The organism is Sphingomonas yabuuchiae, assembly GCF_001477495.1.
Classification (GTDB): domain Bacteria; phylum Pseudomonadota; class Alphaproteobacteria; order Sphingomonadales; family Sphingomonadaceae; genus Sphingomonas; species Sphingomonas yabuuchiae_A.
This window is the reverse complement of record NZ_LDTF01000007.1, coordinates 112,442-227,784: the sequence shown is the minus strand read 5'-3', so window position 1 is coordinate 227,784 and position 115,343 is coordinate 112,442. Positions and strand designations below refer to the sequence as shown.

Genomic DNA, 115,343 nt, shown 5'->3' with positions numbered 1-115,343 from the left:
GCGGAACTCGATCGCATGGTCGCCGAAATCATAGCTGCCCGCGCGGCGGCGGAGGATCTGCCGACCGATATTGAAGACCTCAGAGAGAAGAGGGCCCTTGTACAGCGGCTCGCTGATGAGGCTGCTCAGCACCTCGAAGGCGCGAAAGGTTCCAGTATCGCGGCCGCCGAGGCCGTTACGGCTATCGAAGAAATTACGGCGAAAGCTGAACAGGCGACGGCAGCCAGCGAGAAGGCTCTTGTGGGAGCAACTGGTGTCGGCCTCGCTGCAGCGTTTGAGAACCGTAAGGCCGCGCTCAGCACGGCTGGATTTTTTTGGACGTTAGGGCTGATCGGCGCCCTTATTGCGGGACTGATCATCGGATGGGATCGAGTCAGTGCACTCAAGGAGGTCCTCACAGGAACTCGTCCTGCCAGCGTGATTTGGGCGAACGTCGTCTTGGCGGTGGTAGGCGTCGGTGGTCCTATCTGGTTTGCTTGGCTTTCAACTAAGCAGATCGGAAGCGCGTTCAGGCTCGCCGAGGATTATGCCTTCAAAGCTGCGATGTCGAAAGCGTACGAGGGGTACCGGAAAGAGGCGATCGACCTAGATCCTGACCTACGCAGTCGCCTCTTCGACACGGCTCTGACCCGCCTCGAGGAAGCGCCGATCAGGCTGCTCGACACAGCGCATCATGCGTCGCCCCTGCAAGAGCTGCTCGCCAACCCGGCATTGCGCAAGCAACTGGAGGCGATCCCCGGGGTGATAGACAAGATCATCGCATTAATTCCGCTCAAAGGCGGCGGAGCGGTTGTCGCGCCGATAGGTGCTGCGGCTGCTGCGGCAGCGGCTTTGAAGTCGGCTGGGGATGATCAAAAAGCTGACAATGAGAAGGCCGAATAATCCCTCAACCGGCGCGCCTCGCAGCGTTGAGGTGAACAGGCTCGTGCGGCGGATGTCGCCCATTTGCAGACGTTCCGTGGTTGCCGCATGTTGCCAGCATGACCGGCTATGAAGACGTAGACGCGACCATCGCTGCTTGGGCGAATGCCAACGTCAAGAAGCTGTTCGATGAGTGGGCAGGAAAGCCCGCAAGGTTCGCGTATCTACCGGGTCTACGCCCGCTGGAATGCTTTCAAATCTGGGTCCAACCACCGTCTTCTGGTCGGATCGTGGTTTCGGCAGCCTCCGTCGATACCGATGATGATACCGAGCACCACCGGACATGGGACGGTCCCGTGGACAGCCTCGCCACCATGCTCGACGATGCAACAGCAGCCGTTCGGGAGTGGGCGAACCGCCCTTCTGCGAGAGGCAGCTAACCACCCAATGCGGACATTCTGCTTACGCCGCTGGTAAGCGCTCATGGGTTGGACATTCTCAACCCGGCAAGGAGGGGTGTTGGGCAGCAGTACGTGTCGGTTAGACATTTTATCATACTGTTTTTACTGATTTGTTTAAATCCTGCCGGGCCCACCAATTCGCCGCCTCGTCTTCGGCCCCTACCGATCCTAGACCAGATCGAGCGACGCCGCGTTGATCCGGCTGATCTCCACCAGCACATCCGACGTCTCGATGGACAGGTTGCGCACCTCTTCGGCGACGACCGCGAAACCACGGCCCTGGTCGCCGAGCCTCGCGGCCTCGATACTCGCGTTCAGCGCCACAAGCCGGGTATTGGCCGATATGCGGCCCACGCGTTCCAGCATGGCCACGGTCTCGCGGTTCAGATCGTCACGCTGTCGGATCACGCGCGTCAGATCACGCTCATGCGTCACGTCGACGAACGTCAGCACCGCCCCGGCATCGGGTTGCGGGTGATAGGTGATTTCCAGGACATGACCGTCGTCGAAATAATGGTCGAATTGCCGGCGAACCCCCTCGCGGGCCCATTGACGATGATTGTCGAGGATGGCGGCCTTTCGGACGTCCGACCAACCCACCAAATTGCCGACATGATGGAGATAATCGGCCAAGGTCGATCCCTTGGTCACGGCGTTGTCCGACAGGCCGAAGATGCGGCTGACATAATGATTGATCAGGAGGATTTTCTCGTCCCGATCATAGATCACGATACCGTGCCGGACATGTTCCATGACCAGCGCTAGCTGTTCCGCCGCACTCACCGACACCGGGCAACCTCATTTCTAATCTATGTTGCCTTTATCAGCTTATTGAGAAGATGAAAGCGCGAGGCATTTTTACGTATGAAATCGGCCTTGCCGGAAACGCATTTGGTCTTCTAAGGTGCCGTCAAACACATTTGCAAAGGGTGAGATCATGGCAGTTAAGGGCGATCCGAAGGTCATCGAGTATCTGAACGAGGCGCTCAAGAACGAGCTCACCGCGATCAATCAGTATTTCCTGCATTATCGGCTGCTCGACCATTGGGGCGTCTACAAGCTCGCCCAGTTCGAATATCACGAATCGATCGACGAGATGCGCCATGCCGACTGGCTGGCCGAGCGCATTCTGTTCTTGGACGGCCTGCCGAATTTTCAGCTGCTGGGTCGCCTGCGCATCGGCGAGACCGTCGAGGAGGTGCTCAAGGGCGATCTGGCCATCGAGGTCGAGGCCGTTGCCCAGCTCAAGGAAGCCATCGCCTATTGCGAGGAAGTGCGCGACTATGTCAGCCGCGACCTGTTCCAGCGCATCCTGGCGAGCGAGGAAGAGCATGTCGACACGCTGGAGCGCCAGTTCGAGATGATCGCGCGCATGGGCATCCAGAATTATATCCAGCTGAATGCCATGGCGGAGAATGACACGCCCAAGTCGGGCGCGGCGCCGCACCTTCGGGGTTAAAGATTACGGGGGCGAGCCCGCGAGGGCCCGCCCTATATGTCCGATTTCACCCCGCGCCCGTTCAGCCTGAGCGCAGTCGAAGTCCACGAGTGAGCGCCTGTTCCGGCTCCGGGCGGATGTCAGCTCTCAAATTTTGATGATATTGCATTGAGCCGAAGCAAGCCCCTCCCCATCAGGGGAGGGGTTGGGGTGGGGCCTTGCCACAGGCCGCACACTTGCGGGCACGCCCCACCCCCGGCCCCTCCCCTGAAGGGGAGGGGTGAGTCCATCTCATGTCATCCTGCTACAGCCTTCGACTCCGCTCATATTGAACGGAGCGCAGGATTGTGGCCGCCCCTCAGTCCTTCTTGCCGAACGGGTTCTTCGGTGCGCGCAGCGTCAGACGCACCGGCACCGCACCGAACCCGAGCTCACGACGCATCGAATTGACCAGATACCGCTCATAGCTGGCGGGCAACTGGTCGACGCGCGTCCCGAAGATCACGAAGCTCGGCGGACGCGATTTCACCTGGGTGACGTAGCGTAGCTTGATCCGCTTGCCGCCCGGTGCGGGCGGGGGATTGGCCTCAACCGCGCGCTCGAACCAACGGTTGAGCTCGCCGGTCGGCACACGCTTCGACCAGGCGGCGCGCGTCTCGAACGCCGCTTCGATCAGCGTATCCAGCCCCTTGCCGGTTGCGGCGGATACTGCCAGCAGCGGCACGCCCTTGACCTGGCTCAGCCCGTCTTCCAGCGCCTTGCGCACGCCGTTGAACAGCGACGACGGATTTTCCGCGACGTCCCACTTGTTCAGCGCGATCAGCAGGGCACGCCCCTCTTCCAATACGCGGTCGGCGATGCGCAGATCCTGCGATTCCAAACCCAGCGTCGCATCGAGGAGCAGCACCACGACCTCAGCGAAATCGACCGCGCGCAACGCGTCGGCAACGGACAGCTTTTCCAGCTTGTCCTGCACCTTGGCCTTCTTGCGCATGCCCGCCGTGTCGATCAGGCGGACCTGCCGCACCTCACCGTTGCGGTCGTGCCATTCCCAGTCGATCGCAATCGAATCGCGGGTGATCCCCGCTTCCGGCCCGGTGATCAGGCGATCCTGCCCCAGGAAACGGTTGATCAGCGTCGACTTGCCCGCATTGGGGCGCCCGACGATTGCCAGCTTCAGCGGCGCGAAGGGATTTTCGAGATCGACCTCTTCATCTTCCTCCACCTCGCGATCGATAAAGGGGAGCAGCGCCTCGAAAAGGTCGCCCACGCCTTCGCCATGTTCGGCCGAAAGCTGCACCGGATCGCCGAAGCCGAGCGCCAGGGCCTCCAGTATGCCTTGTTCGGCCGCCCGGCCCTCCGCCTTGTTCGCGGCAAGAACGATCGGGGTGTCGGAACTGCGCAGCCAGCGGGCGATTTCTTCGTCCAGCGGCATCACCCCCGCACGCGCGTCGACCAGGAACAGCGCGACATCGGCCTCGCTGACCGCCGCCTCCGTCTGGCGGCGCATCCGGCCGGGCAACGTGTCGGGGTCTTCGTCTTCGTAACCGGCCGTATCGATGATACGAAAATCCAGGCCGAGCAGATGTGCGTCGCCTTCGCGCCGGTCACGCGTCACGCCGGGCCGGTCGTCGACCAGCGCCAGCTTCTTTCCGACCAGACGGTTGAACAGCGTCGACTTGCCGACATTGGGACGGCCGACGATCGCGACGATAGGGAGATTAGCCATCGCCGTCCGTTAGCGAAAGGCGGGCCTTTCGTCACGCTTATAGCGTTAAGAATATACCGCCCCGTGGAACAAATGTCCCACGGGGCAAAGCCGCATCACTTATAGGCCGCGATCCGACCCTTCTGGTCGAGGACGTACAGGACACCATTGGCAACGATCGGCGGCAGCGCGAACGGCGTCTTGGTGTCGACCGTCGCCTGGACGGATCCGTCACCGGGATTGGCGTAGACGATTTGCCCTTCCGAGTTGGTCAGAATCAGGCGGTTGCCCGCCAGCACCGGGCCGAACCAAGTGATCGCGCCGGTCTTCTTCTTTTCCTTGTGGAAACGCTGAAGCTGCGCGATCCAGCGCGCCTTGCCGCTCGACCGGGCGAGCGCGACCAGACGCGCGTCGTCGGTGACAAGGAAAATCCACTCGCCCGCGATCCATGGGGTCGAGAGCCCGGCGAAATTCTGCTCCCACAGACGCTGGCCGGTCGACAGTTCCAGCGCGACCATGCGCCCGCCCTGGCCCAGCGCATAGACGCGGCCCTGGTCGATCACCGGCGCGGCGTCGATATCCGACAGCGTCGAGACCGAAGTCGAGATGCTCGTCCGCGACAGCGCGTCCTGCCACAGCAGGCGGCCATTTTCGTAACGATAGGCATTCAGCTCGCCGCTGGAGAAACCGGCGACGACCGTCCCCTGGCTGGCCGACGGCGCCGCAACGCCGTACACGCCCTGCGTCTCCAGCGTGCCCTGCCCCGCCCAGACGATCTTACCGTCCGTCTGGTTGATGGCGTAAAGCTGATTGTCCTGGGTCAAGACATAGACATTGCCATTGGCGATGGTCGGCGATCCACGCAGCGGGCCGCTGGGCTTGGCGCGCCACAGCACCTTGCCGTCGGCGGCGCTGGCTGCGATCACGTCGCCCAGACCGTCCGACGCGAACACCGTGCCGCTGTCATAGCTGGCGCCGCCGCCGAAGCGAGCCAGGCGGTTCGCATCACCCTCGGTAATGCCGGTCGACCACAGGCGCGCGCCGGTATCGGCGTTCATCGCGACCAGATTGCCTTCGACATCGACGACGAACAGCTTGCCCTCGGCGACGACCGGGGCGGCACCCAGCGGGTCGCGCGCCGAGCCACCGTTGATCGTCGCGGTCCACAGGCGCTGCGGTTGTTCCGCCAGTGCGAGCTGCCCCATCGACTTGGCGGCGTTGCCGCCCGGCTGCGACCATTCGGGGTTGGCTTCGGGTGCGGGCAGCAGGACCTGCACGTCGGCGATCGTCTTGTCCGCCTCGACCCCCGTTTCCGAAACCAGGATCGGCACGCGGTTGCCCACGGTCGGCGTCTTCTTGGGGGCGCTCTTGAATACCCCGCAGGCGCCCAGCGCCATCAGCGCGGCGAGCGCTGCCGAGGTGCGGAAATGCTTCGTCATTGGGTCTTGGTGTCCTCACTCTGGCCGACCGCGTCGACCCCCAATACGCCGGCCATCTGAACCGCACGTTGCCGCAATGTATCGGGCACATCCTTGTCGCTGGCAATCTGGCCGAACAAACGGCCCGCCTGGTCGCGCTTGTTCATGCGCAGATAGGCCACCGCGACCATCTCGCCCGCGCTGCCGAAATAGGCATTGCCGGGCACCGCCATACCGCTCAGGCGCGCAACGACCGCCTCGGGCTTCATCGTGTCATATTCGGCCATGGTCTGGCGGACCAGCGCCAGGTCGCGGAACGGCTGGGCCAGCGACGCATCATTGGCGATGGCGGCGAAGCGTGCCGCCGCGCCCTTCATATCGTCACGCTGGAGCAGGATATCCGCCTGGGTGAACTCGGCGAGCGCGCGATAGGCGTCGACATTGGTGTTCGACAGAGCCTTCAGCTTCTCACCCGCCGTCTTGGTGTCGTTCTGACCCAGCGCGTCATAGGCGGCCTGCAACTGTTCGCCATCGACGCCTGCCGCCTGATGCTGGCGGTGCTGCCAATAGAGATAGCCGCCGAACGCCGCGAGCGCGACGACAATCGCCGCGCCGACGATAAGGCCCCACCGGGTCCAGAAAGACGTCAGCCTTTCGCGACGCAGTTCGTCGTCGACCTCGCTCAAGAAGGCCTGGCTGGATTGGGGCGTTAGGGCCAAGACGGGCTCCGCTATTCTGGATCAAGGCAAGATAGAAGCCGCGACCTTTAGCGAGGAGCGGCCCCTGTGGGAAGCGGGCTTGGCTTATCCCCCATCGCGGCTCGCTTCCCGCGGCGCATAGGTCTGCTCCGGCCCCGGGAAGCGGCGGGCGCGGACATCCTCGGCATAGGCGCGCGCCGCCTCGCCGATCCGCTCCCCCATCGTCTCGTAACGACGCACGAAGCGCGCCGTGCGCTCGAACAGACCCAGCATGTCCTCGCCGACCAACACCTGCCCGTCGCATTCCGCCGACGCACCGATGCCGATCGTCGGGCAGGCGATCCGCTTGGTGATCTCGATCGCGATGGGTTCGACCACGCCCTCGATCACCACCGAAAAGGCGCCCGCTTCGGCGACCGCAACCGCGTCGGCGATGATCTTCTCGGCCTCCTCGGGCGTGCGGCCGCGCGCGCCATAGCCGCCCAGCACGTTCACCGCCTGCGGCGTCAGGCCGACATGGCCCATGACGGGGATGCCGCGCTCGACCAGGAAGCGCACGGTCGGCGCCATCGCGACGCCGCCCTCCAGCTTGACCGCCGCCGCGCCGGTTTCCTTGAGCAGCCAGGCGGCATTCTCGAACGCCTTTTCGGGACTCGCCTCATAGCTGCCGAAGGGCAGGTCGATGACGACGACCGCATGATAGCTGCCCCGCACCACCGCCGCACCATGCGCCGCCATCATCTGAAGCGTGACCGGCACGGTCGAGGGCAGGCCGTAGATCACCTGCCCCAGGCTGTCGCCGACCAGCAGCATGTCACAATGCGGATCGAGCAACTGCGCCGAGCGCACCGTATAGGCGGTCAGCATGACCAGCGGCGTCTCGCCCTTGCGGCGGCGAATGGCGGGTACGGTCAGTCGCTTCATCGGCGCGGGCGTGGGGTTGGCGCGGCTGGTCGCGGTGTCGAGCGTGTAGGTCGTGGACATGGCCAAGCCTCTAACCCGTGCAAGCCCTACGCTCCACCCCCTTGGTCCGTCAGAAGATTTCGGCGTAGATCTCCGGCTTGAACCCGACCGTCAGCGTGCCGTCACGGTCGAGCACCGGCCGCTTGATGAGCGAGGGCTGGGCCTGCATCAGCCGGATCGCCTTGTCGGCATCGATGTCCTGCCGATCGGCCTCGTCGAGCTTGCGAAAGGTCGTGCCTGCCCGGTTGAGCAGCTTCTCCCAACCGACCTGATCGACCCAGCGGCGGAGCGTGTCTTCGTCGATTCCCTCGGCCTTGTAGTTGTGGAAGCGATATTCGACGCCATGCTGGTCGAGCCAGACGCGGGCCTTCTTCATCGTATCGCAGTTGGGGATGCCATAGAGGGTGGTGGTCATAAAGCCTCGAACGTCTGGAGCGTTCGGCGCTTAGCGGAATGTATCAGGACAGGGGAAGTCAAAGGCCAAGGGAAACCCTCACATCCTAATCCGTGGCAATCCACATGGGCTGGCGCCCCCCTCCCCGCGCCGCTATCTCGAGAGGATGCAGGACCACCCCTTTTACGCGCTTCACACCCATGGCCTGATCCGCGTCGCCGCCGCGACGCCCGCCGCATCGGTGGGGGATGCTTATGCCAATGCACAGGCCATGCTCGATCTGGCGCGCGAGGCGGACGAAGACGGCGTCGACCTGATCGTCTTTCCCGAATTGTCGCTGACCTCCTACGCGATCGACGACCTGCATCTGCAGGGCGCGATGCATGCGGCCACGCTGGCGGCGCTGGGCGAGATGGTGGATGCCAGCGCGGCGCTGTCGCCCGTCATGCTGATCGGCGCCGCGCTGCCCCGCAACGGGCGGCTGTACAATTGCGCCGTCGTCATCGCGCGCGGGCGGATTTTGGGCGTCGTGCCCAAGACCTTCCTGCCCAATTATCGCGAATATTACGAAAAGCGCTGGTTCGCGAGCGGCGCGGGGCTGACCGGCCTGACCATCGAGCTGGATGGCCAGAGCGTGCCCTTCGGCACCGACCTGATCTTCGCCGCCGAGGACGTGCCCGGCTTCGTCATCCATGCCGAGATTTGCGAGGATTACTGGGCCCCCACCCCGCCCTCGACGCTGGGAGCGCTAGCCGGGGCGACGATCTGCTGCAATTTGTCGGCGTCGAACATCGTCATCGGCAAGGCACGGGACCGGGCGATGCTGGCTGCCGCCCAGTCCGCCCGCGCGGCCTGCGCCTATGTCTATTCGGCGGCCGGGATCGGCGAGAGCACGACCGACCTTTCCTGGGACGGTCAGGGCTTGATCCACGAACTGGGCGAGACGATCGCGGAGTCGGAGCGTTTTCGTCGCGAACCCGCGCTGACCACCGCCGATATCGATATCGAACGGATCGTGCAGGAGCGCCTGCGCTTCGGTACGTTCGGCGATGCCGCAGCATTCTCGGGCCATCCCGAGCAGCGCTTCCGCCGGATCGGTTTCGTGCACGGTGCCGAAGTCAGCGACCGGGGGCTGCGACGCGCCGTTCACCGCTTTCCCTTCGTTCCCGACGATCCCGCCCGGCGCGATGCCGACTGCTACGAAGCCTATAACATCCAGGTCGAGGCGCTGGCCAAGCGGCTCGATGCCAGCCGCGCCAAGACGCTGGTGATCGGCGTGTCCGGCGGGCTCGATTCCACCCATGCGTTGATCGTCGCGGCCAAGGCGACCGATCGGTTGGGGTGGTCGCGCGACCGTATCCTGGCCTTCACCATGCCCGGCTTCGCCACCGGCGCGGGCACCAAGGCCCATGCCTGGGCGCTGATGCGTTCGCTGGGGGTAACGGCCGAGGAAATCGATATCCGTCCCGCCGCGCATCAGCTGCTGGAAGACATGAAGCACCCCTTTGCGCAGGGCGAGCCGGTCCATGACGTGACCTTCGAGAATGTGCAGGCGGGCCTGCGCACCGATTATCTGTTCCGCCTCGCCAATCAGCGCGGCGGCATCGTGCTGGGCACCGGCGATCTGTCGGAACTGGCACTGGGCTGGTGCACCTATGGCGTCGGCGATCAGATGAGCCATTATGCGGTCAATGCGGGCGTGCCCAAGACGCTGATCCAGTTCCTGATCCGCTGGTGCATCCGTACCGGCCAATATGACCAAGCGACGAACGAGGTTCTGGCGGCGATCCTGGCACAGGAAATCTCGCCCGAGCTGGTCCCCGCCGACGCCAGCGGCGAGATGCAGTCGACGGAGGCGATGATCGGCCCCTATGCGCTCAACGACTTCTTTGCGCATAACGTCATCCGCTATGGCCTGAAGCCGTCGAAGATCGCCTTCCTCGCCTGGCATGCCTGGCGGGATGCGGAAGCGGGCGGATGGCCCGAGGACCTGCCGCAGGACGCACGCGTCGCTTATGACCTGCCGACGATCCGGCACTGGCTGGAGCGGTTCCTGACCCGCTTCTTCCAGACCAGCCAGTTCAAGCGTTCGGCCCTGCCCAACGGCCCCAAGGTCTCGCCGGGCGGGGCCCTGTCCCCGCGCGGGGACTGGCGGGCGCCGTCGGACGGCACGGCGGCGGTCTGGTTGAGCGAGCTTCGGGACACCCTGCCCCCCGCCCTATGACACGGACTTGGCAGGGCGTGGGGAACATGGCTATGCTGAAGGCTTGTTCGGTACATTTCCCCATAAATTACAGGCTTCTCCCCGGCCTGTCGGCACGAGAGAATCCATGAGCCTTGTCGTTCGCACCCTGTCGGAGCAGATCTTCACGATCATTCGGGAGCGGATCATCAGCGGCGACCTGCCGGAAGAACAGCCGATCCGGCAGGACGCGCTGGCCAATGAATTGGGGGTCAGCAAGATTCCACTGCGGGAGGCCCTTGCCCGGCTGGAGCAGGAAGGGCTGCTGACCAGCCAGGCCAATCGCGGCTTTTTCGTCCGCTCGCTGGGCGCGGGCGAGGCGGAGGAGATTTACGAACTTCGGCTGGCGCTGGAACCCGACGCGGCGGCGCGTGCGTCGCGTGTGGCGACGGTGGAGGATCAGGCCGTCGCGCGTGAGGCGCTGACCGCGCTCGACGTCGCCGCGCGCGATGCGTTGCACGAGGTCGCGCACCGCAACCGTGCCTTTCATCTCGCGCTGGTCCGCCCGCTCGGCGCGGCGCTGACCTTCCAGCTGATCGAGCGGTTGCAGGTCCTGGCCGAACGCTATGTCGTCCAGCATCTGAAGCCCGCCGGTCGCGAGGACCGTGCGCACGAAGAGCATCATGCGTTGCTCGACGCCTGGCTGGCCCGCGACGAAGCACGGGTGGCCGGTTTTCTGACCGAGCATATTGCCGCGACGCTGGTCGACCTGCGCGCCCAGTTGGTCCGCTGATCCCACTCAGCCGGGCGGGCGGGCAAAGGGCGCGGTGATGATCCGGGCGCCACGCCGATAGGTCAGGTAACGCCACAGCCATTGCAGGCTGACGCGGATACGCTGTGCGAAACTGACCAGCAACACGACATGGACGATCGCCCAGAGCATCCAGGCCGGATAGCCCTTCATCCGGAAACGGCCGAAGTCGAAGATCGCGGCGTGACGCCCGATGATCGCCGCATTGCCGCGATTATGAAAGCGGAAGGGCTTGGGCGCGGCTCCACCCGTCAGCAGCGTCCGTAATGCCTTGCCCAGATACTCGCCCTGTTGCTGCGCGACCTGCGCCAGGCCGGGCAAGGGCTTGCCGTCTTCGTCCAGGCAGGCGGCGACATCGCCCAGCGAATAGACATTCTCCAGCCCCTCGACGCTCAGGTCCGGCCGCACCGCGACGCGCCCGCCCGGCCCCGGCGCTATGCCGAGCAGTTTGGCGGCACCCGTCGGCGCCACACCAGCGCCCCATAGGACGGTGCGGGCCGGGATGAATTGTCCGCCGGCGGTCAGCCCCTCGGCCGAGATCGCTTCGACCGGCATGTCGGTCATCACCCGAACCCCCAGCCGCGCCAGCGCCCGTTCGGCATAGGTGGCCAGCGAGTCCGGGAAAGCCGCGAGGATCCTCGGCCCGCCCTCGACCAGGATGATCTGTGCCGTCTCCGGCCGGATCCGGCGAAAGTCGGATGTCAGCGCGTGGCGCGCCAGCTCGGCGACCGACCCAGCCAATTCGACGCCTGTCGGGCCGCCGCCGACGATGACGAAAGTCATCAACGCCTCGCGGTCCGCAGCCCCGTCGCGCTCCGCTTCCTCGAATGCGCCCAGCACGCGTGAGCGGATGGCCCTCGCCTCCTCGATCGACTTGCAGGCGGGGGCATGGCGGCGCCATTCGTCATGGCCGAAATAGCTGCTGGTCGATCCCGTCGCGACGACCAGCCGGTCATATTGCAACGTCTCGCCGGTCGCCAGAGCCACGTGCCGGGCGTTCGTATCGACTTGCGTCACCTCGCCGAGCACGACCCGGATATTGGCATATCGGCCCAGCACGTGGCGGATCGGCTCGGCGATATCGGCGGGCGAGAGGGCGGCCGTCGCCACCTGATAGAGCAGCGGTACGAACAGATGATAATTGTTGCGGTCGACCACGGTCACCCGCACCGGCGCGCGGGCCAGTTGCTGCGCTACCGCAAGTCCACCGAACCCCGCGCCGACGATCACCACATGCGGCCAGTCGGGATCGACGCCCCGGCTCGTCATATCCTGTCTCCCGTCATCAGAAGGTCACGGCGATCTTGCCGAAATGGTCGCCGCTTTCCTGATAGCGAAACGCATCGGCCAGTTCATCCAATGCGAAGCTTCGGTCGATCACCGGCCGGAAGGTGGCCTCGTCCAGCGCTCGGACGAATTCCATCTGCATCCGGCGGCTGCCGACGATAAGACCCTGCAGCCGCGCCTGCTTGCTCATCAGGGTGGCGGTCGGCACGTCGCCTGCAAAACCCGTCAGCACCCCGATCAAGCCGATATGCCCGCCGATCCGAACCGCGTCGATCGACTGGGCCAGCGTGCCCGGCCCGCCGACCTCGATCACATGATCCACACCCCCGCCCGCCCAATCATGGACGAGCTTTCCCCATTCGGGGTGAGTGCGATAATTGATCATATGCGCGGCCCCCAGCGAGCGGGCCCGTTCCAGCTTTTCGTCGGAGGACGAGGTGACCGCCACCTGGGCGCCCATCATTCGCGCAATCTGAAGCGCCCAGATCGAGACGCCGCCGGTTCCCAGCACCAGCACGCGATCGCCCGCCTTCAAGCCGCCATCGACGACCAGGCTTCGCCATGCGGTAAGCCCGGCCGTGGTGATGGTCGCCGCCTCAGCATGGCTGTAGCCCTTCGGTGCGCGGGTGAAGGCCGTGGCGGGGCCGACCACCAGTTCACAGGCATAGCCATCGATCCCGTCCCCCGGCACGCGCGAAAAGTCGCCGATCCGGGGCGGTCCTTCCTGCCAATCGGGAAAGAAGCAGGATACCACCGCATCGCCCGCCATGAAGTCACGGACACCCTCGCCCACCGCCTCGACGATGCCCGCGCCATCGGCCATCGGGATACGACCATCCTCGGTCGGCATGCGACCGGTCACAACACCATAGTCATGATAATTCAGCGAGGTAGCGTGCAGCCGCACCCGGATCATACCCGGTCCCGGCGCACCGGGATCGGGGCGGTCGACCTGTCGCAAGCGGTCCAGCCCACCGGGTGCATCGAGGATCATCGCCTTCATGCCGTCGCCTTCATCGCTGTCTGTCGATGAAAAAACCAACGCTGTTGCGGTGCAATGCGATCCCTCAGCCGGTCGCCACAGACCACCCGTCGGGCAGGAAATCGACTGACATATAATAATAAAAGGCACAGCTGCCGTCGCCACCGCGATAGCTGCCGCCCTTGACGATGCCGTAAGCCATTCCGCCAAGGAAAACCGGCCCGCCGCTGTCTCCGCTACGACAGGTCGGCCCCCTCGCCGCAACCCAAGTCGGGGTGCAGCCGCCGCCGCACAAATCCCCGGCGGGTGCGAAGTCGGGTATCCACACTTCGGCGCAGCTATAGCCCGTCCGCTCGCCGCGATGGCAGACGATGTCGCCCGCGCGGGTCTGGTCGCGGGTCCTTTGCCCCGCAACGCTCCGGCTGGTCGTCTTGGCCGTGTCGCTCCAGAAGGCGGGCGACAGCGGAACAGGGCTGCCATTCACCTGAACGTCCTGATAGCCCCACCCCCATTGGCCCAGAAAGGGCAGCGGATGCTCGCGTCGTTCTACGTCGGTCCAGACCAGATTGTCGGGGCAATGGGCAGCCGTCACGACCGCGCTGGCGCCACCGCGTCGGACGACGAAGCCGCTGGTGCAGGCGTAGCGGCGGCCATTGCCGGGATCGATGCCGGTCAGCCGCGCACCACCCTGAAGGTCGGCCAGATCGCTGTCCGGCGCGTCCAACGTCGCGATCCGCACCGGTACGCCCGCAATCCGCGCGATCCGATCGCGCAGAGCATCGCCCGGCTCCGCCTCGGCATCCGCGCGGGCCACCATCACGACCAGTGCCCCGATCCGCGGATCGACGCCGATGCCCGGAGGCTGGGTCAGGCTGGCGCGGATTTCGGTCTGGTGAAGCGCGAGTGCGACGACCAATTGGCGGTGTGTGGCATAGGCCCCGGTCCGGAAGCGAACGAGCACCGGACTTCCCGCCACCTGCACCACCCGATCCGCGACGGGTGCATCGCCGGTCAACAATATGTCGATATGGAAAGGCGCATGACCGACCGACAATCCCGCGAGGCGGTCGGCGAACTCCGCCTTGAGCGAGTCGGTCAGCGGCACCGACGCCTCCTGCACCGCCAGTTCGTGCGCGGCCGCCATCGGCGTCTGCCCGGACAGGCTGGCATATTCCGCCGCATCCAGAGCAAGGGCGGCATTCCCGTCGAGCGGCGCCACGGCCTGTGCCCATGCGCCTCCCGGAATCGTGACAAGCAGGGCCGCCACCAATCGCTGGAAAGCCCATCTATCCCGCCGACAAGATTTGCGCTGGTTATATCCCATCGATTTAGTATGTATTACCTATGAGGAGCCGATAAGCGGCGATACACGGCATAAACGACCAAGGGGACCGAATTGATGTTGCGACGCCATGCCCTTCCGCTGCTTCTAATCGCATGCGCGGTCCCGCTCGCCGCGTGCTCCAAATCGGAGCCTGCCAACAGCACCGCCCTCGACAATGGCGGCGTGGCCAACGACGAGCTTCTGGCCAATGATGAAGGGCCCGTCGACGGCAATGCGACGTTCGGCAACGACGTACTGCTCGACAATGAAGCGGCGCCGGGCGGTACGAACGCGAGCTAAAATTTCCTTCGGTGGCATGGCCCCCCTTTCGGGCTGCGTCACCGCTCCTGCCTCGCCAAAGGAAGCTCCCTGTGGCGATCGACTGGTCCGGCGGTTGTTCAAGCCGCCGGACCGTTTTTATGTCAGCGTTCGGGAATGCCCAGCGTGCGGAGGACACGCATATCCTGTTCCACCACCCCGGCCGAGAAACGCTCGATCAAGCGTTGCGCCTGACGCCACATGCCGGTCGGCACAGGCGCGGCGGGCGGCGGGGCCAGCAGGCGACCGCCGCAGATACTGGCCAGCGCCGGGCCATGACTAGCGCCGTCGACGACCAAAGAGGGAAAGGGCAAGGCCGCCTCGGGCGAGGCGAACATCTGCCCGCCCTGCCGGTCGAGCGAATCGGCGGCGGGCGGCTGGAAGAACAAAGCCCCGGCGACCTTGGACACATAATGGCTGGGCGATAGTCGCGCCCACCAGATGCTGGCCAGACAGGCCGCGCCTTCGGCCACCAGCAGCACCGCCTTGTCGGCATGAGCCACAGCATGATCCAGCTTGGTCGCCCAGATATCGCGGGCTTCCCGCGATACGCCGTCAAAGGGAAGTTGCAGATCGCCCTGCCGAGGCCAGGCGAACAGGCTTTCCCACGGCATCACCCGCTCGCCGCCGGGCTTGCCCGTCATGGGCCCCACCACAGGCAGGGTGATGATCGAGAAGGGATCGCTCAGACGCAGTTCGGCCGCCATGGTCTTCTCCGTCACTGATCCCCACAAGGTACGTCAGTTTCGGGGAAGGGCAAGGGGTGACGAACGCACCCCCGCCTCACCTCATCCTTACTCGGCCGCCATGGGCCGCGCCAGCCGCCGCGAATCGCTGAGCGCGGTCGCGATGCTGTCGACCATCAGCTCATACTGGTCGGGCGTATAACCGGCGGCAAGGAAGGCCCGGACCTCGTGCGAGGGCACGCTATAACCATGATGCCAGCTCAGCACCGCCATCCGGCGCAGCGCCTCCAGCGAGGGATCGGCCAAGCGCGGGTTGCGGGTTTCGCCGAAGATGCTGCCGATCGCGCGGATCAGCTTGGTCGGCTCGCGCAGGCTCGACAGGCGGTCGCGCCGGGCGAGGGCGACGACCTGCCATTCGAGGGCCGACAGACGGGCATCGGGCCGGACTGCCGCCGCGCCCTGTTGCGCCATGACGGCATCGACAGCGATCCGTGCGGCACCGATTTCCTGAAAAGCGACATAGGCCATGATGCAAACCCCTTTTACCGGCGCGGGACATCCTGCCCCGGCCAGCATCACGCTCGCTCGAGGAAGCGGCACCGGGGCCGCCCATCCTGCTGTCTCGCCATTTCAATCGCGAAGGTGAGGATCACCTTCCATACCGGCTGGTATATTAATCCGCCGTACAGGCGTCAACGACTTTCATACCAACCGGTATTAAAAATTGTTCCTTAGCGCGAGGGCCAGAGCGCCAATGCCGCGTCGACCATCGATTGCAGCTGCTCCGACGGGACACCGGACCCTGCCTGGACACCCATGCCCTGCAGGACCGCGAAAATCAGATTGGCCAATCCCGCCGGATCGATATTGGCGGGAAGATCGCCCTCGTCCACCGCACGCTGAAAACGGCCGACGATCGCCGCCTGCGACGATGCCCGCCGCGCCACCACTTCCGCCTTGATGGACTCCGCTTCCGCTCCGCAGGCTACCGAGTGGATCACACCCAGACACCCCTTCGGCTCCCATTGGCTGGTCATGGCCTTCAGCGCACCGCGCAGCAGATGTTCGGCGACGCCGCGCGCCGTGGGCTGATCCAAGGCCTCGCGGATATAGGCGAGCTTCTCTGCCTCGTAGAGGTCGAGTGCCTTGTGGAACAACGCCTCCTTGTTCCCGAACGCCGCATAGAGGCTGGGCTTGGTGATGCCCATCGCCTCGGTCAGGTCGGCCATCGACGCACCCTCATAGCCCTTGCTCCAGAATACACGGAGCGCGGAGGCCAAGGCTTGGTCGGTGCAGAATTCACGCGGGCGGCCCTTACACGCGGGCAGAGCATTTTCCATAACGCTCGGTATAGAATTTTGGTGGCAATTTGGAAAGCCCCTCTCACGCGTATGGAGAATGGTCCGTTTCCGGACCTATGTTAAGCTTTCTTCAACGGCCGCTGGAACAATGTGTCACCGAGGGAATGACACATATGATGCTCAACATCGTGGGGTGTATTGTCGGGCAGCATGATCCCTGGCTGATATTGCCCGCTCTAGGTGTGTGCGTATTGGGGCTGATCGCCCTGTTTCTGTTGCATGACCGCGCCGAGGAGTGCGTCGAGGCTCGCCGACGCAACTGGGTGGCGCTGGCCGCGATCACGGGCGGCGTCAGCATCTGGTGCACGCACTTTCTGTCGATGCTCGCCTATCGGGGTCCGTTGCCGCTGGGCTTCGACCTTCCCTTGACGTTGATTTCGATCGCGGCGCCCTGCCTGACCATCTGGATCGCGCTCGGCTATATCCGGCGACGGCGTGACCTGACCGGTTGTCTGGCCGTTGGTGGGCTGACCACGATCGGCATTGGCGCCATGCATCTGATCGGTATGGCCGCGCTCATCGTCCCGGCGCACATTCGCTATGACCACTTGGGGCTGGCCACTGCATTTCTCGCTGCCATGCTTTTGCTGACGGCTGCATTCCATATCCATGTTCGAACATCGGGACGGGGTCGTACCGCCCTGTCCGTCGGCGTGGCGGCACTGGGTATCGTCGTCCTGCATTTCGGTGCGATGACGGCCACGACGCTGGTGCCCGGTGGCGTGGTCGTGGATCCGAACCTCCACCCGCTCCGGCCGCTCTCCCTGGCGCGCGTGGTTGGTCTGGTGACGGCGGCCATCGTGGTGGCGCTGGTCGCGGCGGCGCTGCTGGACCGGCTTCTCACCGACCTGCGCGGCCTGACCCAGGCGACGCGTGAGGGGATCGCGATCCTGCACCACGGCCGAATCGTCGAGGCCAATGCCAGGCTCGCGACGATGCTCGGCATAGAGCCAAGTCGGCTGACGGGCTCGCGCCCCGAAGACTGGCTGGAAGCGATCGACGCAGTGCCGCTGATCCTCGTCGACGGCGGGCTGATCGAAACCCGTCCGCGCGCGATCGCCTCGCTCGATCGTTGCCTTGAAATCGCCAGCCATGAAATCGAATATCGCGGTCGGCGCGCCATGGTCATGTCGGTGCGCGACCTGACCGAGCAGCGCCGGGCCCAACGGCAGATCGAATTCATGGCGGTGCACGACCCGCTGACCGAACTTCCCAATCGCGCCTTTTTCAACCAGGCACTGGAAAGTGCGATTGCGCAGGCCGATCAGAAAGGCCCGTTCGCGCTGCTCGCGCTCGACCTCGATCGTTTCAAGGCGGTCAACGACCTGTTCGGCCATGCCGCTGGCGATGCCATATTGTGCCGGGTCGCGGCCATTCTGACGGCCGCCGTCAATGAGGCTGGCGTGGTGGCGCGTGTCGGTGGCGACGAGTTTCTGATCCTGCAACGGGGGATAGAAGACCCCGAATGTGTCCGCCGGCTGGCCGAGTCGATCCTGGAGGCCTTTGCCGCCGAAATGGACCTCAGCCGCGATCCGATGGCGGTCGGAGTCAGCATCGGCGTCTCGCTGTTTCCCCAGGACGCCGTCGACGCCCAGTCGCTGCGGCAGAATGCAGACGTCGCACTCTACCGCGCCAAGACCGGCGGTCGGGGCACGGCATCATTCTTCGACCAGGACATGGACCGCACGATGCGAAAGCGCCTGGCGCTGGAGCACGACCTTCGCCACGCCCTGCTGCGCGGCCAGATGCGGCTGGCCTATCAGCCGCTGGTATCGACCGACAGCGCAACCGTTATCGGCCATGAAGCACTGTTACGCTGGGAGCATCCCGAGCGCGGCATAGTCGAGCCCGACGAATTCGTGCCGCTGGCCGAGGAGACCGGCATCATCCTCCAACTGGGCGAATGGGTGTTGTCGACCGCATGCCGGACGGCCGCGGACTGGCCAGAACCCATGACGCTCGCGGTCAATGTCTCGCCGATCCAGTTCCAGTTGCCGAACCTGGCCGAGATCGTTGCGCGGGCTCTCGACGAGAGCGGCTTTCCCGCGCACCGGCTGGAGCTGGAAATCACCGAGAACGTGCTGCTCCATGACCGTGAGTCGACGCTGAAGACGCTTCACCGTCTGAAGGCTATAGGCGTGGGCATCGTCATGGATGATTTCGGAACCGGCTACAGCTCGCTCAGCAACCTGCAATGCTTCCCGTTCGACAAGATCAAGATCGACAAGAGCTTCATCTCGGGCGTCGCCACCGATGCCGCCGCCCGCTCGATCGTCCGGGCGATCGTCGGCTTGGGTCAGAGCCTGAACTTGCCCGTGGTCGCCGAAGGGGTCGAGACGGCCGAGCAGCATCGCATGGTGCTGGAGGAAGGATGCCCCCAGGCCCAGGGATATCTGTTCGGCCGCCCCGCCCAACCTCTGGTCGGGGTTCAGCCCTTGGCCAGGGCGCTCCGCCGACGCCCATAGGCGAAGTAGAAGGCCAGGCCCGCCAGGTTCCAGATGATGAAGCGGACGATGGTCGCGCTCGGCAAACTGAACAGAAGGTAGAGACAGCCCAGAATGGCCAGCGTACCGACCAGATAAGGCTGCGGACAGCGGAACAGCCGCTTGGCCTCAGGCGCCCGGCGCCGCAGGATCATCAGACACGCTCCGACCGCGATAAAGGCCAGCAGCGTACCCGCATTGGCCAGCTCGGCAATCTCGTCGAGGCGGAAGATACCGGCGACGATGGCGATCGACACGCCGGTCACCAGCGTGATGCGCGTCGGCGCGCCGCTGCGCTTGCTGACCACCGCGAGCGACTGCGGCAGCAGGCCGTCACGCGCCATGGTGAAGAAGATACGGCTCTGGCCGTACATCATCACAAGGATGACCGAGGGCAGCGCGATGACGGCGGCCAGTGCGATCAGGTGCGCCGCCGTGGGCTGGCCCAGAGAACGCAGGACGAGCGCCAGCGGCTCGGGCGAATTGGCGAGTTGCAGGAAGGGCAGCGCACCCACGGCCGTCACCGCCACCGCCATATAGATAAGCGTGCAGACCAGCATCGACCCGACGATCCCGATGGTCAGGTCGCGGCCGGGGTTCTTGGCCTCCTCCGCCGAGGTCGCCACCGCATCGAAGCCGTAAAAGGCGAAGAACACGATGGCCGCCGCCGCCATGACGCCACGCTTGGCCCCGTCCACCTCGGTCGCGCCAAAGCCGTACGGCATGAAGGGATGAAGATTGGCGTTGTTGAACGCCGGAAGCGCGAAGGCGACGAACACGCCCAGCGCGACGAGCTTCACGACGACGAGAATGATGTTCAGCGTCGCGCTTTCCCGCGTACCCGCGACCAGCATGCCCATCACCGACAGCGCGACCACGACCGCAGGCAGATTGATGATGCCCCCGCCATGCGGGCCCGCCAGCAATTCGGGCGGCAGATGCACGCCCGCCGCCTGGATCCAGCCGACCAGATACCCCGACCAGCCGACCGCCACGGTCGAACAGGCCAGGGAATATTCGAGGATCAGGCTCCACCCGACGACCCAGGCGAGCGTTTCGCCGAGCGCGGTGTAACTGAAGGTATAGGCACTGCCCGCCGCCGGGATCAGCGTGGCGAGTTCGGCATAGGCCAGCGCGGCACAGGCGCATACCGCGCCCGCAATGGCGAAGGCCAGGATGACCGCGGGTCCAGCCCGCTCGGCCCCCACGCCGGTCAGCGTGTAGATGCCGGTGCCGACGATCGCGCCGACCCCCAATGCGATCAGATGCGGCCAGCTGAGCGTCTTGGCCAGCGCCTGCCCCTCCGCATGCTGGGTCACGCTCCCCAGCGATTTTCTCGGTCCGAACATCGTCGAAAAATCCCCCCGCCCTTTGGGCATGTCATTGTCACTCGACGGGTGCGAGCCCGCCTTTCAGGTCCATCAGGGTGGACCGGATATGCGTATCAAGCAATGCCCTAAGCCGGTCGGTGTCCCGCGCAAGAAAGGCGTCGAGCTGTTCGCGATGCTCCAGATGGGCTCGCGCATCGCGCCCGGCGGGCTGCAAATGCGCGACGACATAGCGCTCGGCAAGCAGTGCGAGCTGACGGATCAGCTGGATGGTCAAGGGCTGCCGCGTGGGGCGGACCATCGCCATGTGAAAACGACGGTTGCAGATGGCGACGCGCGCCAGATCGCTGGCCGCCGCCTGGTCGAGCGCCTCGAATGCGGCGACCAGGGCAGCGCGGTCATCGGCATCGGCAACGAACGCGGCGCGTGCGGCGGCCGCCGGTTCGAGCTTCAGGCGCAGGCCATAAATATCCTCGGCCTGCGCGTCCGACAGCGCGCTGATCATATAGCCGCGATTGGCGACACCGTGGAGCAGCCCCTCCTGCTCCAGCCGGGCCATCGCCTCGCGCAGCGGTATCTTGCTGACGCCCAGTTCGGCGGCCAGCGCATCCTGGCGGATCGGTCGATCAGCGGGGATGGCCCCCGCGATGATCCGTTCGCGTATGATCGCGAAGATGCGATCCGCCAGGGTCTGCACGACGATGACGCCCTCGCCCCGATGACGCCCGTCATCCAGGGCGACGTCCGGTAGCGAGAGCGCCGTCGCCATCAGGCGGCCTTGGCCTGGCCCAGGTTTGGACGGGTCGCGGCGGCCTTTTCGACCATCGCGATCACCTCGGCCCGGCGCTCGCCTTCCAGGACATAGCGCGGCGGCAGGACGCGTTCCGAACCACGGCCCATGACCTGCTCGGCCAGCTTGATCGACTGGACGAGGTCATGCTCGGCATCGAGGTGGAGGAGTGGCATGAACCAGCGATAGATTTCCATCGCCTTGGCATGGTCGCCGCGATCGAACGCCGCGACCAGCTCGACCGACTCCTTGGGAAAGGCATTGGTCAGGCCCGAGACCCAGCCCTGCGCACCCAGATACAGCCCCTCGAGCGCCACGTCGTCGAGACCGGCGAACAGGGTGTAGCGATCACCGAACGCGTTGCGGAAATCGGTGAAACGGCGCGTGTCGGGGGCCGATTCCTTGACCGCGACGATGTTCTTCACGTCGACCAGCGCTTCCAGAACCGACTGGTCGATGACCGTGCGGTATGCGGGCGGGTTGTTGTAGAGCATGATCGGCAGGCCGGTCTGGTCGGCCACGCCCTTGAAATGGTTCACCAGCTCATGCGCCTTGGGCACATAGACCATCGGCGGCAGCAGCATCAGGCCATCGGCCCCGGCCTTTTCCGCCGCCTGCGCGTAACGCACCGCGCGGCGCGTATCATATTCCGAGCAGCCGGTGATCACCGGCACGCGGCCCGCCACCGCCTCGACGATGGCGGTCAGGACCGTGACCTTCTCGTCATAGTCGAGCGAATTGTTCTCGCCGACCGTGCCCAGCGCGATCACGCCGGTCACGCCGTCATTGACCAGATCGTCGACGACGCGCTGCGTGTCGGCGAGATCGATCGACATATCCTCGCGGATCTGGGTCGTCACTGCGGGGAATACGCCGCGCCAGCCGATGCTCACTATCTGTTTTCCTGCCGTTGTTTTAGATATCGTATACCGTTTAGCGCGTTGCCTTGGCGCGGTCAATCGTCATTCCTCGTCGGGATAGGGCCCTTTGCCCCCTTCGGCGATGAAGCGATCGGTTCGCTGGTCGATGACCGGCAACGGGACATATCCCAGCTGCAGCATCGCATCGTGCCAGGCACGGATGTTGAACTTCGGCCCCAGCGCCTTTTCGGCCTTGGCTCGCGCCCGCTGGAAGGCGAGCTGCCCCATATAATAGGACAGCGCTTGGCCCGGCCATGCGATATAGCGATCGACCTCGGTCTCGATCTCATGGTTGGACAGGGCGGTATTGTCGCGAAGATAGGCCTGCGCCTTTTCCCGGCTCCAACCCATGGCATGGATACCCGTGTCGACGACGAGCCGCGCTGCACGCCACGCCTGATAGGACAGCATGCCGAAACGGTCATAGGGATCCTTGTAGAACCCCATTTCCTCGCCCAGCGCCTCGCAATAGAGCGCCCAGCCTTCGCCATAGGCCGACAGGTAGTTGTCGCGACGGAAGGCGGGCAGATTCTTGTTCTCGGCAGCCAGCGGCATCTGAAAGGCATGGCCCGGCGCACTTTCGTGCAGGGTCAGCGCGGGCAGCGCATAGAGCGGACGCGAGGGCAGGTCGTAGGTATTGACCAGATAGATGCCCGGCCCGCCACGCCCGGAGGTATAGAAGGGTGCCTGATCCGCAGGCACCGGCTTGATCGCAAAGCGGCTGCGCGGCAAATGGCCGATCCATTGGGCCGCGACCCCGTCAAAGCCCTTGGCGATCCAGGCCGCCTTGTCGAGAAGCTCCTGCGGCGTCTTCGCATAAAAGCGCGGGTCGGTGCGCAGGAAGGTCAGGAACGCGGGCAGGTCGCCCTGGAACTTCACCTCCTTCATCACGCCGTCCATCCGGGCGCGGATTCGCTGCATCTCGGACAGACCGATTGCATGGACCTGTTCGGGCGTCATGTCCGCGGTCACATATTCGCGGATTTTGGACCGGTAATAGGCCCGTCCGTCCGGCAGGTCATAGGCCGCCGTGCTGGCCTGTGCGCGAGGTATATAATCCTCGCGCAGGAAGGTCAGCAGCCGCTGGTGTGCGGGCAGCACGTCATTGCGGATCGCCGCCTTCGCCTCTGCCCGCAGCGCCGCAGCCGTCGCGGGAGCCATGTTCGCGGGCATGGCCTTGAACGGCTCGTAGAAGGGCTGGTCTTCGCTCACGCCGCCATCGACCACCTGCGCCACGCCGATATCTCGCCCTTTCAACGTGACGCGCGGCACGGTGAAGCCCCGCGCAAGACCCGCCCGCATGTTCGCGATCTGCTGGTCGTAATAACGCGGCATCTGGTGCAGCATGGCGATGTAATCGCGATACTGGCTTTCCTTGGTGAAGCTGCCCCGTGCCCAGCTGGCCAGATTGCCCCAGAAGCTGGTGTCGGAATTGAGCGGCTTTTCATATTCCCGGAACCGCTGCGCCGCGAGCAGCGCATCGATCTGGCCGTGATAGACCATATAGTCGGTGCGGACATTGGGGGAGAGCTTGGCCGGATCGATCGCATCCAGGGCCTTGGCGGTGGCTTCCCAGCGTGCCAGCCGTGCGGCCTGGGCCACCGGGCCGACATCGGGCAATTGCCGCGAACCCGCACTGCCGCTGTCGTCGTCGGCGGCACTCTGGCTGATCCGCCATTGATATTCGGCATCCGACAGCGCGCGAAACCGGGCGTCCGGCGTGGCGGCCGCCTTGCTTGCGGCCTGCGGCCGCCCCTTGGCCTGCGCGGCGCCGAGCGGCATCGCCGTCAAGGCCGCCCCGGCCAGAAGCCATGCGATCCGGTTCATCATGCTCATACCCCCCTTGCTCAGCCCTTCAGGGCCGTCACGTCACGATAGAGGTCGGCCGAAATCTCGACACCGTCGGCCATCGACACCTGACGCGCGGCATAGCGGCGCGCTGAGGGCAACCGCGCCCCCTGCCCCGTGATCGCAGCGAACATCGCCTCGGCCCTCTCCTGGTTTTCGGGAAGAAGATCGCCCAGAAAACCCTTGGGATCGATGGCAATAATCAACTCGCCACCCAGCGGCGAGCCGCCGCGCCCGGCATCCCAGTCGATCGACTCGCGGCTGGTCATGTCGCCGATCAGCGGTCCGGCGAGCAGCTCGACCATAGCCGCCAGGGCCGATCCCTTGTGCCCGCCAAAGGTCCGCATCGCGCCCGACAGGATCGCGGCCGGGTCGGTGGTCGGCCTGCCATCGGAATCGACGCCCCAGTCGTCGGGCACGCTCTTGCCCGCACGGCGATGAAGTTCGATCTCGCCGCGCGCGACCATGGAGGTCGCGAAGTCGAACACGAAGGGCGGCCCGTCCGGGCGCGGCCAGCCGAAGGCGATGGGATTGGTCCCGAACACCGGCTCGGCCCCGCCCGAGGGGGCGACCCAGGCATGGCTGGGCGTAAAAGCCAGTGCCACCAGCCCGGCCTCGGCCAGTTCCTCGACCTCGGGCCAGAGCGCGGCGAAATGCACGACATTGTTGAGCGCCAGCGCAGCGATGCCGTTGGCCTTGGCCTTTTCGATCAGCGCGGGCTTGCCGGTCTGAAAGGCCAGCTGCGCAAATCCGCCGCCGCCATCGACGCGGACCAGCGCGCGGGCGGGATGCGACAGTACCGGCTCGGCATCGGGGACGACCACGCCCTTTTGGATGCTGGAGACGGCGACCAGCAGGCGATAGATACCGTGCGAGGTGCATCCATCGCGCTCGCCCGCCACCATCGTCTCGGCCACCGCTTCAGCATGGGCCGGGGCCAGCCCCGCGCCCAGCAGCTTGGCCCGCGCCAGCGTGCGCAATGCGTCCAGGGTCATCCGCACGCCGCTCACGCCGTCGCCCCCGCCTTGGCCGCGAACAGCCGCATGCCGAAGATCGGCCCCGCCGAACTGCGATCATGCGGCACGATCCGCACACGTACGCCCTTCTTGCCCGCCGTCAGCGCGGGCGGCAGCGGATATTCGACGTCGAAGAAGGCGCCCGGCTTGTCATTCTCCAGATGCTGGGTCGCGACCTTCACATTGTCGACTAGAATGTCGAAGTCGCGCGCCCGCTCCTCGCCCCAATAGGTGCCTTGCAGGATCATCGGGCCGGGGCGCACCACCATGGTGAACTCGAAATAGCCCCCGGATCGCGCATCGCGTCCCTGCCGTCCGCGATAGGAGACCGGATAGGAGATGTCGGAGGTCAGCCCATGGTCACGCTCCGGCTGCATCTCGCCCAGATGCATGACATCGACCGAGCGCGCAGCGATATCGCGTGCCCGGGCCTGATCGGCCAGGAACGCCGCCTCCTGCGTCTTCCATCCCGCCTCCGTGAAGCGCTTGAAATAGACGGCGCTGCGCCGGTCATATTGGCTGTAGAAAGGCACGAAGCTCAGGTCCGCCGGGCGGAAGACGCCTGCCGTCTTATAGCGCGCGCTCGCCGGATCGGCCGGGGTGAAGCCCGCCAGCGGATTGGCGCCGACCAGCACCGGGTCGGGCGAGTCCCACTTGTCCTCGCGCCCGCCCAGATCGGCCGCCATCACCATCGGCCCGCGCAGAACCGCGACGACACTTTCGTCGCCGGGCGTCGTCTCGACTCGAAGGTCGAGCGGCAGGCGGATCGAAACGGTGTCCCCGGCCTTCCACCGCCGATCGACGACGGCATAGCCCCGCTCGAAGCGCGGCATCACGGCCTGGCCGTTAACCTCGACCTGCGCCTGCCCGTTCGCCCAGCCCGGCACACGCAGCGCCAGCGGGAAGCGACCCGCCCGGTCGAGGCGGCTGAAGCTCAACGTCGCCTGACCGTCCATCGGATAGGCAGTGTCGAGCGTCACGACCGCGCCGCGCTTCGCCCACCGGGCCTCGGCCGGGATGTAGAGATTGACGAAGAAGGTATCGCCGCCCTGCCAGAAGATGGACTCGCCATGCTTGGCATGCGCCTCCATCCCCGACCCGACGCAACACCAGAAGGCATCGTCCTTGTCGGTCGAAAACTCGCGGGCCACCCCGCTCATCAGCGGCGTCATATAGGTGAAGCCGCCATTTTGCGGATGCTGCGCGGCCATCGCATGGTTGAGATGCGCGCGCTCATAATAGTCGAAATAGCGCCCGTCCGGCTGCCAGCCATAGAGATGCCGGGTCAGCTTCATCATGTTATAGGTGTTGCAATGCTCGCACGTCTGGTCGGTGACGTGCCGCGCGATCGTATCGGGCTCGGAGAAATATTCGCGGTCGGCATTGCCGCCGATGACATAGCTGTGATGCCCGGTGACGGTTTCCCAAAAGAAGCTGGCCCCCTTGGCCGGATCGGGCTTCCCGGTGATCTCATGGATACGTGCCAGCCCGATCAGCTTGGGCACCTGCGTATTGGCGTGGAAATTCGCCAGCTTGTCCTCACCCGCGACCAGAGGATCGAGCACCTTGCGGTCATAAATCCGCTCGGCCAAGGCCAGCCACTGACGATCGCCGGTCCGCTGGTAAAGCTCGGCATAGCTTTCGTTCAGCCCGCCATATTCGCACCCCAGCACCGTCTGCATCTGCGCATCGTCGAGCGCCGCGAAGACGCGTGCGAAATAGCCGCCCAGCTTGACCGCCACGTCCAGCGCCTGCGCATTGCCCCAACCGCCATGCACGTCGAGCAGTCCGGCGAACAGCTTGTGCACCGTGTAGAGCGGCGACCAGGAACCGTTCAGGTCGAACCCGCCCGACTTGATCTTGCCCGCCATGATTTCGGGAAAGATTTCCTCGCCATCGACCACCTTGCCGTCGGCCCGCTTGCGCCCCAGCGCGCCGACATAGCCGGTGCCGCGCTTGGCCTGAGCCTCCGCCAGTTCGGCGACGATATAGTCGGCGCGGCGTCGCATCTCGGTATCGCCGGTCTGCTGCCAAGTCAGGACCAGCGCCGACATGTAATGGCCCAGCGTGTGCCCTGCGATCGTGTCGCTTTCCCAGCCGCCATAGATCGCCGCCTTGGGTTCCAGACCGGCATAAGCGCGGAAATTGTGGAGCAGGCGGTCGGGGCTCAGGCGATAGAGATAGCGGCGATTGGTCTCGACGGCGGTCGCATAGACCGAAGGGCGCAACCGCACCGCCGAGAGCGGCAATGGCTCTGCCTTGTCCGGAAGGATCGACGGTGCAGCCCCCACCGCGCGGGTCGCCATTCCCATCAACGCGACGCCTGCCGCCCCCTGCATCCATTCGCGCCTGCTCGACCGCAGCATCTTGCTCTCCCGGTAATACTGTATACCAATATAGCCAGAACGGGAGGGGGGTCAATTGCGATGGTCCCGCAGAGGAGCTTCCCGAGATCAGGGATTTTATCGTCATGCGCCAAAGCCTTATCCGCCTTTTGCCGGTCACGCTGGCCGTGCTTTCGATCGCTGCGAGTGCGCATGAGGCGGGTGTCACTGACGCCCGAAAGGCCGCCAGTACCCCGCAAAAGTCTGCGAGTTCCCGGTTTCGGGTTGGCGCGTTCCAGCTGATCCTCGACCCCGTCAGCCAGACCGCGCGCGGCCTTTCGCCGGTTTCGACGCCGGACTTCGACTTCCTGCCGATCGGTCGCGCCAAGGAGCGCAACGGCAATGGCTACAACCATCTGGGCGACATCCATCTGCGCCTGCGCCAGGCCGGGGGGGCTTGGCAGGATTTTTCGTCCGCGCGCGAACGTCGGCCGGTGCGGGCGCTGCCCACCCGCGGCCCGGTACTGGCGGCGGCGGATATCGGCGCGTCGATGGGCACCGGTCTGCCGCTGCGTATCGTGCGCGAGTGGGTGAACGACAAGGGCACCCCGACACTGCGCTTCACGCTGACCAACACCTCCGGCGCGCCGGTCGAGGTCGGCGGGCTCGGCCTGCCGATGGTGTTCGACAACATCATTTCCGACCGCACGCTGGAACAGGCTCATTCACAGGCGAGCTTCGCCGATCCCTATATCGGTCGCGATGCGGGCTATGTTCAGGTCACGCGGCTGAACGGCGCAGGTCCCGCCCTGCTCGTCTTGCCCGAACGCGCCACCCCACTGGAGGCCTATGTGCCGATCCCGACCGTGCGCGAGACCAAGGGCCAGGCCGTCATCTCGGAAGCCAGCCCCCGCGCGCAGACCTCGGAAGGCTTTTACGACTGGACCATCGCGAGCGCCGCCTATGCCCAGACCGACTGGGCCAAGGCGGGTGCGCCGTGGAACGAGCCGACCAGCTTCACGCTCGCGCCCGGCCAGAGCCGCAAGATCGGCCTGCACCTCGTCACCGCGCCCAGCATCCGCGCGATCGAACCCACGCTGACGGCGCAGGGACGCCCCGTCGTGGTCGGCGTGCCGGGCTATGTCGTGCCGACCGATCTAGACGCGGCGCTGTTCGTACGCTCGCCGTCCGCCATTACCGGCATCACCAGCTATCCGGCGGGGGCGCTGGACGTGACGACGGTGCCCGGCAAGCCGGGCTGGACGCGCCTCTCGGTGCGCGGCCGCCAATGGGGCCGGGCGCGCCTGACCCTGACCTATGCCGATGGTCAGGTGCAAACCGTCCAGTATTTCGTCACCAAGCCGCTTGAACAGACCATGGCCGATCTGGGCCGCTTCTCGACGACGAAACAATGGTTCGAGGGCAAGGGCGATCCGTTCGGCCGTTCCCCCGCCATCCTGACCTACGATCGCGAAGCGGATCGCATCGTCACCACCGACCCGCGCGTGTGGATTTCGGGGATGAGCGACGAGGGCGGCGCGGGCAGCTGGGTCGCCGCCGTCATGAAGCAGCTCGACAATCCCGATGCCGCGGAAATCGCGCGGATCGAGGAGCTGGTCGACAGGACGATCGTCGGGCGACTTCAGGTGCCGAGCGGCCCACATGCCGGCGGCGTGAAGAAGAGCCTGTTCTATTACGACCCGGCTGCCTTCCCAGACCTCTACAAGCCCGAGACGGACTGGAAGAGCTGGACCTCGTGGAAGAAGGACCAGGCCGACGATCTCGGCCGTGCGTACAATTACCCGCATGTCGCGGCGGGGCATTGGGCATTGTACCGGATCGCGCGCAACCATGCCGGGCTGACCCGGGTGCATGACTGGTCATGGTATCTCGACCATGCCTATCAGACCATCGTCGCGATGATGCGTGACGCACCCCATTATGCGCAGTTCGGGCTGATGGAGGGCGACGTCTTCGTCGATATCCTGACCGACCTGAAGCGCGAGGGTTGGACCGACAAGGCGGCCGAGGTCGAACGCCTGATGAAGGGCCGCGCGGATCATTGGCGCACCCTGCAATATCCATTCGGCAGCGAAATGGCATGGGACTCGACCGGCCAGGCCGAGGTCTATGCCTGGATGCGCTATTTCGGTTACGGCCCGCAGGCCGAGGTCACGCGTGAAGTGATCCTGGGCTATGATCCGTCCATCCCGCACTGGGGCTATAACGGCAATGCCCGGCGCTATTGGGACTTCCTGTATGGCGGGAAATATCCCCGGCTGGAGCGGCAAATCCATCACTATGGATCGACGCTGAACGCCATTCCGCTGTTCGACTCGTTCCGCCGCAATCCCGCCGACATGCATCTGCTGCGTGTCGCCTATGGCGGCTTGCTGGGGGGCATCACCAATATCGACCGGAACGGCGCATCCTCCGCCGCCTTTCACAGCTGGCCCGACCGGATGGAGTGGGATCCGTATAGCGGCGATTACGGCATGGGCTTTTTCGGCCATGCCTATGCCGCGGCCACCTATGTGGTGAACGATCCTGCGCTGGGCTGGCTGTCCTATGGCGGCAACCTTTCGCAGAAGGACGGCCAGGTGCATGTCGAGCCGCATGACGGTGCACGTGCGCGGGTTTTCGTCGCCCCGGCGGGGCTATGGCTGACGCTGGAGGCGGGGAAATTCAAGGCCGTCGATTATGACCCGGCGACCGGCGCGGTTCGCCTGACCCTCGATCCCGCCACCCCTGATACGCCCGCTGCTCGCTTGTTCGTCGAGACGACGACGCCCGACGGCCGTTCCTATCGTCCCGAGCGGGGAATGTTCGAGCGGGGCGGCTATACCGTGCCGTTGTCGGGCACGGCATCCGAACTGCGACTGTCCGCCAGATAGGCGGCGAGCTGGCGGACGAGCGGCCCATCGGCGGGCGGCATGGGCCAGGCTTGCATCTCGGCAGGCCGACACCAGGTCAGCCCGTCCGCCTCCAGCGCGACCGGCGTGCCCGACCAGGATCGGATGACGTAAAGCAGCAGGAGCAGATGGCGGCCGGGCAATGGCTCGGTCGCGAAGCCCGCCGGTTCCAACGCTTCTGGCGCGACCGTGATCGCCAGCTCCTCGTGCAGTTCGCGGACCAGCGCCGCCTCGGGAGTCTCACCGAGCTCCAGCTTGCCGCCCGGAAACTCCCACAGCCCCGCCAGCGCCTTGCCCTCCGGGCGCTGCTGCAACAGGACGCGGCCATCCCCATCGACCAGCGCGGCGGCAACGACGGGAAACAGGACGGGCGTATTGAGGCTGTCGATCATTTCTTAACCTAAGGCGCTTATAGGGCGGGCGTCATGGGAGTGCGTGCGATCACGAAGATGCTGCAACGCCTGCTGTCCGATACGCGCGGCGCGTCGGCGGTGGAATATGGGTTGATCGTGGCGGCCGTGATGCTGGTCATGATCGTCGGCCTGTCCCAATTCGGCCTCAGCCTGGAAAATCTCGGCAACCGTATCGCCACCGAACTGAACCTCGCAAACCATTAAATTTCATTCGAAAATGGCCGCCTTCAAACCTTTTTAACTGTTGCCCCGGTAAAGCGCCGGAAGCTGAACCGGCGCTCCGGCTCAGCCGGGTGATCGATCAAGACAGGACTGAACGGAGACCGGAATGAAGACGTTTCGCAAGATGCTGAAGAACAATAAGGGCGCGACGGCCATCGAATATGGCCTGATCGCGGCCCTGATCGCGGTTGCGGCTATCGGCGCGATGAAGACCGTCGGCACCTCGCTGAGCGGCACCTTCAACAATATCTCGACCAAGGTGGCGAACCCGTCGAACTAAAATCCGACTGGCGGGCGGCGTTCGATCGTCGCCCGTAACGGATTTCAGGATATTGAGGGGGCGGGTCGATCCATTCGGCCCGCCCCTTTTCTTTTGCGGCCGTTACAGCCGTCCCATTGCCAGGAACTTAGCGGCTCGACCGCGCTTCAATTCGTCGCGGCCGAGACCGTTCAGCTCGCCCAACGCCTTTTCGACCGAGTCGCCCAGATTGGCGATCGCGCCCGCATGATCGCGGTGCGCGCCGCCCACCGGCTCTGGCACGATCGTGTCGATTACGCCGAAATGCTTCAGGTCCTGCGCGGTGACGCGCATCGCCTCAGCGGCGTCCGATGCCTTATCGGCGGTGCGCCACAGGATCGAAGCGCAACCTTCTGGGCTGATGACCGAATAGACCGCGTGCTCGAACATCAGCACCCGGTTGCCTGCCGCCAGCGCCACCGCGCCGCCCGAGCCGCCCTCGCCCACGATCGCCGAGACGACCGGCACGCCCGCCGCCAGGCAGGCCTCGGTCGAGCGCGCAATGGCTTCGGCCTGGCCGCGCTCTTCGGCCTGGATACCGGGGAACGCGCCAGAGGTGTCGACCAGCGTCACGATCGGCAGGCCGAACCGGTCGGCCAGTTCGACCAGGCGAATCGCCTTGCGATACCCCTCCGGCTTGCCCATGCCGAAATTGTGCCGCAGGCGGCTGGCGGTATCCTCGCCCTTTTCATGGCCCAGCACCATGACGCGCTGGCCGCGAAACTGCGCGAAGCCGCCCATGATCGCCTGGTCGTCACCGAATGCACGGTCGCCTGCCAGCGGCACGAACTCGTCGAACAGCCCGGCGACATAATGCTTGAAGTGCGGACGCTGCGGATGGCGCGCGACCTGCGTCTTCTGCCACGGGGTCAGCTTGGTGAAGGTATCGCGCAGCAGCTTGTCGGATTTGGCCTGGAGCTTGGCGATCTCCGCGCCGATATCGACCGTCCCTTCGGCGGTCGTGTCGCGCAGCTCGTCGATCCGGCTCTGAAGCTCGGCGATCGGTTTCTCGAAATCGAGGAAGGTCGTTGACATGGCGCTATCGCCTAAGGGCGCTTGTCCCGAAAATCAACGAGCGGGTGTTTCGCATTGACGAGTTCGACGAGTCGGCTCGCCTCGACATGGGTGTAGATTTCGGTCGTGGCGATGTCGGCATGGCCCAGCATCGCCTGCACCGCGCGCAGATCGGCCCCGCCGCCCAGCAGATGGGTGGCAAAGGCATGGCGCAGGACATGCGGGCTGACCCGATCAGGTGGAATGCCCGCCTCCGCCGCCAGCGCCTTGATTAGCTGATAGAGCCGGATACGGGTCAGGTGCTTCTTGCCGCCGGGAAAGAGCCAGGGCTTGTCGGCCGGAACATGCACCCGCCACGCCGCCACAGCCGCACGCGCCTGGTCCGAGATCGGCACCATCCGCTCGACACCGCCCTTGCCCTTCAGGATCAGAAAAGGGCGGTCCGGATGGACGGCATTGCGCGGCAGGGCGACCAGTTCGCTCGCGCGCAAGCCCGAGCCATAGAGCAGTTCGACCAGTGCCGCGAGCCGCAGATCGTTTGCGCTGGGATGCGCGGCGCCCGTGCGCTCGGCGATGGCGGCGAACAGCCGATCGATATCGGCATGGCTGAGTATCTTGGGCAACGCCCGCCGCTGGCCCGGACGGGGCAGCACCGAAGAGGGATCATCGGCGCGCAGCCCCTCCTCATGCAGAAAGGCATAGAAACGCCGCAGCGCCGCCGCCTTGCGCGCCACGGTGGCATTGGCCAGCGACGCCCAGCCATCGGCCAGCCACTGGAGCGCGCCCTCATCGGCCTCGCTCAATCCGTCCATCGCCTCGGCGGCAAGGCGCAGGTCGGAGCGATAGGCCGCCAGCGTATTGCCCGCCGCGCCAGCCTCCGCCGCCATCATCTCCAGAAAGCGGTCGACCAGCGCGGCGTCGTGCATCTTCATGTTCGGGCGATCGCCTCCGCCGCGATCATCCGTGCCTCGCTATCCAACCCGACCGCGCGCAATGCCTCGACGATGCGATACAGCGCCTGGGGCGGCACGCCGCGCCAATCGCCGGTCTGCATCCCGACCGCGCAGAGCAGGACGACCATGCCCGTCTGCTCGTCCGCCACCGCCTGATCGAGCGCTTCGGTCCAGGCATTGCGCTGGCCGACCCGCACGTCGAGCGCCTCGGCGCCCTTCTCGATATCGGTGCGCGACAGCCGCCCGAGCCCGGCCAGTCCGGCAAAGAACATACGCTGTTTCAGGGCGTCGGCGCTGTAGTTGGAGACCCGGTCGTACGCCAGCTGGCCTTGCCGGTCGGGATCGCTCAACTCGATCATCGCCCAGGCGTCGCTGTTCTGCTTCGCGACATCGCGCCAGCGCGCCGCGCTGCGATCCAGCCCCGCCGACAGCATCGAGGCGACCAGCCGGTCGGCCTCGCGCCCGTCGCTCGTCACCGGCAACCGCGCGGCGGCGCGGGCGGTCAGGATCAGTCGGCCATAGGGGGTAGGCGTATCATCGCCCCAGAGCGAGAGCATCGCCGACAGCCGCTGTCCCTCGTCCCCGGCGGCATAGGCGTTGCGCAGATCGTTGCCGATCGCCGACTGCGCCCGGCTCGCCTGATCGTCATCGCTCAGCCCGGAATAGAAATCGACCAGCGCGGCGTTGGAGAGAACGCCCAGCGTCGCCGCCTGATCGACCACGCCTGCCCGCTCGATCGCGGGCACCGATGCCGAGGTCGCCAGCCAGCCGCGCACCTGCGGCCCGACATAGGAAAGATAATCCGGCGGTACCGTCACGCCCGTCGCCGTGGCCAGGCCGAACCGCCAGACCGTGAGGCGGTCTGCCCCGCCCCAATCGACGCTGACCGCCTTGCGTGCGGATCCTGCGCCCATCAGCTTTTCGGCGAGTTTCAGGTCGAAGTCGTCGGCGACCCGCTGACGGCGCATCTGGCGAACCGTCGCGGTGGCGCGTGCGCCATCCCCCGTCAGCGCTGCGCACCAGCCTTGCGCCAGTCGATAACCGCCCAGTCGCGTCACCGCACTGCCGCGATCGGCCAGCGGGCACAGCCCCGCCGGATCGCTGGAGGCGAGCAGCGCGTTCATCGCGACCTGATAGAGTTTGGGCGTGTAGTTGGCCGGATCGACCGACTGGACGACCGCCCGCGCCACCTGCGCCTCGCCCATGCGCAGCAGCAGCCAGGCCCGCTCGGCCGCGAAGTCCGCGCCGTTCACGCCGCGCGGCGTTTCCATATGCGTCGCCAGGGCGCGGCGCAGCAGGATCGAGGTCCAGCGCGACGGCAGGGGCGCGGACAGGCGCCGCATCAGCGTCTCGGCAACGCGGCCATCGGCACCGGCAAAGATGGTCTGGTCCAGCGCCCCTTCGCGCGGCCCCGCCGGACCGACCACCGCCAGCGAACGCCGCGCCGAAGCGGGCAGCTCATATTCCGCCAGCGTCGCCGCATCCATGGTGGGCGTCGGCGAGGGCGTCGGCGTCGGAACCGGGGTCGCCAGCGTGTCCAGCAGCGCGCCCACGGCATCGGCGGGCGTCGGCGCAGGCGTCGGCGTGGGCAGGGCAGTCGCGCCGGGGGTCGAGCCCGTGGCCGGGCGCGGCGTCGACCGGGGGGTCGGCCGGGCGCTGGGCTGTGCGGCGGGCTGGCCGAAGCCGGGGGGCAGCAGCGATTCGGGACGATCCTGCGCCGCCGCGATCGCGGCGGCCCCGACCATCAGCAGGGCGACGGCCCTGGGCAGGTGGCGGAAAACGCCCCCCCGCTTATTGCAGGTTGCCAAGCGAGACCGCCTTTTCGACCTGGGTGGTCGGCCGTTCGGTCGCCCGGCCCGAGAGCAGGAACAGCCCGCCGACGACGATGACGAGGAGGACGATGAGCGAAACGACCATACGGGACATGAAACGCAAAACCTTATAATGGACCCGTGAAAGCCCGGCCGGTGTTGCCGGGCGCGCGCCCGCTGTATAGCGCAGAGCGCAATGTTGCAAAGCCACAACCCTGTAGATGCAAGCTGGAACGGGTCGCCCATCGTGCTCGTCGGTCTGATGGGCGTGGGCAAGTCGACCGTGGGTCGCCGTCTGGCGAATCGGTTACGCGTGCCCTTCGTCGATGCCGACACCGCGATCGAGCAAGCCGCCGGCATGAGCATCCCCGAAATCTTCGAACATTATGGCGAACCCTATTTCCGCGACGGCGAGCGCCGTGTGATCGCCCGGCTGGTCGATGGCCGCCCCAAGGTGATCGCGACCGGCGGCGGCGCGTTCATCAATGACGAGACGCGTGCCCTGATCCTGGAACAGGCCACCGCCATCTGGCTGAACGCCAGTCCCGAGGTGCTGGCCGAGCGGGTCAAGCGGCGCGACACCCGGCCCCTGCTGCGCGGCAAGGACCCGCTCAAGGTGCTGCGTGAGCTGTCGGCGGTGCGCAATCCGATCTACGCGCTCGCGCCCATCCATGTCTCCAGCAAGCGGGGGCCGCACGAGGCCACCGTCAACGCCATCCTGAAAGCCATCGGACGATGAAGACCGTCACCGTGTCGCTCGGCGACCGCAGCTATCCCATCCATATCGAAGCCGGGCTGCTGCCCCGCGCCGCCGAGTATCTTGCGCCCCTGTCGCGCGGGCGTCGCATGGCGATCGTGACCGACGAGAATGTCCGGCCGCATCTGGCGGTACTCCAGGCATCGCTGGAGGCAGCGGGCGTCGCGAGCGAGGCGATCATCCTGCCACCCGGCGAGAAGACCAAGAGCTGGGCGATGCTAAGCCAAGTCTGCGACCGGCTGCTCGAACTCGGTGTCGAGCGGGCGGATCATGTCATTGCGCTGGGCGGCGGTGTGATCGGCGATCTGGTCGGTTTCGCCTGCTCGATCATCAAGCGCGGCTGCCGCTTCGTGCAGATCCCGACGACCTTGCTGTCGCAGGTCGACTCGTCGGTCGGTGGCAAGACCGCGATCAACACGTCGGCGGGCAAGAACCTGATCGGGGCCTTCCACCAGCCTGCCATGGTGCTGATCGATCCGGACGTGCTCGATACCCTTCCCGCGCGCCAAGTGCGTGCCGGTTATGCCGAGGTCGTCAAATATGGCCTGATCGACGACTTCGCCTTTTTCGAATGGTGCGAGGCGAATGCCCCTGCCCTGCTGGCGGGCGACGCCGATGCGCGCGTTTATGCCATCGCTCATTCGGTCGCCGCCAAGGCGCGGATCGTGGCGGCAGACGAGCATGAGACGAACGGCATCCGCGCGCTCCTGAACCTCGGCCATACCTTCGGCCATGCGCTGGAGGCGGAGGCCGGTTTCTCCGACCGACTGCTCCACGGCGAGGGCGTCGCGGCGGGCTGTGCGCTCGCCTTCCGCTATTCGGTGCGGAAGGGTCTTTGCGAGCGGCAGGACGCCGAGCGGGTCGCGGCGCATCTCCGCGCGATCGGCCTGCCCGACGGCCTGGCGGCCGCCGGGATCGATGCGGCTTCCGCGACGTTGGTCGAGCATATGAAGCACGACAAGAAAATGGCCGCAGGCACCCTGCCCTTCCTGCTCGCACGCGGGATCGGGCAGACCTATCTCGACAAGACGGTCGACCTGGCCGACATCGCGGCCTTCCTCGATACCGAGGCGCGCTGATGCCCAACGGCGTCCGTAAGGAAAACCTGCCGAGCAAGACCTGCCCGGCATGCGGACGCCCCTTCACCTGGCGCAAGAAATGGGCGCGGGACTGGGACCAGGTGGTCTATTGCTCGGATGCGTGCCGGAAGAAGCGTTAACGGTTTTCCTTGGCTCAGGCTGAACGGAGGATGGGACATGGCTCCAACCTCCGTTCACGCTGAGCAAAGTCGAAGCGCACGCCCCGCCCTATCCCCGCATCTTCTTCGCCGCCGCCAAGGCCCTCTCACGCCCCTCGCGATGCCCGATGATCTTGGCCGGATAGTTCTTCGGCCGACACCCGGCCTCTTCGGGGTCATGAATGGCGGCGTCGGACACATGCTTCAATTCCGGCACCCATTGTCGGATATAGTCGCCCGCATCGAACTTCTCCGACTGGTTGAGCGGGGCCATGATCCGGCCGAACATGTTCGAGTCGATGCCCGTCCCCGCGACCCATTGCCAGTTGACCGCATTGTTTCCGTAATCGGCGTCGACCAGACAGTCCCAGAACCAGCGCTCGCCCTCGCGCCAGTCGATCAGCAGATGCTTGATGAGGAAGGAGGCGGTGATCATCCGCACGCGATTGTGCATCCATCCTGTCGTCCAGAGCTGGCGCATACCCGCATCCACGATCGGATAGCCGGTGCGACCGGTCCGCCACGCCTTCAGGTCCTTGGTGGCCTCCTTTCCACTCCGCCACGGCATCGCGTCGAACGCATCGCGGCCGTTACGATCCGCATAATCGGGCAGCGCCATGACGACCCCATCGGTAAAGTCCCGCCAGGCCAGTTCCTTGCGGAACGTCTCGGTATCCCCGCGCCGGGCGAGCGAGTGCCACACGGCACGCACCGAAACCTCGCCAAAGTGCAGGTGCGGCGACAGGCGCGAACTACCCTCCTCTGACGGCATATTGCGCGCGGTGTCATAGGCGACCGCCTTTTCGCCGAAGTCCGCCACCCGCTCACGCGCCGTCGCCTCGCCGGGAACCCAGTCCTTGTCGAAGCCGGTCGACCAGTCGGGCTTGGTCGGCAACAGCGACCAGTTGGCCAGTTTTTCGCTATTCGGCCAATGGGCAGGAGCAGCCAGCGTATCGGGACGGTCGAGGGGATGTTCGGGCGGCAAATGGCCCTGCAGTCCCTTCCAGAAGGCCGAATAGATTCGGAACGGCTTGCCGCTGCCCGTCGTGACCAGTTCCGGCCGTGCCAGATGATTGCCATCATGGAGCGTCAGGCAATCGTCCAGCGCCTCCTCGGCCTTGCGCCACCAGGGTTCGTAATGACGGATGGTGTGGACCTCGGTCGCGCCCGTCTCCTCCATCAGGGCGCGCAGGATGTCGACGGCCTTGCCCCGCCGCAGGATCAGGCGACTGCCTAGTTCCTTGAGATCCTTCGCAAGCGACGTCAGGCTGTGATGCAGCCACCAGCGCTGCGCCGCACCCATCCGCCAGTCGCCCGGGGTTTCGTCATCGAGGATATAGACCGGGATGACCGGCCCCGCGTCTGCCGCCGCGAGGAGAGCCGGTTGATCGTGAAGGCGAAGATCCTGGCGGAACCACAGGATCGTAGGGGAAGCTGTCATGCAGCCGCTACGCTTCGGCCTTCGCCGGGTTCCGATGGGACAGTCTTTCCCCCAGAGTCAGGATCGCCGTGACGTGCCGCTCGGCGATCGCCATGACATCGTCGCCATAGCCGCCGCCGACCGTGCTGGCGAGGGGAAGCCCGCGCGCCAATGCCAGATCGGCGATCAGCTTTTCGCGGGCGACCAGTCCGTCCCGCGTGACGGACAGACGCCCCAGCCGATCCTCGACGAACGGATCGACCCCGGCCTGATACAGGATGATGTCGGGCCGGTGCTCGTCGAGGAACGGCGTCAGGGTTGCGGCCAGTTCGGCGAGATAGCCATCGTCATCCACGCCATCGGGCAAACCCACGTCCAGCGTCGAGCGGGCCTTGCGTGCCGGAAAATTCTTCTCGGCATGGATCGAATAGGTTACGATGTCCGGCCGCCCGGCGGTCAGCGCGGCGGTGCCGTCACCCTGATGCACGTCGCAATCGACGATCGCCACCCGGCCCACGACACCCTGTTCGACCAGCCGCACCGCCGCCACCGCCAGATCGTTGAACACGCAATATCCCGCCCCCGTATTGGCCAGCGCGTGATGGCTGCCCCCGGCGGTATTGGCCGCGAAGCCATGGTCCAGCGCCAGCAGCGCGGCGGCCCACGTCCCGCCCGGCACTGCCCGCGCGCGATGGGCGACCTGCTCGGTGATCGGAAAACCGATCCGCCGGGTCTTGTCGGGCGGCACGCGAGCCTCCAGCACCTCGGCGACATAATCGGGGTCGTGTACCGCCTCCAGCCAGACGGGCGGGATCAGGTCCGGCTCGGTCCAGACCACCGCATCGCCTTTGGCCCGCAGCAGATCGCGGATTGCCCCGTTCTTGCCCCAGCGATAGGTGGAACGCGCCGGTGCCTCGGTGACATAGGCGGGGTGATGGACGACATGGATCATCGCCCCTAGGTAGGAAGCCATGACCCGCGATAGGAGGGCCACGGCCCCGCTACCCGAACTACGCCCCGACGTAGCGCGCTTCCTCGGCTATTATAACCGTCTGCCCGGCCCGCCCCAGCAGGAACTGGGTCCCGAGGCCGCCCGCCAGATGATGCGCGCCGCCCGCGACCTGACCGATCCGCCGGTCGGGCCGCTCGGGCTTGACGAGGCGTTCACGGTCGACGGCCTGGCTGGGCCGATCCCCGTGCGGCGCTTCGACCCACGCGAATGGCGCGAGCCGGGTCCGGTGGTGCTGTTCTTCCATGGCGGCGGCTTCGTGATCGGCGACATCGACACCCATGCCCCGCTCGCCGCCGAGATGGCGCGCGCGCTCGACCTGCCCGTCCTATCGGTCGGCTATCGCCTCGCGCCCGAGCATCCCTGGCCCGCCGCGCCCGATGATTGCGAGGCGGCGGCGCGCTGGCTGGCCCGACAGCCGGGCACGACCGGGCTGATCGTGGCGGGCGACAGCGCGGGCGGCACGCTCGCCACCGTCACTGCCATGGCCTTGCGCGATCGGCCCGAAGATGTGCCCGTGATCGCCCAAGGGTTGCTCTATCCGGCCACGGACATGGCGCGCGCGCACCCCTCGCTCCGCGACTTTGCCGAGGGGCATTTCCTGACCCGTGCGATGCTGGACTGGTTCGTCGCCTGCTACGCCGCCGATCTGGGCGATGTCCGCGCGGCCCCGATGCGGGGTGAACTGGTCGATATGCCGCCCGCCGTCATCATGACCGCCCAGTGTGACCCGATCCGCGACCAGGGCCGCGCCTATGCCGCCGCGCTGGCCAAGGCGGGCGTGCCCGTGACCTTTCGTGAGGCACGCGGCACGATCCATGGCTTTGCGACACTGCGCAAGGCGATCCCGTCCGGCATGGGCGACCTCACCGCTTTCCTGCTTGCGTTGAAGGCCGTGATCGTCGAGGCGGAACCCATCCGCCCGATGGGACAATGATGATGACCGACCTTCCCTATCGCCCCTGCGCGGGCGTCATCCTGATGAACCGCGACGGCCGCGTCTTTGTCGGCCAGCGGATCGATTCGACGCTGGAGGCATGGCAGCTTCCGCAAGGCGGCATCGATCCTGGCGAGGAGGCCGATGCCGCGGGACTTCGCGAGTTGTTCGAGGAAACCGGCGTCACCGCCGACAAGGTCGAACTGATCGCGCGCGCGCCCCATGAACTCACCTATGACCTGCCCGAGGACATGATCGGCAAGGTGTGGAAGGGCAAGTGGCGGGGCCAGCGGCAGATCTGGTTCCTCTACCGTTTCCTGGGGGAGGACAGCGACATCCGCATCGACACCGAGCATCCCGAATTCCGCGCCTGGCGCTGGGCCGAGCCGGAGACGCTGCCCGCCATGATCGTACCGTTCAAGAAGGCGCTGTACGAGGAACTGCTGGTCGTCTTCGCGAAGCACTTCACCGCAACCGGTGGGAGTGCGGCGGTTTCGGTCGACGGGACGAGGGGCTAAGGCACCGGACCATGAAGACGCGGCTGTTCCTGATCCCGATGGCGCTCGGCCTGCTCGCCAATGCCGATCCCAAGGACCCGGACCCGGCGCTGATCCCGCCCCAGATCCGTTCGATGCTGGAGGCCGCGATCGCCAGCGGCAACGAGAACGACATCACCACCGTCGTTCGCTACGCCCGCAACGCCGTGCCCGAGGCCGCCGACGCCATCGATGCGATGGCCGATGTCTGGCGCGACGAGAAGACCGCGAGCCGCAGCCGCACCCTACGCGAGGCGACCTTTTTCGACCTGTGGCATGGCCGGGTGGAACTCGGCGGCTTTGCAACGACGGGCAACAGCCAGAATATCGGCCTGACGGGCATCGTCGACCTGACCCGCGAGGGGCTGCAATGGCGGCACAAGGTCCATCTCCAGGGCGATTATCAGGAGAGCGCGAGCATCGTCAGCCGCGAACATTATGTGGCCTCCTACGAGCCCAACTACAAACTCAACGCCAACAATTACGTCTATGGCGCGGCGCAATATGAAAGCGACCGGTTCCTCGGCTATTTCAACCGTTTCTCCGCATCGGGCGGTGCGGGCTACAGCGCGATCCGCAAGCCGCGCATGACATTGGACGTCGAACTCGGCCCCGCCTTCCGGCACACCGAGTTCACCGACGGCCGGATCGAAAGCGCACTCGCCGCGCGCGGCAATCTGAATTTCGTGTGGAAGCTGACCCCGTCCATGACGTTCAATCAGAACGCCTCGGCCTATGTGCAGAAGTTCAACAGCACGGTCAGCACCAACTCGGCGCTGAACGCCAAGCTGTTCGGTCCGCTGTCGGCGGCGCTGTCCTATAACGTGCAATATGAAAGCGAGCCGCCACAGGGCCGCCGGACGACCGATACGATCACGCGCGCCTCGGTGGTGTACAGCTTCTGATTTCGGCGGGGGTTCACCTTTGCCGGGTCCATGGCCTAGGTTGGGGTCATGGAGAGACTGAACACCATCGAGCGAGACGCCATAGCGTCCGCTGCCGCCTATCCCATGCTGCCGCTGGTCGAGGCGTGGGCCGCGATCAACAGCGGGACGCGCAACATCGCCGGGCTGGCAACCATGGCCGACCGGTTGGCCGAGCATTTCGGCACCCTGCCGGGCGAGTTGACCCTGGTCGAACCCGAACCGGTCGAACGGATTGGCGGCGACGGCCGGTCCGCGCCGCTGGCGCATGGCCGCCACCTGCTGCTGTCCGTCCGCCCCGACGCCGCCCGCCGGATGCTGTTCACCGGCCATATGGACACCGTCTATCCGGTCGATCATCCGTTCCAGGCTGTGACGCGGATCGACGAGAACCGGCTCGGTGGGCCGGGGGTGGCCGATATGAAGGGCGGGCTGGCCGTGCTGCTCGCCGCGCTGAAGGCGGTGGAGGCAAGCCCGCTGGCCGAGCGATGGGGCTATGACGTTCTCATCAATTCGGACGAGGAGACCGGATCGTCCTCCTCGGCCGCGCTGATCGCGCAATGTGCGGGGGGCAAGGTCGCCGCGCTGACCTACGAACCCGCCTTGCCCGACGGCACCTTGGCAGGGGCGCGGGGCGGAACCGGCAATTTCACCATCGTCGTGCGCGGACGTAGCGCCCATGCGGGCCGCAATCCCGAGGAGGGACGCAACGCCATCGTCGCGGCGGCGCGGATCACGCTGGAACTGTCGCAGCTTGCCGCCGACGACATCACCGTCAACCCGGCCCGGATCGACGGCGGCGGCCCGAACAATGTCGTGCCCGATCTGGCGATGCTGCACGTCAATTTCCGCCCCCGCGCGCTCACCGCGATCCAGCGCACCGGCTCGGCGATGAAGGCCATCGCCGAACGGATCGCCGCCGAGCACGATGTGCGCGTCAAGGTCCATGGCAGCTTCAATCGCCCGCCCAAACCCATTGATGACGGCGCAGCCGCCTTGTTCGAGACCGTTCGCGCGGCTGGCGCCGATCTGGGCCTGACCATCGGCTGGCGCGACACCGGCGGCGTGTGCGACGGCAACAACATCGCGGCGGCGGGTGTCCCCGTGGTCGACACCATGGGCGTGCGCGGCGGCGCGATCCACTCTTCGGACGAATATATGCTGATCGACAGCCTGGCCGAACGCGCGGGCTTGTCGGCGCTGACCATCCTGCGCATCATCGGTGCCGCATGAGCAGCTTTTGCATCCGCCCCGCCGTCGATAGCGACCTCCGCCACCTCTATGAGATGGCCAAGCTGACCGGCGGCGGCTTCACCAACCTGCCCCCCGATCGCCGCGCCCTGACCGCCAAGCTGGCGCGCAGCCATGACGCCTTTGCGGGCGATGGCGACGGCAAGGTCAAGGACGAGCTGTTCGTCCTGATGCTGGAGGACCGCGCGACCGGCGAGGTCCGGGGCACCTGCCAGATCTTCACCCATGTCGGGCAGAAACACCCCTTTTACAGCTATCGTATCGGTACTCTGACCCAGCACAGCCGGGAACTCGACCGCACCTTCCGCGCCGAGATGCTGTCGCTGACCACCGATCTGGAAGGCGCGAGCGAAGTCGGCGGGCTGTTCCTCCACCCCGGCGAGCGCGCCGGCGGGCTCGGCCTGCTGCTCGCCCGCAGCCGTTACCTCTTCATGCGCGCCAATCGCCCGCGCTTCGCCGACCGGGTTCTCGCCGAGTTGCGCGGCGTGATCGACGAAGCGGGTGGATCGCCCTTCTGGGACGGCCTGGCCGGACGCTTCTTCGGGATGAATTTCCAGGAGGCCGACCAGTTCAATGCGATCCACGGCCATCAGTTCATCGCTGACCTGATGCCGAAGCACCCGATCTACACGGCGATGCTGACCGAGACGGCCCGCGCCGCCATCGGCCTGCCCCATCCCTCGGGCCGTGCGGCCATGCGGATGCTGGAGAACGAGGGGTTCGCCTTCGAGCATTATATCGACATTTTCGACGGCGGCCCGACGATGACCGCGCGGACCGATCAGGTGCGGACCATTCGCGACGCGCGCGAAAGCACGGTCGTCGCGATCGATGCGCATCCGGGGCGCGAGGCGCTGGTCGCCACGGGGCGGCTCACCGACTTCCGCTGCGCACTGGCCGAGATCCGCGACGGGGATGGCGGGATCATCCTGTCCGAAGAGGCCGCCCGCACGCTCGACCTGACGGTCGGCGATACCGTCCTGCATATCGATCGGTGAGTATCATGCTGAGAGAGATCAACTTCGACGGCATCATCGGGCCGAGCCACAATTATGCGGGGCTCAGCCACGGCAACCTCGCCGCGACGCGCAATGCGGGCAAGACCTCGCACCCCAAGGCCGCCGCGCTGCAGGGGATCGCCAAGATGCGCGCGAATCTCGACCTGGGGCTGGTGCAGGGCATATTATTGCCGCATCCCCGACCCGACCATGGCTGGCTCGGGCGGCTGGCGACCGATTATGACGCCGCCTCGCCGGTCCTGAAGGCGCAGAGCCTGTCCGCCTCGGCGATGTGGGCGGCCAATGCCGCGACCGTCTCGCCCGCGCCCGACACCCGCGACGGACGCTGCCACCTGACCGTCGCCAATCTGCTGACCATGCCGCATCGCAGCCACGAATGGCCCGCGACGCTGGCGCAGTTGCGGATGATCTTCGCCGACCCGGCCTTCGTCGTCCATCCACCCGTGCCTGCGCCCTTCGGTGACGAAGGCGCGGCCAACCATATGCGCCTGTGCAGCGGTCACGACCATCCCGGCGTCGAAATCTTCGTCTTCGGCGAGAGCGGCGGCCCCTTCCCCGCCCGCCAGCACCGTCAGGCCTGCGAAGCGGTCGCCCGCGCGCACCGCCTGTCGCCCGACCGGGTACTCTTCGCGCGCCAGTCCGACGCAGCCATCGCGGCGGGGGCCTTCCATAACGATGTCGTCGCCGTTGCCAACGAACGGGTGCTGTTCGCGCACGAACAGGCCTTTGCCGACCGGGAGACGTTCTACGCCGACCTGCGCATCCTGATGCCTGATGTCGAGATCGTCGAAGTGCCCGCCGCGCGCGTCAGCCTGGAGGATGCCATCGCATCCTACCTGTTCAACGCCCAATTGGTGACACCACCGGGCGGCGAGCCGACCTTGATCCTGCCGCAGGAGGCGCGCGACAACGAACCCGTCTGGTCCTGGCTTCGGGACCATGTCGCGGGCAATGGCCCGATCCGGCGGCTGGAGGTCGTGAACGTCCGCGAATCCATGGCCAATGGCGGCGGCCCCGCCTGTCTGCGGCTGCGCGTGGTGGCCGATCCGGCGACCATCGACCCGCGCTTCCTGGTCGATCATGCCGCGCTGGACCGCATCGCCGCCGTGATCGAGGCGCATTGGCCCGACGCCATCGACCCCACCGAAATCGGCGACCCCGCGCTGATCGCCCGGATCGAGGCCGCGCGCCTCGCCCTCCTGACCGAGCTCGACTGTCTCAAATTGGCAAGCGGTTGACCCTTGGCGGCGGGGCGATCCGGTGGTGTAACGGCCCCATGTGGTCCCGCCTGGTCGCCCTGTTCACGATCAAGTCGAAGTTCGAGGCATTTCTGGTCATCTATGGCCTGGGCCTTGGCGCGGTCGAGCGCGGCATGCATTATCTGACCGCTTATCCGGGACTTCCGGGCAAAATCCTGTTCGCCGCCTGCCCCATCGCGGTGTTCATGGCGGGGGCGCGCATCCTGGACTCGCTGGAGCGGGACTATCGCGATTGACAGGATAAGTTGGTCGCGCGGTTCGCTGGCGACATTATCTGACAATCCGATGACTGGCCTTACCCACCTGCAACGCCTCGAAGCCGAGAGCATCCATATCCTTCGTGAAGTGGTCGCCGAGACCGAGCGGCCGGTGATGCTATACTCGGTCGGCAAGGATTCGGCCGTGATGCTGCATCTGGCCAAGAAGGCGTTCTTCCCGGCGCGCCCGCCCTTCCCGCTGCTCCATGTCGACACGACCTGGAAGTTCCAGGCGATGTACGAGTTGCGCAACCGCGCGGCCGAGGCGGCGGGAATGGAGCTGATCGTCCACCGCAATCCGGAGGCCGAGGCGCTGGGCATCAATCCCTTCGACCATGGCAGCCGCCATACGGACATGTGGAAGACCGAGGGGCTGAAACAGGCGCTGACCGCAGGCGGCTATGACGCCGCGTTCGGCGGCGCGCGGCGTGACGAGGAGAAGAGCCGGGCGAAGGAGCGCGTTTTCTCCTTCCGCTCGGCCGCGCATGGCTGGGACCCCAAGGCGCAGCGGCCCGAACTGTGGAACCTCTACAACAGCCGCATCCATAAGGGGGAGAGCATCCGTGTCTTCCCGCTGTCCAACTGGACCGAGTTGGATATCTGGCAATATATCCTGCAGGAGGGCATCGAGATCGTGCCGCTGTATTTCGCCGCCCCCCGGCCGACGGTGGAGCGCGACGGCATGTTGCTGATGGTCGATGACGACCGTTTCCGCCTGAAGCCCGGCGAGGTGCCGGTCGAACGCTCGATCCGTTTCCGTACGCTCGGCTGTTATCCGCTGACCGGCGCGGTCGAGAGCGAGGCGGCGACGCTATCCGAGGTCATCCAGGAAATGCTGCTGACCACCACCTCGGAGCGTCAGGGGCGCGCGATCGATCACGATCAGGCGGCCAGCATGGAGAAGAAGAAGCGCGAGGGGTATTTCTAAGATGACCGCCTATCAACCCGATGCGCTGATCGCCGCCGATATCGACGCCTATCTCGCCAGCCATGCCGCCAAATCGATGCTGCGTTTCATCACCTGCGGCTCGGTCGACGACGGCAAGTCGACGCTGATCGGGCGGCTGCTCTACGACTCGAAGACCATCTTCGAGGATCAGCTGAACCAGCTGGAGGCGGACAGCCGCCGGGTCGGCACGCAAGGTGCGAATATCGACTTCGCACTGCTGGTCGACGGCCTGGCCGCCGAGCGCGAGCAGGGCATCACCATCGACGTGGCTTACCGCTTCTTCGCGACCGAGAAGCGCAAGTTCATCGTCGCCGACACCCCCGGCCACGAGCAATACACCCGCAACATGGTGACGGGAGCCTCGACCGCTGATCTGGCGGTGATCCTGATCGACGCGCGCAAGGGCGTGCTGACCCAGACGCGGCGACACAGCTATCTGGCGCATCTGGTCGGCATCAAGGAGATCGTGCTCGCGGTCAACAAGATGGACCTTGTCGGCCATGACCAGTCGGTGTTCGACGCCATCGTCGCCGACTATGCGGCCTTCGCGAAGACCATCGGGATCGAACGGTTCACTCCCATTCCGCTGTCCGGCCTGACCGGCGCGAACGTGACCACCCCCTCGCCCGACATGCCCTGGTATGACGGCCCCGCGCTGCTGCCGCATCTGGAGACGGTGGCGATCGACGGCGACCGGGCGGTGGCGGCATCGTTCCGGATGCCGGTGCAATGGGTCAACCGGCCCGACCTCGACTTTCGGGGCTTTGCCGGCCTGATCGCCAGCGGCCGGGTGTCGGTCGGCGACCGGGTGCGGATCGCGCCGTCGGGCAAGACCACTAACATCGCGCGGATCGTCACCTATGACGGAGACCGGGAACAGGCGATTGCGGGCGAGGCAGTGACTTTGGTGCTGGCCGAGGAGGTCGACTGCTCGCGCGGCGACGTGATCGCCGCCGCCGAGGACCCGCCCGAGGTCGCCGACCAGTTCGTCGCCACCATCGTCTGGATGGCCGATGCGCCGCTGGTGCCGGGACGCAGCTATTCGTTGAAGCTGGGAACCCAGCTGGTCGGCGCGACCGTCCAGCCGCCCCGCCATGTGGTCGACGTCAACAGCCAGGAGCAGCGTCCCGCCGATACGCTGGCGCTCAATGATATCGGGCTCGCGGAAGTCTATGCCGACCGCCCGATCGTGTTCGAGCCCTATGCGAAGGGCAGTGTGCTCGGCGGCTTCATCCTGATCGACCGCGCGACCAATGCCACGGTCGCGGCGGGCATGATCGACCATGCGCTGCGTCGGGCGCAGAATGTCCATTGGCAGTCGGCGGTGGTGACGCGTGAGGCGCATGCCCGGCAAAAGGGACAGGCCCCCAAGGTGCTGTGGTTCACCGGCCTGTCGGGTTCGGGCAAGTCGACCATCGCCAACATGGTCGAACAGAAGCTGCACAGCATGGGCCGCCACAGCTTTTTGCTGGACGGCGACAATATCCGCCACGGCCTGAACCGCGACTTGGATTTCTCCGAAGCCGGGCGCGTGGAGAATATCCGCCGTGTCGGCGAGGTCGCCAAGCTGATGGCCGATGCGGGCCTGATCGTGCTGACCGCCTTCATCTCGCCGTTCAAGGCCGAGCGGGACATGGTTCGCGCGCTGCTTCCGCAAGGCGAGTTCGTGGAGATCTTCGTCGACACGCCGCTGGATGTCGCCGAGGACCGTGATGTAAAGGGTCTGTACGCCAAGGCGCGGGCTGGCGAGATTGCCGAGTTCACCGGCATCTCCAGCCCCTATGAAGCGCCCGAGCGGGCCGAAATCCGCATCGACACGACGAAGGAGACGGCGGAACAGGCCGCATCGCGGATCGTCGAGCATGTGCTGGGCATCTGGAGTTACGATCTGTGACCGACGCCGAACTGGCTCGCTCGGTCGCCATCGAGGCGGGCGAACTGCTCAAGTCCCTTCGCGCATCGAGCGGGCTGGAGGGCAAGGCGCTGGGCGCGCTGGGCGACCGGGACGCCAACACGCTGATCCTCGATCGGCTGCGCGCTGCCCGGCCCGACGACTTCATCCTGTCGGAAGAGTCGGTCGACGACCGCGCGCGCTGCGCCGCCAGCCGCGTCTGGATCGTCGACCCGCTCGACGGCACGCGCGAATATGCCAGCGGGTCGAGCGAATGGGCGGTGCATATCGGCCTCGCCATCGACGGCCGTCCGGCCCTCGGCGCGGTGTCGGTGCCCGACCGCGATCAGGTCTTTGCGACCGACGACCTGCCTCCCAAGCATCCTCCCTGCCCGGCGGGCCTTCGTGTTGTCGTCAGTCGCAGCCGCGCACCCGATATCGCGGCTTGCGTCGGCGAACGGCTGGGGGCGATCATGATCCCCATGGGTTCGGCGGGCGCCAAGGCGATGGCGGTGGTCGAGGGCCGCGCCGATGTCTATCTGCATGACGGCGGGCAATATGAATGGGACAATTGCGCCCCCGCCGCCGTCGCGCTGGCGGCCGGATTTCACGCGTCGCGCATCGACGGCAGCCCGTTGGTCTATAATTGCCAGAACCCCCTGCTGCCCGATCTGCTGATCTGTCGACATGAAGTGGCGGCGACCGTGCTGGAGGCGATCGCGCGGGGCTGAGGCGGATCGATACAGGTTGCATAAATGTGACCTTGTATCGTCTCATGGGTTGGTTCATGGGTCGACGATGCCGCACCCTCTTTCCGTCGCTCTTGTCGTGCGGACGCTTTCATGACCCTGGTTCCCCTCGCCTTCGGCTTTGCCGCCATGCTCGCCACGCTGGCGGGCGGGCTGCTTGCCCTGCGGCTGCGTCACCGCATCGGACTGGTGCTGGGCGTGACCGCCGGGATCGTGGTCGGCGTGGCATTGTTCGATCTGGTGCCCGAGGCCCTGGAGCTGGCGGGCGACCGCTGGACGATCCGCGCGATGATGGCGTTCAGCGCCTTGGGGCTTGGCGGCTATATGCTGCTCGACCGGGTGCTTGCCCGGATACCGCGCGCGGCGGCCGCGTCATGGCGGGGGGATCTGGGTCCGGCCATGCTCTGCCTGCACAGCCTGATGGACGGGCTGGGCATCGGTATCGCGTTCCAGATCGATACGGCGGCGGGCTGGATGATCGCGCTGGCCGTGCTGACCCATGACGTGGCGGACGGCGTCAATACCGTGAGCCTCAGCCTGGCGGCGCGGTCGGAAGCGGCGGCGCGGCGTTGGCTGGTGCTGAACGGCGGTGCCCCGATGCTGGGTGTCCTGATCGGCCTGGGGCTGTCGATCCCGGCGGGGATGTTGGCCCCGCTCATGGCGCTGTTCGCGGGGATTTTCCTCTATATCGGCGCATGTGAACTCGTGCCGCGCAGCCAGTCGCTCGATCCGCGGCTTCGGACCAGTGTCGCGACCCTGGCCGGTATCGCGCTGATGCTGGGCGTGACGCACTTCGCCCACTGACGCGAGCTTTGGGGCACCGCCGCCGGGAAGGGCGCCGACGGCAGTGCCCTGACCTCAGGCGGGCTGGGCAGCCTCCGCCGCCGCATTCGCACCGCCCTCGGCCATGCCGGTGAGCTTTTCGTCGGTCGCCTTTTCCTCGGCCAGCGTCTCGTCGAGGATCGCCGCACAGTCGCTGCGGCCCAACTGGCGCGCCCAGGATACCAGCGTGCCGTAACGCGCAATCTCATAATGCTCGACGGCCTGTGCAGCGGCGATCAGCGCGGCGTCGAGCACCCGCTTGTCGGCGACCTCGCCCGCAACCTCATTGGCTTCCTTGATGATGCCGTCGATCGCCGGGCAGGTGACCGCCTTGGGCGTTTCGCCATGCATTTCGAACACCTGTTCCAGTCGCCGGATTTGCCCTTCGGTTTCGCGCAGATGCTGCTCGAACCCGGCCTTGAGCTGCGGGTCGGTCGCCTTGTCGATCATCTTGGGCAGCGCCTTGGTAATCTGATGCTCGGCGTAGTAGATGTCCTGAAGCTGATGGACGAACAGGTCGTTCAGCGTCGCGATGTCCTTGGTAAACAGGCCCATGATCCGTCTCCTGATGGGGTGGTTCAGCGTTCGGCCGAGTCGGGCTCGGCGATCTTGCGGTGCGCTTCGGCCAGGACCGACTGGGGCACGACGCCCGAGCCTGCGACCTGCAGCTTGTTCTTCAGGCCGGTGGTGATGTGCCCCTCACCCGCCTGCATCGCATCCCAGCCCTTTTGGGCGACCTCGGCGGGATCGTCCTTCTTGCTCTGGCCGACATTGGTGTCGAGCATGTCGGCGCGGGCGAAGAATTCGGTGTCGGTCGGCCCCGGCATCAGGGTGGTCAGGGTCACGCCCTTTGCATCCTTCAGCTCGTTGCGCAGCGCCTCGGTGAAATTGTCGATGAACGCCTTGGTCGCGTTGTAGATGGCGTTGAACGGGCCGGGGATGAAGCCGACGATCGATCCCGTCACCAACACCTTCCCCTCACCGCGCCGCACCATCGCCGACAGCACATGCTGGAGCAGATAGACCGTGCCGGTGACGTTGGTGTCGACCGAGCGCCGCCAGTCCTTGACCTGCTGGTCGAGGAACGCCCCGCCCTTGCTGTTGCCCGCATTGGCGCACAACACGTCGATGGTCCGGCCCTCGGCGGCGGCAAGCAGCGTATCGACGCCCTCGAGGGTCGACAGGTCTGCTTCGACCGCCTGGACCTGCGCGCCCTTGGCGGACAGCTTGCTGGCGGCGGTGTGGATGGCGGGCTCGTCTGCGACGATCAGCAGGTCATAGCCGTCCCGCGCGGCACAAGCCGCCAGATGATAGCCGATGCCGGTCGAGGCACCCGTCACGATTGCGAATTTCTCTGCCATGGCGTGGCTCCTTATTGACCGGGCTTCAGCACGATCTTGGTCACTTCGTTCTGCTGGTCGTGGAACATGCGATACCCCTCCGGCGCCTGTTCCAGCGGCATCCGGTGCGAGATCAGGAAGGTCGTATCGATCTTCCCCTCCATGATCGCGTCGAGCAGGCCGGGCAGATAATGCTGGACATGGGTCTGTCCGGTCTTGAGGGTCAGCCCCTTCTGCATCACCGCGCCCAGCGGAAACTTGTCGACAAAGCCGCCATAAACGGCGGGCATCGATACGCGGCCGCCCTTGCGGCAGGCGATGATCGCCTGGCGAATAGCATGGATGCGATCGGTGCCGAGGAAGGTCGACGCCTTGATCTGATCGATCGCATTGTCGACGAACAGCCCGTGCGCCTCCAACCCGACCGAGTCGATGACCGCGTCGGGACCGATCCCGCCGGTCATCTGCATCAGCGCGTCATAGGTCGCGGTCTGTTCATAGTTGATCGTCTCCGCGCCGAACTTGCGCGCCAGCTCCAGCCGGTGCGGGAAATGGTCGATCGCGATCACCCGCTCAGCCCCCATCAGGAAGGCGGATTGAACCGCGAACAGCCCGACCGGTCCGCAGCCCCAGACGGCGACCGTATCGCCCGGCTCGATCTCGGCATTTTCCGCCGCCATCCAACCGGTGGGCAGGATATCGGAGAGGAACAGCACCTTCTCGTCCTCCACCCCGTCCGGGATGACGATCGGCCCGGTGTCGCTGAACGGCACACGGACATATTCCGCCTGTCCGCCCGCATAGCCGCCGGTCATATGGCTGTAGCCGAACAGCGCGGCCATCGGATGGCCGTACAGCTCGCGCGCGATATCCTGATTGTCGGCCGGGTTGCCGTTCTCGCAGCCGGAATATTGATGCTTGCCGCAATGATAGCAGGAGCCGCAGGCGATGGTGAACGGCACCACGACCTTCTGCCCCTTTTTCAGCGTCGAGCCCGATCCCGTCTCAACCACCTCGCCCATGAATTCATGGCCCAGAATGTCACCCGACTGCATCGTCGGGATATAGCCGTCATAGAGGTGGAGGTCGGAACCGCAGATGGCGGTCGCCGTCACCTTGATGATCGCGTCGCGCGGATTGACGATTTCCGGGTCGTCGACATTGTCGATGCGGACGTCATGCTTGCCATGCCAGGTCAGCGCCTTCATGCGGCCTGCTCCTCACGCTGTTTGGGGTTCATCGCATTGGTGGCGACCTCGCCGGTTTCCATCAGCTGCTTGAAGCGGGCGAGGTCGCGGCGAACCTGGATATTGGGTTCGCGCTGGAACAGCTTGGCGACCAGCTTGCCGATCACACCAGCAGGCGGATCGTAGAGGATAGTCGCGGTGACGACCGTGCCCCGCGCGCCCGCGTCGCGAAAGGTCACGCGGCCCGAATTGGCGACATCCGCCCCTTCCGCCGAGGCCCAGGCGATCAGTTCGCCCTCACGCTCCTCGGTGACGATCGCATCCCATTCGACATGGGTGCCGCCCGGCGCCTTGACGGTCCAGTGCGAACGCTTGTCGTCAAGCACGTCGATGGCCTCGACATTCTCCATCACGCTGGCGAGATTGGAAAAGTCGCGCCACCAGGCATAGAGTTCGGCGGATGGGCGATTGATCGTCACCGCCCATCCGGCGAAGCTGTCTCCACGATCCTCGACCGCCTCGGCGGTGGCGATCCTGACGGCGGCGTCCTGGTCCTTGGATGTCGAGACGGGCGCGTCGTCATAGGGTCTGTCGGCGATGTCCGGCATAAGCCTTTCTCCTCATTCCTTGCCCGGACAGCGTTGGATGAGGCGCGATGTTCCTTATTTTATCACGTTTTTACAATATCTTGATGCATATCAACTGATCCGTTCGATCAACCCGCCGTCACCCGGATCGGGGCACGACCGACCTTGCGCGCCAGGGCCTTGGGGTCGGGAATGGTCATCGATCGCGACGACCAGATCAGGTCACCCGCCCGCCGTGCGGCCTGGAGCATGCGGTTCACATGCACGGCCGTCAGGCCGAGCGCATCGGCCAGCGTCTCCTGCGTGATCGGCAGGTCGAAGCTGCGCCCATGGGTCATTTCGCTGAGTTCCAGACGCTCATGGAGTTCAAGCATCAGGTCGCCGATCCGCTCCATGGCGTTCATCCGCCCCAGCCGCGCGATCTGGGCCAGCAGATAGGCCTCGTCCATCGCATGGGCGATCGCATAGGTTTCGTCGAGCGCGGGCAGCGTGCCCGGCTCGGGCGGAGCGCAGGTCGTGACCTCGGTCAGGGTGATGATGCTGGTCGGCGCCACCGGGCGTCGGTGATGATAGAGCCCGACCACGTCACCGGGCAGCAGGAAGTTGAGGAACTGCCGCCGCCCGTCGAGCAGGATACGCACGCGCGCCGCCCATCCCGACAGGATCAGATGCGGGCTGGCGATATCGCGCCCCTCGACCATCAGGTCGCGTCGGGGCCGGAACTGCTGGGGCCGGGCAATCGCCTCGCCAAGCGCCTGCACCGACGCCTGGTCCAGGGGCGCGAGGCGCGACAAGCGATGAAGCGCCGGCGCGATCGGCCGGACGCTGCGCGTAAGCGGGATACTCATGGTTTGCCCTTCGCCGTCATCAGGGAGAACGGCCGATCGGCGGGGCATTCCAGGAGAAACACGGCACGCAGCGGCGATCGAGACAAATTCATCGCAACTCTCCTCATCCTGCCACCGGCCTCCATTGGTCGTGCGGCGAGAGCGATGACGCGACGGACGCCACCGGGTCATGTACAAAGGGGTTGGACAGCGCCCAACCGGAGACAAATCGCCGGATCGATCCGCCATCACGGTCATGACGAACCAAGCGGTGCTGTCGTAACGCTTCCGTGTCCAAGGTGTACGAACAACCGTCCACAGTGCTCCATAATGCACATCAATATCCGGCGTTTTTCGTGCGTTAAGTCGAAAAACGGGGCAGAGCGTGGGAAATAGGCGGTGCGATACCGCCGCTTTCGACGGCCATTCAGACACGTTTTAAGACAACGCGAATTCGCACTCACGCAGTCCCGGCACGGATCATCCGTCATTTTCTTTTGATCCCGAAACCCTATGGTGCGCGCCTTTCTGTCCAAGAGGCTTTGCCATGCGTTTCGCCACCCTCTCCCGCCAACCCGACGATCCCCTGCTGCGGATCATCGGCCAGCACGCCGCCGACCCGCGTCCGAACAAGATCGACCTGGGCGTCGGCGTGTTTCGCGACGAGGAGGGCCGCACGCCCGTCATGACGGCCGTAAAGGCGGCCGAAGCCCGTCTGCTGAACGAACAGTCGAGCAAATCCTATCTCGGGCCGGAAGGCGATATCGGCTTCGTCCGCGCGCTGGCGACGCTGGTGCTGGGTGATGCGGTTGCGACCGAGCGCGTCGTCGGGCTTCAGACGCCGGGCGGCACCGGGGCGCTGCGGCTCGCCGCCGAACTGCTGGCACGCTCCGGCGTCGGACGAATCTGGATCGGTAGCCCGAGCTGGGCCAACCATGCGCCGCTCTTCCGCCAGGCGGGTGTCGAACCGGCCATGATTCCCTGCTTCGACCTGAACACGCAGAGCTTCGACCTTGACGGCTTCCTGACCGGGCTGGGCGAAGCGGGTGCAGGCGATGCCGTCTTGCTGCATGGCTGCTGCCACAATCCCATCGGGATCGATCCCGACGGAGCGGGCTGGAGCGCCATCGCTTCGCTCGTCGCCGAGCGCGGGCTGTTGCCGGTCGTCGATCTCGCCTATCAGGGGCTGGGCGACGGCTTTGATGTCGATGCCCATGGTGCGCGGACCATATTGGCGGCGGTGCCCGAGGCGCTGCTCGCCTATTCCTGCGACAAGAATTTCGGGCTGTACCGCGAACGGACGGGCGCTCTGTTCGCCATCGCGCCCGACCGGGACAGCGGTGCGACGGTGTTCTCCAACCTGCTCGCGCTGGCGCGGGCCAATTGGTCGATGCCGCCGGATCACGGCGCGGCCATCGTCCGTATCATCCTGGAAGACGAAGGGCTGAGCGCAGAGTGGCGCGACGAGCTTGAGACGATGCGCCAGCGGCTCGAAAGCCTGCGTGCGGCGCTGGCCGCCGGAGGGCGGATCGGGACGATCGATCTGGCAGCCGTGGCGCATGGCAAGGGCATGTTCGCCACCCTGCCCCTCTCGCCCAGCCAGGTGGAATGGCTGCGCGATCGTCATGCCATCTATATGGCCGGGTCGGGCCGGATCAACATCGCCGGGTTCAACATGGCGGCGGTCGCGACCTTCCATGAGGCGCTGCGGGATATGGTGGCGAACGGAGTCGCGTAATCTGGGGCTATCCCGCCGTTCGCTCGGGGCGGCGGGGGTTCCTTGGCCTTCGACTTCGCTCAGGCCGAACGGGGTGTAGTATTCATCCCTACCTGAGCGAAGTCGAAGGCAACGTCACCCGGCCAACAAAAAGGGGCGCATCCGAACCAACGGACGCGCCCCTTTTCGTATGTGAAGCGGGCCGAAAACCCCGGCCCGGCCCGCCTTATTTGCCCGAATGGACGATCCGGTTGACGAGGTTCTCGATCCGCTCCTGACGGCCCGAACGGGGCTTCGGATCGATCGCCTGTTGCTCCGCGAGGTCCGCGATGCCGGCGAGGTCGAGACCACCGACCTTCTGGCCGAAATCACCGTCCCAACCGGCATAACGTTCGGACTTGATCGCATCGAGACGGCCGTCCTCGATCAGCGCGGCGGCGTTGAGCAGGCCCTTGGCCACCACGTCGATCCCGCCGACATGGCCGTGGAACAGATCGACCGCGTCCATCGACTGGCGACGCACCTTGGCGTCGAAGTTGAAGCCGCCGGTGGTAAAGCCGCCCGCCCGGATGATCTCCAGCACGGCGAGCGTCAGTTCCTCGACCGAGTTGGGGAACTGGTCCGTATCCCAGCCATTCTGGTGGTCGCCGCGATTGGCGTCGATCGACCCGAAGATGCCCAGGGCCCCAGCGGTCGCGATCTCATGCTCGAAGGTGTGGCCGGCCAGCGTGGCGTGGTTTGCCTCGATATTGACCTTCACTTCGTTCTCGAGGCCATAGGCCTTGAGGAAGCCGTACACGGTCGCCGTATCGAAGTCATACTGGTGCTTGGTCGGCTCGTGCGGCTTCGGCTCGATCAGGATGGTGCCGTTGAAGCCGATTTTGTGCTTGTGCTCGACGACGAGGCTCAGGAAGCGGCCCAGATTGTCGAGTTCGCGCTTCATGTTGGTGTTGAGCAGCGTCTCATAGCCCTCGCGACCGCCCCACAGCACATAGTTCGCGCCGCCCAGGCGATGCGTCGCTTCCAGCGCGTCGCGGACCTGCATCGCGCCGAACGCATAGACTTCGGGGTCCGGGTTCGTCGCGCCACCGGCGGCGAAGCGCGGATGGCTGAACAGGTTGGCGGTACCCCAGAGCAGCTTACGGCCCGACGAGGCCTGGAGCTTTTCAAGGTGATCGACCGCTTCGGCGAAGTAACGGCGATGCTCGGCGACGCCCTGCGCATCGGCCATCACGTCGACGTCGTGGAAGCAGTAATAGGGCACGTCCAGCTTCGAGAAGAAGTCGAACGCCACTTCCCGCTTCTGCGCGGCGGCGGCGCTGTCGTTGGCGCCCGCATGCCAGGGGCGGTTGAAGGTGCCGCCGCCGAACACGTCCGACCCCGGCCAGCAGAAGGTGTGCCAGAAGCAGGCGGCGAAGCGGAGATGCTCCTCCATCGTCTTGCCCAGCACGACGCGGTTCTTGTCATAGAAACGGTAGGCGAGCTCGTTCTCGCTGTCCGGGCCTTCATAGCGGATCGTCGGGATGTCGGCGAAAAAGTCGGTAGCCATGTTACGAATTCCTCGGAGTGATGCGGGAATAGCTGTCGCGGAAGCGCGCGATCTTGGGGGCGAAACGCTCGGCGAGCGCGGCGTCGGGGGCGATGGTGTGGCTGACGGGCGGCGGCGCGCAGACCTCTTCGGGCGATCCGCCATCGACCGCCAGTTGGGCGAGGCGTGCCGCCCCCAGCGCCGGACCGACCTCGCCGCCCTTCAGATAGACGAGTTCAACGTTCAGCGCGGCGGCCAGCGTCTGGCCCCAATAGGACGAACGTGCCCCGCCACCGATAACCGACAGCTGCGACAGCTCGGTTCCGGCATCGCGCAGCACCGACAGGCCGTCGGCGAGCGCAAAGGCGACGCCCTCAAGTACCGCCTGCGCCAGAAGCTCAGGCGTGGTGTCGTGGTCCAGGCCCAGGAACGCCCCGCGTACCTCGGCATCGTTATGCGGGGTCCGCTCGCCCGACAGATAGGGCAGGAAGATTTCCGGGCCGCTCGCCGGACCGACGCTTTCGGCGCGAGCGAACAGCTCGGCCGCACCGGGAGTGCCGGTCAGGCGCGCGACCCAGTCGATGCAGGCCGCCGCCGACAGATGCACCGACATCTGGTGCCACATATTCGGCAGACAGTGGCAGAAGGCGTGGACCGCACCCGCAGGATTGGGACGGAATTCCTTGGTCGCGGCAAAGATGACGCCCGACGTGCCCAGCGACAGCAGCGCATCGCCATCCTTGACCACGCCCACGCCCGCGGCCCCAGCGGCATTGTCGCCACCACCGCCCGCGACAGGCACCTGGTCGATGCCCCAGGCTTCCGCCACATCGGCGCGGAGCTTGCCGGTCTGCGCCGTGCCCTCGACCGCCTGCGGCATCTGCTCGCGGGTCAGGCCGGTGGCAGCGAGGATATCGTCGCTCCATTCGCGGCGTTCGACGTCCAGCCAAAGCGTACCCGCCGCATCCGACACGTCCGACGCCTTCTCACCGGTCATGCGCAGCCGGACATAATCCTTGGGCAGCAGCACGGTGCGGATCTTCTCAAAGGTTTCCGGCTCGTGATGCTGGACCCAGAGCAGCTTGGGCGCGGTGAAGCCCGGCATCGCCAGGTTGCCCGCGATCCGGTGGAGATCGGGGGCCTTGGCCTCCAGCTCCGCGCATTCGGCCTCGCTGCGGCCGTCATTCCACAAGATGCCCGGACGAAGAACCTGGTCGTCCGCACCCAGCAGCGTGGCGCCATGCATCTGCCCGGCCAGCCCGATGCCGCGGACCGCCCGGCGGACCGCCGGATCGATCGCGCGGACGGCCGAGGTCGTCGCCTGCCACCACGCCTCCGGGTCCTGTTCGGACCAGAGCGGGTGCGGACGCTGCACGGTCAGCGCCGCCGTCCCCTGCCCCACGACCGCGCCATGTTCGTCCAGCACGACGGCCTTCACGCCCGACGTGCCGATATCGATGCCAAGGAACATCCCGCGTCCTTACTTCACGAACGGGTCGATGGTCGGGATCGTCCCGTCCGGGTTGAACTTCAACTCGGTCATCTTGACGTTACGCAGGTGGTTCTTATCCGACAATTGCGTATCGGCGTAGAAAAGCCACCACTTGCCCTTCCACTCGACAATCGAGTGATGGGTGGTCCAGCCCTGCACCGGCTTCAGGATGTGGCCCTTATAGGTGAACGGACCATAGGGGCTGGTGCCGATCGCATAGTTCAGGAAATGCGTGTCACCGGTCGAATAGGTGTAATAATATTTGCCGTCGCGCTTGAAGACCCAGGACGCCTCGAAGAAGCGCTTGTCATGGTCGCCGCCGAGCACTGGCTTGCCCTTTTCGTCGAGGATCACGACGTCGCGCGGGGTTTCGGCGAAGGTCTTCATGTCCGGGTTCATCTTGGCGATCCTGCCCGAGATGGCGGGCTGGTCGTCCTGCTTCAGATCGGTGTCGCTGCCGTTCGGATCATATTTGCCGTTCTTCCAGCGCTGCAACTGGCCACCCCAGATGCCGCCGAAATACATGTACGCGGTGCCGTCCGCATCCTGGAACACGGCCGGGTCCATCGAGAAGCTGCCGGGGATCGCCTCCGGCTCCGCCTTGAACGGCCCCATCGGGTTCTTCGAGGTCGCGACGCCGATGCGGAACGCGCCCAGGCCGTTCTTGTCCTTCGACTTATCGCGCGCCGGGAAATAGAGATAATAGGTACCGTCCTTATAGGCGGCGTCGGGTGCCCACATCTGTTGCGACGCCCAGGGCACGTCCTTTACATCAAGCGCGACGGGACCGACCGTGACCTTGCCGCCCGGCTCGTCCATGCGCAGGACGCGATAGTCGCGCATCGCATATTGGTTGCCCAGATCGTCGTTCGGCGTATCGGTCGGCACGTCATGGCTGGGGTAGACATAGAGCTTGCCGTCGCTCCAGACATGGGCCGACGGATCAGCGGTGAAGATGTCGCGCACCAGCGGCTGCGACAGATAATGGCGACCATCGGGGGACGTCGGATTGGCATCGTTCGACGCCGTCGCCGTCGTGTTTTCGCTGACCGCATTGTCGGCCTTTTGCGCCGTCCCGCAGGCCGCCGTGCCGAGCCCAAGCACCAGGCTGGCCATCATCAAGCGCTTCATCGCTTTTCCTCTCCAAGCGCTCCATCTTTGGAGCTTTGCAGGCACGATAGCGCTATCAGGACGGAGGATGCAAGGCCGGTTCGGCGTTTTGCGTTGGGACGGGGCTTTGCTTGACAACAGCCGTGTCGGCATTGTTGGTAACGATATTCGGCCCCGCTCCTTCCATCTTGGGCCGCCCATTCCAAAGACCGACGGCCTCAGGTCGGCATGTTTACAGGATAGAGGATGACCCGCATGGCCCTTCGCTTCTTGCCGTCACGCTGGCTGCTTGCCGCAAGCGTCGCATTGGCCCCGATCACAGTCGCACCTGCCCAGATGGCGACCCAGCAACCGACCGTCGTGCCTGGCGCCAAGCCGGTCACGGTCGAGCGGATCAAGGTTCATTCCGCCGCGATCGAGGGCAATCTGGAGGGCAACAGCGCCGACCGCGACGTCATCGTCGTCCTGCCGCCCGACTATGCCAAGAACCGCACGCGTCGCTATCCGGTGGTCTATGCGCTGCACGGCTATTCGATCGGCGCGGACCAGTGGACGAAGGAAATCCACGTCCCTGCCTCGGTCGAGGGGGCCTTCGCACGCGGCGTCCCGCCGATGATCCTCGTCTTTCCCGACAGCAAGACGATGCACAACGGCTCGATGTATTCCTCGTCGCAGACGGTCGGTGATTTCGAGCGATTCATCAGCCATGATCTGATCGCCGCGATCGACGCGCGCTATCGCACCATCCCGCGTCGCGAGGCGCGTGGCCTCGCCGGTCATTCCATGGGTGGGTATGGCACTGCGCGCATCGGGATGAAGCATGCCGATATGTACGGCGCGATCTACATGATGAGCCCTTGCTGCCTGTCGCCGCGCGCGATGGCTCGGCCCGAGGGGACGGACGAAAAGCTGCTGACCGGCCTCACCTCGCCCGGCGAGTCCGCCAAGTTGAACTGGGGCCAGCGCGCGATGCTCGCCGCCTCGGCCGCCTGGTCGCCCAATCCGAAGAACCCGCCGCTCTATCTCGATCTGCCGATCAAGGACGGCAAGGTACGGGACGACATCGTCGCCAAATGGCTGGCCAACACGCCGCTCGCCTTCGTCGACCAATATGTCACGCCCTTGCGCAGCTACCGCGCGATCGGGCTGGATGTCGGGTCGCAGGACGGGCTGAAAGCCGATGCACAGGCGCTGCATGAAACGCTCGATCGTTATGGCATCGCGCACACGTTCGAGATTTACGACGGCGACCATGTGAACCGGATCGGGGTGCGGTTTCAGGAACAGGTGTTGCCGTTCTTCGGGCGGGCGCTGGCGACGAAGTAACCAAATCCTCCCCGACCAGGGGAGGATCAATCCGCGATGGGCGTCATCGTATCGATCCGGAACGGAGCGCTACGCACCGGCACGCCGGTTTCCGGCTGCCCGGATCCGACCGAGGCGCGGTAGTCGCCCTTCATCACCAACCGCTGACCATCGGCATCCACCACACTCAGGTCGCGCGGGCTGAGCGTGAAGGTCAGGCTCTTTCGCTCGCCGGGGGCCAGATGCACCCGCCGGAACCCGCGTAGCGCGACGCGCGGCGCGCCCTCCACCTTAGGGAAGTTGAGGTAGAGCTGCGCCACCTCGTCACCTTCGCGACGGCCGGTATTGCGCACCTCGGTCGTGACGGTCATGGTGCCGTTCGCGCCGGACGTCACTGACAAGGGCGCATAGGCGAAGCTGGTATAGCTGAGTCCATAGCCGAACGGGTAGACGGGCGAGCCGGTGAAGTAGCGATAGGTCCGTCCCTTCATCGCATAATCGCCGAACGGCGGCAGGTCCTCGATCGCGCGATAGAAGGTCAGCGGCAGGCGCCCCGCCGGGTTGGTCTGGCCCGACAGGACATGACCGACCGCCAGTCCGCCCGCCTGGCCCGGATACCAGGCCTCGATGATGGCGTCGGCATTCGCCTTGGCCCAGGCGAGGTTCACCGGGCTGCCGTTCATTAGCACGACGATCAGCGGGCGGCCGGTCGCCTTGGCCTGTTCGAGCAGCGCCTGCTGGTCGGCGGGCAGGTCGAGCGTCGTCTTGTCGCCCCCCTTGAAGCCGGGGACGGAGATCGGCGCTTCTTCCGCTTCCAGATCGGAGGTCAGGCCGACGACCGCGACCAGCGCGTCGCTGGCCTTGGCCGCCGCGCGCAGTTCGGCCGCCGGATCGTCGGACACGCGCTTCCAGACGAGGTTGATTCCGGTCAGGATACGTGCCTCGGTCGTGACGGTGATCGGATAGCGTCGCCCCTTTTCCAGCGTGACGGTCTTCATCGTCGGAAGGCTGTTCCACGAGGCCTTGGTCAGATCGACGAAGGGCCGTCCGTCGAAGGTCATCGCGCCGTTGAAGCCCGCTATCCCCAGTCGGTAACGCCCGGTCTCCGGGGGCACGAGAAAGCCGGTCCATACCGCACGGTGCACGTCACGCAAGGACGACAGGTCCAGGCTGCGCGAGGCGGCATTGGCCTCGACACGGGTGACGACGGGCCGATCCTCGAACCTGGCCGTTTTCAACCAGTCGTTCAGTGCGCCGGGGGCAAAGCGGTCGGGAATGCGGCCCACGACGTTGTAATAGCGCGCGGTCAGGCCCGGCTCGCCCATCTCGGCCTGGAGCGCGGTCGTCGGGATCGGATCACCATCGGTATAGGTCTCGGCGAAGGGCACATAGCGCACCTGCGCGCCCGGCATGGCCTGCCGCAGCCCCTCCACGACCGACACCTGCGGCCCCGACAGCGAGGAGGAATAGTTGCCGCGCAACACCCGCGTCGCATCGCCCAGCGGCCCGATCACGGCGATCCGGGCATGGGGCTTCAGCGGCAAGATGCCCTTGTTCTTGAGCAGGACCAGGCTCTTTTCCGCGACCTCCAGCGCCAGCGCGCGGTGGGCGGGCGTGTCGATGTCGCGCGGCGAACTGGTCTGGGTCGACAGCGGGCGCAGGCCCGGCAGGTCGCCGGTCCGATAACGCGCGGCGAACAACCGGGTCAGCGAACGGTCGATATCCGCGACCGAGATCAGCCCGCGCGACAGCGCCTCGCGATACGGATTGGTCAGCCCGTCCGTATCGGTCAGCGTGGCGTTGTTGCACTCGTTATCGACGCCCGCCCGCATTGCCGCCGCCACCGCGCTCGCCGCATCGGGGGCGTAGTGATGGTTGGCGGCGATGTCCTTCACCGCATCGCAGTCGGACACGACATAGCCGCGAAAGCCCCAGCGTCCGCGCAGATGATCCTTCAGCAACTGGTCGCTGGCGCAGGCGGGCTGGCCGTCGATCCGGTTATAGGCGCACATGATCGATCCGGCCCCGCCCTCGACGATCGCGGCGCGAAAAGCGGGCAGATAGGTATCGACCAGATCGTGCTGCGAGACATAGACATTGGCTTCGTGCCGGGTCGATTCCGGGCCACTGTGCACCGCATAATGTTTGGGCGTGGCGATGACATCGATCCGGTTCGGATCGTCACCCTGCATCCCGCGCACGAAGGCGACGCCCATCCTGGCGGTCAGGAAAGGATCCTCGCCATAGGTCTCCTGCCCCCGCCCCCAACGCGGGTCGCGGAAGATGTTGATATTGGGCGACCAGGTGTCGAGCCCCGTGCCGATCCGACCCATCCGCCCGGTCGTCCGTGCCAGCGCGTGGAGCCCACGCACCTCGGCGCTGACCGCCTGCGCCGCGCGTCCGACCAGCGCATCGTCGAAAGTCGCCGCCAGCCCGACCGGCTCGGGGAAGTTGGTCGTCGGCACCGGGCCCAGCGCGCCGTGGAGCGACTCCGTCCACCAGTTATAGGCGGGCACGTCCAGCCGCGCGATGGCGGGCGCGGTGTTGAGCAACTGGCCCAGCTTCTCGTCGGTCGTCATCCGGCCGACCAGCCGAGCCGCCAGCGCCTCGGCCTGTTCGGGACCGGGGGCCGCCTGCCGCTGCTGCGCCACCACCATGCCGGAGGTCGACAGCGCCAAAGCCGAAAGGGTCGCCCCACGCCATGCCTTCATGCCAAATCACTCCCCTGAAAGCCTATTTTTGGTAACGGTATCACGAAAGCCGACTTCGTCCAGCATTCGATTTTCATGGGTCTTTTCAACGCTCCGACGGTGGACAGCATTGGTTTAGTCGGACAAGATCGCGCAAAGACCATCACGGGGAGGATCATCATGCGGCCCATCATCGCCAGGGTTTTCGCGAGCGCTATCGCCATGGCCTGGATGGCCTCCGGACCCGCCCTGGCGGCGGACAAGGCCGATCCCTTGGCCCCGACCGGGCGGTGGAGCGCCAATCAGGATGGTCAGGCCGCGCTACCGCCGATGGGCTGGAACAGCTGGAACGCGTTCAACAGCGATGTCGACGAGGAAAAGGTCATGGCCTCGGCCCAGCTGATCGTCGACAACGGCCTGCGCGAGGCGGGCTATCGCTACATCAATATCGATGACGGCTGGTGGCTGCGCCGCCGCCAACCCGATGGCCGGATGGTCATCCGTGCCGACAAATTTCCCTCTTCCGCCGCCGGCCCCAACCAGCAGACCAGCTTCCGCCCGCTGACCGACCGGCTTCATGCCATGGGGTTCAAGGCGGGGATCTATTCGGACATCGGCCGCAACAGTTGCGGCCAGGTCTACACCCCCAATTTCGCCAATCAGCCCGAAGGCACGGTCGCCGAGCGCGAGGTCGGGCTGTATGGCCATATCGACCAGGACATCGCGCTCTATTTCCGCGAATGGGGCTTCGACTATATCAAGGTCGATGGCTGCGGCATTCGCGGGTTGGGCAAGGACAGCGACCATGTCCGCAAGGGCGATTATCGCGAGCTGGCTCCGCTGATCGACATGAACTCGCTGGCGCGCACGAACATCCCTGCGGTGCGCGCGCTCTACGATCAGGTGGCGGCCGCCCTGAAGCGAGAGAATCCGGACGGGGACTATCTCTTCTCGCTTTGCCTATGGGGTTCGTCGGACGTGCGAAGCTGGGGCAAGCAGATCGGCAATGTCTCGCGAACCAGCGACGACATCACCGCCCACTGGTCCCGGATGCTGACCAACCTCGATACCAGCGCCAGCCGTGCGCTCTATGCCCATCCGCATACGTGGAACGACCCCGACATGCTGTTCGTCGGCTCGGGCGAATTCGACGCCAACCACATGACCGAGGCGCGGTCGCACTTCGCGATGTGGGCGATGATGAACGCGCCGCTGCTGATCGGCTTCGACCTGCGCAAGGCCAATGCCGAGCAACTGGCCCTGCTCGGCAACCGGGCGATCATCGCGCTCAATCAGGACGCGGGCGCGAACCAGGCGGTCCCCGCCTATCTATCCGACGATGTGCAGATTTTCGTGAAGAGCCTGGCCAATGGCGACAAGGCGGTGGCGATCCTGAACCGCACCGCGGCGCCGGTGCAGCCGGTCCTGACCGCCGATCACCTGAAGCTGCGCGGGACTGTCGCCATGACCGACCTGTGGACCGGCGCGAAGAGCAGCTTCTCCGGCGAGACCAAGCTGACGCTCGCCCCGCACCAGACGCTGATCTATCGCGTTACCGGCGCGCATCGTCTGGCGGAAGGTCATTACCTGTCCGAAGCCCCCAGCGACGTGAACCCCGCCGAGGACGGTGTCGCCACGCCGGAAGGCGATCCGACCATCCATCACGAACTCAGCCCCTGGGGCGGCAGCAAGGGGCCGGGCGACTTTCCGCAATATGCCGGCTGGGGCGGAGCGCAGGCCGATCGCACGCCGTTCGGGCGGCTGCTACGGCTGAGCGGCAAGGTGTATGACACCGGCATCGGTGTGCTAGCCAATTCGCGACTGGAGGTGCGCAATCGCGGCCGGGCGAGCTTTAACGCCACGGTCGGCATCGACGACTCCGCCACCGCGCGCGGGCGGCGGGTGGTGTTCGAAGTCTATGGCGACGGCAAGCTGCTGACCCGCTCGCGGGCGGTGGCGCTGAACGAGGCGCCCGTCGCGGTCGAGGCGGATGTGCGCGGCCGCAAGCTGATCGAACTGGTCGCGCGCGCCGATAGCGCTCCCGACGCAGCACTGCCGGTCGCCTGGGCCGATGCGCGCCTGACCGGTTGACGACATTCGCCCCGACTTTCATGGCCTTGCCGTTTGACGCGGGCCATGCAAAAGTCCGGGGAAAAGACAAGGGAGAGGGTGATGAAACCCAGTTGGCAAGGGCCAATGCTGACGCGTCGTCAGCAGCTGGCCGGAATTGCAGGCGGCCTGATTATGGGAGCGCTACCTGGCTCACTATGGGCACAGGCCGCGCCGTCGCTGCGTGATCTGGCAGCGCAGAAGGGCATCCTGTTCGGCACCGCGATCAATGCGGGCCGGGGTTCGCCGATCAACGATCCGGGTTACGGCGCGATCGTCGCGCGCGAATGCGGCGTGCTGGTCCCGGAAAACGAGATGAAGGTCTATGTGCTGGGCAATGACCCTGCGCATCTGAACTTCGCCCCCGCCGACCGGATCGCCGGGTTCGCCCGCGACAACCGCATGAAGCTGCGCGGGCATACGCTGCTGTGGAATTACGAGAAATATATTTCGCCCGCGCTGGCCGAGACGGTGACGAAGACCGGCGCGGAGACATGGCTGCGCACCTATATCGCGGCGGTGGCGGGGCATTTCGGCGACCAGATTTACAGCTGGGACGTGGTCAACGAGACGATCGATCCCAAGACCGGCGAAGTCCGGGGCACGGTGTTCGACAAGGCGCTGGGTTTCGACGTGTTCAAGATCGCCTATGAGACCGCCCGCGAACACGCGCCGCACGCCCAGCGCGTCTATAACGACTATATGTCCTGGGAGGTCGGCAACGAGACGCACCGCGCGGGCGTGCTCCGCCTGCTAGAGCGGTTCCGCAAGGAAAATGTCCCCGTCGACGCGCTCGGCATTCAGAGCCATCTGGGCAATGACGGCAGCCATTCCAAGGTGCAGCGCGCGGAGTGGAAGCGCTTCCTGGATGAGGTCACCGCGATGGGCTATCGCCTGCTCATCACCGAGTTCGACATCAACGACCGCGAGATGCCCAGGGACATCGCGCAGCGCGATGCGCAAGTCGCCTCGGTCGCCAAAAGCTATCTCGACATGATGCTGTCCTATCCGCAGCTCGACCAGCTGCTGTGCTGGGGCCTGTGGGACAAGCATAGCTGGCTCAACGGCTTCGCCCCGCGTGCCGATGGCCTGCCGCAACGTCCCCTGCCCTATGACGACGCGCTCAAGCCAAAGCCCATGCGCGCCGCCATTGCCGCCGCGCTCAGCGCCGCCCCCATCCGAAAGTCGATCGCATGATCCGCCTGCCCTTTGCCGCCCTTGCCCTGTCGTTCGTCCTGGCGGGCGCGGCGTCCGCCCAGACCGCAACGTTCGACCGCTTCACCTATCGGGGCCGCTCGATCGAGCCGGTGAAGCCCAAGGCAGGCGAGTATCTGAACCCGATCATCGCGGGCTATTATCCCGACCCGTCGATGACGCGGGTCGGCAAGGACTATTATCTCGTCAATTCGTCCTTCGCGCACTTCCCTGGCCTACCGATCTTCCACTCGACCGACCTCGTCCACTGGACACAGATCGGCAATGCGATCGACCGGCCGGGCCAGCTGGACTTCACCGGACGCTCGGTGTCGGAGGCGGTGTTCGCGCCCGACATCAGCTATCACGACGGCACCTTCTATATCGTCAACACCTGCGTCCAGTGTCGGGGCAATTTCGTCATCACCGCGAAGAAGCCGGAGGGGCCATGGTCCGACCCGATCTGGCTGCCTTTCGAGGGGATCGATCCGTCCATCTACTGGGAAGGGGACCGCGCCTATATCGTCAACAATCGCGCGCCCGATGAGACACCGCGCTATGACGGCCACCGCGCCATCTGGATCCAGGAATATGACTGGCGCGCGGGCAAGATGGTCGGTGAGAGCACGCAGCTGGTCAATGGCGGCGTCGACCTGTCGAAGAAGCCGGTCTGGATCGAGGGGCCGCATATCTTCAAGAAGGACGGCTGGTATTATCTGACCGCGGCCGAAGGGGGCACCAGCGTCAACCATTCGCAGGTCGTGTTGCGCTCGAAGGAGCTTCGCGGCCCCTATGTGCCGTTCGCGAACAACCCGATCCTGACCCAGCGCGATCTCGATCCCAAGCGTCCGCACCCGATCAGCGCGGCGGGCCATGCCGAACTGGTCCAGACGCAGAATGGCGACTGGTGGGCGACCTTCCTGGCGACGCGGCCCTATGCCGACGATTACTACAATATCGGGCGCGAGACCTTCCTGCTACCCGTGACGTGGAAGGACGGCTGGCCCATCATCCTGGACAAGGGCAAGACGGTGCCGTGGACCCATAGTGTCCCCAACCTGCCCGCGTCGCCCGCGCCCAAGCTGCCGACCAGCGGCGATTTCGGCTATACCGACGAGTTCGACGGCACCCGGCTGGCGATGCAGTGGATCGGCGTCCGCACGCCGAAGACGCCATTCTATTCGGTCGCGAACGGCGCGCTCACGATGAAGGGTGGCGATCCGCTGGGCGACCGGCAGGGCGTGCCGGGCTTTGTCGGACGGCGGCAGCAACATGCTATCGCCGATATCTCGACCACGCTGCGCTTCACCCCGACCAGGGACGGTGCCCGCGCCGGTCTGGTCGCGATGCAGAACGACTATGCCTATCTGTTCTTCGGTCTGACCCGCATCGACGGCCAGCCCCGCATCGCGCTCTACAAGCGTGAGGGCAAGAACACCCGCGACGAGACGGCGGCCGAGACGCTGATCGCCTCGGCACCCTTCGCGCCCACGGGACCGGTGACTTTGACCCTTCATGCCAAGGGCGGCACGATGGGTTTCGACTATGAGAGCGGCGGCAAGCGTGCGACGCTGAAAAGCGACCTCGACACCCGCTTCCTCAGCACCGCGCGCGCGGGCGGATTCGTCGGCACGGTGGTCGGCCCCTATGTGTACAACCCGAAATGAGGCGGCTTCCCCTCGCGCTGCTCGCCGCCCTGCCCGCCCTCGCCGGGGCACAGGTCTGGCAATCGGATCGCGGTGACGGCCGCTATGCCAATCCGCCGCTCTATGCCGATTATCCCGATCCCGACATCATCCGGGTAGGCCGCGATTTCTACTTCATCACCACGACCTTCGCGAACGTTCCCGGCCTGACCATCATGACGTCGCGCGATCTGGTGAACTGGCGTTTCGTCGGCCATGTCATCGACCGGCTGGATGGCCTGCCGCAATATGACCTGAAGGACGGCGGCGCGTATCGGAAGGGCATCTTCGCGCCCAGCCTCCGCTACCGCGACGGCGTCTTCTATATCGCGGTGACGCCGGTGGGCGAGAAGACGCGCATCTATCGCTCGAAGAACATTCGCGGTCCGTGGGACATGAACCGGATCAGCGAGGCCGCCTTCGACCCGGGCCTGTTCTTCGACACCGACGGCAGCGCCTATATCATGACCTCGGTCGGGTCGGACGGCACCAATACGCTGCTCAGTCTGGACCGCGACCTGCGCACCGTGACCGACAAGCGCGTCGTCTATTACAACAAAGGCGCGGAGGGTTCTAAGCTCGTCAAGCGCGGCGGATATTACTACATGTTCAACGCCATACCCCGGCGGCTGGGCATGACCGTGTCGCGCACCAAAAGCCTGTTCGGGCCGTGGGAGACGCGCGACCAGATCGATGACAAGACCGGCGGCCATCAGGGCGCGATCGTCGACCTGCCCGACGGCACCGATTACGGCTTCGTCATGGTCGATGCGGGCGCGGTCGGCCGGATGACCAATATCAGCCCCCTATTCTGGAAGGACGGATGGCCGGTCTGGGGCACGCCCGATGCACCCGGCCGCGTGCCCGCCACCGCGACCAAGCCGATCCAGGGCCAGCCGGTCAGCGTTCTTCCCGCCTCGGATGATTTTTCGGCGCGCAGCCTAGGACTGCAATGGCAGTGGAACCACAATCCCGTCGCCAGCGGCTGGTCCCTGACCGAGCGGCCGGGCTGGATGCGGCTGCGCGCGGGTCAGGCTCCGGCCTTGTGGAGCGCGCGCAACACGCTGCTGCAAAAGGGGCAAGGGCCGTTCAGCCGGGGCACGGTGGCGATCGATACGACGCATATCCGCAGCGGCGACCAGTGCGGCTTCGGCACCTTCGGCAAATACAGCGGCCATATCGCGGTCGGCCGGGGCAGCGACGGACGGCTGACCCTGACCATGCGGGTGATCGAGGATGTCGCAGCCGAAAAGGGCACGACGCAGAAGACCGATATGCGGGTCGATGCCAAGCCGGTATCAGCAAAGCGGCTGTTCCTGCGCACCGACATGGACTTCAAGACCGACCGAGCCAGTGTCGCCTATAGTGTTGACGGACGGGACTGGCAGGTGATCGGCGGGGACTTTCCGCTGGCTTTCGATTGGCGGACGGGCACGTTCCAGGGGCAGCAATATGCGCTGTTCTGCTATAATCCGGGTGCGAAGGGCGGCTGGATGGATGTGGACAGCTTCACGCTGTCGGGGCGGTAAGCTTGGCCCTCAGATCGTCGGCAAGCCCCGCTCCACGATCTTGCGGATCAGATCGCGATGCTTCGGCAGCCCCGCGAGCAAACGCCCGGTCTGCACGTCATTCTCCCGCCGCGCCCGCTGGGCCGACACCGTCTCGGCGATCAGGCTGCCCGGTGCGATGTCGGTGCGCTGGCCCATGCCGTAGAGGACGTACTGATAGCTGGCCGAGGGGAACACTTCTTCCACCCGGTCGAACTCGTCATGCATCCACGGCGCCTGATAGCGCCACAGTTCCATCAATTCCTGCAAGCGATCCGGCATCGTCTCAGGCCGGCAATTGTCGCGCCAGAAATCGCTGTCGGTCCGCTTGGTCAGCGAATAATGCAGCTTAAGGAAATCGACGATCCGGCCCCAGCGATACAGCGTCGTCTCGTTGAACCGTTTGGCGACCGTATCCATCACCTCGCGACAGGCGGGCATCTGCTCCGCGATCAGCTTGGCCGACAGCTCGATCAACACGATCGCCGACGCCTCCAGCGGTTCCAGGAACCCCGCCGCCAGCCCGACGCCGACGCAGTTGCGCTCCCAGAAGCGGGTGCGATGGCCCGCGTGGATCTTCAACTCGCGAACCGGCAGGTCATGCCCCGCCTCGCCCAGATAGGCACGCAATTCGCGCTCTGCGGCGTCACGATCGATATGGCTGCTGGAAAAGACATGCCCCACCCCGCGCCGCGTCGGCAGGCCGATGTCCCAGATCCAGCCCGAGGACTGCGCCGTCGAAATGGTATGCGAGGCGATCGGTGCCTCGGGATCGTCATAGGGCACCTGGATGGCGAGCGCGGTGTCGCAGAACAGCACGTCGTTCAGCGGCTTGAACGGCACCCCCATCGCCTCGCCGAGCAGCAGCGAGCGAAAGCCGGTGCAGTCGACGAACAGCTCGCCCGTCACTTCGCCCGCCTGCGCCGTCCGAACGCTGCGAATGTCGCCGCTCTCGGTCAGCAGCACCTCTTCGACATCGGCCAGCACATGCCGAACGCCCAGTTGCTCGCAGCAATGGCGGCGAAGGAAGTCGGCGAATTTGCCCGCATCGAGGTGATAGGCATAATTGGCGATCGCCTCATATTCGGGCGTCGCGATCGTCTTGGGGGCCAGCCCCGCCTCACAGATGCGCCCCTGCGGCGTCACTGCGTCGCAGAAGCTGACGTCCTCGCCTTCCGCGGTCAGCCAGTGCGGTGCCAGGTTCACCTGCGCGAAGCTCTGCGGCAGCATCAGCGGATGGTAATAGCCGTCATCGGCCGCGCCCGTGGTCCAGCGATTGAACCGCGCACCCTGTTTGAACGAAGCGTCGCATTCGCGGAAGAACGCCGTTTCCGACACACCCATCTTGCGCAAAGTCGTGCGCAGCGTGGGCCAGGTCCCCTCGCCCACGCCGATGATCGGCACATTGGGGGACTCGACCAAGGTGACGGTGAAGCCATGCGGCCGCCGCCCCTGATGCCGGGCGGCGATAACACCGGCGGTCAGCCAACCGGCCGTACCACCGCCGACGATCACGATATTCTGAACGGGCTGAACCATGGGTCAGTAGGTCCAAGAAGCGGCGGGGATGTCAAGCCGAAGCCGGCCATCCCCGCCACCGGCCATCATCAGAAGCGATAGCGCGCGCCGAGCGTGAAGCGGCGGCCATAATCGAACACGTCGAGCAGCTGGTTCTTGAACCGGCCATGCGTGCTCTGCTTGTTCTTGTTGATGTTGAGCGCCTCACCGAAGATCGAAAAATTCTTCGTGACGTCGTAGCTGCTGGTCAGGTCGACCTGGAAGCTCTGGTTCACGAAGGTCGGCTCGGCACCGTACGACCCGGTATTCTGGTTCTGCCCAAAGCCCGACAGATACTCGTCACGCCAGTTCAGCGCGGTCCGGAACTGGAAGCCGTTCTTGTCATAGAAGCCGACGAAATTCGCCGAATTCGCAAGGCCGGTCACCGCAAAGCCGCTCTGGCCGACGATCTTCGGGTCATAGGGCTTGTTGGTGTTGACGAAGGTGCCGTTGGCCTGGAAGCCGAAGCCGCTGTCGCCGAACACCTGCTGCCACGCGATTTCGACACCACGAACCGTTGCGTCGGGACCGTTGACCTGCGCCGTGATGGCGAAGACCGCCGGGTTGCCCGTCGTCGGATCGATCACGCCGCCCACCGTCTGGTTGGTCACGCCGCCGACGATGAAGTTGCTGACATTCTTCAGGAAGAGGTCGACCGCGATGTACGAGTTACGCTGGTAATACCATTCCGCCGCCACGTCGAAATTGCTGGCGAGATAGGGCTTCAGGTTCGGGTTGCCACCGCTGCCTGACAGGGCACCGACACGCTGGCCGTTGCCGATGCCGACGACGGGGTTCAGCAAGTTGAGGGCCGGACGGGTCAGCGTGCGCGACGCGTCGAAACGCAACTGAAGCTTATCGGTCACTTCCAGTCGCAGATCGACCGAAGGCAGAACGTAAGTGTAGCTGCTGCGGTTCGAAATTGGCTGGACGTCGGTAAAGGCGATCGACAGCAGCGTCGGATCGGCGGCACTGCGCGTGATGGTCGTAGGCGCCCGGCCCTGGCCGATCGACCGGAGACGCGTGTTCTCGGTCCGCACGCCGAAGGCGGCGTGCAGCGGCATGTTGCCGATCTGACCTTCCATCTTGCCGCTGAAGAACAGCGAAAGGGTCTTTTCGTTGACCGACAGGATGCTGCCCGGATCGACCGCTTCGGTGAACTGGCCGGTGAAGCCGTTCACGCCACCATTATAGTTGAAGCCGGGGACGTTCTGCGCCTGCGGGTTGCCCAGGCTGGTCAGATAGTTCTGATAGGCCTGCGGGCTGTAGATCAGGACCGAGGGCGGCAGGCTGCCGCCGAAGCCCGGGATGAAGTTATTGAGGCTGATCGATCCCTGATACAGGCTCGACGGCAACGGCGAGACGCCCGAGCCTTGGCCCGACGGTGCACCATAACCGGCATAAGCCTGCCAGAAATTGTTGGTGAAGGTACTGCGGTTCAGCAGGTTGAAGGTGTCGTCGGTGTACTGACCACCCGCCTTGAGGGTGATGTTGTCCTCTTTCCAGGTCACGACGCCACGGAATTGTTTCAGCTCGTCGGTGTTCTTCTGGGTTTGCAGAACGGTGACGTGCGACCCGATCACCGTCGGATCGGCCCAACGAGCACCGTTACCGGCGGGACCGAAATTGCTGATCGACGGGAACGCCTTGTTGCTGTCGGCGGTGATGTTGAAGCCCAGATTGGTACCCAGCGCGCCGCCATAGCCGATGTCGCCGTTGCTGCTGCCGATCGTGTTGCCCGGGTTCAGCCAGCTCTTGGCATAGGCGCCGTCCGCCTCGACGGTCAGCTTCTCGGTGACGTCCCACTTGACGTTCAGACCGGTCTGGTTGGTCTGAAGGATCTGCTTGTTCATCGCGGCGGTGAAGTCGGTCGGCGAACCGGCCTGGGTAAAGCTGACCGCCGTGCCGTTGGCGTCCTGCTTGACGTTGCGCAGCGACTCCTGGCTGAACCACACGCCAAAGCCGTAAATGTCCGTCGAGATCGTCTGGCGCGAGAAGTTATTGTCCAGCGTGACCATCAGGCCATCGGACGGATGCCATTGCAACGCGACGCGGCCGTCGACGCGCTCGTCCTGGGTCCGCTGCTGTTCGGCGCCATATTGCTGCGGGAACCAGCCGGTCAGGGTGCGGCGGTCGCTGGCTGCGGCTGTGGCGCTGGTGGTCGGGTTGCAGGTCGCGGCCGTGCTGCCGGTGAGCTGGCACGGCGCGAAGTTGCCGCCCGGCCAACCCGACACGAAGACGCGGTTGGTATCGGTATCACGGCGGGTATAGATAAAGCTCGACAGAATGCCGAGCGTATCATCGGCGAAGGTATCGCTGACCAGCGCGCCGAGCGTCGGCACGACATGGCCCGCCCGATCCTGCAGCGAACCCGAGGCGCTGACGGCGGCGCGGAAGCCGGGATGGTCGAACGGCTTGGGGAACTGGATATCGACGGTTGCGCCGATCGAACTGGACGCGAGCGACACGTCGGGCGTCTTCAGGACGCTGATGCCGCCGATGAAATCCGAGCCCACGGTGCTGAAGTCGATCTGGCGACCGCCGGTCGCGGTCGAGATGCGGCGGCCGTCATACAGCGTGGTGTTGAAGTCGCCGCCAAAGCCGCGAACCGTAATGCCGGTCGGCTCACCGCGTGCACCGGACCGCTGGATCGAGACGCCCGGCAAGCGCTGGAGCGATGCCGCGACGTTGGAATCGGGAAATTTGCCAATGTCTTCCGCCGAGATCGCGTCGACGACACCGGTCGCGGTACGCTTGATGTCGAGGTTGCGCTGCAAGGAGCTGCGCAGGCCGGTGACGACGATGTCGGCGGTCGTCGCCTCGCCGACGGGAGACGGGCTGTTATTGGCTTCGCTGGGTGCGGTGGCCTGATCCTGCGGGGTTCCGGCCTGTTGGGCGGTGGTGGTGTTGGCCTGGACCGGTACGTCCGGGCGGACCGCGCCGCCGGTCTGGGCGAAGGCCGTCCCCGGCGACACCATGGCAAGGGCCATGAGCGGCGAGACGCCCGCCATCAAGGTCCGGCGCGAAACGAATGCAGCCACAAAAGCCGTGCGAGCCACCATCTTCCCCTCTCCTACGTTTATCATATTCATGCGCGATCGACGTTCTTGCGCCGTACCACCCATTCGATGACTCGATGTTAGCGTTATAATAGATGCATCACAAGCCATTTGTCAGAGCGGATGCTAACCGCTATCCCGTGGCTTGACGGCAGGCGCATGGGACGAACACAGTCCCGGCCTGACCGCCCCGTTTCGGAACCACCGCGACGGGGTCAGAGGGGATGAAGGGACAATCGGCATGGCCGAAATGGAATTGCTCGACAGCGCGCGTCATGCGGCCCTGCGCGTCTCCGCCGCCCCCGATGGGGGCCGTCACTTCGTCCAGCTGGTGGCCGACGAGTTCCTGCCCGCCGCGATCCATTACCCGATCCTGATGGCCCGCCATCCCGAGACCGGCGACCTGTATCCGGGCGCGCTGATGGGACTGGTGCCGGATGAAAATCTCTGTCTCTCGCCAAACGGGACGCTGGCCGATTATCGCCCTGCCGATCTGGAGCGACAGGGCTTCTATGTCTCGGGCGAGAATATCGCGATCGACGTGCATCATCCCGCGCTGACCCAGATGGACGGCGCCGCCCTGTTCGACACGGACGGCGGCCCTGCCCCCGCGCTGCGCAGGGTACAGGCGGCGCTGCGGCGGCTGCATGTCGGCCTGCCGGAAACCGAGCAGTTCCTGCGACGGCTGGAGGAGAACAGGCTGGTCGAGCCGATCGACCTGAGCTTCGAATTCGACAATGGCGAAAGCCTGCGGCTCGACTCGCTCTACACGATCAGCCTGGATGCGTTGCATGCCCTGCCTGACGACGTCGCACTGGCATTGTTCCGCTCGGGCGACCTGCAACTCATCTATGCGATCACCGGATCGGTCCGGCATATCCCGACGCTGGCACGGCGACGCAACGAGCGGCTGAGCGGTCTCCCCCGATGACCCGGACGGCGGTCGAGATCGATCGCGTGGCGCTGGACGGGCATGAGGCCTTTCGGCGGCTGGTGGTCGAACCCTGCCGCCCGGTCGTCATTCGCGGTGCGGCGTCGGACTGGCCGCTGACGGGGGCCGCGACGATCGATCAGCATGCCCTCTCCGCCTATCTCGCGCGTTTCGATGCAGGTCGGCAGATCGAGGCATTCGTCGGCGATCCGGCGATCAGTGGCCGCTACGATTACAATGACGACATGTCGGGCTTCAACTTCCGGCGCCAGGCTATGCCGCTGGCCGAGGCGGTGCGACGCATCGCGACGGGGAGCGACAGCGAGACGCTGTATGTCGGATCCTTGCCGATCGCCAACGCCCTGCCCGGTTTGGCCGAAGAGAACCGCCTGCCCTTCGCACCGCCGGGCATCTCGCCATTGATCTGGATCGGACATGCGTCGACCGTCGCGTGTCATTACGACATGATGGACAATATCGCCTGCGTGGTGGCCGGGCGGCGGACCTTCACTTTGTATCCGCCCGACGCGATCGGCGACCTTTATGTCGGGCCGATCGATCATACCATGGCAGGCCAGCCGGTCGCCCTCGCCGCCGGGGCCGGGCCCGGCGATCCGCGCTATCCCCGCTTCGAGCAGGCGCGCGACCGGGCGATCACCATCGAGCTGGGGCCTGGCGATGCCCTCTACATGCCCAAGCTCTGGTGGCACCGGGTCGAGGCGACGGGGGCGCTCAACATCCTGGTCAATTACTGGTGGGACGCCTTTCCGGTCGGCCCCGATCAGCCTTTCCCGACCATGCTCCTCGCCATGAGCGCAATCGCGGGCCGCCCGCCCGCCGAACGCGCCGCGTGGCGGGCCTGGTTCGATCATTATGTCTTCCGCCTCGACGGCCATCCGCTCGCGCATCTGCCCGAGGCGCGTCACGGGGTTCTGAGCGACGGCCCGGACCATGCCAGGATGGTCCGGGCGCACGCGATGCGGATGCTGCGCGGGGGTTAGCGCGGGCTGAGCGTCACCCCCTGAACCACGACTTCGGGATCGACCAGCCAGAGGGTGACGCGATGCTTGCCCGCAGACAGGGCAGGCAGCATGGTCGAGGCGACACGCCGGTTCTCGATCACCGAACGGCCCCACGTCTCTTCCGTCTCGCCTGCCATCAGGTTCAGCATGATCGACGCGCCGTCATCGACCGACACCGCGATCCGGTGCTTGCCCCCGCCCCGCACGTCGAGACCCGGCGCCGCCACCACGCCCAGCGTCACCGGTCCGGCTTTGGTCCAGTTCACGTCATAGGCGATATGCGGACTGTCACCGCCCGGCCGTTCGATCACGGGTGCGGTGGTCGGCGTCGCGACCATCGCGGCACCCGCGGCGGTGAAGCCCGCGACGCGCTGCCACCGAATACCGCGGCCATCGACCGCGCGACCGGCGTCGGCGGCGATCCGGACCAACGGTTTCGGCGTAACCGGCGGCAGCGGCAACGGCTTTTCGACTGTCGCCAGCGCGGGCATCACATCCGCATCGGGCTGCTGCCAGCCGGTATAGCCGATATGCGTCTGGGCCATCATGCTGGTCCATTTGCCGCCTGCCGTATCCACCTCGTAGCGGCGGCGGATCGCCGCATCCTGCGCGAAATAGCCGCGCGCGGCGTCTGCGAAACGCTTGGCCTTGGCCGCATCCCCCGCCTGCGCCGCCGCGCGGTTAGCGGCGACCGCTTCGTACAGCCGGTGGAGATTGGTCATCGCCTCGACCCGGTGGAGCACCAGTTCATAATAGGCGTCGCGCGGATTGGCGGGCAGCGTCGCCCCGACCCGGCGTGCCTGCGCATCCAAGACGTTCCACTCGCCCAGCACCCGCGTCCATTCGCCATCGGCATAGCCATAGGTCGTGGCATCGATCAGCTCGGGCTTGCGACGGCTGGCCAGTTGGCCATAGCGGGTCAGGAGCGCGCCGATTTCCGTCCCGTACGCGGCGCCGAACTGCGCCGTGGCCCATTTCGCCGGATAAGCCTGCATCGCGGCCAGATCCATGCGTTTGGGGTTCCACGCCATGTCGAGGAAGAAGCCGATCGGATATTCCATCGGCTTCAGGTCGCCGACATTGACGATCCAAAGGCGGTCCGCACCGTAGTCGTCGGCCATCCGCATCTGTTGCCAGACGCGCGGAATGGCATTGGTGTCGAGCCACTTATAGTTACGCGGCCCGCCGACATAATCGAAATGATAATAGACCCCCGCCCCGCCCGCGCGGCGCTCACCGATCGGCGGCAGGCGGCGGATATTGCCCCAATTGTCGTCGGCGAACAGCAGGGTCACGTCATCGGGAACGCGCATCCCCTTGTCGTAATAATCCTGCACCTCCTTGTAGAGCGCCCAGACCTGCGGCGTCTCGGCCGCGGGGCGCCTGGTCACGTCGGCGATGATCTGGCGCTGGTCGCGGACGATCCGCTCCAACAGGTCGGTCGCGGTGCCCTCGGTCATCGGCTCGTCGCCGTCGCCCCGCATGCCGATCGTCACGGGGTCCTCTGCCTTGCCGCGCCGCTCGATACCTTTGCGCCAGAAGGCCCGGAGCACGGGAGCGTTCTTCATATAGTCCCAGGGGCCGGTACCCTCCCGCTTCCAGTCGGCCTGCGCCCGCTGCATCGGTTCGTGATGCGAAGTGCCGAGCAGCACCCCCATTTCCTGCGCCAGCGGAGCGGAGGCGGGATCGTCCTCCCACAGCGACTTGCCCCACATAGCGGGCCAAATGAAATTGGCCTTGGAGCGGAGCAGCAGGTTGAATACCTTCTCATAGGCCAGGTGATTGACCCCGCCGAACTTGGTCCGCGCCCAGTTGCCGAAGCCCGGTTCCTCGTCATTGATGAAGATCCCGCGATATTTGACCACCGGATGATCCGCGACGCGCCCCGCCGTCAGATAGAGGATCGGGTGCGCCTGCGCGGGCACATCGGCCCACCAGGTCCAGGGACTGACGCCCGCCTTGGCGCTGATGTCGTACAGGCCGAAGATCGTTCCGCGACGATCCGATCCGGCGATGACCAGCGCCCGGGCGACACCAGGCGCGGGATTGTCGACGACCTGCTCGACATAGCCTTCCCACTGACCGGCCAGCCCCGAGACGTCGAGCTTGCCCGCCTTCACCAGCGCATCGATCACCGCGCTATGGCCCAGCGTCCCCGCGATCACCGTCGCGCCGCCCGAGACGTTGTGGGCCAGCCTGACCTCGCCGCCGCCCACCGCTTTCAGATCGGCGACCAGATCGCTGGCGGCGCGCGCCACGCCGGGCTCATCCCCCGCATCGACGACGACCGTCGCCATTCGCCCCGGCACCAGCAGCGACAGCGCCCCCGGCGTCGCCCGCTCGCACGCCGCCACGGCGCCGGTGCAATCGGGCGCGGCCCAGGCGACACCGGGGATCAGCGCCGTCAGCGCAGCGGACAGGAACAGGTGGCGCATCGTCTCTCTCCTCGCCCCGTCCTTGAAAAGCGGGGCGTTCTTCATTGGATTTCCCGCCCGTTATCGCTACCATCCACCGAAGCCGCAAGCGCGGATCGACGAAAGAGAGAGGATGGGGATGACGCCGTTCAGCCAGTTTTACAGGGCCGCAGGGCTGATCGCGATGGCCGCGGCAATGACCGCCGCCGCGCCCATGCAGGGCGCGCGCTGGACGCCGGCCTGGGGATCGTCGCAGATGCGGATCGACGGGCCGAACGCTGACAAGCTCGCCAAGGCTGGACCTGCCACCATCCGTCAGATCGTCCATTTGACCGCCACCGGCAAGACGCTCCGCCTGCGTCTGTCGAACATCGCGGGCACCACCCCGCTGAAGATCGGTGCGGCGACCATCGGGCTGGCGACGCCAGGCCGCTCGGACGTGTCCGCGATCCTGCCGGTGCGGTTCGACGGCACGCCGGACGTAATCGTGCCGCCGGGGGCCGAACTCTACTCCGATCCCATTGCGCTGCCGGTCGAGGCGGGGCGCGACGTGGCGGTCAGCCTGTATTTCCCCGAGGCCGTCACCACCCCGACCGGCCATTCGGGCGCGCGCTCCAAGACCTTCCTGACGGCGGGCGATGCCACGGCGCGGAACGCCCTGCCCGATGCGCAGGTCATCGGCGGATGGTGGGCGCTGTCGGATGTCGAAGTGCGCGACGCGGCTCAGAAGCAGACGGTCGTGACGATCGGCGACTCGATCACCGACGGCTATGGCATCACCGATGACAGCAACACCCGCTGGCCGGACGATCTGGCGCGACGGCTGGCCGCCTCGCCTGCGATGCGAACTTTCTCAGTCGTCAATGCCGGGATCGGCGGCAACCGCGTGCTGCTCGACGGGCTCGGTCCCAATCTGATGGCGCGCTTCGACCGCGACGTGATCGGGCGGCCGGGCGTGACCCATGCGATCCTGCTGGAGGGTGTCAACGATCTGGGCGTGCTGACCCGCGAGAAGCCGGTCGACGCCGCCACGCATCAGGCGATGGTGCACCGGATCATCCAGGCCTATCGCCAACTGGCCGAGCGTGCGCATGCCCATGGCATCAAGCTGATCGTCGGCACGATCACGCCGTTCCAGGGCAATGACTATTACCACCCCGGCCCGGAAACCGAGGCCGACCGGCAGGCGATCAACCGCTTCATCCGCACGGCGGGCATTTTCGACGGCGTGGTCGATTTCGACCGGGTGGTGCGCGATCCGGCCAAGCCCGACCGGCTGCTCCCCGCCTATGACACCGGCGATCACCTGCACCCCAGCATGGCGGGCTATCGCGCCATGGCGGACGCCATCCCCCTGACTCTGTTCACGCGCCGCTGATCAAAAGGCGGCGTCCAGTCCGATCCGAAGCGTGCGCGGCCGCAGCGGCGTCACCTGATCGCGGCCTGTCGTAAAGGGCGTGCCCAGGGCGAAGCGGTTGCCGCGCACATCGGCCAGGTTGGTGATCCCGGCCGTCACGCCGTATCGGCCCAGCCCCAGTCGCGCGGTCACGCCGCTGTCCAGATAGCTGCCCTGCTGCTCGCCCAGGATCGGCCCGACGCCCAGTCGCGACGGTCCGACATAGCGTAGCCAGCCATCGACCCGCACGTCCCGCCCGCCCGACAATGTCCGGCGATAGACCGCCCCCGCCCGGCCGGTGAAGCGCGCGATATTGGGGATCTGGCTTAATCGCGCAAGGATCGCCGCCCGGTCGGTGGCCTGCCCGTCCATCAAGGCAAAGGCCTGCGCGCTCGAAGGCTCGTCGATGCGGCTGTCATTATAGGAAACCGCACCCTCCACCCGCAGCCCTGAGGCGATGCGGAAGCCCGCCAGCGCCTCGATGGTCCAGAGCTGGCCATCGCCGATATTGGCGGTGCTGGGCAGGCCGGTGGCGTCGATGAAGTCGGCCTGGATGTCACGCCATGCCGTGTGCGCCAATGTCAGCGATCCGTCGAAACGGTCCCGCCCCGGCTGCCCGCTCCGCAGGCCTGCCTCTATGGTCGCCACCCGGTCGTTGCGGAACCGGCGCACCAGCGGCCCCTCGATCGTGAGGCCACCGGGCCGGAACCCCTGCTGATAGCGTAGGAAAAGCTGCGCGCCGGGTGTCAGGTCGACCAGCGCCGAGGCGGAGGGCAGCAGGATCGTCTGTGCCCGCCGCGCGGTGACTTCACGCAGCCTGGCCAGCGCTTGAAACGACAAAGCAAGCGGCAAATCCTCACCCGCCCCGTCCAGCACGGACCGGGTGACGCGCAGGCCGCCCGTGGTGAGCAGGCCCGGCAGCAATCGCAGGCTCGCCTCGCCATAGAGCGTCGCCTCCTCCACCGTGTTGACGACGCCGGTGCGCGGCAACAATTGGCCCGGCTCGCCGAACAGCCGGGTCAGGCGGGTGCGGTTGTGAACATAGCTGAACCCCGCAAGCCACCCCGATCCGTTCGGCGCGCTATGCCAGGCGCGGGTCTCGTTGGCCTGCATCCGGGTGGCATTGGCCTGAGCGAACAATTGGACGGGGCCGCCCGGCGGGGTCGCGTCATAGCGCTCCATCAGGTCGTGTGCCGTGACGCCGTTGCTGGATCGGAAGCGCACCCGCCCCACCCGGCCGGACAGGATCATCTGCGCCTGTCCGAAATCGGCGGAAAAACCTTCGGTGACGGGGGCCGAGCGGGTCAGCGGCGGGCCGTTACGATCGGCATATTGGCTGTCGGCGCCGCGGATACGCTGGCCGATCCCGACCGCCTCGATGCTCCAGCCGCCACCCAGATCCGCCTTCACCGCCGCTCGCCCACCCGCGATCCGGGTGCGGTTGACGTCGGTACGGCCGAGCAGTGGCTTGTCGATATAGCCCCCCTCGCTCGCGCTGTCGGCGACCAGCCGGATCGCCAGCCGGTCGGCGATGACGGGCACGTTCAGCACCGCCTGCGCATCCGCGCCCGGTGCGCCGTTGGTGGTGGCCGAACCGCCCAGCATCGCCGAACCCCCGAACCGCGTCGGATCGGGCGCGTTGGGCACCAGCCGGATCAATCCGCCCAGCGATCCCGCGCCGTAAAGGGTGCCCTGCGGCCCCTCCAGCACCTCGACCGCCGCCAGATCGGCCAGCCGCAAATCGGGATCGGGCGCATTATAGCTGAGGCGCAGGTCGCCGAAATATTGCCCGACCGTCGCCTGGGTCGGGCCGGTGAAGCTGGAATCGGCGATGCCCCGAATGAACAGCTTGTTGCGTCCCGCCCCCAGATAGGTGGAGGCGATGGCGGTCATCCGGTCGGCCAGTTTCGACGTGCCGCCCGCGCCGCCCAGTTCCAGATCGGCCCCGGCCACCTGCACCACCTGCCCCGCAAAGTGATCGCGGGTCGTGTCGCGCTTGCTGGCGGTGACGACGACATCTTCGCCCTGCACGTCCGCTGGCGGTTGGGGACGCGGTTTCGGCTTGGGCGCGGGCGAGCGAAGACGCGGGGTCAGTCGCCAGCTTCCGGGTCCCAGCGCCTCGACCCGCGCGCCGCTGCCGCGCGCGATGGCGGCCAGCGCCTGTTCGACCGACAAGGCCCCGCGCAAGGGCGGCACCGGCCGACGCCATAGCCCGGCATCGGGAACCACAATATTGGCGCCCGCCGCGCGACCCAGCGCCATCACCTGCGCCCCCACGGTTCCGGCGGGCAGGTCGAGCGAAACGCGGTCGGCCGCGGTCGCGGGCATCGCCGCCGCCACCAGACATCCCATCCCGCCCCCGACAAATTTCACTCGCGCGGTTCCAGCATCCAGCCGGTCGCCGCCCGCCGCACATTCACATCCATCAGCTGCCCCAGCACCGCCGGATCGCGCCGGACCGCGTCCAGGTCGATCGTCCCCCGGAAGGGGCGCATAGCGATGGCGGGCGCGACCGTCACCGGCCGGGAGAGGAAGCGCGAGACATCCTCTGCGACCAGGCTCAGCGGCGCACCGTCAAAGGCCAGCCTGCCCTCGCGCCAGCCGCCAACCTCCTCCGGCTGCACCGTCGAACGGACAAGACGGTCGCCATCGACCGCCACGACCTGCCCGGCGTCGAGACGGAGTGCCGCCCCCTTGGGGTCGACCATCACCGCCCCCTCGGCCACGGCGACACGGGTCTGTCGGCCCATTCGGACGTCGAACACCGTGCCCAGGTCGATCAGGGCCAGCGGCCCGGCCTGGACCGCAAAGGGGTGCTGTGCGTCATGCCGTACCTGGAAGAGCGCCTCGCCGCGAGCCAGCACTGCCCGGCGCGGTTCGGCCCGGTCCAGTTCGACCCGGCTCAGCCCTGCCAGGGTGACGCTGCTCCCGTCCGACAGCGGAACACGGCGGGTTTCCCCGGCGGCCGTCTCGACCGCATAGGGCTGGGCCCGATCCTGCCACGCGGTCACGCCGATCGCCCCGATCAGCGCCGCCGCCATGGCCCCGCCGATCCAGCGCAGCGGATACCGCCGCACAGGCTCCGGCTCGATCACGATGGGTGACGCCGCCTCGGGTTGCGCCGCCAGCGCCTCCTCGGCCTCCAACAGGGTCGCGGCCGCCCGGTCGTAACGCTCGGCATGGCCGGAGTCGGCTTCCAGCCAGTCGGTAAAGGCATCCCAATCGGCGTTCGCCGGATCGGCCATGCGCAGCGCCCAGTCGAGCGCGACCGTATCGACGCCGTGCGCGGGGGAAATACGGTCCTGGCTCATTCGATCCGTTCCTTTAGCGCGGCCAGCGCATGGGCCGCCATACGGAGATCGCTTTCGACGGTGCTGATACTGACCCCCCATTCGGCCGCCACCTGACGCTGGGGGATGCCGTCGACCCGGACGCGGCGAAAGACGGCGGCGGGGCGCTCCCCCAGGTCGGCCAGCGTGGCCGCGACCCGTTCGGCGGTCTGGCGCGCCGCCACCGCACGTTCGGCACCGGTGGACGCCTCGGGACCTTCACCCTCCGCCCAATCCTGCTCGCGCAATTCCTCCTGCCGCCGCGCCCGATACCGATCGATCATCAGCATGTCGGCGGCGCGGTAGAGATAGGCCAGCGGATTGCCGATCGGCCCGTCTATCCGGGCCGCCACCTTCAGCCACAGATCCTGCACCAGATCCTCCGCCGCATCGCCGGCCCCGCGTACCGTCAGGAAACGGACGAGCTTGTCACGATTGGCAAGGAAAACGGCCTCAAGCCCGGTGGGCGGCATGGTGGAAACCGGCAAAATCGAGTGGGAGTGCCGTCGTTTAGACGAAGCAGGCTCCCGTGAAAAGGAGCCCCACCGGAACGCGAGGTGGGGCTCCTGTCGTCCGCGCGCGCTACAGGGGGGATGCACGCGGACGAACCCTGTCAGAAGGCGAATTGCAAGGCGGCGCGCGCCGACAGCGCGACATTGCCCAGCCGCTGTTCGGCATTCACCTCGCCGCTCAGGCGGATCTCGCTGGTGCCGGTGATCGCGCGCACCCGCCCGATCCAGCCGCCGTTGCGGGCCTCGGGATCGAGGATGAAGGGCGTGCCGTCGCCGAAGCTGGCGACCGTCCGGCCCAAAGCCCCGGCGATCCGCTCGCGCCGACCGCCCTCGACCTCCAGGCGGCTCCATTGCGAGTAGCGATCGTTGCCGCCGAAATTGATGCCCGCCGCGACACTGGCGGTCAGCGCCAGTTCGTCGCTGGTCCGCTTGCGCACCGTCAGGTCATAGCCGGTGCCGCCGCCCATCTCGCGATAGGCGTCTTCGTTCAGCCGGTAATAGTCGACCGCCAGGATGGGGCGTACGTTGAACTGGCCGACCCAATGTTCCCACGAGACCGAGCCCGAGCCGGAATAGAGCATGCCCTTCCAGTCGCCGGTCGCGCGGCGCTGAACCGCCTCGGTGCCGATCACGCCGTCGAACTGGCGCTGCGAGTCGAAGGACAGGAAGGCCGCAGAGCCGCGCGCCTGCGCCGCCAACGCACCCCAGCGGGCACGCCAGAAACCGGCCAGCTCATATTGGCTGTGGTTGACGCGGCTGACCGCCGTTCCTTCATTGGCGCGACCGCTCATGTACGAAAGCGAGGCGCCGAAATTGCCCGCATCGGTCTTGCGCTCGATACCGCCGCTGACGCCCCAGCCGCGCACGTCATAGCTGCGGGTCGACCGCGTGCCCTTCGACGCGTCCCAGCCGAGCGGGGTCAGCCAATAGCCCCATTGGCCTTCTTCGCTGAACTCGCCCGCCGGTTCGCGAAGCTGCGCTGCCGCCGCGCGCGAGGCCAGCGTCACACCCTCGAACACGCTGCCGGTATAGTTGGGCAGCATCTGTTCGACCGCGCCCCGGAAGGCCGCGCCGTCATAGATACCCCGGATCGCGTCGGACAGCTTGGCATCGCGGCCGATCGCGGCGTCGATCGCGTCGAAGGCGCTGACGCCTGCGTTGCTGAGCCCGAGTTCGGTCTTGGCCTTGCGGCTGACCTCGACCGCGATCTCGTTTGGCTGGGCCGCGACGATCGCGCCCTTGTACAGGAAGGGCATGGCCGAGGGGGCGAGCGTCAGGTTGTTCGCGCCGGTCAGCGTGCCCGAGCGCAGCACGACATAGCGGCCGGTCACGTCGGTCCCGCCCGATACGCGCAAGGCAAGCTGGCTGTTCGCCCCGATCGTCGTCGCGCCGCCGACCTGGATCAGGTTGGCGGTCGGGTTCGCCTTGTCGAGCGCGACGCTCAAGATCGACTGGTCGCCCAGGCTGAGCGAGGCGATGTTGGTCACGCCGTTCGCTGCAAAGGTGCCGCCGCCGTTCGCGACGGTCACCGCGACGTGCGATGCGTTGGCAAGCCGCCCGGCAAAGACGCCCTTGCCGGTGATCGCCAGCAGGTCCTGTCCCCGCCCCGCGAAATCCGCCACGCCGTTGAAGCGCGCGGTGTCGCCGATGGTCAGCGTGTCCGCCCCGGTGCCGAAGGTCGCGGTGCCCGCATAGGTGCCGGTGCCGCTCATCTCAAGCCGGTTGGTGCCGGTGCCGAAGCTGACATCGCCGCTGACCGATCCCGCGCCGATCTGAAGCCGGTCGTCGCCGCTGCCGAAGCGGATCGCACCGGTGATGCTGGGCGCGGCGGCTCCGTTGGCGGGCGCGATCTGGCGCACGACCGCGCCGCTGGTGTTCGCCGACAGATCGATCGCGACGCTACGCGAACTGTCCGCGCCCGCGCCCGCGATGATGCCCGCATTCTCGACCAGCGTCAGGCCGCCGGTACGGTCGAGGATCGCGCTCGCATTGGCCGATGCGGACGCCGCCCGGATCGACCCGGTGTTGCGGATGGTCGGCAGTGAAGCGCCTGACTCGATCAGGACGCCGGTCGTCAGCGTGCCCGACGTACCGCCGCCGGTCGCCGAGATGGTGCCGCCATTGCGCAACTCGGGCGTCGAGGCCCCAGCACCGAAGCGGATCGCGGTCGCCTCCGCGCCGTTGGCGGTCGCCTGCACCGTGCCGCCGACGGCGACGCCTTGCGCGATCTGGACATTGCCGCCCAGCCCGCCGATCGCCAGGGCGGTCGAACGCACGCCGCTATAGACCCCGGCCGCGGTGATGCGGCCATTGACGACCAATCCCGGTGCGGGCGTCGCGCCACCGGTCGCGCCGATCATGACCGCGCGGGTCGCCGATCCGATCTGCATCGTCGGCGCGGCCCCGTTGGTGACGAGGTCCGCGGCCTTGCCCGTCGCATTGCCCAGCGTGATGCCGCCCGCGACATTGCCGCCCACGATCAGCGCCGATCCGCCCTGGAGCAGGTCATCGGGGTCGAGCTTCGACACATCGGCCGGCGGCGTCGTATAACGATAGCCCGTCGAACCGATCCCGCCCTCGATATTCAGCGCGCCGCCGATGTCGCCGTCGATCCGCGCGCCGACCGCACCCTCGCCGATGGCGACGATCGATCCGCCGATCGTGACATTGCCCGACACGGCCCCCGTGCGAACGCCGACCGAACGGTCGCCCAGTACGTTGATCTTTCCCGACTGGGCCAGATTGCCGGTCAGCGGGCCGGTCAGCGCGATGCCCGCCGAATCGTTGCCCTTGATGGTGATTTCGCCGCCATTGGTGATATTGCCGTTAAAGGCCCCTGCCGTACGGATGCCGGTCCGCCGCGCCCCTTGCGCAAAGGGGCCGTCCAGGTCGCCGTCCTTGTCGATATCGACCGGGGTATAGGTCTCGTCGATGATGATCTTGCCGGTGTTCGCGATATCGCCCTTCACACCCGCCGCCGCGCCGATGCCGACCGCTTCATTGGCGTCGGTCGTCTGGATCGTCCCCGCGTTGCTGATCTTGTTGTTGCTGTCGAGCGTGACGGCGGTCCCGCTGCCGGTCGTCACCACGCTGCCTGCCGCGACGATGCTGATATCGGCGGCGGCCCCGTTATTGACGGTGGCGGTGCGGACCGGTGTCGTCCGCTTGGTGTCGATCACGGTCTGGGCGGAAGCGGCCGTCCCCGCCGCCAGCGCGAGCGTGGCGGTCGAGGCGAAGAGCAGGCGATGCACGAATAAGGTCCCCTTTATGTGCCTTTGCCTCTCCAGACGGAGCCGCCGGGCCGAATCCTTGGCGCCCGCATTAAAATTTCGTCAGGTTCGCTACAGGTGTTGACGATTGCAGCCTTGAGGATCAGAGGGCGGCTCAGGCGTGGGAGCCCCCGCGTCGTTCCAGAAAGCGAGAACATGTCCAGCGACAGTTCCAGTAGCGCCGCACGTCTCGGGGTCGTCCGCTAGTTTCGCAACTGGCTTTCGTCCGCCCCGGGTCGTGCGGACGAAAGGTTTGAAATGGTCAACGATCTGCTTGCCGGTGTCGCCGCCGGTTTCCGTTCCTCCCGGCGCGGCCTGTCCATCGCCGATCTCGTCGATACGCTGCAGTCTCTTTCCGTCGAGGAAGCGGCCGATGCGCTGACGCAAATGCCCGACGCGCGTGCCGTCGCCGTGCTCGACAGCCCCGAACTGCGCTCGGCCGCCGATATCCTGGCGCATTTGACCCCTGCGCGCGCCGCCGCCCTGGTGTCGCAGATGGCGGAGGACCGCGCCGCCGACGTGCTGACCGACATGGACGAGGATGACGCCCTCGCGATCCGTGCCGAGCTGCCCGCTCCCGTCGTCGCGTCGATCGATACGCTGCTGCGCTGGCCCCCCGACAGCGCGGGCGGCATGATGACGACCGAATATGTCGCCTCCTCCGCCGACGCGACCGTCGCCGACGTGCTGGCGCATATCCGCACCGTCGAGCGCAGCCGCGAGACCGTCTATTCCGTCTTCCTTCTCGAGCCGCAGGGGCGACTGGTCGCCACCGTCTCGCTGCGCCAGCTGATCGCCGCCGAGCCGACCTCGCGCGCGATCGACCTGGCTCGGGGGCACGACCCGATCACCGTCGCGCCGAGCACCGACCGCGAGGAGGTGGCGCATCTGATCCGCCGCCATGACCTGTTGGCGCTGCCCGTCGTCGACGAACAGGGCCGCCCGATGGGCATCGTCACGGTCGACGACGTGCTCGACGCGCTGGTCGCCGCGCATACCGAGGATACGCAGAAGTTCGGCGGCGTCGAGGCGCTGGACGGCCCCTATCTGGAAACCGGCTTCCTCGCGATGATCCGCAAGCGCGCCGGGTGGCTCAGCATCCTGTTCTTCTCCGAGATGCTGACCGCCAGCGCCATGCAGCATTTCGAAAGCGAGCTGGAGCGTGCGGTCGTGCTGACCCTGTTCATTCCGCTGATCATGAGCTCGGGCGGCAATAGCGGCAGCCAGGCGACTTCGCTGATCATCCGTGCGCTGGCATTAGGCCAAGTCCGCCTGCGGGACTGGTGGCGGGTGGCGCTGCGCGAGCTTCCGGCGGGTATGACGCTGGGGGCGATCCTGGGGCTGTTGGGCATGGCGCGGATCGCGCTTTGGCAGACGCTCGGCTTTTACGATTACGGTCCGCATTGGGTGCTGGTGGCAACCACGGTCGGCACCGGGCTGGTCGGCATCGTGACCTTCGGCTCGCTGGCCGGGTCGATGCTGCCCTTCCTGCTGCAACGCATGGGCTTCGACCCGGCCAGCGCCTCAGCGCCCTTCGTCGCGACGCTGGTCGATGTGACCGGGCTGGTGATCTACTTCACCATCGCGCTCGCCATCCTGTCGGGGACCTTGCTTTGAGATCCTCACCGGCACGGGGAGGTGGCATCGCGCAGCGATGACGGAGGGGAGCTTCCACAAACATTGTTCCATGTGGCGCTCCCCCTCCACCAGCTTCGCTGGTCCCCCTCCCCGTGCCGGGGAGGAACAGGGCTACCGCTTCCAATAGCGCACATAATCCACCTTCATCGCCTGGGGCAGCGCGGCGTCGTCCACGCCCTTCTGCCCGCCCCAATCGCCCCCGACCGCCAGGTTGAGGATCAGCGAATAGGGCCGCGTAAACGGCCAGGCCGCCGCCCCGCCCGGCTGGTCGTTCTTCACCCGCATATAGGCCCGCCCGTCGACACCGATCGTGATCGTCTCGGGCGTCCAATCCAGCTGATAGCGGTGATAGCCCGTGCACGCCCCCGCCACGCGCACCTCGGCGCCACGCTGGGTCTTCAGGCGATGGTTGAAGGCCGCAGAGTGAACCGTGGCATGGATCACGTTCGGGTTGAAGCCGACCATCTCCATGATGTCGATCTCGCCGCCGTCGGGCCAGCGCGATCCGTCCATCGGCAACAGCCAGATGGCGGGCCACATGCCCCGCCCGCAGGGTAGCTGCGCGCGCACTTCGTAGAAGCCGTAGCCCAGCGTCTGTTTCGCCACCAGCTTGGCTGAGCTGTAGCGCTGGCCGCCCCAATCCGGCTCGTCGCGCAGCGCCTCCGCCCGCGCTTCGATGACCAAAGCACCCTTCTCGATCCGGGCGTTGGTCCGGTCGGGACCGGCATAATATTGCAGTTCGTGATTGGGCCAGCCCGTCTTGTTCTGGCCTGTGTCCCAGCGCCAGCGCCGTTTGTCGATCGCGCCGTCGAACTCGTCGCCGAAACTCGGCCGCGTAGCCGGTGCGGCCATCGCGCCGTCATAGGCATAGTTGGTCGCACCGAGCGACGGAGCCTCGACCTGCTGGGCGGAAGCCCCGGTGGCCAGCAACGTCACGCCCGCCAGCCACCAAGCCATTCTTTTCATTGCCATCCCCTCTCAACTTTGGAGAGGGTATAGGCCGATCTACGAAGCGACGCCAAGTCGCGCCGGATCAGCCCGCGATGGTGAAGACCGAACCCGAGTCGACACGGATCCCCGCCCCGTTGATAAAGCTCGCCCGCTCCGACACCAGGAAGGCGACGGCGGCAGCGACCTCTTCGGGACGACCGCGCCGCTTCAGCACCATGCCGGGGCGTTCCTCGTCCAGGAACGTCTTGATCGCCTCGTCGAAGCTCACGCCCTTCTCCTCGGCGCGCTTCTCCATCATCTTGTCGGTCATCGGCGTGGCGATAAAGGCGGGCGAGACGGTGTTCACCAGCACATTGTCGGGGCCGTACGCCTTGGACAGCCCCTTGGCGAGGCTGAGGATACCCGCCTTCGCCGCGCAATAGGGCAGTTCGTCAATATAGGGCTGCACCGCATCCTCGGAGGCGAACAGCACGATCCGGCCCCAGCCCTTGGCGCGCATCGCCGGGATCGCCTCGCGGCACATGCGCACCGCGCCCATCAGGTCGATATCGATCGTCTCCTGCCAGCCCTTGTCGTCGATCTCCAGAAAGTCACCCGTCGCTCCAGTCACGCCTGCTGCGTTCACATAGATATCGGGGTCGCCCAGCCGTTCGCGCACCTCCGCCCAGACGGACCGCACCTCTTCGACCCGGGTGACGTCGCCCGCGACCGCGATCACCTCGCCCAGTGGGGACAATTCTTCGATGGCTTGGCCCAGCGTCCCGTCCGGCTTGTCGGTCAGCGCGACGCGCACGCCCGCCTCCAGCAACAGGCGCGCGGTTTCCTTGCCCATGCCGGAGTCCGCGCCGCTGATGAGCGCGATGCGCCCCTTGATACCCAAATCCATCGTCATTCTCCTTGGACATTGCGACCGGCGGCGCGTGCTGATGTCGATCATCGATACGGATCAACCGTCCCGGCCTTGAAGTGCCGAGCCTCGATAGGGTTCCGCCAATGGGCGGCGATAAGTCTTTGATCTTCGGTGGAACGGCCACCCTCCCCGCCCGTTCGAAAAGCCCCGCCCTATTTGTTGGAGTGCCGGTCGTTGCGCATGTTGTCCCAAGCCGAGATCGCCACCATGCCACCATCCGGAGACGGCCCGGTGCCGCTGCCCGGCATCGCCGAACTGGCGGCCGGTGCGGCGGACATCCTCAACCGGTCCGACATCATCCTGGCCGTCACGGACGAGACCCGTGCCATGGGCGTGACGCGCATGCTGGAGGCCATGGTGCCCGACGCGACCATATTGTTCTGCCCCGGTTCCGACGCGCTCCCGGGCGACGACGCCCCCGCCTCGCCTGCCAATGTGGGGCAGCGCGTGTCGGCGCTGCATCGGGCGCAAACGGCGTTGGCGATGAAGGACCGGAGCCGCATCGCCCTGATCACCTCCGGCGAAGCGCTGGCCCGCGCGCTGCCGTCGCCCGAAACCTTTGCGGCCGAGCCGCCCTGCGTCGCCATCGACGATCCGTGCGATCTGGCGGACCTGCACGCGATGCTGCTCGACCTGGGCTATATCGCCGACGAGCGGGTGGACGAACCCGGCGAGGTCGCGCTGCGCGGCCATGTGCTCGACCTGTTTCCCGCCGATGCCGAACAGCCTTTGCGCATCGAGGTCGCGGAAGGCCGGATCATCGCGATCCGATCCTACGACCCCGCCGACCAGCGCAGCACCGGCGAAATCCAACGCCGCGAGCTGGGCCGCGTGGCCGAACCACCGCTTGGCGAGGCACCGACCAGCCTGCTCGACCATCTGCCGGGTGCCTGCGTCATCATCGAGCCCGCCGCCGATGAACGTCGCCGTCGCCTGTTGCTGCTGAGCGCCGATGTCGCCAAGCGCGGCTCGAAGCGCGCCGCCCGCGACATGATCGACGAGCGTCACTGGAAGAAGGCGCTCGATCAGCGGCAAACCTCTGAGATCCCCCGGATCGCCGAGCCCCCGCCGCGCTTCGTCGAAAGCCGCTCGCCCCTGCGCGACTTCGCCGCCACCGCGCGCACGGTGATGAAGGAGGGCACGCGCGTCGTCCTGATCGGCAGCGAACGCGACCTGCGCTTTCTGGGCAAGCGGGTAGACAATGTCCTGCGCAAGACCGCCAGGCGTGTCGAAAGCTGGCAGGCCATATCGGACGCCAAGGCCGGATCGCTCCTGACGCTTGTGGCACCGGCTCAACGCGGCTTCGCGCGTGACGACATTCTCGCGGTCAGCGCCGCCGATCTGCTCGGCAGCCGCGCCGAGCGCGAGGATGGGGCTGCGCCGCATGTCGACCTGTCCTTGATCCAGACGGCCGAAATCCGGGTTGGCGACACCGTCATCCATGAGGATCACGGCATCGCCACCGTCGTCGGGCTGGAGACGATCGACGGGCAGGACGGGGTGTCGGGCGACGCGATCAAGCTGGAATATGCACGCGGTGCGACCCGACTGGTCCCCGTCGCCGAGGCCGACCGGCTGTGGCGCTATGGCGGCGAGGACGACGCGGTCCGCCTCGACACGCTGGACGGCAAGAGCTGGCACGAACGACGGCGCGGGATCGACGAGGCGATCGCCACGACCGCGCGCCAGCTGACCGCCATGGCCGCAGAGCGTGCCGAGCGTCATGCCCCCGTGCTCGATCCTCCGGTTGCCGATTACGAACGGTTCGCGGCGGGCTTTCCCTATAGCGAGACGCCGGACCAGTTGGCCGCCATCGAGGCGGTCCGCGCCGATCTTGCCTCGGGTCGCCCGATGGACCGGCTGGTCGTCGGCGATGTCGGCTTCGGCAAGACCGAGGTCGCACTGCGCGCCGCCGCCGTCGCCGCGCTCGCCGGGAAACAGGTGGTGGTGGCCGCGCCGACGACCGTGCTGGCCCGACAGCATCTCGACAGCTTCGCAACGCGATTCGAGGAAGCAGGCATAGCGGTCGCCGGTCTCTCCCGCCTGTCCACCGCCGCCGAGAAACGGAAGGTCAAGGCCGGACTGGCCGATGGCAGTATCCGGATCGTCATCGGCACCGGCGCGGTGGCGGGCAAGGGCGTGACCTATAAGGACCTGGCGCTGGTCATCGTCGACGAGGAACAGCGTTTCGGTGCCGCCGACAAGGCCCGGCTTCAGGCGCTGTCGTCGGGGCATGTGCTGACCCTGTCCGCCACGCCGATTCCGCGCACCCTTCAGGCCGCGCTGGTGGGCCTGCGTCAGCTGTCGATGATCGCCACCCCGCCCGCGCGGCGACAGCCGATCCGCACCGCCGTCTCCACCTTCTCCCCCGAAACACTGCGCGCGGCACTGCTGCGCGAGCGATCGCGTGGCGGGCAGAGCTTCGTCGTAGTGCCCCGCATCGCCGACATGGCGCCACTCGCCGAAAAGCTCGCCCGGATCGTGCCCGAGCTGGAGGTGATGCAGGCGCATGGCAAGCTGCCCGCCGCGGAGATCGACGACGTCATGGTCCGCTTCGGCCGGGGCGAAGGCGATGTCCTGCTGGCGACCAACATCATCGAGGCGGGATTGGACGTGCCGCGTGCCAACACCATGGCGATCGTCCATGCCGACCGTTTCGGCCTGGCCCAATTGCATCAGTTGCGCGGACGCGTGGGGCGCGGGCATCGACGGGGGCAGGTGCTGCTGTTCGCCAAGGGCGAGGACGCCATCGCGCCGCGTACCCTGAAGCGGCTTCGCACGCTGGAGGCATTCGACAGGCTGGGCGCAGGATTCGCGATCAGCGCCCGCGACCTCGACATGCGCGGCGCGGGCGATCTGCTGGGCGATACCCAGGCCGGTCATATGCGCCTGATCGGGGTCGAGCTGTACCAGCAATTGCTGGAGGATGCGCTGCGCACCGCACGCGGCGAGACGGTCGAACGCTGGACGCCCGAGCTTCGCATCGGGGTGGAAGGTCGCCTGCCCGAGGCGTGGATTCCCGATGAAGACCTGCGCATCTCGCTCTACGCCCGGCTGGGGCGGCTGCGCGACGATGCCGCTCTCGATGCGTTCGAGGCGGAGCTGGAGGATCGGTTCGGCGAGTTGCCGGAGGAAGCCGCCACGCTGGTGTCGCTCGCCCGGCTGCGCGAGCGGATGAGGACGCGATCGATCGCGCGGATCGATGCGGGGCCCGCCGCCATCGCCCTGACCCCGCACGGCCAGGACCCCGATCTCGGCGGTATAGAGGGGCTGGAGGAAAAGGACGGTCGCCATCTCCTGAAGGAGCGGCACAACAGTCCCGCCAATCGGCTGGCGCGGCTGGACGAACTGCTGGCTTGACCCATGCCATTGGCGGCGACGCCCGCGCGGCGTAGAGCCGCCCCGAACAGAGAGGATTTTCGCCATGGCTTTCCCCGAACCCTATACGGCCGACCCTGCGCGCTATGACGGCCGGATGCCTTATCGCCGGACCGGACGCAGCGGGCTGAAGCTGCCCGCGATCAGCCTGGGGCTGTGGCAGAATTTCGGCGGGACGGATGTTTTCGAGACGGGTCGCGCGATCCTGCGCCGTGCCTTCGACCGGGGCGTCACCCATTTCGACCTTGCGAACAATTACGGCCCGCCCTTCGGTTCGGCGGAAGAGAATTTCGGGCGGGTGATGGCGAGCGATTTCGCGCGCCACCGCGACGAAATGATCCTGTCGACCAAGGCGGGATGGGACATGTGGCCGGGGCCCTATGGCGATATCGGTTCGTCCAAGAAGTATCTGATCGCCAGTTGCGACCAGAGCCTGAAGCGGATGGGCGTCGATTATGTCGACATCTTCTATTCGCACCGTGTCGACCCCACGACACCGCTGGAAGAAACGATGGGCGCGCTGGTCCAGCTTCATCGCCAGGGCAAGGCCCTCTATGTCGGCATTTCTTCCTACGATGCGGGACTGACCCGGCGCGCGGCGGCGATTTTAGCGGAGGAGAAGGTCCCGCTCTTCATCCACCAGCCGAGCTATTCGATCCTGAACCGCTGGATCGAACCTGAGCTTTTGGCCGCATTGGAAGAGCTGGGCACGGGCTGCATCGCCTTCTCGCCGCTCGCGCAGGGCATGCTCACGGGCAAATATCTGAACGGCGTTCCGCAGGATGCGCGCGCCAGCCGGGGTGGTTCGCTGTCGCAGTCGCTGCTGACCGAGCAAAATCTGGCCGTTATCCGGCAGCTGAACGACATTGCCCGAACGCGCGGGCAGACGCTGGCACAGATGGCGATCGCCTGGGTGTTGCGAGATCCGCGCGTCACCTCCGCACTGATCGGCGCGCGGACGGTCGAGCAGCTGGACGACTCGCTCGATGCGGTGGCGCGGCTTGATTTCACAGCCGACGAACTGGCGGCGATCGACAAGGCGGCGCAGGATGGGGGCATCAATCTCTGGGCCGAATCCTCCGACATTGCCGAGCTACCCGCAGCCCAGGGCATAGCGCACTGATAGCAGTATGAGGACGGGCGGCCGCCGCTGCACCGCCCGTTCCGACATATTTTATCGCAGGCAAGAGCTGGTATTTGTCCGACAGTTGAATTAGCCTCCCTCAAAAAAGGGAGAGGTTCATGAAGACATTCATCCGCAGTTGCGCCGCCATCGGCGCCCTTTTGGCGACCACGGCGTTTCATGGCACTGGGCAGGCGCCGGCCACGTCCCCGCGCCACCTGGAGATCGTGGCGAAGGACAGCCTGCCCAAGCCACCCGCCCCGCGCGATGCGCGGACCGCCTATCTGATGACGTTCTTCACCGACGAGGATCATTCGCTCCATTTCGCGACATCGCGCGACGGCTACAGCTTCACCGACGTCAATGGCGGAAAGCCGGTGATGGACGGACGGGAAGCTGCCGAGCAAAAAGGCATTCGCGACCCCCACATCATGCGCGGCCCCGATGGCGGCTTCTATATGTCGATGACCGACCTTCACATCTTCGCCAAGCGCGAAGGGTTGCGCGACACCCAGTGGGAGCGGCCCGAGGAGCAATATAGCTGGGGCAACAACCGCAACATGATCTTCATGAAGTCCTACGACCTGATCCACTGGTCACGGTCGCGGGTCACGCCATCGGCCCTGTTCCCGCGCTATCGGGATGCCGGGAATATGTGGGCGCCGGAGACGATCTACGATCCGCAGCGCAAACGGCTGATGGTCTATTTCACCACCCGCGACGGCAACGGGCCGAACTATCTGGTCTATTCCTATGCCGACAACGACTTCAGCACCCTGACCGAAGAGCCGAAAAAGCTGTTCGACTATCCCGATCCCAAGGTGAATGTGATCGACGCCGACATCACCAAGGTCGGCGGCAAATACCACATGTTCTATGTCGCGCATCAGGCACCGGGCAATATCCGCCATTCGGAGTCGTCGCGGATCAATAGCGGCTGGACGAAGGACCTGCGCAAGGTCGATCCCGAAACCGTCGGGACGGAGGCACCGACCCTGTGGCGGCGCAACGGCACCAATACCTATGTCCTGATGTACGATGTGTTCGGTATCAACCCCAACAATATGGGTTTTTCTGAAACCACGGACTTCGTGACCTACCGGAATATCGGTCGCTTCAACGAGCCTGGATCACCGATGAAGGCGACCAACTTCACTCGCCCCAAACATGGCGCGGTCGTCGCGATCAGTCCGGCCGAGGCCACCCGGCTGGAGCGATATTTCGCCGCGCGTTGAACACGAAGATGCGCCCGACCATGACAGGTCGGGCGCATCGCTCCGTCCGGTTACTTCGCGGCGCCGCTCACATCGCCCTGGCCCATGGCCGAGACCAGGACATTGCCCGAGCCGGAGAAGTTCGCGGCAGGCAGGTTGGCGACCTTGTCACCCACCTTCACCAGCACCCGCTCCACCGCGCCGCGGGCATTGGTGCGGACCGACTGAACCGCACCGATCGCGCGGCCCTGCGCATCGCGGACGACCATGCCGGTATTGACCGGGAAGGCCCCGCCCTGCGCCGCGCCGCTACCGGCCAGCGCCAGATTGCCCGCCAGCGAGCCGTTGCCGCCCGTCGCCGCTGCGCTGCCCGATGCGGAACCCGCGACATTGCCGCTCGCATTGGCCGCACGCTCGGTCAGGTTGCTGGCGGCGCCCCGCGCCCGGTCGCCGACCGCCCCGGCGGTTTCGCGAACCCGTCCGGCGACGTTGCCGACCGTATTCACACCGCGCCCCGCGACATCGCGCACCGCATCGGTCCCGACCAGCTGGGCATCCACGCCGCCGCCGACCGTGCCCGAGGCCGCGCCGTTTGCGCTGCCCGAGCGGTTGCCGACCCGCGTTGCGCTGTCCAGCGTCGAACCGCCGCCAGCTTCACCCGAAGCCGTCACCCGGCCTCGGCGCAGATCGACATTGCGATCGCCACGCACCGAACCGCGCGTCCGGGCCGCCGTGTCGGTTGCGGCGCGGCCGGTCTGGCCAACCCCGCTCAGCGTCCCGTTCGCCCCGCCGGTCAGGCCGCCGGTGACACCACCCAGCTGACCGCCCAAGGCTCCACCACCGACCAGGCCACCGCCGCCACCAAGCAGCTGTGCCGAAGCGGGCATCGCGACAAGTGCCGCAGCAAGCATCGCGGTACCGGAAAGAAGGGTCTTCATCATCGTTCTCCTTAACTTCTGCGGAGACAACGAGAGGCGCTTCCGATTTAATCCCGAAAAGATGCGTCTTTTACTGCACAGGCGTTCGGCAATCGGCACAAACCATTCCACGACCTAGGAATTTTCTTTCGCTCATCCGGCCATTTTTCTGGGCTTCGGCATCGACATCGGCCAGGGCGGCGCGGATTCGGCCAGGGTCCAGCGATGGATAGGCGGCGGCCACACGGCCCGCGACCAGCGGCGCGGCAAAGGATGTGCCCCGCACCTTGAAGCGGCGACCACCGACTCCGGCGGCCAGCATGTCCGCGCCCGGTGCGGCATAATCGAGATGGTCCGCCCGTCCCGCCTCGATCAGCGGGCGTCCCCGCCCGTCGACGCCGGTCACGGCAATGACGCCCGGATAGGAGGCCGGATAGGCGGGCGGCGCGGCCGGGCCGTTATTGCCGACCGCCGCCACGATGATCAGGCCCCGCTTCTGCGCCGCCGCGACGACGCGTGCGAGCAGCGGATTGGCGGGGCCGACCAGGCTGATCGTCGCCACCGACACGCGCCGTTCGACCAGCCAGCCCAGCGCCTTGGCGATGGCGGTCGCGTTGCCGCCCGCCGGATCGCTGCCATAGACATCGGCCGAGGCGATCCGCGCGCCCGGCAGCGATCCCCGAATGCCGTTGCTCCCCGCAATCAGCGAGGCGACCGCCGTGCCGTGGTCGTTGGCGCGGGGAGCGCCCGTGGCGAAACCCTGGGTCAGTACGGCTCCTTCGGCACCGCCATCGATGACGCCGACCATGGTGCCGCGCCCCGTGCCGCCTTCCGCCGCCGCCAGGGTGGCCGGTGCCCCGGCTCCGCTCGGCAGGTGAAGTTGATCGGCGCTGACTTCGCCACCCAGCTTCTGGAGCACGCCCAGCGCCGCCTTCAGCGACTGGCCCGGCGGCACGCGCAGCCGGACGAAGCCGACGCCCAGCACATCGTCGCGCTCGATCACCGTGAAGCCCAATCGTCCGACCGCCGCCAGCAGCGCATCGCTGGGGGCATCGACCACCACCTCGCCCGCGCGCGCCGGAAATGCCATGGGGTCCAGCGCGATGGCGTCGGGATGATCGCGGACCAGTTGCGCGAAGGTCGCGCGGCGGACCTGCTCCAGTTGCCGCACGGTCGCGCGCGAGGCGGCATCCACCCGGTCGATCACCGGATCGCCCAGCGACGCAATTCCCCGCCCGACCGAGGGCAGGCCATCGGGAAGCATCGGCATCCCCGGCAGCGACGGCACCAGCTGCGCCCGCCCCGCCGTCACGCCCAGCGCCAGGCCCGCCGCCGCCATCGATACTGCCAGATAGCGGGTCGTCCGCTTCATCGCCGTTCACTCATTGTCAAAATTCATGCTGACATGGATTAAACGATGAACCGCATCCGTTTCATCCCTGCAACAAGGAAAACAGGATTGGCCGCTTTCGAGACCGAGTTGTTGGCGCTGCTCCCGCGACTGCGGCGGTTCGCGCGATCGCTCACCCATGACGGGGCGGATGCGGACGATCTGTGCCAGGTCACGATCGAAAAGGCGCTGATGGCGCGCGGCTCGTGGCAGGCGGGGACACGATTGGATAGCTGGATGTACCGGATCATGCGCAATGCCTGGATCGACACCGCCCGCGCCCGGTCGCGCGCGGCAGAGACCTTCGTCGCAGAAGAGGCGGGCTTGGGCGTCGGCGGGGAAGGCAATGCCGAGGCGCGGGTCGCGCTGAACGAAGTGGATGCCGCGATGCGCACCCTGCCCGACGAACAGCGCGAGGCGGTGGCGCTCGTCCTGGTCGAAGGAATGGCCTATAAGGAAGCGGCCGAGATACTGGACATTCCGATGGGCACCCTGACCTCGCGGCTGGTACGGGGCAGGCAGGCGCTGATGGCGCGGCTGGGAGAAGCGGCATGACGATCGAACCCGAATTGCTGATGGCCTATGCCGACGACGCGCTCGATCCACTGACGGCCAAGCGGGTGGAACGCGCCGTCGCCGCCGATCCCGCTCTGGCCGAAGAGGTCGCGCGCCATCGCCGCCTGAGGGCGAAACTGGGCGCGGCCTATGCCCCGATCATGGATGATCCGGTGCCCGACAGGCTGGCGGCGATGTTGACCAGCAATGTCGTGCGGATGCCCCGGCGCCAGCCCCGCCCCTCCCGCGTCTCGGCCGCCTGGCGTTCGGCGGCGGCGATGGCGGCATGCCTCGTCGTCGGCGTTCTGGTCGGTCGCGGCGTTCAGCAGGAGGGGCCAGTCGCGGCGACCGACCATGGCCTTTACGCCGCCGGTTCGCTCGCCGAGGCACTCGACGATCAGGCGAGCGGCACCGGAGGGCCGGTGCGCATCGCGGTCAGCTTCCGCGCGCAGGACAATGGCTTTTGCCGCGTGTTCCAGTCGGCCGAGGCGGACGGCATCGCCTGTCGCGATCCGAAGGGCTGGGCCTTGCGCCGGACCATGCCGGGCAGCACGCCCGGCGCAAGGACAGGCTATGTCCAGGCGGGATCGTCGGACGCCGAGCTGATGGCGGCGGCACAGAATATGATGGCCGACATGCCGCTGGATGCGGCGGGCGAGAAGAAGGCGATTGCGAGCCACTGGCGCGCGCGCTGATCGGTGATTTCGGAAAGCGATCGTTTCCACCACGTCGGTGGACCGATCGTACATTCGTCCTATCTTGGGCCTATGAAAAAGATCGGCTTTCTCTCGTTCGGCCATTGGTCGCCCTCGCCCCAGTCCGCCACGCGCTCGGCGCAGGATGTGCTGCTCCAGTCGATCGACCTCGCCGTCGCCGCCGAAGAGCTGGGCGCGGACGGGGCCTATTACCGGGTCCACCACTTCGCGCAGCAGCTCGCCTCGCCCTTCCCGCTGCTGGCCGCTGTAGGCGCACGGACGAAGACGATCGAGATCGGGACGGGCGTGATCGACATGCGCTACGAAAACCCGTTCTACATGGTCGAGGATGCGGGCTCCGCCGACCTGATCAGCGGCGGGCGACTGCAGCTCGGCATCAGCCGCGGTTCGCCGGAACAGGTCATCGATGGCTGGCGGCATTTCGGCTATGGCCCCGCGCAGGGCGAGACGGACGCCGATATGGGCCGCCGCCATGCCGAAGTGTTCCTGCACCTTCTAAAAGGACAAGGCTTCGCCAAGCCCAATCCCCGCCCCATGTTCCCCAACCCGCCGGGCCTGCTTCGGCTGGAGCCGCATTCGGCCGGCCTGCACGACCGGATCTGGTGGGGATCCGCCTCCAACGCCACGGCGATCTGGGCCGCCAAACAGGGCATGAATCTGCAAAGCTCGACGCTGAAGGCCGATGAGAGCGGCGAGCCTTTCCATGTCCAGCAGGCCCAGCAGATCCGCGCCTATCGCGATGCCTGGGCGGCGGCGGGGCATGACCGCGCCCCACGCATCTCCGTCTCGCGTTCGATCTTTGCGCTGACCACCGATCAGGACCGCGCCTATTTCGGTCGCGACGACAGCCAGGATCAGGTCGGCATCATCGACAATATGCGCGCGGTCTTCGGCCGTTCCTATGCCGCCGAGCCCGACCGGCTGATCGAACAGCTGCGCGCCGACGAAGCGATCGCGGAAGCCGACACGCTGCTGCTGACCGTGCCCAACCAACTGGGCGTCGATTATAACGCACATGTGATCGAGAACATCCTGCGCCACATCGCGCCTGCGCTGGGCTGGCGCTGACGACGGGACAGGCCCCGGCTGCGGTCGGGGCCGAAGCCCAGGGTGCCGATGATGTGGAAGAAATGGCGCGCCCGGAACGATTCGAACGTCCGACCCTCAGATTCGTAGTAGTCAGCGTACTAATCGGCAGAGGAGGCTAGTTTATCTGAGAATGTCTCAGGCGGTCTGATTGACTATTATGCCAGTAACTTAGCTCAAGAGCCATGGCTGCCCAAGTCTACCCACATACCGTCTTATCAAGTTCGACTAATTGCTCTGGAATTGCTCAGTTGAATTCAATTTAAAGCAACCAAGTGAGAGTTCTGTCACTCCGATGCATAGTCAAGAGCCTTCCCAAATTTTTCAGCATTCGAATAAACAACGACCTCATCGTCCCAACTTGTCTCGCGTTGAACTCGAACGGGGCATTACCCTGAGGCATCTTGATCCCACTTAAACAAGGGACTCACGATGCACGGAACGAAGATCACGCTCAACTCACTCAGGGCGCTTCCGCCCTCCCCGCCCTCGAAAACCAAGGTGATCCTCTGGGATCTCGAGATCAAGGGCTTCGGCGCATACCGTACCTGCGCAGGGACGATCTCGTTCGTCTACCAGTACGCGATGCCGGGAGGTAAAACCCAGAGTCTGATGTTGGGACGCTTGGGCGAACTCACTCTCGACCAAGCCCGCAGTATGGCGGCCGATATGGCTTTCGCGCGTCGTCGCGGGGTCGACCCCATCGCCGAGCGAAAGGCGAAGCTGAAAGCAGCCGCCGCCGCGGAAGAACTCAACCTCGGCCACTATGCGGTCAAATACCTGGAACGTCGCGACAAGCAGGGCAATCCGCTGAACAAGGGACAGCGGGCCATCGTGATGCGGGACGTCGTCGGTCTGCTGGGCGAGACGAGAATGGACCGGCTCACGGTCACCGACGTGGAGGACTTCGCGGAAAAGCTGGCGGAACGCGGACTTTCCGCAAGGCGAATGGGGCTGGTGTACCTCAACACTATCCTGAACGACGCGGTACGGCGCGACGTTATTTCCAATAACGTGGCAACCAAAGTCACCATCAACAAGGCAGGTGAACGGGATCGGCGCCTGCGTGACGACGAACTGCAGCGCCTGCTGGAGGCCGCCGCCGATCTGGGTGACTGTCGCGGAGACATATACGAGGTCCTGGTCAGAACTCTCAAGCGCAAGGAGGAGATCAGCCGGATGGAATGGAGCGAGCTGAACATCCCCAAGCGAGAGTGGTCGCTCAGGGCGTCGAGGACGAAAGGCCGTGTATCCCACCTCATCGAGCTCCCGACGCAGGTCATGGCCATCATCCTGCGCCAGCAACCCGACCCCAAGCTCCGCGTCGGGCCCGTCTTCACGCTCGATGGCGGCAAGACCGCCCCCGAGATGGGCAGTCAGGTCAAGAACCTGCTGGATGCACACATCCACCAGCGCCTGGAAGCCGCGAACGAGCGGGACGGCACGGCGCACTCCTTCGCACACTACACCATCCACGACCTGCGTACGACAGGTGCCTCCAAGCTGCAGGAGAAGCCGTTTCTGACGACCGCGTCGCTCATCGACGCCATCCTCCTACACAGCAACGGCAAATTGGTCACCCGGACCTATCAGCGCGCAGCTCTCGAGATCGAAGCCGGCGAGGTCCTCCAGCGATGGAACAACTGGATCGACGAACTGATGTCCGCAGATTCCGCATGGCCAGGCGGCCGGGACCGCATGTACATCGAGGCGGCGGCGGATCGGGCGCGGCGGGTGAAGGCTCTACGCAAGGGGTGGCCGATGCGCGAGGATCAGAAACGGGCAGCTGCGCGCCGGGCAGCCAAAGACGCCAAGGACAACAGTAAGTAGGTGTCGGTACGCAGGACAAGACCAAATGTGCTTAGACCGGGTGGTGAGACGAACAGCATGCCACCACCCGGTCCCATGTGCTGAGCCCTGTTCGCGTCGGCCTATGTTTCTCTAGCCGCGTACGACTAACGAAGAACGGAGGATTGAAGCACAGGTATCAATTGGACCTCCCGTTTGCAGGCGAAGCCGGAGGTTGACATGAAAAGCAACAAGGACGTCTACTGGCGGGAATACCCGCACGCCATCGAGTTCCGCGCTGGCGTGAACGCACGCCACGCGATCTTCCTCTCAAACGAGGAGCACCCTCTCTCGAAGTGGGCGCTGTATGGGTTCACCGACCGCCGCCTCCTCAACCATGCAGGCGACCTCACCGATGCAGGTCGAGCGATCGTCCTTGAGGGGATGATCCGCGAGACCCGCGGAACCCGCAAGAACTTCTGCGTCGTCTGGGACAGGCACGAATGCACCTTCATAATGCCGGACGGCACGACATACGAAGGACACAAACCTCCTCGTGGGATGCCTATGGAGCCGGAAAGCTACCTGGGGACGCCGGCCGACCTCGTCGACTGCCGATACGTGGAACTACCCGCCGGTTGCAGAACCAGCCACATCTGCATCGTCCGCCTCACGCGGGACCGTGTCGAAATCGCCTCGGGTGCGCCCTGCATCCTGGGCTGCCATACCGAACCGTCCCCTCCTGGTCGTTTCGACCCCTTCGCCGACATGCTCGGCTCTGACGGCGTCCTGCGCATTCCGAAGACGTTCCGCGGCCAGACGGTGACTGCCGTGACCGAAGACTACGTTCTGGGCCCCGTGCAACCCGACGGAATGGAATCTCATATGATCGCGCCATGGCCCGATCAGGTCTTCGACGGATGCCGTCGGATTGCAGGCCGTGACCTGCCGACGGAGATATTGGACGCCGTCTGGCGAGCCGTTGATCCTATCCAATGGGATGTCATCCAGACGGGTATCCGTCACGCCGCCTGAACCCGAACGGCCTTGCAAAAGCCAATCGGCTGATCATGATCGCGGATACCGAGCCCCGCCGCATAGGCAGTGGCAAGACGAGCCTCCGGGGGGAAGACACTGGACACCGTATTCGACCCGCACGCCCTTGATTGGTCGCGCCACCATCTACTTCGATCCGAAGCTGAAATCGGCCCGGGCATGTTCTTGCCGGAGTTGGTTACCCTCGTCGGCATGCGACTTCTCGAAGCCTGGCATGGTCACGAGACGAAGGAGATGCTGCTCCCTGCACCGCCAGCTCTGGAGGTGCCTGCCCCGAGGTTCGCGTTCGATGAAGCCGGCGATCGCATCGAGATCATCCATGATCGTCACGGTGCCGACGTGCGCAAGGCGCTGCAATGGGCTGCGAGCCAGATCCCATCGAGATCACGTGCTAAAAAAGCGGCGCGCGGCGGCCACTCTCCCGATGCCACAGCATTGACGGAAGATGACTGGGAAACGGCTTACGAGGCGATCGTGCTACCGCGGGAGATGCGCTCGTGGGCGCGCACCGCGCTCACGCACGTAGCGTGGGCAATCGCCGACATGGCATCCCGGGACGAAGGAGACGACGTCGCGATCACGCTGATCGGCAGGCCGCTGCTGGGTGGCGATGGGCGTGAGCTGCCTCGCACCATATGGACGACGGGGCCGGAACTTCGTCTACGCCGGCTGGCATCGTGCGGGCTGAACATCGACGCTCCGTTCGATCCCATGGCGGCTGCAACCCACCTGATCTTCGTGGAAACCCGCGGGTTGACGGAGGCCGTCGAGACATACGCCGAGCGGCACATGGTACCTGCCATCCCAGACGACCATCCATGGTGGGCTGAGGCGGAAAAGGTGCGGAGGAGTTGGGCACCCGATCTGGAGGACAGGATCAGGAAGGTCCTGGTCCCCGAACTGCGGAAACCCGAGAACATCTTTTGGCGGAAAGCGCAGGCGCAACGCTTCATCGAACGGCTCGACGAGTTCGGCCCGGGTGTGGACCTGGTGGTTGCCCGCGTCTGTAATGCACTCACGAAGGAGGGTGCAGCGGAGGGCATCCAGTACGCCTCCCTCGGGCGGGGCGGTCGACCTCGCATAGGGCTGGAACTCGTCCGCGAACGCTAGATGGTCATCGAGCGTGTTTGGCGCACATGATCGAGCATGCGCTCATCCAGTCAAATGACAAACCTTGACTCGCGACCGACAAACCCCGTTTTCGTGCGCGGTGAAGGCACAGGTATGTCGAATCACCGATCTGTACTCCTGAACCACCAGCCAATCCCGGCTGGATCAGGAGACGAGACATGGACGGAAAGGTCCACAAGGTCGACGATGGCGACAGGCTGATCGACACCCACGAGGCCGCGAAGAGGCTGGGCGTGGGGTACCGCACGCTGATGAACGCCCGCATCTATGGAGGCCCCGCCAACATCCCGTGGGTCCGCATCGGTCGCAGCATCCGCTATTCGACCCGCGAGATCGAGCGCTACATCCGCGCCAACACCCGCACCTCCACCAGCGAGTACTGGCGCCCGTGAGCGGCACGGCACCGCTCGCTCCCGGCATAGAGGAAATCCGGCGCCTGCTCCGGGCGGCGCGCGTCCTCGGCACGTCGCACGGCGTGGTGCTGGAGCTGTCGATCCTGACGCTCGGTCTGCCTTGGGAGGTCACGGCGATCGACCTCTCCTCCATCGACTGGAGTCGCGGGTGCGTCGAAGTTCCGTCTCGGGGCACCCGGCGGACCCGAACGATGGCCCTGTCCAACGCTGCCATCCAGACGGTCATACGCGTCGCCGGGGTAGCGGGCGGCACCGGACAGGCCGTGACGGCGGGACGCGGAGAACCAGTGAAGGCGCGAGACGTCAGGCTCGACCGACTGCAGGAATCGCTTGGCCGCATCGAACCCGACACTCTCCGGACCCGCTGGAACTTCCATGGACTGCGCGAGACCGGTGCGGCGACGTTGATCGATGGCGGGGTGGCCAGCGACGATGTGCGCCTGCTGCTGGGCAAGGAGCGCGATCAACCCGGCAGCGTGTATGCCCGCGGATCCGACGTCGACCGTGCCGTCGCCGCTGCCGAACGATGGAGCAGCCTGATCTTCGCCGACGAGCGGCGCCGTCCGCCCGGCAGGAGATAGCGGACGACAGATACCGGCGGCTCACGCCGCCGGATCGAGAGGAAGGAAAGGCGGTGAGCCGTAGGGCCGAAGGAAAGCCGGCCAAGCTCAACCGCATGCGTCCACGAGTGACGCGAAGGGAGTATAGACCATGCCAAAGAGCAGCATACCCTCCTGCTACAAGACCGAGACCGGGCAGATCGACGTCGCCCGGCTGAAGCGGGACGTGTCGATCACCAAGGTCGCGAGCCTCATCACCAAGCTGGTGCGGTCCGGCACCGAGATGAAGGGGCTCTGTCCCCTGCACGAGGAACACACACCCTCCTTCTTCGCCAACGAAGCCAAGGGCACGTTCTACTGCCACGGCTGCGGTCGCGGAGGCGACGTCATCGCCTTCGTCCAGGAGGTGGGCGGCCGCAGTTTCCTCGAATCATGCGAGTGGCTGATGGGGTCGTCCAGCTTCTGCCCGCCCGAGCAGCGCTACCCCGTGGCGCAGGCGACTGCCATCCGACAGGTCAACGTCCATCGGGCGAAGGTGGAATTTCGTCGCGGTGTCGCCATCGAGGGCACCGTGGTGGAGGCATATCTCGCCAACCGCGGCCTGGACGGTCAGGTGCCCGGATGCATCCGCCACTCCTGGGTGCCGCGCTTCTGGCACGATGACGGCTCGGAGGGGCCGAGGGAGCCTGCGATGATCGCGGCCGTGCAGGACGTCGACGGCAGCGTCGTCGGAATCCAGCGTACCTTCCTCGACAAGGAAGGACGCAAGGCGCGCCGTGGATCGGCCCGCCTCAGCCTCGGTCAAATCCGCGGCGGAGCGCTGCGCCTGGGTCCCGCCAGACCGGAGATCATGCTCACCCAAGGCGTCGAGGACGGGCTTGCGCTGACCCGGATGTTCGTCGGTGCGACCGTGTGGGCGGCGCTCGGCGACGGCAACCTCGCGCATGTGGCGCTGCCCCGTCACGTCCGAAGCGTCACGCTGTGCGGCGACGCGGACGATGCCGGACGAACGGCCGTCCAGCGCGCCAGGGAAGCGTACGAGGCGCTGGGGATCGCCGTGAGGGTGCTGTTCCCCCGCGCAGGCAAGGACTTCAACGAGGAGTGGCTGCTGCTCCACGCCTGAGCACGCAGCCGGAAGACCAGCGACATGATCGAAAACGACGACGTCGGCGCCTTCGGCCCCGGCGAACGCCGGGCCCGTGCCCGTGACCCGCCATAATCAGCCGTACCTTCGACCCAGACCCGATCGGCATGGCCGACGACATCGACAAGGACCACGCATATGACCAGGAAGAAGAACACCGGCTCTCGCGCCCTCGCCAAGCACCAGCCGCCCGCCCTCCCCGTCGCCCACAGGATGAACGGCGGCGACCTGCCGGTGCAGGTGGACGCGATCTACCACGTCCGCGACGTCCACCCGAGCAACGATGGCCCGTGGAGCAAGGAGGCCGACAAGATCGCCTGGACCGACCAGATGAGCGGCTACGCGTGCATCATCCGGCGGTCGGCGCAGGGCGGCCATCTCGGCGGCTACGTCGCCGTCCCCCCGACGCACCCGCTGTACGGCATGCAGCCCTACGCCTTTGCCGGGCTCGGGATCGGCGTGCACGGTGGCATCAGCTACGCAAATGAGTGCCAGCGCTGGGAACATGAGACCCGCTCGATCTGCCACGTCGCCGCCGAGCCGCCGCATGCCGACCGCGATCCGCTCTACGCGAACGCTGCGGCCCAGCGTGAGGACGACGCCTGGTGGCTGGGATTCGAGTGCGACCAGCCCGGCGACGTCATGCCCGTGTTCGGCTATCGAAACGGGCGGCACGGGACGCTGGAGGGTGTCAACGAGCGGACCTACAAAACGGAAAAGTTCGTCTACGAGGAATGCGTGCGCCTCGCCACCCAGCTCAAGGCGGTGGAGGAAGGCAGAGACGCGAGGGAGGCGGATCCGGGACCGCAGGCCACCTACTACGATCCGCGGGAGATCGGCCGATGAACCGCCGGCCCCACATCGATCCCGAGCTGCCCTGGGGCTGCTGGCTGAGGATCGAGCCCGTGGACGGCGGTGCCGAATTCGTCGACGACGCGACTGGTGAGCGTTGGAGCACGATCCGCGAGGCCCTCTGGCACGGCCGCCTGGGAATGGGCAACGGGCCGATCGGCATCATCCCCGCGCTCGAGTTCCTTCACGGCGTCCTCTCGCAGTGGGCGCGCCGGAAGCCGGACAGCGGGGAGATGACCGCCGACATGTTCTCCGGAAACAAGGTGTTCCAAGGATGGTACATCACGTGGCTGATCCGCGAGGGCTTGGTCGCAAGGCAGGACGGTCTCACCGCCGAAGGGTGGGCGGTCCTTCACATGCTCATGGCCACCCGCCCCCAGGACGTGCGCGAAGAACGGCCCGGCCGGGCGACCGTCGCCCAGCTCCTCGAGCTCGGTTTCGGGCCGGAGGAGCGGGAGGCGCGGCTGTCCCGGGTCGAACAGGCCGCGCTCGACTGGGGCGTCGGCTTCCGGCGGGCGAAGATCGGTGCCTGGCCGCACGTCATCCTGGTCAAGCGCGGAGAGGGTCAGGTGCCGGTGCTGGAGACGAGCTGGTCCCTCCGCTTCGAAACCGAGGATCAACGGGACGCCGTCTACGAGTGGCTCTGCGTGCGCCTCGATCGATGGCCCGCTTGGGCCGAGATGGCGGGACGCAGCCGGCATCCCGAACTCACGCAGCACCTGCTGATGGTACTCGCGGTATCGGCGGCCCACGCGACCGAAGATCCACCCGCCATCAGTCTGACCTAATCATAGAAGACGACCGCCGCTGCTTCTAGCCGCGCCGTGCCCGCTCGAAGGGCACGGCGCCTTCGGTGCCGACCAAGCTCAATTCAATATAGAGAAGTCAGTAGCTAAGCCAGCCGTCACTCTGCGGCTGTAAACGCGACTTCGGGCCATACTAAAAGGGACCTCGTTGGATTATGATCTCCGGCCTTCGTCCAAGTTGGACTTGCACCAATTCGGCGATCCGATCGGTCTGGCCCTCAACAATATCTCTGATGGCCTCGGCGTCAGCGGCGGGCGCGGTAAAACCGGAGTCGGAAACGAATGCGTAGCGCGCTGCAAGCGTGGCATACAGCAGGTGTTCGATCATCGACATGCAGAGGCCGGTCCCGCCCAATACCTCAAGTGTCCACAGGGGACTCCAAGGACGCAGCCCGGTCGTCCAATTCGCCGGATTGGCCTTTGCTCGGAGGTGTAGGCGCAGGCGCGATGCGAGCGTTCCCCTGTCGCGCTGCCCTGCTATTCCAATTCTGAACTGCGTCTGGTCTTTACCAGACTGCAGAAGGTATGCGCCATGAACGGTATCATCGCCGATGGCATTAGAATTTTCAGATCTACGAAATACAAGAGTTACCATGATCACCCGGAGCCGCCGTTTTATACCAAGAGACAGGATTTGCAGGCGAACATTGCCGTTTCGTTAAGACGGCGGCGACGTCCATAGACAATCATATATTCTCATGATGCAATAGTTTTGACGATAGCCATTGACCTGCCGCATTATGCAATGCAAAAATGCGAAATTCTCAGCGAACTTGTCATGCAGTCGAACTGCCGACGACTGGCCAAGGCATTTATCCGCTGATCCCCCAATCGCGACGCCGCTGATCGACCCAGCAGGAGCGCACTTCCCTGAATCCGATTGGTGAATTCTATCAACGCGGCACCAAAGCGAGATCCGGCATGCGGCGGCGAATCGATCAATTCTAATCGAAACTTTCGCCGACGCATGCGCGAAGCCGCTGCCTTCCGCTAGGATTTAGAAGGAGGACTTGGCAGGAACGGTACCACCGGCGGCGCGCTTGACCGCAGCCTCCCATGCCCGATCCGCGGCCACGCCCTGCGACAGCGAAATCTTCAGCTTGCCGTAGACATCGATCTTGGCTTCCAGACCGGTGTGCTGATTTCCCCAGATCGAACGGCACGGGTCACCACCAGTGCACCAGCTCGCCTCGTAGATGGAGCGGGCGACCGTCGACACGCCCGGCTTGCCGTAGCGCTTCGTCATTTCGGCAGCGATCTGCTCGGGCGTCCGACCGGCGGCGGGGGCAGCGTACGTCACGCCACTGACCAAGTCCCCGCTCGGCATCGGCCGGAACCTGACGACCAGCGTCTCGTCGCCCTTCCTGGCATTCAGCACGGCAACGCCGTTCTTCGGTTCCTCGATGGGAAAGACGTCGCGTTGCCGCTTCACCTCGTGGTCCACTGTTGCGGCCCAGTCCTCGCCTGCTTCCGTATCAACCTTCCATCCGTCGCGGGCGAGCGTCGTGCGCGCCTCCGTCGCAGTCATGCCGATCCGCAAACCCGCTATCGTCAACGGCTTGGCCGCTTCCCGCGTCTGCGCGGCGGCGTCGCGTTCGGCGACAGACGCCGATCCGCAGGCGGCGAGCAGTGCCAATGCGCTCATGGCGGTGATTTTGGTCATCATGTTATTCCCTCGTGTTCGATGGACGTGCGGCGTCGTTCGCCGAGAAGCATCCCGGCGTCGCAGGTCCGGTGGTGGACATTCGATCTAGCGGTTGGTGTCGGCCGGCTCGGGTGGCGAACGGGCGCGGAAGGAACCGCTCACCGCAGCACTAGCGTTACGAACCCCGCCGTGTCGCTCGCTCCGGCCACATGGCCGGCGTTGAAGGCACGGGCGACGCCGAGGCGCATAGATGAGGTGGACGACAGCGCGGCAGACCAGCCGAGCTCGACATCCAGCTCGCGGGAGTCCGGGGCGAGATCGACCATTGTCGTCGCGGTGGAAAGCGCGCCGGTCATCAGGTCGTAGGCGACGGGCACGAGCAGGGTCGTCCTCGCACGCTCCACCCGCAGCGGTGACGACAGGCCCAGCGTCGCAGTGCCGCCGAACAGCCCGCGCGCTCCCTCGATGGCAAATGCGCTGCCCCATACCGGCCCCGAGAAGCGCATCAGCTCCGAGCCGCCGGCGACGTGGGTGGTCGAAGCGGTGGCGCGCGCCGAGACGAGCACGCCGACGATCATGCTGCGGGCGGTCAGCGACACCATCGTCGTCCGAGCACCGCTCAAACCCAGATCGGCACCGCCGCGCATGCCGAGCGCCTGGCCGCGCTCGACCATGTCCGAGACTTCAAACCCAAAGCCGAGCGGGGTGGAGACGGTAAAGCCACGAAGCTCCGTGCGGGCATCGCGGGACGACCCGGACGAGAAGCCTGCGGACCAGCCGCTGCCGGTCCAGACCGACGACATGCCAATGGGTGCGTCGACGACGCCACACAGAGGCGAGCCGGCGATGCCGTCGCTACGCCCGACCATCACGTTGGCGCCGAGCATCACCGTCTGGCCGGGTGCTGGCGAGAACGACACCATGGCCGGGCGGTTCGGACGGACGGACTGCCAGTAGCTGGGCACCGACGACGAGAAGCCGAGGCGGGCATCGGTGGCTCCGTTCCGCTGCCACGGCGCGTCGATCGGGGAAAGCATGGCGCCAGCGAGCAGACCCGAGCCGCGGGTACGGATGCCGGACGCGCCCTTCATGACGAAGTCGCGACCGTAGCGGTCGAACACCGTCATCGTGGACGCCTTGGCGGCGATCGCTGCAGCGCCGCCGAACGGGGCGGACATCGTCAGCGAGGAGTAGCGCGCCAGCACGGCCTGTGCAGCGACGAACGACGTGGCAGGTGCCTGCGCCTGCATCGCCTTCTCGACGTTCAGAATGCCGACGCCGAATACCTGATCGACGCCCGGCGCGCCTGCGTCGGTGGCGGTGTCGAGCAGGATGCGCGCGATCGCCTTGCCGCCCAGTTGCGGCCAGTACTGCTTGAGGAGGGCGGCTGCACCCGCCACCGCGGGAGCGGCGAAGCTGTTGCCGGTCTCGATCACGACGTTGCCGTTCTGGTCGACGGTCTGGACGTTGTTGCCGCCGGCCGCGATCATGCGGTCGGCAAGCGGTCCGGCGTTGCCGTTGGCGACGCGCGGACTGCCGTTCTGGTCCACTCCGATGGCGAAAAGGAACCAGTCCCTGTTCGCACGGTCGGTGCCGACGAGGTTCTCGGCGATCTTCCCGGTGAAGCTGTCCTCGTCGGTGAAGTTCGATACGGATTCCACCAGCAGCCGGTCGGCCTGGCGTACGGCATCCATGGCGGCACGCTGCTCCGTCGCCGTCCGTCCCGTCGCTTCGCCGTTCAGGCTCATGCTGATGACAAACGCACCCTTGTCCAGCGCGTAGCGGATGGCCGGTGCGATCAGGCTGGGGTTCGCACCATCGCCTTCGGGCACCGCCCCGGACGTCGGCGTGACGTTCGTCATGTCGGGTCCGGAGAGCTTCAGCGCTAGGATCGTCGCTTCGGGTGCGACGCCCTGCACCCCGACGCCGTCACGTGCGGCGGCCGCGATGCCCGTGACGCGGCTGCCATGCCCCTTCACGTCCTTGACGTCGAAGCGGATCGTCTCCGGCGCGCAGGTGCCGCAACGGGCGATCGCCTGATCGAAGGCTGTACTGTCCGGAGAGATGCGACCGGAAAACTCACGCCCGGACGTGTCGATGCCGGTGTCGAGGATAGCGATCGTGACGCCCTTGCCGGTGATGCCGCGATCATACGCGTATGCGGCCTTCGCTGAAACGACTGCTCCGGACGCCTTGTACTCCACCGTATCAGCGGATGACGTCGGGGCAGGTGTCGGCGACGGCTGCGGTGCGGGCGTCGGCGTGGGCGTACCGGACGGCGGCCCGCTGGTGCCGGGCGAATTCACGCCGCCACCCCCGCCGCACGCCGCGAGCAGGATGGCTGTGGAAACCGCCATCGAATTCCTGATGATCCTCAGCCGCCTGCTGCGGCCTTTGTCGAACACGTCCACGCCCGAACCCCCGTTCGCGGCGCTGCCGTTCGACTCCTCCAGCCGGCGGCACCGCCCTGTTGATACGAGGCGGTGCCGGCCCGTGAGCCGGGGATTCAGAACCTGCAACGAGACAGGCGCGAGCGTCTTTAGGCCCCCGAAGAGGCCTTGGACATGCACGCCCGCTCCCCGGCCGAATGGAATTCGGGCCGGGCATCGGCTGTCGTTGCGAGGTTCTGACGCCTCGGTCCGCCTGCTGGCGAACGAACACGCTCTAACCGGAGAGTGTTAACACGATCAATCCACAGGATACGGCACGGATCACTTTTCGAACGACAATGTCCCGGTTCCCGGCAACCGCACGCCACTGACGATCAAGAAACGCCATGTGACCGATGATCGATGGGCTCACTCCTCGACCAGCCTCTAGTCGGCTAGGTCTTCCGCTATGCTTTTCGCAATGCTTGGACGCCAGCGGGCGCCAAGCAGATAATTTACACACTAATCGCCAAGACAAAATCAGATTCACATAAAACAACCAAAATGGATGCTTTTCTGCCTATAAGATGCCGTCTACAAATAAATTTGACGCCTCATGTTTTTATCATTGACGTCATTCATGTGACATGGTGATTTCATGTTGTCGGGCGGGGGCAGACGCCTTCCCTACGACGCCCGACTCGGGAGAAAAATTATGAAGCGTGTTGTACTTGCTGCAAGCCTCGTATTCTCTTCGGTGCTGCCATTCGCGGCCGCGCATGCCGCACCCGCGGCAGTCGAGACCAAGCACTCCTATGTCGAATATATCGGTTCCTTCGAGAGCGGTGGCGAGATCTACGACGTGTACGAAGTCACCGACCTGGGTGGTGGGTACTATTAAGCCGATCCGCTAGACAGCGGATCGGCGGGCACCGGGACGGATGCGCGCAACGCCATCGTCCCGGTTGCTTCCAGCCCGGCGCATTCCACCTTTCCGATCGACGACGCATTATGGTTCGGCGCGCGATCATCTGAGGAGCATCCCATGTTCACGAAGTCGTGTCTCGCGCCTGTGGCCGCCATGGTCGTCCTGGCGGGGTCCGCGTCGGCCGTCGCGGCGCAAGATCATGCCGGCAGCTTGGTGGAGGGTACTTGGGCGGGATCTTTCGCCTCCACGGAGTGGACCTTTGAGTTCAAGCATGAGGGTGGCAGCTGGTCGGGCCGGTACATGTCGGCGAGAAGCGGCAAATGGGTCCCGATGCAGTCCTTGGCCGTATCGGGAAACACGGTGCGGTTCGCCATCGAAGCAAAACCGCCGGTCGCCTTTAGCCTTGAGGTCGACAAGGCGAACAAGGCTATGACTGGCGACGTGGCGATCTTCGGCAAGAAACTACCATTCACGGCGACGCGGAAATCGTGACCATGATCCTGGGTCGGGTGGCCATCGCATTGGTCGCGCTGGCTCTGTCAATCGCGCCGGCTTATACTGCACGGCCTGGCGCAATGGTCATCCGGAAAGCATCGTTCGGTCATATTGAGGTGGCCGCGACCGATGTCGAGACCGCCCTCAGAGAAGGTCGTGCGGCGCAGGCAGCCGCTCGTGACGTGCTGCTCCTGCCACATGCGCGCTTCGGCATAACGGCGCGATCACACG

General features: G+C 66.0%; 99 protein-coding genes (2 of these 99 running past the window's edge). 51 read left to right on the top strand and 48 right to left on the bottom strand.

Annotation, left to right across the window (positions count from 1 at the left end; translation table 11 throughout):
- Both NS355_RS02280 and NS355_RS02275 read left to right on the top strand, forming a co-directional pair.
- A protein-coding gene (locus tag NS355_RS02280) for a hypothetical protein (protein ID WP_058744169.1) crosses the window boundary here: on the top strand, nt 1-882 show its 3' portion. The gene continues 483 nt to the left of window position 1, outside the view; the window shows 882 of its 1,365 coding nt (coding positions 484-1,365); its start codon lies off the left edge, out of view; it ends in the stop codon at nt 880-882.
- A 98-nt stretch (nt 883-980) separates the two neighbouring features.
- Entirely contained in the window at nt 981-1,301 is a 321-nt protein-coding gene (locus tag NS355_RS02275; protein ID WP_058744168.1) for a hypothetical protein, read from the top strand.
- 189 nt (nt 1,302-1,490) lie between these two features.
- Here NS355_RS02275 and NS355_RS19385 read toward each other — a convergent pair whose 3' ends face one another.
- Entirely contained in the window at nt 1,491-2,111 is a 621-nt protein-coding gene (locus NS355_RS19385; RefSeq protein ID WP_275934705.1) for a PAS-domain containing protein, read from the bottom strand.
- 148 nt (nt 2,112-2,259) lie between these two features.
- Between NS355_RS19385 and bfr the strand changes: the two genes are divergently transcribed.
- On the top strand, nt 2,260-2,781 hold the full coding sequence (gene bfr / locus NS355_RS02265) for a bacterioferritin (RefSeq protein ID WP_058744167.1): 522 nt from the start codon (nt 2,260-2,262) through the stop codon (nt 2,779-2,781).
- A 337-nt stretch (nt 2,782-3,118) separates the two neighbouring features.
- Here bfr and der read toward each other — a convergent pair whose 3' ends face one another.
- The 5 genes from der to NS355_RS02240 form a co-directional block, all read right to left on the bottom strand.
- Entirely contained in the window at nt 3,119-4,489 is a 1,371-nt protein-coding gene (gene der, locus NS355_RS02260; protein ID WP_058744166.1) for a ribosome biogenesis GTPase Der, read from the bottom strand.
- Between the two features lie 95 nt (nt 4,490-4,584).
- Nucleotides 4,585-5,907 (bottom strand): PQQ-binding-like beta-propeller repeat protein, encoded by a 1,323-nt coding sequence (locus NS355_RS02255; protein ID WP_058744165.1) that lies wholly within the window; start codon nt 5,905-5,907, stop codon nt 4,585-4,587.
- A complete protein-coding gene (locus tag NS355_RS02250; RefSeq protein ID WP_244489523.1) occupies nt 5,904-6,572 on the bottom strand; it encodes a tetratricopeptide repeat protein in 669 nt (222 codons plus the stop codon). The genes NS355_RS02255 and NS355_RS02250 overlap by 4 nt, the downstream gene beginning before the upstream one ends.
- 117 nt (nt 6,573-6,689) lie before the next feature.
- Complete coding sequence (panB, locus tag NS355_RS02245) at nt 6,690-7,568, bottom strand: 3-methyl-2-oxobutanoate hydroxymethyltransferase (protein WP_058744163.1); 879 nt, start codon at nt 7,566-7,568, stop codon at nt 6,690-6,692.
- A gap of 49 nt (nt 7,569-7,617) precedes the next feature.
- Nucleotides 7,618-7,962: an ArsC family reductase gene (locus tag NS355_RS02240; protein WP_058744162.1), complete on the bottom strand. Its 345-nt coding sequence runs from the start codon at nt 7,960-7,962 to the stop codon at nt 7,618-7,620.
- A 145-nt stretch (nt 7,963-8,107) separates the two neighbouring features.
- On the opposite strand from NS355_RS02240, the gene NS355_RS02235 reads away from it, so the two are divergent.
- Both NS355_RS02235 and NS355_RS02230 read left to right on the top strand, forming a co-directional pair.
- A complete protein-coding gene (locus tag NS355_RS02235) occupies nt 8,108-10,165 on the top strand; it encodes an NAD(+) synthase (RefSeq protein ID WP_058744161.1) in 2,058 nt (685 codons plus the stop codon).
- A 106-nt stretch (nt 10,166-10,271) separates the two neighbouring features.
- Nucleotides 10,272-10,916 carry a GntR family transcriptional regulator gene (locus NS355_RS02230; protein ID WP_058744160.1) on the top strand — a complete coding sequence of 215 codons (645 nt, stop codon included), beginning with the start codon at nt 10,272-10,274 and terminating at the stop codon, nt 10,914-10,916.
- Nucleotides 10,917-10,922: 6 nt separating this feature from the next.
- On the opposite strand, the gene NS355_RS02225 is transcribed toward NS355_RS02230, so the two are convergent.
- The 3 genes from NS355_RS02225 to NS355_RS02215 all read right to left on the bottom strand — a co-directional run bounded on the left by NS355_RS02225 (nt 10,923) and on the right by NS355_RS02215 (nt 14,422).
- Nucleotides 10,923-12,203, bottom strand: a complete 1,281-nt coding sequence (locus NS355_RS02225) for an NAD(P)/FAD-dependent oxidoreductase (RefSeq protein ID WP_058744159.1) — start codon at nt 12,201-12,203, stop codon at nt 10,923-10,925.
- A gap of 16 nt (nt 12,204-12,219) precedes the next feature.
- Nucleotides 12,220-13,224: a zinc-dependent alcohol dehydrogenase family protein gene (locus NS355_RS02220; protein ID WP_058744158.1), complete on the bottom strand. Its 1,005-nt coding sequence runs from the start codon at nt 13,222-13,224 to the stop codon at nt 12,220-12,222.
- Between the two features lie 64 nt (nt 13,225-13,288).
- The gene (locus NS355_RS02215) at nt 13,289-14,422 is read right to left on the bottom strand and encodes a S1 family peptidase (protein WP_244489522.1); all 1,134 of its coding nucleotides are present in this window, start codon (nt 14,420-14,422) and stop codon (nt 13,289-13,291) included.
- 180 nt (nt 14,423-14,602) lie between these two features.
- Between NS355_RS02215 and NS355_RS02210 the strand changes: the two genes are divergently transcribed.
- Complete coding sequence (locus NS355_RS02210; protein WP_058744157.1) at nt 14,603-14,827, top strand: hypothetical protein; 225 nt, start codon at nt 14,603-14,605, stop codon at nt 14,825-14,827.
- A gap of 122 nt (nt 14,828-14,949) precedes the next feature.
- Here NS355_RS02210 and NS355_RS02205 read toward each other — a convergent pair whose 3' ends face one another.
- The 3 genes from NS355_RS02205 to NS355_RS02195 all read right to left on the bottom strand — a co-directional run bounded on the left by NS355_RS02205 (nt 14,950) and on the right by NS355_RS02195 (nt 16,871).
- Nucleotides 14,950-15,567, bottom strand: coding sequence for an alpha/beta hydrolase (locus NS355_RS02205; protein ID WP_153007991.1), 618 nt, complete (start codon nt 15,565-15,567; stop codon nt 14,950-14,952).
- A 72-nt stretch (nt 15,568-15,639) separates the two neighbouring features.
- Nucleotides 15,640-16,059, bottom strand: a complete 420-nt coding sequence (locus tag NS355_RS02200; RefSeq protein ID WP_058744155.1) for a hypothetical protein — start codon at nt 16,057-16,059, stop codon at nt 15,640-15,642.
- Between the two features lie 203 nt (nt 16,060-16,262).
- Nucleotides 16,263-16,871 (bottom strand): TetR/AcrR family transcriptional regulator, encoded by a 609-nt coding sequence (locus NS355_RS02195; protein WP_058744154.1) that lies wholly within the window; start codon nt 16,869-16,871, stop codon nt 16,263-16,265.
- Between the two features lie 134 nt (nt 16,872-17,005).
- On the opposite strand from NS355_RS02195, the gene NS355_RS02190 reads away from it, so the two are divergent.
- Nucleotides 17,006-19,357 carry a bifunctional diguanylate cyclase/phosphodiesterase gene (locus NS355_RS02190; RefSeq protein WP_244489521.1) on the top strand — a complete coding sequence of 784 codons (2,352 nt, stop codon included), beginning with the start codon at nt 17,006-17,008 and terminating at the stop codon, nt 19,355-19,357.
- On the opposite strand, the gene NS355_RS02185 is transcribed toward NS355_RS02190, so the two are convergent.
- The 6 genes from NS355_RS02185 to NS355_RS02160 all read right to left on the bottom strand — a co-directional run bounded on the left by NS355_RS02185 (nt 19,321) and on the right by NS355_RS02160 (nt 27,643).
- A complete protein-coding gene (locus tag NS355_RS02185) occupies nt 19,321-20,724 on the bottom strand; it encodes an amino acid permease (protein WP_153007990.1) in 1,404 nt (467 codons plus the stop codon). The two genes, NS355_RS02190 and NS355_RS02185, sit on opposite strands and share 37 nt — an antisense overlap.
- Nucleotides 20,725-20,761: 37 nt before the next feature.
- Nucleotides 20,762-21,472, bottom strand: coding sequence for a GntR family transcriptional regulator (locus NS355_RS02180; protein ID WP_084787439.1), 711 nt, complete (start codon nt 21,470-21,472; stop codon nt 20,762-20,764).
- Nucleotides 21,472-22,386 (bottom strand): dihydrodipicolinate synthase family protein, encoded by a 915-nt coding sequence (locus tag NS355_RS02175; protein ID WP_058744152.1) that lies wholly within the window; start codon nt 22,384-22,386, stop codon nt 21,472-21,474. Before NS355_RS02175 ends, NS355_RS02180 begins: the two co-directional genes overlap by 1 nt.
- A 69-nt stretch (nt 22,387-22,455) precedes the next feature.
- Entirely contained in the window at nt 22,456-24,243 is a 1,788-nt protein-coding gene (locus NS355_RS02170) for a DUF885 family protein (protein ID WP_167345383.1), read from the bottom strand.
- A gap of 17 nt (nt 24,244-24,260) precedes the next feature.
- On the bottom strand, nt 24,261-25,256 hold the full coding sequence (locus NS355_RS02165; RefSeq protein WP_058744290.1) for an Ldh family oxidoreductase: 996 nt from the start codon (nt 25,254-25,256) through the stop codon (nt 24,261-24,263).
- Between the two features lie 11 nt (nt 25,257-25,267).
- Nucleotides 25,268-27,643 (bottom strand): glycoside hydrolase family 127 protein, encoded by a 2,376-nt coding sequence (locus NS355_RS02160; protein ID WP_244489520.1) that lies wholly within the window; start codon nt 27,641-27,643, stop codon nt 25,268-25,270.
- 104 nt (nt 27,644-27,747) lie between these two features.
- Here NS355_RS02160 and NS355_RS02155 point away from each other — a divergent pair, with 104 nt between their 5' ends.
- Nucleotides 27,748-30,495: a DUF5695 domain-containing protein gene (locus NS355_RS02155; protein WP_058744151.1), complete on the top strand. Its 2,748-nt coding sequence runs from the start codon at nt 27,748-27,750 to the stop codon at nt 30,493-30,495.
- Here NS355_RS02155 and NS355_RS02150 read toward each other — a convergent pair.
- Nucleotides 30,441-30,905: a (deoxy)nucleoside triphosphate pyrophosphohydrolase gene (locus tag NS355_RS02150; protein ID WP_058744150.1), complete on the bottom strand. Its 465-nt coding sequence runs from the start codon at nt 30,903-30,905 to the stop codon at nt 30,441-30,443. The genes NS355_RS02155 and NS355_RS02150 overlap by 55 nt on opposite strands.
- A gap of 33 nt (nt 30,906-30,938) precedes the next feature.
- On the opposite strand from NS355_RS02150, the gene NS355_RS02145 reads away from it, so the two are divergent.
- Nucleotides 30,939-31,130, top strand: coding sequence for a Flp family type IVb pilin (locus tag NS355_RS02145; protein ID WP_058744149.1), 192 nt, complete (start codon nt 30,939-30,941; stop codon nt 31,128-31,130).
- Nucleotides 31,131-31,254: 124 nt separating this feature from the next.
- Entirely contained in the window at nt 31,255-31,428 is a 174-nt protein-coding gene (locus NS355_RS02140; protein ID WP_058744148.1) for a Flp family type IVb pilin, read from the top strand.
- A gap of 102 nt (nt 31,429-31,530) precedes the next feature.
- Here the strand turns inward: NS355_RS02140 and NS355_RS02135 are convergent, their stop codons facing one another.
- From NS355_RS02135 to NS355_RS19375, 4 genes are read right to left on the bottom strand one after another with little or no spacing between them, the layout of a single operon-like run.
- The gene (locus NS355_RS02135; RefSeq protein WP_058744147.1) at nt 31,531-32,481 is read right to left on the bottom strand and encodes an acetyl-CoA carboxylase carboxyltransferase subunit alpha; all 951 of its coding nucleotides are present in this window, start codon (nt 32,479-32,481) and stop codon (nt 31,531-31,533) included.
- Between the two features lie 11 nt (nt 32,482-32,492).
- Nucleotides 32,493-33,392, bottom strand: coding sequence for a tyrosine recombinase (locus tag NS355_RS02130; protein WP_058744146.1), 900 nt, complete (start codon nt 33,390-33,392; stop codon nt 32,493-32,495).
- Nucleotides 33,389-35,158 carry a hypothetical protein gene (locus NS355_RS19380; protein ID WP_430726989.1) on the bottom strand — a complete coding sequence of 590 codons (1,770 nt, stop codon included), beginning with the start codon at nt 35,156-35,158 and terminating at the stop codon, nt 33,389-33,391. The genes NS355_RS02130 and NS355_RS19380 overlap by 4 nt, the downstream gene beginning before the upstream one ends.
- A gap of 46 nt (nt 35,159-35,204) precedes the next feature.
- Nucleotides 35,205-35,339 carry a hypothetical protein gene (locus tag NS355_RS19375; RefSeq protein ID WP_257575576.1) on the bottom strand — a complete coding sequence of 45 codons (135 nt, stop codon included), beginning with the start codon at nt 35,337-35,339 and terminating at the stop codon, nt 35,205-35,207.
- A gap of 81 nt (nt 35,340-35,420) precedes the next feature.
- On the opposite strand from NS355_RS19375, the gene NS355_RS02120 reads away from it, so the two are divergent.
- From NS355_RS02120 to NS355_RS18085, 3 genes are read left to right on the top strand one after another with little or no spacing between them, the layout of a single operon-like run.
- Nucleotides 35,421-35,963: a shikimate kinase gene (locus tag NS355_RS02120; RefSeq protein WP_056437338.1), complete on the top strand. Its 543-nt coding sequence runs from the start codon at nt 35,421-35,423 to the stop codon at nt 35,961-35,963.
- The gene (aroB, locus tag NS355_RS02115) at nt 35,960-37,060 is read left to right on the top strand and encodes a 3-dehydroquinate synthase (protein WP_058744145.1); all 1,101 of its coding nucleotides are present in this window, start codon (nt 35,960-35,962) and stop codon (nt 37,058-37,060) included. The genes NS355_RS02120 and aroB overlap by 4 nt, the downstream gene beginning before the upstream one ends.
- Complete coding sequence (locus tag NS355_RS18085) at nt 37,060-37,200, top strand: DUF2256 domain-containing protein (RefSeq protein ID WP_084787437.1); 141 nt, start codon at nt 37,060-37,062, stop codon at nt 37,198-37,200. Before aroB ends, NS355_RS18085 begins: the two co-directional genes overlap by 1 nt.
- A gap of 88 nt (nt 37,201-37,288) precedes the next feature.
- On the opposite strand, the gene NS355_RS02110 is transcribed toward NS355_RS18085, so the two are convergent.
- Nucleotides 37,289-38,659 (bottom strand): cryptochrome/photolyase family protein, encoded by a 1,371-nt coding sequence (locus NS355_RS02110; protein WP_058744144.1) that lies wholly within the window; start codon nt 38,657-38,659, stop codon nt 37,289-37,291.
- A 7-nt stretch (nt 38,660-38,666) separates the two neighbouring features.
- Nucleotides 38,667-39,590 (bottom strand): histone deacetylase family protein, encoded by a 924-nt coding sequence (locus NS355_RS02105; protein WP_058744143.1) that lies wholly within the window; start codon nt 39,588-39,590, stop codon nt 38,667-38,669.
- Between the two features lie 19 nt (nt 39,591-39,609).
- On the opposite strand from NS355_RS02105, the gene NS355_RS02100 reads away from it, so the two are divergent.
- From NS355_RS02100 to NS355_RS02050, 11 genes are all read left to right on the top strand, one after another.
- Nucleotides 39,610-40,584, top strand: coding sequence for an alpha/beta hydrolase (locus NS355_RS02100; RefSeq protein WP_058744142.1), 975 nt, complete (start codon nt 39,610-39,612; stop codon nt 40,582-40,584).
- Between the two features lie 2 nt (nt 40,585-40,586).
- Nucleotides 40,587-41,102: an RNA pyrophosphohydrolase gene (locus NS355_RS02095; RefSeq protein ID WP_058744287.1), complete on the top strand. Its 516-nt coding sequence runs from the start codon at nt 40,587-40,589 to the stop codon at nt 41,100-41,102.
- Nucleotides 41,103-41,113: 11 nt separating this feature from the next.
- On the top strand, nt 41,114-42,025 hold the full coding sequence (locus tag NS355_RS02090; RefSeq protein WP_058744141.1) for a DUF481 domain-containing protein: 912 nt from the start codon (nt 41,114-41,116) through the stop codon (nt 42,023-42,025).
- A gap of 48 nt (nt 42,026-42,073) precedes the next feature.
- On the top strand, nt 42,074-43,276 hold the full coding sequence (locus tag NS355_RS02085; protein ID WP_058744140.1) for a hydrolase: 1,203 nt from the start codon (nt 42,074-42,076) through the stop codon (nt 43,274-43,276).
- Nucleotides 43,273-44,292 carry an arginine N-succinyltransferase gene (locus NS355_RS02080; RefSeq protein ID WP_058744139.1) on the top strand — a complete coding sequence of 340 codons (1,020 nt, stop codon included), beginning with the start codon at nt 43,273-43,275 and terminating at the stop codon, nt 44,290-44,292. Before NS355_RS02085 ends, NS355_RS02080 begins: the two co-directional genes overlap by 4 nt.
- Nucleotides 44,293-44,297: 5 nt before the next feature.
- Nucleotides 44,298-45,551, top strand: coding sequence for an N-succinylarginine dihydrolase (locus NS355_RS02075; RefSeq protein ID WP_058744138.1), 1,254 nt, complete (start codon nt 44,298-44,300; stop codon nt 45,549-45,551).
- 38 nt (nt 45,552-45,589) lie between these two features.
- Entirely contained in the window at nt 45,590-45,808 is a 219-nt protein-coding gene (locus NS355_RS02070; protein WP_042482538.1) for a hypothetical protein, read from the top strand.
- Between the two features lie 49 nt (nt 45,809-45,857).
- Entirely contained in the window at nt 45,858-46,757 is a 900-nt protein-coding gene (cysD, locus tag NS355_RS02065; protein WP_058744137.1) for a sulfate adenylyltransferase subunit CysD, read from the top strand.
- Nucleotide 46,758: 1 nt separating this feature from the next.
- Nucleotides 46,759-48,672 (top strand): sulfate adenylyltransferase subunit CysN, encoded by a 1,914-nt coding sequence (cysN, locus tag NS355_RS02060; protein ID WP_058744136.1) that lies wholly within the window; start codon nt 46,759-46,761, stop codon nt 48,670-48,672.
- Complete coding sequence (locus tag NS355_RS02055; RefSeq protein WP_209445005.1) at nt 48,669-49,400, top strand: 3'(2'),5'-bisphosphate nucleotidase CysQ; 732 nt, start codon at nt 48,669-48,671, stop codon at nt 49,398-49,400. Before cysN ends, NS355_RS02055 begins: the two co-directional genes overlap by 4 nt.
- A gap of 111 nt (nt 49,401-49,511) precedes the next feature.
- Nucleotides 49,512-50,222 carry a ZIP family metal transporter gene (locus NS355_RS02050; protein WP_058744134.1) on the top strand — a complete coding sequence of 237 codons (711 nt, stop codon included), beginning with the start codon at nt 49,512-49,514 and terminating at the stop codon, nt 50,220-50,222.
- A gap of 54 nt (nt 50,223-50,276) precedes the next feature.
- Here NS355_RS02050 and NS355_RS02045 read toward each other — a convergent pair whose 3' ends face one another.
- The 5 genes from NS355_RS02045 to NS355_RS02025 all read right to left on the bottom strand — a co-directional run bounded on the left by NS355_RS02045 (nt 50,277) and on the right by NS355_RS02025 (nt 54,202).
- Nucleotides 50,277-50,795, bottom strand: a complete 519-nt coding sequence (locus tag NS355_RS02045) for a ferritin-like domain-containing protein (protein WP_058744133.1) — start codon at nt 50,793-50,795, stop codon at nt 50,277-50,279.
- Nucleotides 50,796-50,818: 23 nt separating this feature from the next.
- Entirely contained in the window at nt 50,819-51,601 is a 783-nt protein-coding gene (locus tag NS355_RS02040; protein WP_058744132.1) for an SDR family NAD(P)-dependent oxidoreductase, read from the bottom strand.
- Nucleotides 51,602-51,612: 11 nt separating this feature from the next.
- Nucleotides 51,613-52,788, bottom strand: coding sequence for a zinc-dependent alcohol dehydrogenase (locus tag NS355_RS02035; RefSeq protein ID WP_058744131.1), 1,176 nt, complete (start codon nt 52,786-52,788; stop codon nt 51,613-51,615).
- On the bottom strand, nt 52,785-53,375 hold the full coding sequence (locus tag NS355_RS02030) for an SRPBCC family protein (protein ID WP_058744130.1): 591 nt from the start codon (nt 53,373-53,375) through the stop codon (nt 52,785-52,787). Before NS355_RS02030 ends, NS355_RS02035 begins: the two co-directional genes overlap by 4 nt.
- A gap of 107 nt (nt 53,376-53,482) precedes the next feature.
- Nucleotides 53,483-54,202: a Crp/Fnr family transcriptional regulator gene (locus tag NS355_RS02025; protein WP_058744129.1), complete on the bottom strand. Its 720-nt coding sequence runs from the start codon at nt 54,200-54,202 to the stop codon at nt 53,483-53,485.
- 526 nt (nt 54,203-54,728) lie between these two features.
- Between NS355_RS02025 and NS355_RS02020 the strand changes: the two genes are divergently transcribed.
- A complete protein-coding gene (locus tag NS355_RS02020) occupies nt 54,729-55,919 on the top strand; it encodes an aromatic amino acid transaminase (RefSeq protein WP_058744128.1) in 1,191 nt (396 codons plus the stop codon).
- A 205-nt stretch (nt 55,920-56,124) separates the two neighbouring features.
- Here the strand turns inward: NS355_RS02020 and xylA are convergent, their stop codons facing one another.
- Genes xylA through NS355_RS02005 form a run of 3 tightly spaced genes read right to left on the bottom strand, consistent with a single transcriptional unit; the run spans nt 56,125 to nt 60,049 of the window.
- Nucleotides 56,125-57,447, bottom strand: a complete 1,323-nt coding sequence (xylA, locus tag NS355_RS02015) for a xylose isomerase (protein WP_058744127.1) — start codon at nt 57,445-57,447, stop codon at nt 56,125-56,127.
- Between the two features lies 1 nt (nt 57,448).
- Entirely contained in the window at nt 57,449-58,897 is a 1,449-nt protein-coding gene (xylB, locus tag NS355_RS02010) for a xylulokinase (RefSeq protein ID WP_058744126.1), read from the bottom strand.
- 9 nt (nt 58,898-58,906) lie between these two features.
- Nucleotides 58,907-60,049: a glycoside hydrolase family 43 protein gene (locus tag NS355_RS02005; RefSeq protein ID WP_058744125.1), complete on the bottom strand. Its 1,143-nt coding sequence runs from the start codon at nt 60,047-60,049 to the stop codon at nt 58,907-58,909.
- A gap of 234 nt (nt 60,050-60,283) precedes the next feature.
- Between NS355_RS02005 and NS355_RS02000 the strand changes: the two genes are divergently transcribed.
- Nucleotides 60,284-61,354: an alpha/beta hydrolase gene (locus tag NS355_RS02000; protein WP_058744286.1), complete on the top strand. Its 1,071-nt coding sequence runs from the start codon at nt 60,284-60,286 to the stop codon at nt 61,352-61,354.
- Between the two features lie 26 nt (nt 61,355-61,380).
- Here the strand turns inward: NS355_RS02000 and NS355_RS01995 are convergent, their stop codons facing one another.
- On the bottom strand, nt 61,381-64,044 hold the full coding sequence (locus tag NS355_RS01995) for a glycoside hydrolase family 3 C-terminal domain-containing protein (RefSeq protein WP_084787436.1): 2,664 nt from the start codon (nt 64,042-64,044) through the stop codon (nt 61,381-61,383).
- Between the two features lie 159 nt (nt 64,045-64,203).
- Between NS355_RS01995 and NS355_RS01990 the strand changes: the two genes are divergently transcribed.
- The 4 genes from NS355_RS01990 to NS355_RS01975 all read left to right on the top strand — a co-directional run bounded on the left by NS355_RS01990 (nt 64,204) and on the right by NS355_RS01975 (nt 70,540).
- A complete protein-coding gene (locus tag NS355_RS01990) occupies nt 64,204-66,114 on the top strand; it encodes an NPCBM/NEW2 domain-containing protein (protein ID WP_058744124.1) in 1,911 nt (636 codons plus the stop codon).
- A 105-nt stretch (nt 66,115-66,219) separates the two neighbouring features.
- On the top strand, nt 66,220-67,329 hold the full coding sequence (locus NS355_RS01985; protein ID WP_244489519.1) for an endo-1,4-beta-xylanase: 1,110 nt from the start codon (nt 66,220-66,222) through the stop codon (nt 67,327-67,329).
- Nucleotides 67,326-68,993: a glycoside hydrolase family 43 protein gene (locus tag NS355_RS01980; RefSeq protein ID WP_058744122.1), complete on the top strand. Its 1,668-nt coding sequence runs from the start codon at nt 67,326-67,328 to the stop codon at nt 68,991-68,993. Before NS355_RS01985 ends, NS355_RS01980 begins: the two co-directional genes overlap by 4 nt.
- Nucleotides 68,990-70,540: a glycoside hydrolase family 43 protein gene (locus NS355_RS01975; protein WP_058744121.1), complete on the top strand. Its 1,551-nt coding sequence runs from the start codon at nt 68,990-68,992 to the stop codon at nt 70,538-70,540. The genes NS355_RS01980 and NS355_RS01975 overlap by 4 nt, the downstream gene beginning before the upstream one ends.
- 9 nt (nt 70,541-70,549) lie before the next feature.
- On the opposite strand, the gene NS355_RS01970 is transcribed toward NS355_RS01975, so the two are convergent.
- Nucleotides 70,550-72,097 (bottom strand): tryptophan halogenase family protein, encoded by a 1,548-nt coding sequence (locus tag NS355_RS01970; RefSeq protein ID WP_058744120.1) that lies wholly within the window; start codon nt 72,095-72,097, stop codon nt 70,550-70,552.
- A gap of 68 nt (nt 72,098-72,165) precedes the next feature.
- Nucleotides 72,166-75,177, bottom strand: coding sequence for a TonB-dependent receptor (locus tag NS355_RS01965; RefSeq protein WP_058744119.1), 3,012 nt, complete (start codon nt 75,175-75,177; stop codon nt 72,166-72,168).
- A gap of 238 nt (nt 75,178-75,415) precedes the next feature.
- Here NS355_RS01965 and NS355_RS01960 point away from each other — a divergent pair, with 238 nt between their 5' ends.
- Together NS355_RS01960 and NS355_RS01955 are read left to right on the top strand one after the other, a co-directional pair.
- Entirely contained in the window at nt 75,416-76,105 is a 690-nt protein-coding gene (locus NS355_RS01960) for a SapC family protein (RefSeq protein ID WP_058744118.1), read from the top strand.
- The gene (locus tag NS355_RS01955) at nt 76,102-77,106 is read left to right on the top strand and encodes a cupin-like domain-containing protein (RefSeq protein WP_058744117.1); all 1,005 of its coding nucleotides are present in this window, start codon (nt 76,102-76,104) and stop codon (nt 77,104-77,106) included. Before NS355_RS01960 ends, NS355_RS01955 begins: the two co-directional genes overlap by 4 nt.
- On the opposite strand, the gene NS355_RS01950 is transcribed toward NS355_RS01955, so the two are convergent.
- Nucleotides 77,103-79,562, bottom strand: coding sequence for a glycosyl hydrolase 115 family protein (locus NS355_RS01950; RefSeq protein WP_058744116.1), 2,460 nt, complete (start codon nt 79,560-79,562; stop codon nt 77,103-77,105). The genes NS355_RS01955 and NS355_RS01950 overlap by 4 nt on opposite strands.
- 118 nt (nt 79,563-79,680) lie before the next feature.
- On the opposite strand from NS355_RS01950, the gene NS355_RS01945 reads away from it, so the two are divergent.
- Nucleotides 79,681-80,919, top strand: coding sequence for an SGNH/GDSL hydrolase family protein (locus NS355_RS01945; protein ID WP_058744284.1), 1,239 nt, complete (start codon nt 79,681-79,683; stop codon nt 80,917-80,919).
- Here NS355_RS01945 and NS355_RS01940 read toward each other — a convergent pair whose 3' ends face one another.
- The 4 genes from NS355_RS01940 to NS355_RS01925 all read right to left on the bottom strand — a co-directional run bounded on the left by NS355_RS01940 (nt 80,920) and on the right by NS355_RS01925 (nt 88,029).
- Complete coding sequence (locus NS355_RS01940; protein ID WP_058744115.1) at nt 80,920-83,289, bottom strand: TonB-dependent receptor domain-containing protein; 2,370 nt, start codon at nt 83,287-83,289, stop codon at nt 80,920-80,922.
- 17 nt (nt 83,290-83,306) lie between these two features.
- Nucleotides 83,307-84,248 carry a FecR family protein gene (locus tag NS355_RS01935; protein WP_058744114.1) on the bottom strand — a complete coding sequence of 314 codons (942 nt, stop codon included), beginning with the start codon at nt 84,246-84,248 and terminating at the stop codon, nt 83,307-83,309.
- Nucleotides 84,245-84,739: an RNA polymerase sigma factor gene (locus NS355_RS01930; protein WP_058744113.1), complete on the bottom strand. Its 495-nt coding sequence runs from the start codon at nt 84,737-84,739 to the stop codon at nt 84,245-84,247. The genes NS355_RS01935 and NS355_RS01930 overlap by 4 nt, the downstream gene beginning before the upstream one ends.
- Before the next feature lie 140 nt (nt 84,740-84,879).
- On the bottom strand, nt 84,880-88,029 hold the full coding sequence (locus NS355_RS01925; protein ID WP_058744112.1) for an autotransporter outer membrane beta-barrel domain-containing protein: 3,150 nt from the start codon (nt 88,027-88,029) through the stop codon (nt 84,880-84,882).
- 276 nt (nt 88,030-88,305) lie between these two features.
- On the opposite strand from NS355_RS01925, the gene mgtE reads away from it, so the two are divergent.
- Nucleotides 88,306-89,664, top strand: a complete 1,359-nt coding sequence (gene mgtE / locus NS355_RS01920) for a magnesium transporter (RefSeq protein WP_058744111.1) — start codon at nt 88,306-88,308, stop codon at nt 89,662-89,664.
- Nucleotides 89,665-89,796: 132 nt separating this feature from the next.
- On the opposite strand, the gene NS355_RS01915 is transcribed toward mgtE, so the two are convergent.
- On the bottom strand, nt 89,797-90,651 hold the full coding sequence (locus NS355_RS01915) for a glycoside hydrolase family 16 protein (protein ID WP_084787434.1): 855 nt from the start codon (nt 90,649-90,651) through the stop codon (nt 89,797-89,799).
- A 67-nt stretch (nt 90,652-90,718) separates the two neighbouring features.
- Nucleotides 90,719-91,522: an SDR family NAD(P)-dependent oxidoreductase gene (locus NS355_RS01910; RefSeq protein WP_058744283.1), complete on the bottom strand. Its 804-nt coding sequence runs from the start codon at nt 91,520-91,522 to the stop codon at nt 90,719-90,721.
- A gap of 231 nt (nt 91,523-91,753) precedes the next feature.
- Between NS355_RS01910 and NS355_RS01905 the strand changes: the two genes are divergently transcribed.
- The 3 genes from NS355_RS01905 (at nt 91,754) to NS355_RS01895 (ending at nt 97,282) form a co-directional block, all read left to right on the top strand.
- Entirely contained in the window at nt 91,754-94,906 is a 3,153-nt protein-coding gene (locus NS355_RS01905; protein ID WP_244489518.1) for a helicase-related protein, read from the top strand.
- A gap of 64 nt (nt 94,907-94,970) precedes the next feature.
- A complete protein-coding gene (mgrA, locus tag NS355_RS01900) occupies nt 94,971-96,047 on the top strand; it encodes an L-glyceraldehyde 3-phosphate reductase (protein ID WP_058744108.1) in 1,077 nt (358 codons plus the stop codon).
- A 119-nt stretch (nt 96,048-96,166) separates the two neighbouring features.
- Nucleotides 96,167-97,282 (top strand): glycoside hydrolase family 43 protein, encoded by a 1,116-nt coding sequence (locus NS355_RS01895; protein WP_209445004.1) that lies wholly within the window; start codon nt 96,167-96,169, stop codon nt 97,280-97,282.
- A gap of 50 nt (nt 97,283-97,332) precedes the next feature.
- On the opposite strand, the gene NS355_RS01890 is transcribed toward NS355_RS01895, so the two are convergent.
- Both NS355_RS01890 and NS355_RS01885 read right to left on the bottom strand, forming a co-directional pair.
- The gene (locus tag NS355_RS01890) at nt 97,333-98,199 is read right to left on the bottom strand and encodes a hypothetical protein (RefSeq protein WP_058744107.1); all 867 of its coding nucleotides are present in this window, start codon (nt 98,197-98,199) and stop codon (nt 97,333-97,335) included.
- Between the two features lie 70 nt (nt 98,200-98,269).
- Nucleotides 98,270-99,550 carry a S8 family serine peptidase gene (locus NS355_RS01885; protein WP_084787433.1) on the bottom strand — a complete coding sequence of 427 codons (1,281 nt, stop codon included), beginning with the start codon at nt 99,548-99,550 and terminating at the stop codon, nt 98,270-98,272.
- A gap of 87 nt (nt 99,551-99,637) precedes the next feature.
- Between NS355_RS01885 and NS355_RS01880 the strand changes: the two genes are divergently transcribed.
- The 11 genes from NS355_RS01880 to NS355_RS01830 all read left to right on the top strand — a co-directional run bounded on the left by NS355_RS01880 (nt 99,638) and on the right by NS355_RS01830 (nt 109,657).
- A complete protein-coding gene (locus tag NS355_RS01880) occupies nt 99,638-100,123 on the top strand; it encodes an RNA polymerase sigma factor (RefSeq protein ID WP_244489517.1) in 486 nt (161 codons plus the stop codon).
- Entirely contained in the window at nt 100,120-100,818 is a 699-nt protein-coding gene (locus NS355_RS01875; RefSeq protein WP_058744105.1) for an anti-sigma factor family protein, read from the top strand. The genes NS355_RS01880 and NS355_RS01875 overlap by 4 nt, the downstream gene beginning before the upstream one ends.
- Nucleotides 100,819-100,890: 72 nt before the next feature.
- A complete protein-coding gene (locus NS355_RS01870; protein ID WP_058744104.1) occupies nt 100,891-101,907 on the top strand; it encodes an LLM class flavin-dependent oxidoreductase in 1,017 nt (338 codons plus the stop codon).
- Nucleotides 101,908-102,357: 450 nt separating this feature from the next.
- On the top strand, nt 102,358-103,755 hold the full coding sequence (locus NS355_RS01865; protein WP_058744103.1) for a tyrosine-type recombinase/integrase: 1,398 nt from the start codon (nt 102,358-102,360) through the stop codon (nt 103,753-103,755).
- Nucleotides 103,756-103,953: 198 nt separating this feature from the next.
- The gene (locus tag NS355_RS01860; protein ID WP_153007989.1) at nt 103,954-104,748 is read left to right on the top strand and encodes a hypothetical protein; all 795 of its coding nucleotides are present in this window, start codon (nt 103,954-103,956) and stop codon (nt 104,746-104,748) included.
- Nucleotides 104,749-104,928: 180 nt separating this feature from the next.
- Nucleotides 104,929-105,879, top strand: a complete 951-nt coding sequence (locus NS355_RS01855; protein WP_058744101.1) for a hypothetical protein — start codon at nt 104,929-104,931, stop codon at nt 105,877-105,879.
- A gap of 179 nt (nt 105,880-106,058) precedes the next feature.
- Nucleotides 106,059-106,292, top strand: coding sequence for a helix-turn-helix domain-containing protein (locus NS355_RS18885; protein ID WP_058744100.1), 234 nt, complete (start codon nt 106,059-106,061; stop codon nt 106,290-106,292).
- Nucleotides 106,289-106,894, top strand: a complete 606-nt coding sequence (locus NS355_RS18080) for a tyrosine-type recombinase/integrase (protein WP_167345382.1) — start codon at nt 106,289-106,291, stop codon at nt 106,892-106,894. The genes NS355_RS18885 and NS355_RS18080 overlap by 4 nt, the downstream gene beginning before the upstream one ends.
- A gap of 130 nt (nt 106,895-107,024) precedes the next feature.
- Complete coding sequence (locus NS355_RS01840) at nt 107,025-107,996, top strand: DUF7146 domain-containing protein (protein WP_058744098.1); 972 nt, start codon at nt 107,025-107,027, stop codon at nt 107,994-107,996.
- 159 nt (nt 107,997-108,155) lie between these two features.
- Nucleotides 108,156-108,863 (top strand): hypothetical protein, encoded by a 708-nt coding sequence (locus tag NS355_RS01835; protein WP_058744097.1) that lies wholly within the window; start codon nt 108,156-108,158, stop codon nt 108,861-108,863.
- Nucleotides 108,860-109,657 carry a hypothetical protein gene (locus NS355_RS01830; RefSeq protein ID WP_058744096.1) on the top strand — a complete coding sequence of 266 codons (798 nt, stop codon included), beginning with the start codon at nt 108,860-108,862 and terminating at the stop codon, nt 109,655-109,657. The genes NS355_RS01835 and NS355_RS01830 overlap by 4 nt, the downstream gene beginning before the upstream one ends.
- A gap of 151 nt (nt 109,658-109,808) precedes the next feature.
- Here the strand turns inward: NS355_RS01830 and NS355_RS01825 are convergent, their stop codons facing one another.
- From NS355_RS01825 to NS355_RS01815, 3 genes are all read right to left on the bottom strand, one after another.
- Nucleotides 109,809-110,009 carry a hypothetical protein gene (locus NS355_RS01825; RefSeq protein ID WP_058744095.1) on the bottom strand — a complete coding sequence of 67 codons (201 nt, stop codon included), beginning with the start codon at nt 110,007-110,009 and terminating at the stop codon, nt 109,809-109,811.
- A 663-nt stretch (nt 110,010-110,672) separates the two neighbouring features.
- Nucleotides 110,673-111,341 (bottom strand): hypothetical protein, encoded by a 669-nt coding sequence (locus NS355_RS01820; protein ID WP_058744094.1) that lies wholly within the window; start codon nt 111,339-111,341, stop codon nt 110,673-110,675.
- Between the two features lie 137 nt (nt 111,342-111,478).
- A complete protein-coding gene (locus NS355_RS01815) occupies nt 111,479-113,731 on the bottom strand; it encodes a S8 family serine peptidase (RefSeq protein ID WP_244489516.1) in 2,253 nt (750 codons plus the stop codon).
- Between the two features lie 715 nt (nt 113,732-114,446).
- On the opposite strand from NS355_RS01815, the gene NS355_RS18880 reads away from it, so the two are divergent.
- From NS355_RS18880 to NS355_RS01805, 3 genes are all read left to right on the top strand, one after another.
- Nucleotides 114,447-114,590: a hypothetical protein gene (locus NS355_RS18880; protein WP_167345381.1), complete on the top strand. Its 144-nt coding sequence runs from the start codon at nt 114,447-114,449 to the stop codon at nt 114,588-114,590.
- A gap of 144 nt (nt 114,591-114,734) precedes the next feature.
- The gene (locus NS355_RS01810; protein ID WP_058744092.1) at nt 114,735-115,109 is read left to right on the top strand and encodes a hypothetical protein; all 375 of its coding nucleotides are present in this window, start codon (nt 114,735-114,737) and stop codon (nt 115,107-115,109) included.
- On the top strand, nt 115,106-115,343 hold the 5' portion of the coding sequence (locus NS355_RS01805; RefSeq protein ID WP_153007987.1) for a hypothetical protein. The gene runs 650 nt beyond the window's last position; only the first 238 of its 888 coding nucleotides appear in the window; its start codon is at nt 115,106-115,108; its stop codon lies off the right edge, out of view. The genes NS355_RS01810 and NS355_RS01805 overlap by 4 nt, the downstream gene beginning before the upstream one ends.

Bases quoted from the DNA above. Each gene is read 5' to 3' on its own strand.
- NS355_RS02275 (WP_058744168.1), top strand. From the start codon at position 981: ATGACCGGCTATGAAGACGTAGACGCGACCATCGCTGCTTGGGCGAAT.
- bfr (WP_058744167.1), top strand. From the start codon at position 2,260: ATGGCAGTTAAGGGCGATCCGAAGGTCATCGAGTATCTGAACGAGGCG.
- der (WP_058744166.1), bottom strand. From the start codon at position 4,489: ATGGCTAATCTCCCTATCGTCGCGATCGTCGGCCGTCCCAATGTCGGC.
- NS355_RS02255 (WP_058744165.1), bottom strand. From the start codon at position 5,907: ATGACGAAGCATTTCCGCACCTCGGCAGCGCTCGCCGCGCTGATGGCG.
- panB (WP_058744163.1), bottom strand. From the start codon at position 7,568: ATGTCCACGACCTACACGCTCGACACCGCGACCAGCCGCGCCAACCCC.
- NS355_RS02240 (WP_058744162.1), bottom strand. From the start codon at position 7,962: ATGACCACCACCCTCTATGGCATCCCCAACTGCGATACGATGAAGAAG.
- NS355_RS02235 (WP_058744161.1), top strand. From the start codon at position 8,108: ATGCAGGACCACCCCTTTTACGCGCTTCACACCCATGGCCTGATCCGC.
- NS355_RS02230 (WP_058744160.1), top strand. From the start codon at position 10,272: ATGAGCCTTGTCGTTCGCACCCTGTCGGAGCAGATCTTCACGATCATT.
- NS355_RS02225 (WP_058744159.1), bottom strand. From the start codon at position 12,203: ATGACGAGCCGGGGCGTCGATCCCGACTGGCCGCATGTGGTGATCGTC.
- NS355_RS02220 (WP_058744158.1), bottom strand. From the start codon at position 13,224: ATGAAGGCGATGATCCTCGATGCACCCGGTGGGCTGGACCGCTTGCGA.
- NS355_RS02210 (WP_058744157.1), top strand. From the start codon at position 14,603: ATGTTGCGACGCCATGCCCTTCCGCTGCTTCTAATCGCATGCGCGGTC.
- NS355_RS02200 (WP_058744155.1), bottom strand. From the start codon at position 16,059: ATGGCCTATGTCGCTTTTCAGGAAATCGGTGCCGCACGGATCGCTGTC.
- NS355_RS02195 (WP_058744154.1), bottom strand. From the start codon at position 16,871: ATGGAAAATGCTCTGCCCGCGTGTAAGGGCCGCCCGCGTGAATTCTGC.
- NS355_RS02190 (WP_244489521.1), top strand. From the start codon at position 17,006: ATGATGCTCAACATCGTGGGGTGTATTGTCGGGCAGCATGATCCCTGG.
- NS355_RS02185 (WP_153007990.1), bottom strand. From the start codon at position 20,724: ATGTTCGGACCGAGAAAATCGCTGGGGAGCGTGACCCAGCATGCGGAG.
- NS355_RS02180 (WP_084787439.1), bottom strand. From the start codon at position 21,472: ATGGCGACGGCGCTCTCGCTACCGGACGTCGCCCTGGATGACGGGCGT.
- NS355_RS02170 (WP_167345383.1), bottom strand. From the start codon at position 24,243: ATGATGAACCGGATCGCATGGCTTCTGGCCGGGGCGGCCTTGACGGCG.
- NS355_RS02165 (WP_058744290.1), bottom strand. From the start codon at position 25,256: ATGACCCTGGACGCATTGCGCACGCTGGCGCGGGCCAAGCTGCTGGGC.
- NS355_RS02160 (WP_244489520.1), bottom strand. From the start codon at position 27,643: ATGCTGCGGTCGAGCAGGCGCGAATGGATGCAGGGGGCGGCAGGCGTC.
- NS355_RS02155 (WP_058744151.1), top strand. From the start codon at position 27,748: ATGCGCCAAAGCCTTATCCGCCTTTTGCCGGTCACGCTGGCCGTGCTT.
- NS355_RS02150 (WP_058744150.1), bottom strand. From the start codon at position 30,905: ATGATCGACAGCCTCAATACGCCCGTCCTGTTTCCCGTCGTTGCCGCC.
- NS355_RS02145 (WP_058744149.1), top strand. From the start codon at position 30,939: ATGGGAGTGCGTGCGATCACGAAGATGCTGCAACGCCTGCTGTCCGAT.
- NS355_RS02140 (WP_058744148.1), top strand. From the start codon at position 31,255: ATGAAGACGTTTCGCAAGATGCTGAAGAACAATAAGGGCGCGACGGCC.
- NS355_RS02135 (WP_058744147.1), bottom strand. From the start codon at position 32,481: ATGTCAACGACCTTCCTCGATTTCGAGAAACCGATCGCCGAGCTTCAG.
- NS355_RS02130 (WP_058744146.1), bottom strand. From the start codon at position 33,392: ATGAAGATGCACGACGCCGCGCTGGTCGACCGCTTTCTGGAGATGATG.
- NS355_RS19380 (WP_430726989.1), bottom strand. From the start codon at position 35,158: ATGGTCGGGGCCGCCGCGATCGCGGCGGCGCAGGATCGTCCCGAATCG.
- NS355_RS19375 (WP_257575576.1), bottom strand. From the start codon at position 35,339: ATGTCCCGTATGGTCGTTTCGCTCATCGTCCTCCTCGTCATCGTCGTC.
- NS355_RS02120 (WP_056437338.1), top strand. From the start codon at position 35,421: ATGTTGCAAAGCCACAACCCTGTAGATGCAAGCTGGAACGGGTCGCCC.
- aroB (WP_058744145.1), top strand. From the start codon at position 35,960: ATGAAGACCGTCACCGTGTCGCTCGGCGACCGCAGCTATCCCATCCAT.
- NS355_RS18085 (WP_084787437.1), top strand. From the start codon at position 37,060: ATGCCCAACGGCGTCCGTAAGGAAAACCTGCCGAGCAAGACCTGCCCG.
- NS355_RS02110 (WP_058744144.1), bottom strand. From the start codon at position 38,659: ATGACAGCTTCCCCTACGATCCTGTGGTTCCGCCAGGATCTTCGCCTT.
- NS355_RS02105 (WP_058744143.1), bottom strand. From the start codon at position 39,590: ATGATCCATGTCGTCCATCACCCCGCCTATGTCACCGAGGCACCGGCG.
- NS355_RS02100 (WP_058744142.1), top strand. From the start codon at position 39,610: ATGACCCGCGATAGGAGGGCCACGGCCCCGCTACCCGAACTACGCCCC.
- NS355_RS02095 (WP_058744287.1), top strand. From the start codon at position 40,587: ATGACCGACCTTCCCTATCGCCCCTGCGCGGGCGTCATCCTGATGAAC.
- NS355_RS02090 (WP_058744141.1), top strand. From the start codon at position 41,114: ATGAAGACGCGGCTGTTCCTGATCCCGATGGCGCTCGGCCTGCTCGCC.
- NS355_RS02085 (WP_058744140.1), top strand. From the start codon at position 42,074: ATGGAGAGACTGAACACCATCGAGCGAGACGCCATAGCGTCCGCTGCC.
- NS355_RS02080 (WP_058744139.1), top strand. From the start codon at position 43,273: ATGAGCAGCTTTTGCATCCGCCCCGCCGTCGATAGCGACCTCCGCCAC.
- NS355_RS02075 (WP_058744138.1), top strand. From the start codon at position 44,298: ATGCTGAGAGAGATCAACTTCGACGGCATCATCGGGCCGAGCCACAAT.
- NS355_RS02070 (WP_042482538.1), top strand. From the start codon at position 45,590: ATGTGGTCCCGCCTGGTCGCCCTGTTCACGATCAAGTCGAAGTTCGAG.
- cysD (WP_058744137.1), top strand. From the start codon at position 45,858: ATGACTGGCCTTACCCACCTGCAACGCCTCGAAGCCGAGAGCATCCAT.
- cysN (WP_058744136.1), top strand. From the start codon at position 46,759: ATGACCGCCTATCAACCCGATGCGCTGATCGCCGCCGATATCGACGCC.
- NS355_RS02050 (WP_058744134.1), top strand. From the start codon at position 49,512: ATGACCCTGGTTCCCCTCGCCTTCGGCTTTGCCGCCATGCTCGCCACG.
- NS355_RS02045 (WP_058744133.1), bottom strand. From the start codon at position 50,795: ATGGGCCTGTTTACCAAGGACATCGCGACGCTGAACGACCTGTTCGTC.
- NS355_RS02040 (WP_058744132.1), bottom strand. From the start codon at position 51,601: ATGGCAGAGAAATTCGCAATCGTGACGGGTGCCTCGACCGGCATCGGC.
- NS355_RS02035 (WP_058744131.1), bottom strand. From the start codon at position 52,788: ATGAAGGCGCTGACCTGGCATGGCAAGCATGACGTCCGCATCGACAAT.
- NS355_RS02030 (WP_058744130.1), bottom strand. From the start codon at position 53,375: ATGCCGGACATCGCCGACAGACCCTATGACGACGCGCCCGTCTCGACA.
- NS355_RS02025 (WP_058744129.1), bottom strand. From the start codon at position 54,202: ATGAGTATCCCGCTTACGCGCAGCGTCCGGCCGATCGCGCCGGCGCTT.
- NS355_RS02020 (WP_058744128.1), top strand. From the start codon at position 54,729: ATGCGTTTCGCCACCCTCTCCCGCCAACCCGACGATCCCCTGCTGCGG.
- xylA (WP_058744127.1), bottom strand. From the start codon at position 57,447: ATGGCTACCGACTTTTTCGCCGACATCCCGACGATCCGCTATGAAGGC.
- xylB (WP_058744126.1), bottom strand. From the start codon at position 58,897: ATGTTCCTTGGCATCGATATCGGCACGTCGGGCGTGAAGGCCGTCGTG.
- NS355_RS02005 (WP_058744125.1), bottom strand. From the start codon at position 60,049: ATGAAGCGCTTGATGATGGCCAGCCTGGTGCTTGGGCTCGGCACGGCG.
- NS355_RS02000 (WP_058744286.1), top strand. From the start codon at position 60,284: ATGGCCCTTCGCTTCTTGCCGTCACGCTGGCTGCTTGCCGCAAGCGTC.
- NS355_RS01995 (WP_084787436.1), bottom strand. From the start codon at position 64,044: ATGAAGGCATGGCGTGGGGCGACCCTTTCGGCTTTGGCGCTGTCGACC.
- NS355_RS01990 (WP_058744124.1), top strand. From the start codon at position 64,204: ATGCGGCCCATCATCGCCAGGGTTTTCGCGAGCGCTATCGCCATGGCC.
- NS355_RS01985 (WP_244489519.1), top strand. From the start codon at position 66,220: ATGCTGACGCGTCGTCAGCAGCTGGCCGGAATTGCAGGCGGCCTGATT.
- NS355_RS01980 (WP_058744122.1), top strand. From the start codon at position 67,326: ATGATCCGCCTGCCCTTTGCCGCCCTTGCCCTGTCGTTCGTCCTGGCG.
- NS355_RS01975 (WP_058744121.1), top strand. From the start codon at position 68,990: ATGAGGCGGCTTCCCCTCGCGCTGCTCGCCGCCCTGCCCGCCCTCGCC.
- NS355_RS01970 (WP_058744120.1), bottom strand. From the start codon at position 72,097: ATGGTTCAGCCCGTTCAGAATATCGTGATCGTCGGCGGTGGTACGGCC.
- NS355_RS01965 (WP_058744119.1), bottom strand. From the start codon at position 75,177: ATGGTGGCTCGCACGGCTTTTGTGGCTGCATTCGTTTCGCGCCGGACC.
- NS355_RS01960 (WP_058744118.1), top strand. From the start codon at position 75,416: ATGGCCGAAATGGAATTGCTCGACAGCGCGCGTCATGCGGCCCTGCGC.
- NS355_RS01955 (WP_058744117.1), top strand. From the start codon at position 76,102: ATGACCCGGACGGCGGTCGAGATCGATCGCGTGGCGCTGGACGGGCAT.
- NS355_RS01950 (WP_058744116.1), bottom strand. From the start codon at position 79,562: ATGCGCCACCTGTTCCTGTCCGCTGCGCTGACGGCGCTGATCCCCGGT.
- NS355_RS01945 (WP_058744284.1), top strand. From the start codon at position 79,681: ATGACGCCGTTCAGCCAGTTTTACAGGGCCGCAGGGCTGATCGCGATG.
- NS355_RS01940 (WP_058744115.1), bottom strand. From the start codon at position 83,289: ATGGGATGTCTGGTGGCGGCGGCGATGCCCGCGACCGCGGCCGACCGC.
- NS355_RS01935 (WP_058744114.1), bottom strand. From the start codon at position 84,248: ATGAGCCAGGACCGTATTTCCCCCGCGCACGGCGTCGATACGGTCGCG.
- NS355_RS01930 (WP_058744113.1), bottom strand. From the start codon at position 84,739: ATGCCGCCCACCGGGCTTGAGGCCGTTTTCCTTGCCAATCGTGACAAG.
- mgtE (WP_058744111.1), top strand. From the start codon at position 88,306: ATGGTCAACGATCTGCTTGCCGGTGTCGCCGCCGGTTTCCGTTCCTCC.
- NS355_RS01915 (WP_084787434.1), bottom strand. From the start codon at position 90,651: ATGAAAAGAATGGCTTGGTGGCTGGCGGGCGTGACGTTGCTGGCCACC.
- NS355_RS01910 (WP_058744283.1), bottom strand. From the start codon at position 91,522: ATGGATTTGGGTATCAAGGGGCGCATCGCGCTCATCAGCGGCGCGGAC.
- NS355_RS01905 (WP_244489518.1), top strand. From the start codon at position 91,754: ATGCCACCATCCGGAGACGGCCCGGTGCCGCTGCCCGGCATCGCCGAA.
- mgrA (WP_058744108.1), top strand. From the start codon at position 94,971: ATGGCTTTCCCCGAACCCTATACGGCCGACCCTGCGCGCTATGACGGC.
- NS355_RS01895 (WP_209445004.1), top strand. From the start codon at position 96,167: ATGAAGACATTCATCCGCAGTTGCGCCGCCATCGGCGCCCTTTTGGCG.
- NS355_RS01890 (WP_058744107.1), bottom strand. From the start codon at position 98,199: ATGAAGACCCTTCTTTCCGGTACCGCGATGCTTGCTGCGGCACTTGTC.
- NS355_RS01885 (WP_084787433.1), bottom strand. From the start codon at position 99,550: ATGAAGCGGACGACCCGCTATCTGGCAGTATCGATGGCGGCGGCGGGC.
- NS355_RS01875 (WP_058744105.1), top strand. From the start codon at position 100,120: ATGACGATCGAACCCGAATTGCTGATGGCCTATGCCGACGACGCGCTC.
- NS355_RS01870 (WP_058744104.1), top strand. From the start codon at position 100,891: ATGAAAAAGATCGGCTTTCTCTCGTTCGGCCATTGGTCGCCCTCGCCC.
- NS355_RS01865 (WP_058744103.1), top strand. From the start codon at position 102,358: ATGCACGGAACGAAGATCACGCTCAACTCACTCAGGGCGCTTCCGCCC.
- NS355_RS01860 (WP_153007989.1), top strand. From the start codon at position 103,954: ATGAAAAGCAACAAGGACGTCTACTGGCGGGAATACCCGCACGCCATC.
- NS355_RS01855 (WP_058744101.1), top strand. From the start codon at position 104,929: ATGTTCTTGCCGGAGTTGGTTACCCTCGTCGGCATGCGACTTCTCGAA.
- NS355_RS18885 (WP_058744100.1), top strand. From the start codon at position 106,059: ATGGACGGAAAGGTCCACAAGGTCGACGATGGCGACAGGCTGATCGAC.
- NS355_RS01840 (WP_058744098.1), top strand. From the start codon at position 107,025: ATGCCAAAGAGCAGCATACCCTCCTGCTACAAGACCGAGACCGGGCAG.
- NS355_RS01835 (WP_058744097.1), top strand. From the start codon at position 108,156: ATGACCAGGAAGAAGAACACCGGCTCTCGCGCCCTCGCCAAGCACCAG.
- NS355_RS01830 (WP_058744096.1), top strand. From the start codon at position 108,860: ATGAACCGCCGGCCCCACATCGATCCCGAGCTGCCCTGGGGCTGCTGG.
- NS355_RS01825 (WP_058744095.1), bottom strand. From the start codon at position 110,009: ATGTCGATGATCGAACACCTGCTGTATGCCACGCTTGCAGCGCGCTAC.
- NS355_RS01820 (WP_058744094.1), bottom strand. From the start codon at position 111,341: ATGATGACCAAAATCACCGCCATGAGCGCATTGGCACTGCTCGCCGCC.
- NS355_RS01810 (WP_058744092.1), top strand. From the start codon at position 114,735: ATGTTCACGAAGTCGTGTCTCGCGCCTGTGGCCGCCATGGTCGTCCTG.